110 protein-coding genes and 1 other annotated feature (1 of these 111 cut by a window edge) are annotated in these 113,867 nt (G+C 64.8%); of the genes, 62 read left to right on the forward strand and 48 right to left on the reverse strand.

Annotation, left to right across the window (positions count from 1 at the left end; all coding sequences use genetic code 11):
- Positions 1-187: 187 nt before the first annotated feature.
- Positions 188-1,213 carry a MobA/MobL family protein gene (locus U1708_RS00110; RefSeq protein ID WP_332741523.1) on the reverse strand — a complete coding sequence of 342 codons (1,026 nt, stop codon included), beginning with the start codon at positions 1,211-1,213 and terminating at the stop codon, positions 188-190.
- Positions 1,214-1,366: 153 nt separating this feature from the next.
- On the opposite strand from U1708_RS00110, the gene U1708_RS00115 reads away from it, so the two are divergent.
- From U1708_RS00115 to U1708_RS00135, 5 genes are all read left to right on the forward strand, one after another.
- The gene (locus U1708_RS00115) at positions 1,367-1,633 is read left to right on the forward strand and encodes a hypothetical protein (protein WP_332741524.1); all 267 of its coding nucleotides are present in this window, start codon (positions 1,367-1,369) and stop codon (positions 1,631-1,633) included.
- A complete protein-coding gene (locus U1708_RS00120) occupies positions 1,623-2,171 on the forward strand; it encodes a hypothetical protein (protein WP_332741525.1) in 549 nt (182 codons plus the stop codon). The genes U1708_RS00115 and U1708_RS00120 overlap by 11 nt, the downstream gene beginning before the upstream one ends.
- Positions 2,172-2,675: 504 nt before the next feature.
- A complete protein-coding gene (locus tag U1708_RS00125) occupies positions 2,676-3,284 on the forward strand; it encodes a helix-turn-helix domain-containing protein (RefSeq protein WP_332741526.1) in 609 nt (202 codons plus the stop codon).
- Between the two features lie 533 nt (positions 3,285-3,817).
- Positions 3,818-4,159: a hypothetical protein gene (locus tag U1708_RS00130; protein WP_332741527.1), complete on the forward strand. Its 342-nt coding sequence runs from the start codon at positions 3,818-3,820 to the stop codon at positions 4,157-4,159.
- A complete protein-coding gene (locus tag U1708_RS00135; RefSeq protein ID WP_332741528.1) occupies positions 4,156-4,755 on the forward strand; it encodes a PIN domain-containing protein in 600 nt (199 codons plus the stop codon). The genes U1708_RS00130 and U1708_RS00135 overlap by 4 nt, the downstream gene beginning before the upstream one ends.
- Before the next feature lie 222 nt (positions 4,756-4,977).
- Here the strand turns inward: U1708_RS00135 and U1708_RS00140 are convergent, their stop codons facing one another.
- Positions 4,978-5,370, reverse strand: coding sequence for a response regulator (locus U1708_RS00140; RefSeq protein ID WP_332741529.1), 393 nt, complete (start codon positions 5,368-5,370; stop codon positions 4,978-4,980).
- Between the two features lie 747 nt (positions 5,371-6,117).
- Complete coding sequence (locus U1708_RS00145) at positions 6,118-6,672, reverse strand: recombinase family protein (RefSeq protein WP_332741530.1); 555 nt, start codon at positions 6,670-6,672, stop codon at positions 6,118-6,120.
- A gap of 306 nt (positions 6,673-6,978) precedes the next feature.
- On the opposite strand from U1708_RS00145, the gene U1708_RS00150 reads away from it, so the two are divergent.
- On the forward strand, positions 6,979-7,638 hold the full coding sequence (locus U1708_RS00150; protein WP_332742555.1) for a Crp/Fnr family transcriptional regulator: 660 nt from the start codon (positions 6,979-6,981) through the stop codon (positions 7,636-7,638).
- Positions 7,639-8,100: 462 nt separating this feature from the next.
- On the opposite strand, the gene U1708_RS00155 is transcribed toward U1708_RS00150, so the two are convergent.
- Positions 8,101-8,457: a hypothetical protein gene (locus tag U1708_RS00155; protein ID WP_332741531.1), complete on the reverse strand. Its 357-nt coding sequence runs from the start codon at positions 8,455-8,457 to the stop codon at positions 8,101-8,103.
- A 52-nt stretch (positions 8,458-8,509) separates the two neighbouring features.
- On the opposite strand from U1708_RS00155, the gene U1708_RS00160 reads away from it, so the two are divergent.
- Positions 8,510-9,741 (forward strand): IS3 family transposase gene (locus U1708_RS00160; protein WP_443029898.1). Its coding sequence is split into 2 segments (ribosomal slippage): positions 8,510-8,807 and positions 8,807-9,741, totalling 1,233 coding nucleotides; the frame shifts between segments, so codons are not numbered across the junction.
- Positions 8,794-8,910, forward strand: a sequence feature (AL1L pseudoknot). Its footprint overlaps the gene before it by 117 nt.
- Before the next feature lies 1 nt (position 9,742).
- Here the strand turns inward: U1708_RS00160 and U1708_RS00165 are convergent.
- The 6 genes from U1708_RS00165 to U1708_RS20660 form a co-directional block, all read right to left on the reverse strand.
- Positions 9,743-11,374: a DEAD/DEAH box helicase gene (locus tag U1708_RS00165; RefSeq protein WP_332741533.1), complete on the reverse strand. Its 1,632-nt coding sequence runs from the start codon at positions 11,372-11,374 to the stop codon at positions 9,743-9,745.
- A 2-nt stretch (positions 11,375-11,376) separates the two neighbouring features.
- The gene (locus U1708_RS00170; protein WP_107957288.1) at positions 11,377-11,601 is read right to left on the reverse strand and encodes a YodC family protein; all 225 of its coding nucleotides are present in this window, start codon (positions 11,599-11,601) and stop codon (positions 11,377-11,379) included.
- Between the two features lie 351 nt (positions 11,602-11,952).
- On the reverse strand, positions 11,953-13,032 hold the full coding sequence (locus U1708_RS00175; protein WP_332741537.1) for a tyrosine-type recombinase/integrase: 1,080 nt from the start codon (positions 13,030-13,032) through the stop codon (positions 11,953-11,955).
- Positions 13,025-13,927, reverse strand: coding sequence for a tyrosine-type recombinase/integrase (locus tag U1708_RS00180; RefSeq protein WP_332741539.1), 903 nt, complete (start codon positions 13,925-13,927; stop codon positions 13,025-13,027). The genes U1708_RS00175 and U1708_RS00180 overlap by 8 nt, the downstream gene beginning before the upstream one ends.
- A complete protein-coding gene (locus U1708_RS00185) occupies positions 13,924-14,787 on the reverse strand; it encodes a tyrosine-type recombinase/integrase (protein WP_332741541.1) in 864 nt (287 codons plus the stop codon). Before U1708_RS00185 ends, U1708_RS00180 begins: the two co-directional genes overlap by 4 nt.
- Before the next feature lie 975 nt (positions 14,788-15,762).
- Positions 15,763-16,005, reverse strand: coding sequence for a helix-turn-helix domain-containing protein (locus U1708_RS20660; RefSeq protein ID WP_443029899.1), 243 nt, complete (start codon positions 16,003-16,005; stop codon positions 15,763-15,765).
- Positions 16,006-16,068: 63 nt separating this feature from the next.
- Here U1708_RS20660 and U1708_RS20665 point away from each other — a divergent pair, with 63 nt between their 5' ends.
- Positions 16,069-16,548 (forward strand): helix-turn-helix transcriptional regulator, encoded by a 480-nt coding sequence (locus tag U1708_RS20665; protein ID WP_443029900.1) that lies wholly within the window; start codon positions 16,069-16,071, stop codon positions 16,546-16,548.
- A 400-nt stretch (positions 16,549-16,948) separates the two neighbouring features.
- Positions 16,949-17,173, forward strand: a complete 225-nt coding sequence (locus tag U1708_RS00190) for an antitoxin VbhA family protein (protein ID WP_332741543.1) — start codon at positions 16,949-16,951, stop codon at positions 17,171-17,173.
- A gap of 106 nt (positions 17,174-17,279) precedes the next feature.
- Here U1708_RS00190 and U1708_RS00195 read toward each other — a convergent pair whose 3' ends face one another.
- A complete protein-coding gene (locus tag U1708_RS00195; RefSeq protein ID WP_332741545.1) occupies positions 17,280-17,507 on the reverse strand; it encodes a hypothetical protein in 228 nt (75 codons plus the stop codon).
- A gap of 540 nt (positions 17,508-18,047) precedes the next feature.
- Between U1708_RS00195 and U1708_RS00200 the strand changes: the two genes are divergently transcribed.
- The 5 genes from U1708_RS00200 (at position 18,048) to U1708_RS00220 (ending at position 23,107) form a co-directional block, all read left to right on the forward strand.
- Positions 18,048-18,611 carry a glycosyltransferase family protein gene (locus U1708_RS00200; RefSeq protein WP_332741547.1) on the forward strand — a complete coding sequence of 188 codons (564 nt, stop codon included), beginning with the start codon at positions 18,048-18,050 and terminating at the stop codon, positions 18,609-18,611.
- Complete coding sequence (locus tag U1708_RS00205; protein WP_332741549.1) at positions 18,608-19,603, forward strand: hypothetical protein; 996 nt, start codon at positions 18,608-18,610, stop codon at positions 19,601-19,603. The genes U1708_RS00200 and U1708_RS00205 overlap by 4 nt, the downstream gene beginning before the upstream one ends.
- Positions 19,604-19,651: 48 nt before the next feature.
- Complete coding sequence (locus U1708_RS00210; RefSeq protein ID WP_332741551.1) at positions 19,652-20,566, forward strand: sulfite exporter TauE/SafE family protein; 915 nt, start codon at positions 19,652-19,654, stop codon at positions 20,564-20,566.
- Between the two features lie 35 nt (positions 20,567-20,601).
- On the forward strand, positions 20,602-21,321 hold the full coding sequence (locus U1708_RS00215; protein WP_307089478.1) for a TIGR02186 family protein: 720 nt from the start codon (positions 20,602-20,604) through the stop codon (positions 21,319-21,321).
- 121 nt (positions 21,322-21,442) lie between these two features.
- Complete coding sequence (locus tag U1708_RS00220) at positions 21,443-23,107, forward strand: ATP-binding protein (protein ID WP_332742562.1); 1,665 nt, start codon at positions 21,443-21,445, stop codon at positions 23,105-23,107.
- 70 nt (positions 23,108-23,177) lie between these two features.
- On the opposite strand, the gene U1708_RS00225 is transcribed toward U1708_RS00220, so the two are convergent.
- Together U1708_RS00225 and U1708_RS00230 are read right to left on the reverse strand one after the other, a co-directional pair.
- Positions 23,178-23,948: an energy transducer TonB gene (locus U1708_RS00225; RefSeq protein WP_332741553.1), complete on the reverse strand. Its 771-nt coding sequence runs from the start codon at positions 23,946-23,948 to the stop codon at positions 23,178-23,180.
- Positions 23,949-24,053: 105 nt separating this feature from the next.
- The gene (locus U1708_RS00230; RefSeq protein WP_332741555.1) at positions 24,054-25,541 is read right to left on the reverse strand and encodes a M23 family metallopeptidase; all 1,488 of its coding nucleotides are present in this window, start codon (positions 25,539-25,541) and stop codon (positions 24,054-24,056) included.
- Positions 25,542-25,983: 442 nt separating this feature from the next.
- Here U1708_RS00230 and U1708_RS00235 point away from each other — a divergent pair, with 442 nt between their 5' ends.
- The 4 genes from U1708_RS00235 to U1708_RS00250 all read left to right on the forward strand — a co-directional run bounded on the left by U1708_RS00235 (position 25,984) and on the right by U1708_RS00250 (position 30,138).
- A complete protein-coding gene (locus tag U1708_RS00235) occupies positions 25,984-28,476 on the forward strand; it encodes a helicase-related protein (RefSeq protein WP_332741557.1) in 2,493 nt (830 codons plus the stop codon).
- 7 nt (positions 28,477-28,483) lie between these two features.
- The gene (locus tag U1708_RS00240) at positions 28,484-28,777 is read left to right on the forward strand and encodes an RNA-binding S4 domain-containing protein (RefSeq protein WP_307088142.1); all 294 of its coding nucleotides are present in this window, start codon (positions 28,484-28,486) and stop codon (positions 28,775-28,777) included.
- A 281-nt stretch (positions 28,778-29,058) separates the two neighbouring features.
- Positions 29,059-29,400 carry a ferredoxin FdxA gene (fdxA, locus tag U1708_RS00245; protein WP_332741562.1) on the forward strand — a complete coding sequence of 114 codons (342 nt, stop codon included), beginning with the start codon at positions 29,059-29,061 and terminating at the stop codon, positions 29,398-29,400.
- 204 nt (positions 29,401-29,604) lie between these two features.
- Positions 29,605-30,138, forward strand: coding sequence for a CarD family transcriptional regulator (locus U1708_RS00250; RefSeq protein WP_056053923.1), 534 nt, complete (start codon positions 29,605-29,607; stop codon positions 30,136-30,138).
- 172 nt (positions 30,139-30,310) lie between these two features.
- On the opposite strand, the gene U1708_RS00255 is transcribed toward U1708_RS00250, so the two are convergent.
- The 4 genes from U1708_RS00255 to U1708_RS00270 all read right to left on the reverse strand — a co-directional run bounded on the left by U1708_RS00255 (position 30,311) and on the right by U1708_RS00270 (position 35,110).
- On the reverse strand, positions 30,311-31,354 hold the full coding sequence (locus tag U1708_RS00255; protein WP_332741566.1) for an AMP-binding protein: 1,044 nt from the start codon (positions 31,352-31,354) through the stop codon (positions 30,311-30,313).
- Positions 31,355-31,476: 122 nt separating this feature from the next.
- Positions 31,477-32,766 carry a GGDEF domain-containing protein gene (locus tag U1708_RS00260; protein ID WP_332741568.1) on the reverse strand — a complete coding sequence of 430 codons (1,290 nt, stop codon included), beginning with the start codon at positions 32,764-32,766 and terminating at the stop codon, positions 31,477-31,479.
- Between the two features lie 10 nt (positions 32,767-32,776).
- Positions 32,777-33,109 (reverse strand): phosphonate transporter, encoded by a 333-nt coding sequence (locus tag U1708_RS00265; protein ID WP_332741570.1) that lies wholly within the window; start codon positions 33,107-33,109, stop codon positions 32,777-32,779.
- A gap of 210 nt (positions 33,110-33,319) precedes the next feature.
- Positions 33,320-35,110 carry a putative bifunctional diguanylate cyclase/phosphodiesterase gene (locus tag U1708_RS00270; protein ID WP_332741572.1) on the reverse strand — a complete coding sequence of 597 codons (1,791 nt, stop codon included), beginning with the start codon at positions 35,108-35,110 and terminating at the stop codon, positions 33,320-33,322.
- A 264-nt stretch (positions 35,111-35,374) separates the two neighbouring features.
- Between U1708_RS00270 and coxB the strand changes: the two genes are divergently transcribed.
- Genes coxB through U1708_RS00295 form a run of 5 tightly spaced genes read left to right on the forward strand, consistent with a single transcriptional unit; the run spans position 35,375 to position 40,989 of the window.
- Positions 35,375-36,343, forward strand: coding sequence for a cytochrome c oxidase subunit II (gene coxB / locus U1708_RS00275; protein WP_332742564.1), 969 nt, complete (start codon positions 35,375-35,377; stop codon positions 36,341-36,343).
- Positions 36,340-38,886, forward strand: coding sequence for a cytochrome c oxidase subunit I (gene ctaD / locus U1708_RS00280; RefSeq protein ID WP_332741574.1), 2,547 nt, complete (start codon positions 36,340-36,342; stop codon positions 38,884-38,886). The genes coxB and ctaD overlap by 4 nt, the downstream gene beginning before the upstream one ends.
- Positions 38,883-39,302, forward strand: coding sequence for a hypothetical protein (locus U1708_RS00285; protein ID WP_332741576.1), 420 nt, complete (start codon positions 38,883-38,885; stop codon positions 39,300-39,302). The genes ctaD and U1708_RS00285 overlap by 4 nt, the downstream gene beginning before the upstream one ends.
- Positions 39,303-39,313: 11 nt before the next feature.
- A complete protein-coding gene (locus U1708_RS00290) occupies positions 39,314-39,934 on the forward strand; it encodes a cytochrome c oxidase assembly protein (RefSeq protein WP_332741578.1) in 621 nt (206 codons plus the stop codon).
- A complete protein-coding gene (locus U1708_RS00295; protein WP_332741580.1) occupies positions 39,931-40,989 on the forward strand; it encodes a c-type cytochrome in 1,059 nt (352 codons plus the stop codon). The genes U1708_RS00290 and U1708_RS00295 overlap by 4 nt, the downstream gene beginning before the upstream one ends.
- Before the next feature lie 43 nt (positions 40,990-41,032).
- Here the strand turns inward: U1708_RS00295 and U1708_RS00300 are convergent, their stop codons facing one another.
- Entirely contained in the window at positions 41,033-41,953 is a 921-nt protein-coding gene (locus tag U1708_RS00300; RefSeq protein ID WP_332741582.1) for an alpha/beta hydrolase, read from the reverse strand.
- Between the two features lie 127 nt (positions 41,954-42,080).
- Positions 42,081-42,974, reverse strand: coding sequence for an alpha/beta hydrolase (locus U1708_RS00305; RefSeq protein ID WP_332742566.1), 894 nt, complete (start codon positions 42,972-42,974; stop codon positions 42,081-42,083).
- Positions 42,975-43,256: 282 nt separating this feature from the next.
- Between U1708_RS00305 and U1708_RS00310 the strand changes: the two genes are divergently transcribed.
- The gene (locus U1708_RS00310; RefSeq protein ID WP_332741584.1) at positions 43,257-45,098 is read left to right on the forward strand and encodes a DUF885 domain-containing protein; all 1,842 of its coding nucleotides are present in this window, start codon (positions 43,257-43,259) and stop codon (positions 45,096-45,098) included.
- 98 nt (positions 45,099-45,196) lie between these two features.
- On the opposite strand, the gene U1708_RS00315 is transcribed toward U1708_RS00310, so the two are convergent.
- A complete protein-coding gene (locus tag U1708_RS00315; RefSeq protein ID WP_332741586.1) occupies positions 45,197-46,024 on the reverse strand; it encodes an alpha/beta fold hydrolase in 828 nt (275 codons plus the stop codon).
- A gap of 244 nt (positions 46,025-46,268) precedes the next feature.
- On the opposite strand from U1708_RS00315, the gene U1708_RS00320 reads away from it, so the two are divergent.
- The 5 genes from U1708_RS00320 to U1708_RS00340 all read left to right on the forward strand — a co-directional run bounded on the left by U1708_RS00320 (position 46,269) and on the right by U1708_RS00340 (position 49,537).
- A complete protein-coding gene (locus tag U1708_RS00320; protein ID WP_332741588.1) occupies positions 46,269-47,327 on the forward strand; it encodes a GlxA family transcriptional regulator in 1,059 nt (352 codons plus the stop codon).
- A 119-nt stretch (positions 47,328-47,446) separates the two neighbouring features.
- Positions 47,447-47,998: a TspO/MBR family protein gene (locus U1708_RS00325; protein WP_332741590.1), complete on the forward strand. Its 552-nt coding sequence runs from the start codon at positions 47,447-47,449 to the stop codon at positions 47,996-47,998.
- Positions 47,995-48,357 carry a thiol-disulfide oxidoreductase DCC family protein gene (locus U1708_RS00330; RefSeq protein ID WP_332741592.1) on the forward strand — a complete coding sequence of 121 codons (363 nt, stop codon included), beginning with the start codon at positions 47,995-47,997 and terminating at the stop codon, positions 48,355-48,357. Before U1708_RS00325 ends, U1708_RS00330 begins: the two co-directional genes overlap by 4 nt.
- Positions 48,354-48,851, forward strand: coding sequence for a DUF427 domain-containing protein (locus tag U1708_RS00335; protein WP_332741594.1), 498 nt, complete (start codon positions 48,354-48,356; stop codon positions 48,849-48,851). Before U1708_RS00330 ends, U1708_RS00335 begins: the two co-directional genes overlap by 4 nt.
- Positions 48,852-49,135: 284 nt before the next feature.
- Complete coding sequence (locus tag U1708_RS00340) at positions 49,136-49,537, forward strand: hypothetical protein (protein WP_332741596.1); 402 nt, start codon at positions 49,136-49,138, stop codon at positions 49,535-49,537.
- A gap of 121 nt (positions 49,538-49,658) precedes the next feature.
- Here the strand turns inward: U1708_RS00340 and U1708_RS00345 are convergent, their stop codons facing one another.
- On the reverse strand, positions 49,659-50,237 hold the full coding sequence (locus U1708_RS00345; RefSeq protein WP_332741598.1) for a TlpA family protein disulfide reductase: 579 nt from the start codon (positions 50,235-50,237) through the stop codon (positions 49,659-49,661).
- Between the two features lie 82 nt (positions 50,238-50,319).
- On the opposite strand from U1708_RS00345, the gene argH reads away from it, so the two are divergent.
- The 6 genes from argH (at position 50,320) to U1708_RS00375 (ending at position 56,029) form a co-directional block, all read left to right on the forward strand.
- The gene (gene argH, locus U1708_RS00350; RefSeq protein WP_443029910.1) at positions 50,320-51,687 is read left to right on the forward strand and encodes an argininosuccinate lyase; all 1,368 of its coding nucleotides are present in this window, start codon (positions 50,320-50,322) and stop codon (positions 51,685-51,687) included.
- Entirely contained in the window at positions 51,684-51,938 is a 255-nt protein-coding gene (locus tag U1708_RS00355) for a hypothetical protein (RefSeq protein WP_332741602.1), read from the forward strand. Before argH ends, U1708_RS00355 begins: the two co-directional genes overlap by 4 nt.
- Positions 51,939-51,949: 11 nt before the next feature.
- Positions 51,950-53,212 carry a diaminopimelate decarboxylase gene (gene lysA, locus U1708_RS00360; protein WP_332741604.1) on the forward strand — a complete coding sequence of 421 codons (1,263 nt, stop codon included), beginning with the start codon at positions 51,950-51,952 and terminating at the stop codon, positions 53,210-53,212.
- Positions 53,197-54,099, forward strand: a complete 903-nt coding sequence (locus tag U1708_RS00365) for a precorrin-2 dehydrogenase/sirohydrochlorin ferrochelatase family protein (protein WP_332741606.1) — start codon at positions 53,197-53,199, stop codon at positions 54,097-54,099. The genes lysA and U1708_RS00365 overlap by 16 nt, the downstream gene beginning before the upstream one ends.
- Entirely contained in the window at positions 54,096-55,049 is a 954-nt protein-coding gene (locus tag U1708_RS00370) for a CorA family divalent cation transporter (protein WP_332741608.1), read from the forward strand. Before U1708_RS00365 ends, U1708_RS00370 begins: the two co-directional genes overlap by 4 nt.
- Positions 55,050-55,684: 635 nt before the next feature.
- Positions 55,685-56,029, forward strand: a complete 345-nt coding sequence (locus U1708_RS00375; RefSeq protein WP_332741611.1) for a hypothetical protein — start codon at positions 55,685-55,687, stop codon at positions 56,027-56,029.
- Positions 56,030-56,187: 158 nt separating this feature from the next.
- On the opposite strand, the gene U1708_RS00380 is transcribed toward U1708_RS00375, so the two are convergent.
- Entirely contained in the window at positions 56,188-56,688 is a 501-nt protein-coding gene (locus tag U1708_RS00380) for a Ros/MucR family transcriptional regulator (RefSeq protein WP_332741613.1), read from the reverse strand.
- 336 nt (positions 56,689-57,024) lie between these two features.
- On the opposite strand from U1708_RS00380, the gene U1708_RS00385 reads away from it, so the two are divergent.
- On the forward strand, positions 57,025-58,488 hold the full coding sequence (locus tag U1708_RS00385; RefSeq protein ID WP_332741615.1) for an O-antigen ligase family protein: 1,464 nt from the start codon (positions 57,025-57,027) through the stop codon (positions 58,486-58,488).
- On the opposite strand, the gene U1708_RS00390 is transcribed toward U1708_RS00385, so the two are convergent.
- Entirely contained in the window at positions 58,472-60,409 is a 1,938-nt protein-coding gene (locus U1708_RS00390; RefSeq protein WP_332741617.1) for an acyltransferase family protein, read from the reverse strand. The genes U1708_RS00385 and U1708_RS00390 overlap by 17 nt on opposite strands.
- A 124-nt stretch (positions 60,410-60,533) precedes the next feature.
- On the opposite strand from U1708_RS00390, the gene U1708_RS00395 reads away from it, so the two are divergent.
- The 10 genes from U1708_RS00395 to U1708_RS00440 all read left to right on the forward strand — a co-directional run bounded on the left by U1708_RS00395 (position 60,534) and on the right by U1708_RS00440 (position 73,792).
- Positions 60,534-61,706 carry a glycosyltransferase family 4 protein gene (locus tag U1708_RS00395; RefSeq protein ID WP_332741619.1) on the forward strand — a complete coding sequence of 391 codons (1,173 nt, stop codon included), beginning with the start codon at positions 60,534-60,536 and terminating at the stop codon, positions 61,704-61,706.
- A complete protein-coding gene (locus U1708_RS00400; RefSeq protein WP_332741622.1) occupies positions 61,703-62,713 on the forward strand; it encodes a glycosyltransferase family 2 protein in 1,011 nt (336 codons plus the stop codon). The genes U1708_RS00395 and U1708_RS00400 overlap by 4 nt, the downstream gene beginning before the upstream one ends.
- Positions 62,710-64,047, forward strand: a complete 1,338-nt coding sequence (locus U1708_RS00405; protein ID WP_332741624.1) for an oligosaccharide flippase family protein — start codon at positions 62,710-62,712, stop codon at positions 64,045-64,047. The genes U1708_RS00400 and U1708_RS00405 overlap by 4 nt, the downstream gene beginning before the upstream one ends.
- The gene (locus U1708_RS00410) at positions 64,044-65,213 is read left to right on the forward strand and encodes a glycosyltransferase family 4 protein (RefSeq protein WP_332741626.1); all 1,170 of its coding nucleotides are present in this window, start codon (positions 64,044-64,046) and stop codon (positions 65,211-65,213) included. Before U1708_RS00405 ends, U1708_RS00410 begins: the two co-directional genes overlap by 4 nt.
- Positions 65,210-66,334 carry a glycosyltransferase gene (locus tag U1708_RS00415; protein ID WP_332741628.1) on the forward strand — a complete coding sequence of 375 codons (1,125 nt, stop codon included), beginning with the start codon at positions 65,210-65,212 and terminating at the stop codon, positions 66,332-66,334. Before U1708_RS00410 ends, U1708_RS00415 begins: the two co-directional genes overlap by 4 nt.
- A gap of 9 nt (positions 66,335-66,343) precedes the next feature.
- Positions 66,344-67,714 (forward strand): O-antigen ligase family protein, encoded by a 1,371-nt coding sequence (locus U1708_RS00420; protein WP_332741630.1) that lies wholly within the window; start codon positions 66,344-66,346, stop codon positions 67,712-67,714.
- Positions 67,715-67,812: 98 nt separating this feature from the next.
- Positions 67,813-69,315 carry a hypothetical protein gene (locus tag U1708_RS00425; protein WP_332741632.1) on the forward strand — a complete coding sequence of 501 codons (1,503 nt, stop codon included), beginning with the start codon at positions 67,813-67,815 and terminating at the stop codon, positions 69,313-69,315.
- Positions 69,316-69,485: 170 nt separating this feature from the next.
- Positions 69,486-70,241, forward strand: a complete 756-nt coding sequence (locus U1708_RS00430) for a WecB/TagA/CpsF family glycosyltransferase (protein ID WP_332741634.1) — start codon at positions 69,486-69,488, stop codon at positions 70,239-70,241.
- A gap of 37 nt (positions 70,242-70,278) precedes the next feature.
- On the forward strand, positions 70,279-72,696 hold the full coding sequence (locus U1708_RS00435; RefSeq protein WP_332741636.1) for a WD40/YVTN/BNR-like repeat-containing protein: 2,418 nt from the start codon (positions 70,279-70,281) through the stop codon (positions 72,694-72,696).
- A 580-nt stretch (positions 72,697-73,276) separates the two neighbouring features.
- Complete coding sequence (locus U1708_RS00440; RefSeq protein WP_332741639.1) at positions 73,277-73,792, forward strand: Ros/MucR family transcriptional regulator; 516 nt, start codon at positions 73,277-73,279, stop codon at positions 73,790-73,792.
- Between the two features lie 39 nt (positions 73,793-73,831).
- Here U1708_RS00440 and U1708_RS00445 read toward each other — a convergent pair whose 3' ends face one another.
- From U1708_RS00445 to rpmF, 5 genes are all read right to left on the reverse strand, one after another.
- Positions 73,832-74,191, reverse strand: coding sequence for a MerR family transcriptional regulator (locus U1708_RS00445; protein WP_332742568.1), 360 nt, complete (start codon positions 74,189-74,191; stop codon positions 73,832-73,834).
- A gap of 100 nt (positions 74,192-74,291) precedes the next feature.
- Positions 74,292-74,591, reverse strand: coding sequence for an integration host factor subunit alpha (locus tag U1708_RS00450; protein WP_307088196.1), 300 nt, complete (start codon positions 74,589-74,591; stop codon positions 74,292-74,294).
- A gap of 94 nt (positions 74,592-74,685) precedes the next feature.
- Positions 74,686-75,654: a beta-ketoacyl-ACP synthase III gene (locus U1708_RS00455; RefSeq protein ID WP_332741642.1), complete on the reverse strand. Its 969-nt coding sequence runs from the start codon at positions 75,652-75,654 to the stop codon at positions 74,686-74,688.
- Positions 75,651-76,679, reverse strand: coding sequence for a phosphate acyltransferase PlsX (plsX, locus tag U1708_RS00460; protein WP_332741644.1), 1,029 nt, complete (start codon positions 76,677-76,679; stop codon positions 75,651-75,653). The genes U1708_RS00455 and plsX overlap by 4 nt, the downstream gene beginning before the upstream one ends.
- Before the next feature lie 35 nt (positions 76,680-76,714).
- The gene (gene rpmF, locus U1708_RS00465) at positions 76,715-76,894 is read right to left on the reverse strand and encodes a 50S ribosomal protein L32 (protein ID WP_128455117.1); all 180 of its coding nucleotides are present in this window, start codon (positions 76,892-76,894) and stop codon (positions 76,715-76,717) included.
- 225 nt (positions 76,895-77,119) lie between these two features.
- Here rpmF and U1708_RS00470 point away from each other — a divergent pair, with 225 nt between their 5' ends.
- Together U1708_RS00470 and U1708_RS00475 are read left to right on the forward strand one after the other, a co-directional pair.
- The gene (locus tag U1708_RS00470; protein WP_332741648.1) at positions 77,120-77,563 is read left to right on the forward strand and encodes an MAPEG family protein; all 444 of its coding nucleotides are present in this window, start codon (positions 77,120-77,122) and stop codon (positions 77,561-77,563) included.
- Positions 77,560-79,185, forward strand: a complete 1,626-nt coding sequence (locus U1708_RS00475) for a M28 family metallopeptidase (RefSeq protein ID WP_332741650.1) — start codon at positions 77,560-77,562, stop codon at positions 79,183-79,185. The genes U1708_RS00470 and U1708_RS00475 overlap by 4 nt, the downstream gene beginning before the upstream one ends.
- A 145-nt stretch (positions 79,186-79,330) precedes the next feature.
- Here the strand turns inward: U1708_RS00475 and U1708_RS00480 are convergent, their stop codons facing one another.
- A complete protein-coding gene (locus U1708_RS00480; RefSeq protein WP_332741653.1) occupies positions 79,331-79,999 on the reverse strand; it encodes an MBL fold metallo-hydrolase in 669 nt (222 codons plus the stop codon).
- 80 nt (positions 80,000-80,079) lie between these two features.
- Here U1708_RS00480 and pabB point away from each other — a divergent pair, with 80 nt between their 5' ends.
- The 4 genes from pabB (at position 80,080) to msrA (ending at position 84,310) form a co-directional block, all read left to right on the forward strand.
- The gene (pabB, locus tag U1708_RS00485) at positions 80,080-81,852 is read left to right on the forward strand and encodes an aminodeoxychorismate synthase component I (RefSeq protein ID WP_332741655.1); all 1,773 of its coding nucleotides are present in this window, start codon (positions 80,080-80,082) and stop codon (positions 81,850-81,852) included.
- Positions 81,853-81,901: 49 nt separating this feature from the next.
- Positions 81,902-83,101 carry a pyridoxal phosphate-dependent aminotransferase gene (locus tag U1708_RS00490; protein ID WP_332741657.1) on the forward strand — a complete coding sequence of 400 codons (1,200 nt, stop codon included), beginning with the start codon at positions 81,902-81,904 and terminating at the stop codon, positions 83,099-83,101.
- Positions 83,102-83,454: 353 nt separating this feature from the next.
- On the forward strand, positions 83,455-83,601 hold the full coding sequence (locus U1708_RS00495; RefSeq protein WP_307088212.1) for a hypothetical protein: 147 nt from the start codon (positions 83,455-83,457) through the stop codon (positions 83,599-83,601).
- Positions 83,602-83,650: 49 nt separating this feature from the next.
- Positions 83,651-84,310 (forward strand): peptide-methionine (S)-S-oxide reductase MsrA, encoded by a 660-nt coding sequence (gene msrA, locus U1708_RS00500; RefSeq protein WP_332741660.1) that lies wholly within the window; start codon positions 83,651-83,653, stop codon positions 84,308-84,310.
- Between the two features lie 204 nt (positions 84,311-84,514).
- On the opposite strand, the gene pdeM is transcribed toward msrA, so the two are convergent.
- Positions 84,515-85,177, reverse strand: a complete 663-nt coding sequence (gene pdeM / locus U1708_RS00505) for a ligase-associated DNA damage response endonuclease PdeM (RefSeq protein WP_332741662.1) — start codon at positions 85,175-85,177, stop codon at positions 84,515-84,517.
- Positions 85,178-85,346: 169 nt separating this feature from the next.
- Here pdeM and U1708_RS00510 point away from each other — a divergent pair, with 169 nt between their 5' ends.
- Positions 85,347-87,353, forward strand: coding sequence for a potassium transporter Kup (locus U1708_RS00510; protein WP_332741664.1), 2,007 nt, complete (start codon positions 85,347-85,349; stop codon positions 87,351-87,353).
- A 105-nt stretch (positions 87,354-87,458) separates the two neighbouring features.
- On the opposite strand, the gene U1708_RS00515 is transcribed toward U1708_RS00510, so the two are convergent.
- The 3 genes from U1708_RS00515 to U1708_RS00525 all read right to left on the reverse strand — a co-directional run bounded on the left by U1708_RS00515 (position 87,459) and on the right by U1708_RS00525 (position 93,196).
- A complete protein-coding gene (locus U1708_RS00515; protein WP_332741666.1) occupies positions 87,459-88,856 on the reverse strand; it encodes a M20/M25/M40 family metallo-hydrolase in 1,398 nt (465 codons plus the stop codon).
- Between the two features lie 83 nt (positions 88,857-88,939).
- Positions 88,940-89,749 carry an aspartyl protease family protein gene (locus U1708_RS00520; protein WP_332741668.1) on the reverse strand — a complete coding sequence of 270 codons (810 nt, stop codon included), beginning with the start codon at positions 89,747-89,749 and terminating at the stop codon, positions 88,940-88,942.
- Positions 89,750-90,775: 1,026 nt separating this feature from the next.
- On the reverse strand, positions 90,776-93,196 hold the full coding sequence (locus tag U1708_RS00525) for a ligase-associated DNA damage response DEXH box helicase (RefSeq protein WP_332741670.1): 2,421 nt from the start codon (positions 93,194-93,196) through the stop codon (positions 90,776-90,778).
- 106 nt (positions 93,197-93,302) lie between these two features.
- Here U1708_RS00525 and U1708_RS00530 point away from each other — a divergent pair, with 106 nt between their 5' ends.
- Both U1708_RS00530 and U1708_RS00535 read left to right on the forward strand, forming a co-directional pair.
- Complete coding sequence (locus U1708_RS00530; protein WP_332741672.1) at positions 93,303-93,908, forward strand: hypothetical protein; 606 nt, start codon at positions 93,303-93,305, stop codon at positions 93,906-93,908.
- Between the two features lie 64 nt (positions 93,909-93,972).
- Positions 93,973-94,971: a ligase-associated DNA damage response exonuclease gene (locus tag U1708_RS00535; RefSeq protein ID WP_332741674.1), complete on the forward strand. Its 999-nt coding sequence runs from the start codon at positions 93,973-93,975 to the stop codon at positions 94,969-94,971.
- Between the two features lie 13 nt (positions 94,972-94,984).
- On the opposite strand, the gene U1708_RS00540 is transcribed toward U1708_RS00535, so the two are convergent.
- The 6 genes from U1708_RS00540 to U1708_RS00565 form a co-directional block, all read right to left on the reverse strand.
- Positions 94,985-96,379 (reverse strand): DUF418 domain-containing protein, encoded by a 1,395-nt coding sequence (locus U1708_RS00540; RefSeq protein WP_332741676.1) that lies wholly within the window; start codon positions 96,377-96,379, stop codon positions 94,985-94,987.
- Positions 96,380-96,440: 61 nt separating this feature from the next.
- Complete coding sequence (gene rpoN / locus U1708_RS00545) at positions 96,441-97,940, reverse strand: RNA polymerase factor sigma-54 (protein WP_332741678.1); 1,500 nt, start codon at positions 97,938-97,940, stop codon at positions 96,441-96,443.
- Positions 97,941-98,093: 153 nt separating this feature from the next.
- Positions 98,094-98,876 (reverse strand): LPS export ABC transporter ATP-binding protein, encoded by a 783-nt coding sequence (gene lptB / locus U1708_RS00550; RefSeq protein WP_307088231.1) that lies wholly within the window; start codon positions 98,874-98,876, stop codon positions 98,094-98,096.
- Positions 98,877-99,005: 129 nt separating this feature from the next.
- Complete coding sequence (locus U1708_RS00555; RefSeq protein WP_443029901.1) at positions 99,006-99,569, reverse strand: LptA/OstA family protein; 564 nt, start codon at positions 99,567-99,569, stop codon at positions 99,006-99,008.
- A gap of 5 nt (positions 99,570-99,574) precedes the next feature.
- Positions 99,575-100,231 carry an LPS export ABC transporter periplasmic protein LptC gene (gene lptC / locus U1708_RS00560; protein WP_332741683.1) on the reverse strand — a complete coding sequence of 219 codons (657 nt, stop codon included), beginning with the start codon at positions 100,229-100,231 and terminating at the stop codon, positions 99,575-99,577.
- Positions 100,228-100,848, reverse strand: coding sequence for a ribonuclease D (locus U1708_RS00565; RefSeq protein WP_055881883.1), 621 nt, complete (start codon positions 100,846-100,848; stop codon positions 100,228-100,230). Before U1708_RS00565 ends, lptC begins: the two co-directional genes overlap by 4 nt.
- Before the next feature lie 303 nt (positions 100,849-101,151).
- Here U1708_RS00565 and U1708_RS00570 point away from each other — a divergent pair, with 303 nt between their 5' ends.
- Both U1708_RS00570 and U1708_RS00575 read left to right on the forward strand, forming a co-directional pair.
- Positions 101,152-102,018: a cold-shock protein gene (locus U1708_RS00570; RefSeq protein ID WP_332741687.1), complete on the forward strand. Its 867-nt coding sequence runs from the start codon at positions 101,152-101,154 to the stop codon at positions 102,016-102,018.
- Between the two features lie 32 nt (positions 102,019-102,050).
- On the forward strand, positions 102,051-102,860 hold the full coding sequence (locus tag U1708_RS00575; RefSeq protein WP_332741689.1) for a glutaminyl-peptide cyclotransferase: 810 nt from the start codon (positions 102,051-102,053) through the stop codon (positions 102,858-102,860).
- A gap of 279 nt (positions 102,861-103,139) precedes the next feature.
- Here the strand turns inward: U1708_RS00575 and U1708_RS00580 are convergent, their stop codons facing one another.
- The 6 genes from U1708_RS00580 to U1708_RS00605 all read right to left on the reverse strand — a co-directional run bounded on the left by U1708_RS00580 (position 103,140) and on the right by U1708_RS00605 (position 107,461).
- Entirely contained in the window at positions 103,140-103,922 is a 783-nt protein-coding gene (locus tag U1708_RS00580; protein WP_332741691.1) for an AcvB/VirJ family lysyl-phosphatidylglycerol hydrolase, read from the reverse strand.
- Positions 103,923-103,994: 72 nt separating this feature from the next.
- Positions 103,995-105,587: a cisplatin damage response ATP-dependent DNA ligase gene (locus tag U1708_RS00585; RefSeq protein WP_332741693.1), complete on the reverse strand. Its 1,593-nt coding sequence runs from the start codon at positions 105,585-105,587 to the stop codon at positions 103,995-103,997.
- Between the two features lie 104 nt (positions 105,588-105,691).
- Entirely contained in the window at positions 105,692-106,198 is a 507-nt protein-coding gene (locus tag U1708_RS00590) for a DUF6265 family protein (protein ID WP_332741695.1), read from the reverse strand.
- Between the two features lie 70 nt (positions 106,199-106,268).
- Positions 106,269-106,454 carry a DUF1328 family protein gene (locus U1708_RS00595; RefSeq protein ID WP_248524602.1) on the reverse strand — a complete coding sequence of 62 codons (186 nt, stop codon included), beginning with the start codon at positions 106,452-106,454 and terminating at the stop codon, positions 106,269-106,271.
- 69 nt (positions 106,455-106,523) lie between these two features.
- Positions 106,524-107,021, reverse strand: coding sequence for a Dps family protein (locus U1708_RS00600; protein ID WP_093398573.1), 498 nt, complete (start codon positions 107,019-107,021; stop codon positions 106,524-106,526).
- Between the two features lie 134 nt (positions 107,022-107,155).
- Complete coding sequence (locus tag U1708_RS00605) at positions 107,156-107,461, reverse strand: hypothetical protein (protein ID WP_332741703.1); 306 nt, start codon at positions 107,459-107,461, stop codon at positions 107,156-107,158.
- A 70-nt stretch (positions 107,462-107,531) separates the two neighbouring features.
- Between U1708_RS00605 and rpmG the strand changes: the two genes are divergently transcribed.
- Positions 107,532-107,699 (forward strand): 50S ribosomal protein L33, encoded by a 168-nt coding sequence (gene rpmG, locus U1708_RS00610; RefSeq protein WP_055881863.1) that lies wholly within the window; start codon positions 107,532-107,534, stop codon positions 107,697-107,699.
- A 100-nt stretch (positions 107,700-107,799) separates the two neighbouring features.
- On the opposite strand, the gene U1708_RS00615 is transcribed toward rpmG, so the two are convergent.
- A complete protein-coding gene (locus U1708_RS00615; protein WP_332741707.1) occupies positions 107,800-108,162 on the reverse strand; it encodes a response regulator in 363 nt (120 codons plus the stop codon).
- Positions 108,163-108,198: 36 nt separating this feature from the next.
- Between U1708_RS00615 and U1708_RS00620 the strand changes: the two genes are divergently transcribed.
- The 4 genes from U1708_RS00620 to U1708_RS00635 all read left to right on the forward strand — a co-directional run bounded on the left by U1708_RS00620 (position 108,199) and on the right by U1708_RS00635 (position 111,075).
- Complete coding sequence (locus tag U1708_RS00620) at positions 108,199-108,468, forward strand: DUF3572 domain-containing protein (RefSeq protein WP_332741709.1); 270 nt, start codon at positions 108,199-108,201, stop codon at positions 108,466-108,468.
- Entirely contained in the window at positions 108,465-109,091 is a 627-nt protein-coding gene (locus U1708_RS00625) for an HAD family hydrolase (RefSeq protein WP_332741711.1), read from the forward strand. The genes U1708_RS00620 and U1708_RS00625 overlap by 4 nt, the downstream gene beginning before the upstream one ends.
- A 204-nt stretch (positions 109,092-109,295) precedes the next feature.
- Entirely contained in the window at positions 109,296-109,760 is a 465-nt protein-coding gene (locus U1708_RS00630; RefSeq protein ID WP_332741713.1) for a RidA family protein, read from the forward strand.
- A 166-nt stretch (positions 109,761-109,926) separates the two neighbouring features.
- Positions 109,927-111,075 (forward strand): GNAT family N-acetyltransferase, encoded by a 1,149-nt coding sequence (locus U1708_RS00635; RefSeq protein WP_332741715.1) that lies wholly within the window; start codon positions 109,927-109,929, stop codon positions 111,073-111,075.
- On the opposite strand, the gene U1708_RS00640 is transcribed toward U1708_RS00635, so the two are convergent.
- Positions 111,035-112,624 carry a hypothetical protein gene (locus tag U1708_RS00640; protein WP_332741717.1) on the reverse strand — a complete coding sequence of 530 codons (1,590 nt, stop codon included), beginning with the start codon at positions 112,622-112,624 and terminating at the stop codon, positions 111,035-111,037. The two genes, U1708_RS00635 and U1708_RS00640, sit on opposite strands and share 41 nt — an antisense overlap.
- A 123-nt stretch (positions 112,625-112,747) precedes the next feature.
- Positions 112,748-113,867, reverse strand: partial view of an argininosuccinate synthase gene (locus U1708_RS00645; protein WP_332741719.1) — the 3' portion only. Its footprint extends 125 nt past the window's final position; 1,120 of the gene's 1,245 nt are visible here — the last part of the coding sequence; its start codon lies off the right edge, out of view — the gene reads right to left on this strand; its stop codon occupies positions 112,748-112,750.

Genomic DNA, 113,867 nt, shown 5'->3' on the forward strand with positions numbered 1-113,867 from the left:
CCCATCGGCAACATCCCGCCTGCTGAAGCGGAAGATCAATATTATGCTGCCGCACACAACATCGATATGGCAGCATGACTCACAACCAATGGCCTCCGGCAGACCCGGGGCGGTTCACTCTATCCATGTCCATCGCTCCCTTCTACCGAGCGACTTGATGAATTGCCTGAATGTCCGCAAGTGGGCGTTATCGCCCGAGCGACGGCCCATGATCGCGGTCGATCTGCCGTTGCTGATCACGCTCCACCTGACGCTGGCGTAGCTGCTCGCGCTGCACCGCCTCACGCTGCGCCTGTTCCTGCTGTAGCTGGAGCCGTGCTTGCGCCTGGGCGCGTTCCTGGGACTGACGCTCGATCTCCTGCGTCCCCACCGCCGCCAGCGCCTCCTTGCTGAACGGCGACTGCGCGAGGCGTGCGATCCGCTGGCCGTACTCGACCAGCCACTCCTTGGCCCGCTGTGCCTGGTGCACGGCCATGTCCCGCAATTCCATAAGCCGTGACCGCTCCCGCGCCCGGTCCGTCACCGGCTCATACGCGCGCCCCTCCGCGTGCGCCTCGCGCTGCGCCCGCCGCTCGATCGCCGTCACCGCCGGCCCCATCTTCTCCTGCGCCGGCCCCTCAAGCCCCTGCGCCTCCCGTGACCGGTGATCGACCCGCTCAGGCCGCTGCGCATGCTCAAGCGCCTGATTGGTCAGGTTCTCCCACCGGGACCGCTCATACTCGGCGGGCGTCGGCATCTCGTGCCGTTTGCAGTGGATCGGATCCAGCTCGACCACCTTGCGGCCGAGCGTCCCGTCCGGCTCCACCCGGCAGGCCGTCATGACGATATGCGCATGGTGGTTACGCTCGTCACCCTCGCCGTGCGGGCGATGGACGGCAACGTCCACACCTACCCCGTACCGGGTCGATAGATCCCGCGCATACTCAACCGCCAGCGCTCGCCGCGCCTCCCGATCAAGCTCGGCCGGAAGCGCCACCTGGATCTCACGGCCCGGCACCGCATCCCCCCGCTTGTGATGCGCTTCGACCCGATTCCAGAACTCGGCGCGGGCTTCCTCGCGCTCGCCGGGCAGCACCAGCGTGGCGCTTTCGACGCCATCGCGACGGCTGTAATCGTGGGTGATCCCGTCGCGTTCGTTGGTCAGCTTTTCAGCCGACCGATACGCGACCGAGCCGATCACCGAACGCCCGCTGCTCCGCGCCATCGGCTTCATCGTCAGGTGATAGATGGCCAGAGCGCGCTCCCTTCTTCTAGGGGTGCAGGGGCCTACCCATGCCGCGATGTATTCGTAGAATACTCTAATCGCGCCCTTGATACTATTTCACTTCTAAGCTTCTGCCTGCTACCTTTCAAGGTGGAGGGCATTATGGCTGGCAGAGTCTCACAGGAACAGATCGATAAGGTTCGTCTCAAAGCGGCTCAGGCTCTCGAACGTGCGCGCAAAATGGAACGCTCGCTTTCCCAGCAAGGCCGCAAAGACGACGCCCGCCGCAAGATCATCGCCGGCGCTCTGCTGTTCGAATGGGCCAAGGCTGATCCGGTAATCGCTGCCCGTCTGAAACAGGCCATCGACGACATTGCCCGCCCCCTCGACGCCCGCGTCTTCGAAGGATGGTCGCTCGATGATCAGTGACCCGGACGACGATCTCCCCCCGCTGCCCGAGGACGTCGGTGTCGATGTGCTGTCGGCCCGGATGCAGGATTTGCAGGACACCATCGCCCGCAGCGCCGATCGCATCGAGGGCACAGGGACCGCCGTCGAACGCTACGTCACCGGCATCGACAACCGCGCCGGCTTGCTCGAGCGCCAGGTCCACCGCTTTGCCGTTCGCTCGCTCTGGTCGTTCGTCAGCGGGATCGTACTGGCTGCTCTCGCCCTGCTCGGCATTGGCGTCGCGATCGGCCACCAGTGGGGCCTACAGGCGGGATACGACGAAGCAGGCACCGAAACCGCCGCTGCTGCCTGGGGAGCCACTGACGAGGGTCGCTGGGCGTATGCCTTTGCCCAGACCGGGGAACTTGCCATGATCCGCAACTGCACCGGCACGGGCTGGCAGATCGCCAAGGGGACCTGTTCACCGCAGGCCGACACCGATCGCATGGTCTACGGATGGCACCTCATCGACCGGCCTGCCGTTCCGGTACGCCGCAAGGCCCGTAAAAGCCCCTAGGAAGCTTGAGGAGGGGCGGGACATCCCGATGGCGGAGAAACACACGGAAAACCTCTCTGAGAGCGCCTGAGCCGTTCTCCGGACGTGGTTTGAGGCATGACCGACCGCCAAGCGCTCTTCTGCTCCGCTAAGCCCTCCCCGTTATCCTCGGGCGATGCCGTTCAGGGGAAACCCTTAAAAAGTGCACGAGCCGACTAGGCTCGTTCTATATGTTCTTGCTTCGTTCTCTCTGATCTAATGATCATGCCCCAGCCTGCGGGACTTGGCGGTCACGCTCATTAGATCATTAGAAGAGGGGTTCCACTAAAGATCAATTTATCAATGGGTTAAGTAGGGGGGGGTGCGCACTAGCTATTGCGCACCCCTGCGCAATAGCTAGTGCGCACCCCTGCGCACTGTGGTTCGCGTTTCTGGAAATAGGTTTCCATAAAAAGCTTGCTTAGATTGCACGGGGGTGCGCACTGTGTTTCGCGTTTCTGGAATCTGATTTGCAGAGGTTTACGCATGGCGCTTCCCGCTCAAAAACCTAAAGGCCACTGGGTTCAGACCGATCGATCTTCTCACGAAGCTTGGGCTGCTTTGACGCGCAAAAGCCCTCTAGCTGCACAGGTTATGCACTTGCTGGCTGCTCGCGTTGGCGACCACAATGCGGTGGTCATATCTCAGGGCACGCTAGCGCAGTTAGCGGGAGCATCCCGTCGGGGTGTTCAAAATGCCATCGCCATTCTTGAACGCGAACGCTGGATCGAACTGCGGCAGATTGGTGATCGGGGTACCGTCAACGCTCATGTCATCAATGACCGCGTTGTTTGGACAGGCGCGCGAGACGGGCTTCGCACATCGCTTTTTAGCGCCGTCGTAGTGGTGTCCGAGGCAGAGCAGCCTGATCGTGAAGATCTGGGCTCACAGCTGCCTCTACGGGCAGTACCCCGTCTCTTCCCGGGCGAAAGCCAGCTTCCAGTTGGGAACGGCCTGCCACCACCTAGCGAACCCACCTTGCCCGGTATGGAACCCGATCTGCCGTCAGTGCAGGAACCTGTCGATCGTCAGCCTATGGATGAAGCGCAAAGCCTTGGCTCGATCACAGGAACCCTCCTGAACAAGCTAAACTGATGTATCCTTCTCGGTTTACGCCTTACCCCCATCTTGGTTTACGGCGGTTGCCCCTATGAGTTTATCCCCCGCAGAAGCTGCAAAGCACGTTGGCCTGACCAAGCAATCCGTGATCAAAGCCATTCGCGCTGGTCGCCTTTCCGCTATCAAAGACGCTAGCGGCGGATGGTCGATCGAGCCGGTCGAATTATTCAGGGTATGGCCTGCCGTAAACCAAGATAGGGGTAAGGTTACCCCTCGGGTTGACGCTGGTTTACCCCCTGAAAACAACGAGGTTGTCGCTGCTCTTAAGGGACAAATTGAGCTTCTTCGATCTCAACTTGATGATGTCCGCATGGACCGAAACCACTGGCGTCAGATTGCCGAGCGTAGCCTACTGACAGATCAACGCCCTGCACCTGAGCGGGTACAGCAGGAGGCACCGCAGTCAGCAGAGATTGTCCCCGTCGCGGAACCGACGTCACCAGCGCGTCCACAATCCGATGGCGGCTTTTGGTCCCGCCTGTTCGGCCGCCCTTCGAAGGATGAACACCATGAATGATGCACAATGGGTTCTTGCTCGTACCAGGTCAGGCGAGCAGCAGGCATGGCTAGCCGGATTTGATGAAAGCGATCCGGTATGGGTAGCGAGCGTCGATAAGGCTGCAGCCTACGATCGCGAGGGAGTAGAAGCGGCAAGGCTGCGGTGCACTGACCTACCCGATTACAATGACGTTCTTTATGCCGTCTGCCACCTGAAGACCGACGACGACACGAGCAGCCATGACGATCGGGGCAAGCGCACGTCTAGTTTTGAGGGGGGCATGTTGGATGCCGTTCGTAGTTTGAACGCCAGCGAAGAACTGCGCCAGCAAATCGCAAAGCGCATATCATGATCGACCTTCCCCCCATCGAGCGGCCCGATGTGATCGTGCCCGATACTGGCCCGCTGATACATCTGGCACAGACCGATGCCCTGCACCTGCTCCATCAAATCGGCGGGCGGGTCGTAGTGGCCGATATGGTCGTTTTCGAAGCAACGCAGGACATGACCAAGCCGGGAGCGCAGGAGATACAGGATTGGCTCGATGCAGGGCAAAAAACCAATAGCAACGCGCCTGTTCTGGTCGCTCCAACCGAAATCGGCAGGCTGTTCGCCACGGCTCGCACCGTCGATCCCACCGCGCGCGCCAAGGATGCCGGCGAACTGGCGATTATGCAGTGGTTGGGAAACTACGTGGACTACCATAGCGATGACAGCATTCTCATCGTCTATGAGAACGGCAAGATTCCGCGCTTCGTACGCGAAACGGGTCTGGATATGGCAACGGACGTGCTGACCACGCGCGCCTTCCTCGAACTGGCCGAGCGGCGTGGAATCGTGAGCAGTGCCGAGGACTATTGGCAGCGCATTGTCGATGTAGCGCCCACGGCCAATCCCCAGGTCGCTACAATGTCGATCCGAAAGCCCAAGCAGGATCGCGACACATGACGGCCCTTGCTCTCCCGTCTGATGCAAAAATCAAAAGTTTTGCATCACCATGGCGACGCAAAGCTGCCAGTCGCCTGAGGACCACTTGCAGCCGTTCCGATGCCGTGAGTTACTCCTGACATGCCTGCTAACTCCATTTCGATTTCAGACGACGACGAAGCGCGCTTTGACGAGAGTCTGCGGTAGATCGTTAAGCATAAGCCGGTGGAGAAGCCGGAGTGATTAATTCGTAACGCCTTTCGCTACCTGGTTAAGGAGGTGCGATATAGCTGTGATCATTTGAGCCGACGCAAACGGTTTTTGTAAGATTGCGCTGTTCGGCACTCCTTGAGCAGACCAGTCGGCCACGCTGTCACCACTCATATACACGACCGGAAATGACGGCGCGAGTTCGCGCGCGTGCCGAGCGACATCCCAGCCATTGATGCCATCGCCGATCCGAATGTCAGTGATCAGGCCTGCTAGCGTAAGTTCCTTGTTGTCCAGCGCCACGATGGCTTCCGCGCCATCGATCGCAGTGACAACCTCAAACCCAGCATCAGTCAAAACGTCTTCGAGCGCGTGAAGGATCATCGCCTCGTCTTCAACGAGGAGCAAAATGATATTGTCGGCCAAGGCGTATTCCTGCCTCGGTTGCGTTTCACGAGAGCTGTTACAGTTTGCCGCAGTCTCTCAGCGCCGACAGCCGAGGAAGCCGACGATAAGCAGCGCCTACCACGCTTAGAGCATATTTGTGTATGATTTCAGGCGGGTAAACTACGTAATCGACAAATCTTTAGGGTCGGTTGAACGTCCGCTTCCCACCACTTTAGGCCGTTGTGATGCGAAACTCACAAGTTTTGCATCAGGCTGCAAGCGGCTAAAATGTAACCTGATCTTGATGCGTAAATCTAATGCGTCGGAGACCGTGTTGCGACGGCGGAAAGCGGCCCAATCGTGGACATTGACACCGCGCTTCTAACTTCTCGATAACGGACGTTGGATCGTGTTTCCGGTGACGCACACCGTGAGGTGCAGGGAGATTGTCGTGAAGCGTCGACTTATCTTAGCCGCTTGTACTTCGATGATATTCGCGCCTTTCGCAGCTAACATCTACCTCATGGAAAACCGTCCGGTGGTGGCGGTAGGCCCCCGTTTTAAGGCCATTCCTGCCGATTGGCTTTGCGGGCGAGTGTATTCGGGACCTTACTGCGTCGAAATAACCGAACGCGACAGGCATCTCGAAAGGTGGGCACTCCTTCTGTTGATTCTCGTGGGTCTGCCCGCCCTCCTTCGTCAGATACCTGACGTGTTGAAACGACAACGATCGAGCGCGGTAACTCGGGCGTCAGAACGTCGGTCTTTCAAACAATAATCGGCCATTCAGCCTTCCCTTCGGTGCAGCCGCGATATCGTCGCTTGGTCGACGCCAAGCAGGGCAGCGACAGTGCGCTGCGTATCGCCAGCGGCGAGCCGTTGTAGCGCTTCAGCCTGTTGGTGAGGCGTAAGAGCAGCCCGTCGGCCGAACTTCACGCCACGGGCCTTGGCCTGGACCCTGCCGGCAGCGGTACGTTCGGTAATACGATGCCGCTCGTAGCTCGCCGCGACACCCAGCACAGCAATGATGACCTCTGCGAACTGCGAGGTGGTGTCCACCATCGGCTCTGCGATCGAGCGGAAGCCGGCGCCGGCCTCTTTGACCGCATGGAGGATGTTCAACAGATCACGGGTGTTACGGGCAAGACGATCGGTGGACGTCACCATCAGTACGTCACCGGCATCGAGCGCGCCGATCGCGCGCTTGAGTTGCGGCCGCTCGGCCGTCCCACCGCTGACCTTCTCCTGATAGATCTTCGTACAGCCGGCTGCGCTGAGCTCTGCGAGCTGCTGCGCCAGGTCCTGGCCGGTGGATGAGACGCGCGCATAGCCGTAAATCATGCACTGTTTGTGCATTGGATTTATGCATCATGGAAGCGCCTGAAACGGTGCCGTTTTATTCCTGATGCAAAACTTGTGGGTTTCGCGTCATGAGCAGTTGGTTCGAGCGCAGGTATGCCGTTTGAAGGGGGCAACTTAGAACACCCTATTCATTCCTGATCTAGTATAAAGAGAATTGAGATAGCGAGATACCTTCTCGTTCCAGCAAGGCGCAATATTCTGTCTGCACCCAACCTGACACTGCTCGCACCACTTATCAAAAAGCTGGCCCAGCGTTCACCTCTCGATTCCGTCGACACGGATATGATGTTAAATTTGCCATGCAGGGTCGCAAACTTTGAGCCCGGCACGTACCTCGTACGCCAAGGTGATATTGCCACAAGCACCTGCCTAGTTCTGTCGGGGTTCGTATGCCGTACGAAAATCAGCGGTAACGGCTCGCGACAGATCCTTTCGATTCATTTGAAAGGTGATTTGATTGATCTTCACAACAGCTTTCTCGCGGAGGCTGACTGTAACGTTCAAGCACTAACTCATGTAACGGTAGCTTTAATACCAAGTCGGGCAATTATCGATTTGGTAGAAATACGACCAAAAATCAGGCATGCCCTTTGGCTCGACATACTAACGGACGCTTCAATTTCCAGGGAATGGCTACTTAATATAGGGCAGCGTAATGCTCTTGAACGTGTAGCACACCTTATATGCGAGATGGCGCTCCGGCAGGATGCTGCGGGAATATCTAAAAGTACGATCTATGAATGGCCGATGACACAGGAGCAGCTTGGAGATGCGACCGGGCTAACTGCCGTTCATATTAATAGAATGCTCAAGACACTTCGCAATGACGATATCGTTAGCGTTAATAAGCGAACCTTTATTATTAAAGATTGGTATAAGCTCAGATCGGTAGCTGATTTTACTCAAGGATATCTCTATCAGCTAAACCTTTCACCCTCTGCCTGAGTCGCCGATTGGCTGGTTACAGTCTTAATCTTGATGCAGAAATTTTGATTTTTGCATCAACGACGGTGGTACTGACGTGATCGTGATAGCGGTCAGTATTTCATTGAAATCATTTGCTAAATATCTAATAATTTTCCAATGGCTGAATTTTCTCACCCAATTGCTCTCGCGCATGCGCAAGGCTTGCAGGCAGGGAAATCGGCAGAGGCAACGCCCTTGGGATGCCCATGGCCGATCCACGAGTATGACGCATGCTTGGCATGGTTTTCTGGCTTCGCCATTGGAGCTTTAGCCAGATCACCTAACGTCCCCGGCCACGATCGTCTCGCCCACGCTCCCGATCGCGCTGCCCCCTGATCCTTCCCAGCGCCAGCCAGTGGTAACAACTACAGCCCCGGCCTGATGAAACCCTTTTGATTTTTGCATCAGAATGGCCGGGATAGGAAGGAAATCGGACGTTGATCAAAGGCCCTTTGTGGCCGCCCCGTGAAAACGATCCATAGCTTCGCAGTGCAATCTGGAGAGCGGACCAAACGCGACAGGAACGCGACCGAAATCGAAGTGGCCGTGTTGCAGACCTTCTAGAAAGCCGGTCGCTACGGCTTCGGCATCATCCGATTGATCGCGGAGAGCGGATTCGCAAATAGTGAAGATCTTCGTTAGCGCCGCCTCCGAAATATCGTTCGTATCAGCAACGACGGACCGGGCCAGGGCACCTGCTAAGATCGTGCGGGGGGGCGTCTCAGGCTTCCACCATTCCGCCTCGGACTCATAGGCCGACCTCAGCTGAGGTGCGCTGTCTGCCAGCTGCTCCAGCACTCTGAACCGCCCCGGGTTTGTCGGAGGCTCCAACTCCTGAGAAGGTGGAGCCATGACGAGCAAGACGACGAACAAGTTTGCGCCCGAAGTCCGCGAGCGAGCGGTGCGGATGGTTTTCGATCACGAGCGAGATCACCCGTCCAGATGGGCGACGGTGGTATCGATTGCGGAGAAGATCGGCTGCGTTCCGCAGACGCTGCATGAGTGGGTGAAGAAGGCCGAGGTCGACAGCGGCAAGCGCGGGGGTGTCCCGACCGAGGTGGCCGACAAGGTGAAAGCGCTGGAGCGCGAGGTCCGTGAACTGCGGCAAGCCAACGAGATCCTGCGCAAGGCATCGGCATATTTCGCGCAGGCGGAGCTCGACCGCCCGTTCCGGCGATGATCGCTTTCATTGACGATCACCGCGATGCCTATGGGGTCGAGCCGATCTGCCGTGTCCTGCCGATCGCCCCATCCACCTACTACGAGCACGTCGCGCAGCGACAGGATCCATCGCGTCTGTCGGCACGGGCGCGTGAGGATTTGATCCTCAAGCCCGAGATCGCTCGCGTGTTCGCGGAGAACTTCGCGGTCTATGGCGTGCGGAAGGTATGGCGGCAGATGATGCGGGAGGGCTTTGCGATCGCCCGTTGCACCGTCGAACGGCTGATGCATGAGATGGGCTTGGCAGGCGTGATCCGGGGCAAGCCGGTGCGTACGACCATCAGCGACAAGGCGGCACCGTGCCCGCGCGATCACGTCAATCGCCAGTTCTTCGCGCCAGCGCCGAACAGGCTTTGGGTGTCGGACTTCACATATGTCGCGACCTGGGCGGGATTCGTCTACGTCGCCTTCGTCATCGACACTTACGCCAGACGGATCGTAGGATGGCGCGCCAGCAGGGCGGCGCACGCCAGCTTCGTCCTGGATGCGCTCGAACAGGCGCTCCACGATCGCCGTCCGACCCATCGGGGCGGCCTGGTCCACCACAGCGACCGCGGATCGCAATACGTGTCTATCAAGTACACCGAGCGCCTCGCCGAGGCCGGGATCGAGCCGTCGGTCGGCAGTGTCGGCGACAGCTACGACAACGCTTTGGCCGAGACGATCAACGGCCTGTACAAAGCCGAGGTAATCCATCGGCGCGGACCCTGGCGCAGCTTCGAAGCCGTCGAGTACGCCACGCTCGAATGGGTCGACTGGTTCAACCATCGTCGGCTGCTGGAGCCCATCGGCAACATCCCGCCTGCTGAAGCGGAAGATCAATATTATGCTGCCGCACACAACATCGATATGGCAGCATGACTCACAACCAATGGCCTCCGGCAGACCCGGGGCGGTTCAACACGATGACTTTCTCGCCCCTAGCGACAAGCTGCTGTACCAACGGAACGATGACGTCTTGCGAAGATGGCTTTGGCCTACGCTGTTGAATCCGGTGGCGCTCGATAAACTGAACCGTTTCCGCGCCGCCCGGTCCCGCCCTTGTCAACGCGCCGCTCCGGTCCAACGCGCCCTCAACTAGGGGGACGGGGCGTTCATTCGTTTGCAGCAACGCACAATCAAGCCAGCGGTCAAAATTATTGGTGTGGCCGATAACGGCACTTAAGGTGATAACCTGCGGGCTCACACCGCGCTGTCGCGCGCTTACCAAGCTGGTCAGGAGCAGTTCTACCACCATTCCACGTCCAGGCTCGGTGATAAATTGCGCTTCATCGAGCACCACAAGCCCAATTTGGTTGAGGATATGCGTGGACGAAACCGAAAGGCTTAGAAACTTTTCGTAGGTGAAGAATGCAATGTCGTATTTTCCGCGCAGGACTTCCCCGACCTGATCTTGCCAGTCTCCGCTACACCGCGCGATACGAAGACCAAGACGTCCTCCGTAAAGGGCGGAAAAGTCCTCGAATTTCTCGTTTACAAGCGCCTTATACGGCAGCAAGAAAACGGCCTTCTTACCATCGGCGATAGCTTTTAGCGCGGCCAGTTCGCCCACAAAGGTTTTGCCTGCGCTGGTTGGCGCGACGACCATAAGCGATTGACCGCTGAGAATGCCTCTATCGTTGACCGCCGCGATTTGGAGGGCGTTGAGCCCACCCGGAAAACGCTCATGCCAGGCGTCGATGGCTTCTTCGGGAATGCCAGCTTGGCTCAGTTCACGGATATCTCCGGTGGTTTGGAGGTTGCCATACTCCGGAAATGCGGCCCTGTAGCGGTCGCCGATACGACCGGGCGGCAACATCAGATCGCCCTGAGTTTGACCGAACATGGTTGGCGATTGTTCGTAGCCGAAGCGTCCCGCATCAGCCCCAACCAGGCGGGTGACGCGATCAACGATCTCCAGCACGCCGATCGGCACTTCAGCCGCTAGCAGGGTGTCGATGATGGCCTTTGTGAAAAGGCCATGCCGCGTCTGCGGATCTTCCAACGCTTCTTGCTCGGCAGAGGACGCGGCGAAAAGTATCCTGCCCTGACCAGCCACGTCCACTAGGGGAAACGCGATGCCGTTTCGAGGCACGAGCCCGACATCGAGGACACGTGCAGGAGCGCCCCCACTGAAACAGCAATCGAGCAGGAGGATTACGGCGCGCGCGCGGGTGTCGCGAAAACGCTGCGCCAGTTCATCCATCCCTAACGTTGTGCCAGGAATATCGGCAACGCTTGTATCATGTAGAACAAGTCGATGGTCGGGAGTTCCATGACCAGCGAAGCCAAGGATGACTACATCAGTTTCGTCGGCAGCACCGAGCGTCGCATCCATCGCCGCGCGCACGGCTTCCAACGTAGCATTTTCGTTCGTTATGAGCTGCGGGTCTAAGCCCTGGATGGAATCCGACATAATCGCCCACAGGGCGGTTGCGTCACGTGCCGCGCCTGTGAGGTCTCCCACGAAAGGGTCGCTATGTCGGTCGATCCCGAAGAAGGCCGCCCGCATCATGCTCAGGCCCTCGAAACGCTAAAGCTACCACCATAGGACGGGGAAGATTTTTCCAACGACGTCGGGCGGAATGTCGCCTGTTGCCGTGCTTGGCGGCTCCCAACTTTTTCAAACCAGACGCACCAGACGGTGTCCTCGCCCGTCATGCCCGCCTTGCCGACTTGTTCGACAGTCATGAGGGGCCCCCCGGACTTCAACTGAACAGTATCACCAGGCTCGAAGTTCATAATTCCCTCCAGGTTCGTGCTTTGTTCAATTGTTATCTTAAACCGAAAGCGCCGGCTAGCTGCGTTGAGAGGTATTCCACAGCTTTTGATTTTTGCAGGTCGTTAGCTGCCGGTCGGCCAGAGACATGCGAACGGCGGCTAAGCTCATTCGGGTGTCTGAAGCAGCCAGTCCGCTCCCGGCCCAGTTTCAGCCGAAATCAGAGTATGAATAAATGGCCGGTTTTGGGGAGCTGGAAGGTCGCCTCGAATGGCGACTCATGGGTCATCCCGTTGAGCTTGTTGTCTGTACGCTGCTGCTCGACACGGATCGCTCAGCGGACGAAAGCCGGCCGCTTTCCCCGAACGGCTTTGTTAATTGCTTTTGGAAAAGCGGGCATCTGATTTTAAGTTGGTCACAGCTACCTCGAGGCCGTCCGTAGGCTTCCGCGCTGCCTGCAGCATGCTCATTATGTTCGAAGCGCGGGAAGCGAACCGTCCCGCTTTTATGCCGAGCCCTCCGTGCGATGTGAGGATCTCAAGCTTCTCATCAGGATCAGCATGTAAATAAATCTCGGTGGACTGGATCGAAGCGTGACCAAGCCACAGAGCCACCTTTCTAATGTCGCGAGTGACTTTGAGCATGTGCATGGCGCAGCTATGCCGCAAAACATGCGGCGTGATATTCTTCGGCTCGAGGCTCGGGACTGTTTTGGCTGCAATCTGAGCATATTTCGCAAGACGCGCTGCGAAGCCATCGCGCGTTAGCGGCAAGCCATGCCGACTAAGAAAAACATGATCGTACGGCACATTCGGCCTCTCAGAATACCACGCGCGCAGAAGGTGGACGGTCTCGGGGCCCAGCGGCAAAATTCTAGCCCTTCGTCCCTTTCCCATCACGTGCAAGGTTGGCTTTGGGCCGAGGTCCAGGTCACCGAGCGAAAGCGCCAAAACCTCAGACACACGTAAGCCGCATATGTACGTGATGCTCAGCATTGCCCGGTCTCTGATCCCCTCTTTGTGTCTCATATCTGGCAAGCTGAGTATGGCTTTGACCTCATCGGTCGACAGCCAATCAATCACGGGAACATCCGCTCTCTTTGCCCCCAGCGCGCGTATGCGAGCGGCTTGCTCCATCGCTGCCGGAATTTTCATCTGCACATATCGGAAGAATGATCGGATCGCCGCCAGCCGCAGATTGCGGGTTCGCCGTGAGTTCTCCCGAGTCTTCTCCAGATCATCGAGAAATTGGAGGATGATCTCCGCTGTGATGTCTTCTAGGTGAAGGCGATCGATGTTCATCCGGGTCGCTTCGGTGATAAAACGAATCAGTAAAATGAACGTGTGAGCGTAACTCGAACGCGTCAGTTGGCTGAGGCCGCGATCTCGAACGAGATGTTCGTTGAGAAAGCTAGACAGGACGGGAGCCAGATCATGTTGGTGATCGTCACGCATCGAGCACATCTTCGATCGCTAAGGCCATAGACTCTTTTGTCTCGGTCGAGATTTCCAGATACCAGTAGGTGCTAGCGACGCTGACGTGGCCTAGATAGGTGGACAGGGCGACCATGTGGTTGGAAATCAGTGTCCGATCCGACCCGCACGATGCCAGTGATCGAATGGCAAACGTATGTCTTAGATCGTGTATTCTCGGCAACTTGCTACCGTTGCGGCTGATCAAATTCATCTTCGTCGTGCATTTACGAAACATTGCGTCGATTGAGTGGCCAGATGGTGTTCTATCATTGTGTATCACGAACAATTTATCTTTGTTCAAATGATTGGGTCGGTCAGCGAGATATGTCCTGAGAGCTTTGACGGTGCTCTTGTGGATATGGACGATTCTGTCCTTTCCGAACTTCCCGCGCCGGATCATGATCTCGTTGTTTTCGAAGTCCCGGGTCAAGATGTTCCGGGCCTCATTTAATCTCAAACCCGTCGCAGCAATGAGGCCGACGATATGCTTATAGGTAGCAGCATCGTAGGCGTGGGCCAGCCGCAAGGTACCTAGTTCCGCTAGGATCCGCCGTATCTCGCCGTCGGTGTAGATATAGGGAATAGGGCGCCTTGCGCGACGAGCCGACCGTACGTGTTCTTCTGCCAGGATCTCATGGCGGGGATCCTCGGCGTTGAGCCATAAGCCGGCGCGGCGAACGGAAGCCAAGAGATAATATCGCCTGCGTCGCTTACATTTTTGCTCCGCCCATGCGATCGCGTCACCCTCGCGCAAAAAAGTAGCTTTCCGATCATCTGCAAAAAGAGCAAATGATCGCAGGTCTCGCGAGAGGTCGACATCTTGGTAGCCTAGCAGCTTCCGCAGTTCGAGATATCGCTCGATCGCTTGGATCATGACTGATCCCCCATCCACGGCTCTGCGAGGCGTTTAAGCATCGGCTCGTTGACTTTGGCGTAGATCATTGTCGTTGCCACTGATTTGTGCCGCAATACGGTGGCAACATCCTCAAGGCTTCGGCCGTCCCTCAGCAGCTCGGTCGCGAGCGTGTGCCGAAATACATGCGATGCGCCGTCGAGTCCGCATCGAGAAAGTGCGGCCCTAGCGATTGTCGAGATTTCTGCCGCGTTCGCTGGCTGGGTGTGCGGGCAACGCATTCTAAGGAAAAGAGCATCCAAGGTCGAGCTTGGACGAGCTTTCTCCAGGTAGTCTAATACTGCGTCGCCAGCCCTTTGGGTAAGGGGGACTACCGCGCCGCGACCCCCCTTACCCTCAATGCTGACCTTGGCCTCGACCCAATTGAAGCTTCCGAGCCTGAGTCTCCAAACCTCCGTCGCCCTAAGCCCTAGTTCGGCCAACAAAGTCAGTATCGCCCGGTCGCGGATGCCGCGTATCGTCGAGAGATCGCAACTATCGATCACGCGTCGCACGTCATCGACGTTGAGCCGCCGCGGAACAGTAGATAGGCGGTAGGAAGGACGTGAAACTAAAGCGTTTGCCAAGGCCGGGCTGCAATGTCCTTCGGAAGCGCGGAAAAGCAGGTAACTTCGAATCGAACGCACAAAACGGCTTTGCATATTGGCGCGGCGCTTCGCAAATTGAGATAGTGCAAGGTCACGGATGGACTTTGCTGAGTAGCTGGCAGCGTCTTCTCCCAGTTCAGGCAGCCAATTCATCACGTCCAAAAGATAGAAGTAAACAGTTCGCGGCTTGAGTCCCTTTTGGTCAATTAACCATGCACGATACCGCAGAAGCATGGGTGTAGGTTCAGATCGCCGCCGCCGCTGAAAGACCACACCGTCGCGAAAGACGGGGTTCTCACCCACAAGGAAGCGTGAGAGGCGGTCCGCAGCCACGCGACGGCGGCCAAGGACCTGAACGCCGGGCTTCGCTGATTTAACGTGCAGCCCACAGCGGCAGGAATGCATAGCAAATTCGTCGACTACCCCGGTGGTGATGCAGGATCGCGGGATTCCTCTGAGTCTAAGCCATACTATAAAATGCAGCGCGGTTCTGGCGTGTTGCTGAGCCCGATCTGGATGGAGACCTTCTTTCAAAAGCGCCCGTAGAAAATCAGCGCAAATGTCGGGATCATCTGTGTTCCAGCCATGTGAATCAAGGATGCCTTGGTATTGAAGATATAAGTATATTCGAGATGTTGCGACGATTTGGGATGACCTAACGCGGTGAGCTGGCCAGCAAGAGCGTGTGCAAGCATGTTGCCAAAATTGCTCCAGCGAAGACCAACTTATGTCGTGGATCTTGATCTTGCGTAGTTCTAAAAACCTAAAAAAATGAGAAACCGTGCCCCGGTAGTCTAATAGGGCTCCCGGCCTCCCTGTTGCTCTGACGAATATATCTACAACGTCTCTGACGCTCTGGACGTTACCGAAGTCGGCATCTTGCGTGTAAGACCGTACCATAACTTGAAGATCTTCGTACGCTTCGTGTATTCGTGTGCTAAAAGATTTAGCGCTGCACCTTTGTCTGTCGCGTGGCCGTTGCTCATCTTTCTTATACGCCATTGGATCGATAGCTCCCAATTATAGCGATGGAAGCGCGAAGACATGCGTGCTTACCTGCCAGCGGTAGCTGTCCGCTTGACATGGCTCTAGCGCACGAGGAGAATGGCTGTGGTTTCTGACCAATCTCGAAGAGGCTCAGCTCGGCAAAGCTGGGCCTTTTCCCTTTCACGCATATTCCGGCTTGACCGACCTTAGGTCGATGGCTGCTCAACTTAGTTTCATGGTGCCCTCCCTGACAGACTGCCTGTACCGTTCCGGCCAGAGCTCCTCGACTTCGCAACCAAGTTCCGCTGCGATTCTAGTCTCAATTCGGCGAGACCTCCGGAACCCCCGGCTTACCGTTGAAACCGTGGTGGGCGTAACGTTGAGATGGCGAGCTACGGCGCTCAGGCTGCTACCCTTAAGCTGGAGAGCGGCTTTGATGCGGGCATGCCGCTTCTCATCAATCATGTACCGCTCCACAGTTTGAGACTATGCTCGTGTGTACGATATGTCTCAACCAGTAGGTGATAAGTGTCGTTCATCGATCCCGCAATAGGCGCGCCTAAGATAGACCGCGATGTCGAGGGTCTGGCGCGCCGTCTGCGGCTTGCGCGGGAGCACGCAGGCCTTACCCAACAGCAATTTGCCGCACGAATCGGCTACTCGCGGCGTCAGGTTCTCTCCTGGGAAAATGGTACCAATCTCCCTCCTATCTGGGCGCTGGCCGAGGTCAGGCGTGCTTTTGACATTGACCCAGAGTGGGTTCTATCGGGACCAGGCTGGATCCCGCTTCGCAAAGTGCCAGTAGATGCGCCTGACAGGCGCCTCCGCCTAAATAGAGAGGTAAAAACGCTAGCCAAGCGTGCGGGCTTGACGTTGCCAGAGGCGACATTGCAAAACTTCGCTGATCTTATCGCCAGAGAGCCAGAGGAAGTGGAGGCAGCCGCCAAACTGCGAGTACGGGATGCTTTTCAAGCTTTATCACAGGGAGGTTGCTTTGAGCCACGATGATTCTGTGAAGCATTTATCTGCAAGATTCGAGAACGATTTGATCGCAGGCGTCGCAATAGCGAGACAAGGACCGATCCGGCGGCGACGTTGGACAGTGATTGGGGTTCTTCTCTCAGTCGCAGACCTACTTTGGCTTGCATCTACATGGGCAAACGCCCATAACTTCAGGTCTGATAGCATGTGCCTTTTTGCCATGGCATTCTTGCTGGCGGCCCTGGCTACGGCCACATTCTACATCGAAGCCTTCAAGACCAAAAAATAGGGTGAATGGACATCGTAGCTTCGAACCGCAAGACTGACACCGGCTGTCGCATGCTGCAGGGCAGTCAGGATTTGCGCATGACAACTTTGATAAGCACAGCATTGGTCCGCGACGCAGGCTCCTAGGAAGGATCTCCGCATGAATGCAGGACCGCCCTTCGGGGCTTCCGTACCCGCTATCAGCGCCGTCGAGCGCGCGCGCCGTGTTCGAGAAGTCAACTTCGCCCGAGGCATCATACGCTACGAGGGCGGAGTTCTTTCCGAGGAAATCGAGCAGCTTAACATGCGCTACGTTACTGGCGAGTTCGATAGCGACGAGCTGACTGTTGCTATTCTGGCATCGGCCACGGTTCGCGCTACCTAATTAGGTAACGTGAGGCGGTTCTACTTCCTGGCTGGTCAGCTCAGCCCTAGATCGGCAGTAAGCTGGCCCATACAAAGCGGAACGATTGCGCAGAAGTTCCGGGGGCTTACTCGCCCGGCTCGCACACCAACACGCCAACCATGTACAATGTTACTGTATGCATGTGCTGTGCTGCAGCATCGCGACCCTCAAGTTCTGCGGCAAACATCAAGGCACCGATCGCTTTGTTTATCGATACATTATAGTCACGGCATATCTGCGCAAACAGCATGGGGGCGTCCGCTAAAATGTTGGGGCGGGGTGTACGACTGACAACTACAGATGATTCGCTCACTTGGGCCTCCGCGTTTGTAGAGGCATCCCGGCGTAAGCCGGGCGTTGGAAACCCTGCACGTGGTCAAGGCGCTGCCGCCTTTGGGCAAGCCTTGGACATGCGCGACAGCCGCCCGGCCGAAAAGCTCGACCGGACCACGTGAATGTCGGGGTTTCCACGCCCCACGGCTGGGATTTACCGCGCCGCGACAGCGCGAATCGCAGACTGGGGACATCTTCGCAAGCACGATCATCCGATGAGGTGCGCATTGCAGCGGCAGCAAACGCACGCGCCGAACAATCAGGCTGAGGTCGTTGGTGAATGGAAGTGCGCGTCCACTAATAGGGGCTGACAAGAAGAAGGTCGCGTCGGTGCAATGGAAGTGCCTATTTTTATTTGTCACCGAATAGGAAGATTCCCGCGAAACTTGCGCCTTTTTCTGCTGAGATCCAGATAATTAGCGAGACAAGATAATACGAGCTGGGCCTGCGGCTCGCGGAGCTCGGCGCGCGCGGCATCTTCGCTCGAGTCGCGGCGGACGACGCCGGGACGGTCGTCGCCGTGCGCGCGTATTTCCCCTGCACGCTCGGCGGTTCGGTCCGCCAGAAGACCCGCTGGATGACGGGCATCGCGCTCGCGGGCTGGGATCGTACCGGCTGGGGGAAGCCACGCGCGGTCGCCGACCACTGGATGCGGATGCGGGATCGACGCGCGCCGCTGGCGGTCGTGATCCTCGCGGTCGGCTATCTCGCCGTGCCGATATGGCTGGCATCGTCGCTGCTGCATGGCCGAGCCGACCTGGCGTCGCCTTATGCCAATGGCGCCTATCCGATCGCCTTCTGGCTGCTGGTCGCCAATGGCGCGTTGCTGGCGTGGCGGCTCGGCGCCCGAATGGTGTTCACCGGCCGCAGTTACGGCCTGCGCGAGGCGTTCTGGGCGGTGCCGCGGTTCCTGGTCGGCAACCTCGTCTCGCTGATCGCCGCACCGCGCGCGGTGTTCGTCTATGTCGGCATGCTGCGAGGCGCCGCGCCGGTCTGGGACAAGACGCATCACGAGTTTCCCGACCTTCCGTCCGACGATGTCGTCGCCCTCAATGATCCGGGCCTCGCCGCCGCGGCGCGATGAGCGTCGGCCGCCCGCTGCGCTTTCTCGCGTTGGCACTGGGCGGATGGGTGATGATCCGCGTCGCGTTGCTGCTGCCGGAGGTCGCCTCGCTCCCACCATCGGAAATGATCCCGCGCGTTATCGAAGTGCTCGTGCCAAAAGTCGCGGCAGCGGCTCTATTGCGATCGCCCGTGCCACCGCGGGTGGTCAAGGTACCACGTGTCGCTATCGCGCAGCCGATGGTCGCCAAGCCGCGACCGGAGCGGGCACCAATACTCACGCTGCCGCCCTCGGTAGCGCGCGCTCTTCCCGATGTGCCAGCCGCCGCAACGCTCCAAACATACGCCATCCCGCCGCCGGTCACATTGCCCTTGGTCCCCAGAGCGCCGAATCGTCTCAGCGGAAGCGCGTGGCTGCTCGCGCGCGGCGGTCCGGCAGGCACGGTGTCGGGAGGGCAGCTCGGCGCGTCGCAAAGCGGCCTGCGCCTAGTTTATGCACTCAGCAACCGCCGCAAGTTCGCGCTGGTGGCGCGCGTCGCCACGCCGCTCGAAGGTGTCGGACGGGAGGCGGCGCTCGGGATCGAATGGCAACCGACGCGCTTGCCGATCCGCCTCGTCGCGGAACAGCGGTTCGCGCTGGACGGCGGACGCGGCGGACCGACATTGGGCGTCATTGCCGGCTATGGTCCGACCGACGTCGCACCGGGTCTCCGCCTGGAAGCATATGGCCAGGCCGGCGCGATCGCACGAGACGGGATCGAAGGCTTTGTCGACGCCTCCGCACGACTCACGCATCCATTGGGAAAGCTGGCCGGCGCGACCGTCGACATCGGCGTCGGCACATGGGTCAGCGCGCAACGCGACGCCGAACGCTTCGATATCGGCCCCTCGATCGTCGCCATGCTACCCGTCGCAAGCACGACCATCCGCCTGACACTCGACTGGCGCGAACGCATCGCCGGCGGCGCGCGTCCGGGCTCCGGACCGGCCTTGTCGATCGGTAGCGACTTCTGAGCGGTCGAGCCTAGCCCCGCCCGCGCAATCCGGTGTAACGCTGCGGCCGTGGATCTGTATCTCCCCGTCGCCAACCTGTCGGTCAACGCGCTTGTCATCATCCTGCTCGGCGGGGGCGTCGGGCTGTTGTCGGGGATGTTCGGCGTCGGCGGCGGCTTCCTGACGACCCCGCTGCTGATCGTCTACGGCATTCCGCCGACCGTCGCCGCCGCTTCGTCCGCAAGCCAGGTAACCGGCGCCAGCGTGTCGGGCGTGTTCGCGCACTTCCGGCGCAAGGGTGTCGATACCAAGATGGGCGGGGTGCTCGTCGCGGGCGGTATCCTCGGCTCGTTCTTCGGCGCGTGGCTGTTCCGGCTGCTCCAGCAGAGCGGTCAGATCGATACCGTCATTGCGATCGTCTACGTGCTCATGCTGGGCTCGATCGGTGGCCTGATGGCGAAGGAATCGATCAGCACGATCGGTCGCGCGCGGACCGGACGCCCGCCAAAGGCGCGCAAACGACGTCACCACCCGCTCGTCGCCGCGCTCCCGCTCCGGACGCGCTTCTATGCGTCGGGCCTCTATATCTCGCCGCTTGCGCCGCTGTTGCTGGGCTTCTTCACCGGTATCCTGACGATCCTGCTCGGCATCGGCGGTGGCTTCATCCTCGTGCCAGCGATGATCTACCTGCTCGGCATGGCGACCTCCGTCGTGGTCGGGACCTCGTTGTTCCAAACGCTGTTCGTGACCGCAGTGGCGACGATGGTGCACGCGACCACCACCAAGGCCGTCGACATCGTACTGGCGGCCTTGCTCCTGCTCGGCTCGGTCGTCGGCGCTCAAGTCGGCGCGCGGTTCGCGACCAAGTTCCGCCCCGAATATCTCCGCCTTGCGCTCGCGCTAATGGTGTTGCTGGTCGGCACACGCATCCTGCTGGGGCTCGTCTGGCGTCCCGAGGAGATCTTCTCGGTCGCGCTGTCGTGAAGCCAGGCTGGCTGGTCCTGCTCGCGCCGCTGCTGATGGCGCAGGCCAAGCCCGTGCTCGTCCCCGACGTATCCCAGCGCAATATCGAGATCGCCTACAGCTTCACCGGGGCCGAGCTGCTGCTGTTCGGCGCGATCCTCTATCCCGGCGGGCGCCTGCCGACCGGCGAGCAGCCCACCGACATCGTCGTCGTCGTCAAGGGGCCGACCCAGTCGATCCTCATGCGCGAGAAGGAGAAGGTTGCCGGCATCTGGGTCAACGCCGCACGGCTGCGATACCGCTCCGCCCCCAGTTTCTACGCGATCGCCTCGTCCAAGCCCATCGACCGTCTCGTCGACGACCGGACGCGTGCGATCTACGAACTCGGTCTCGACAGCCTGCAATTGTCGCCCGCGTCGAGCGCACCGGCACCGACGCAGGACCGCTTCCAGAAGGGGCTGGTCGACCTGAAGCGCCGCGCCGGCCTGTATTACGAAGCGCCGCGCGCGGTCGAGATCACCGACGGCGTGCTCTACCGTGCGCGCGTGTCGATCCCCGCCCGCGTGCCCGTCGGTCGCTTCACCGCGGAGACGTTCCTGATCCGCGACGGGCGCGTACTGGCCGCCGCCGTGCGCGACATCGACATCCGCAAATCGGGCTTCGAACGATTCGTCGCGCGCGCCGCGGATCGATCGTCGGTACTTTACGGGCTGGTCGCGGTCGCGCTGTCGGTATTCCTGGGCTGGGCGGCAGGTTGGATCGCGCGCAGGGTTTAACGCCTCCCAGCGACCAAACGCGACCAAACCCGCCAATTTTCTCAGCAAGTTCAACGCGGTCATCGGATCTTTACAATTATCGCGGCAGGGTCGGCTCGACATGAAGGGAGACTTTGCGGCGATGAGCGACATGCCGGGACCTGGCGCATTCCTTCGCGCGGCACCCCTGACGGGGGGATTCGCAAGCGCTGCGGCGGCACCCGTCGGCGTCGTCTTCGCGATCGCCGGATCGAGCAGCCGCATCCTGCTCGATCGGGCTGCGATCGCGGTACTGCATGACGATCCCGATCCCGTCGTCGCAGCGGCGGGACAGGTCGGCAGCCAGATCAAGATGCGCGTCGGCGCGACGTGGCTGGTCGCCAATATCCGCTCGCTCAAGCTGGAAGATACCGCCGGCACCTACGTCGCCGCGGAGATCGACTATCTCGGCGAAGGCGACGAGGAGCAACTTACCGGCAAGCTCTACCGGTTCCGCCGCGGCGTCACGCGCTATCCGATGCCCGGTTGCGAGGTGTTCCCGATCACCACCGCGGACCTGCAACAGGTCTATGCCGCCGACGACCGCGCGAACATCACGATCGGCACGGTCTATCCGACCACCGACATTCCCGCCGCGCTGTACGTCGACGCGATGCTCGGCAAGCATTTCGCGCTCGTCGGCTCGACCGGCACGGGCAAGTCGACCAGCGCCGCGCTGATCCTGCACCGCATCTGCGAGCTGGCGCCGCAGGGTCATATCGTGATGATCGATCCGCACGGCGAATATGCCGCCGCATTCAAATCGAACGGTGCGATCTACGACGTCTCGAACCTGCAGATGCCGTATTGGCTGATGAACTTCGAGGAGCATTGCGAGGTCTTCCTGACCAGCAGCGGCTCCGCGCGACAGTTCGACGCGGACATTCTCGCCAAATGCCTGCTCGCCGCGAGGGCGAAAAGCCGTCTCGGACAGGAGATCGCCAAGCTCACGGTCGACGCGCCGATCCCCTATATGCTGAGCGACCTGACGACGATCATCAGCGCCGAGATGGGCAAGATGGACCGCGCCGGCGACACCGCGCCTTATCTGCGGCTCAAGTCCAAGATCGACGAGATCAAGGCCGACCCGCGCTACGGCTTCATGTTCTCGGGCATGCTCGTCGCGGACACGATGGCGAGCTTCCTAGCCCGCATCTTCCGCCTGCCCGGCGACGGCAAGCCCATCTCGATCATCGACGTCTCGGGCGTGCCGTCGGACATCACCTCCGTCGTCGTCGCGGTGCTGGCGCGGATGACGTTCGACTTCGCGATCTGGTCGCGCAACGAGCCGCAACGCCCGATCCTGCTCGTTTGCGAAGAGGCGCATCGCTACATCCCGGCGGGGCAGGAGGCGAACAGTTCGGTCGGTCGCATCCTCGGCCGGATCGCCAAGGAAGGCCGCAAATACGGCGTGTCCCTCGGGCTGATAACGCAACGCCCGTCCGATCTTGCGGAAGGCGTGCTGTCGCAATGCGGGACGATCATCGCGATGCGCCTGAACAACGACCGCGATCAGGCCTTCGTCCGCGCCGCGATGCCGGAGGGCGCGCGCGGCTTCCTCGACTCGATTCCCGCGCTGCGCAATCGCGAGTGCATCATCTGCGGGGAGGGCGTGACGATCCCGATCCGCGTAAGCTTCGACGGTCTGGAAGAGTCGAAGCGCCCCGCCTCGGGCGATCCGCTATTCTCCGAACTATGGCGCGACGTCGGCGGCGAGGACCAGATCATCGGCCGCACCATCCAGCGCTGGCGGGCTCAGGGTAAGTAGAGCCCCACATCTGCTCTCCCCACCGAAGAAGGGGGAAGGGGCAGGGCGGGTGGCGAACCGAGTTCGTCGGCTACCCAAGCAACCAGATAAGCTGCCGCGTCTCCACCCATGGCATCGGCTTGCCATCCTTGCCGATCGCAGGCTCATAATGTCCGCGTTTGGCGATTTGCTTGCAGGCCGCCGCGTCCAGGGTCGGATTGCCGCTCGATCGTACGACGATGCAATTGTTCACTTTGCCCTGCGTATCGATCATCCAGCGGACGGTGGTGTCGCCGCCATGACGGTTCATTGCGGCTTCCAGGGGGAAGGTGAACCATTTCACGACGTCGCCGATCGGTTTCGCCGGAACCGCCATTTGCGTCGGATCGACGCCCCAGGATTTGATCTGGTCGATTTCGCACGTACCGAGTGCGTCGATCGCCTTGCCCGGACGGTCCAGCGTGAAGGTTATCGGGGGCTGATCGAACTCCTCGATCGTCACCGCCGTCGCGGCGGCAAGTGCGGCGATCTGCTCCCGGGTAGTCACGAACCGCAACATCCGCTGGCGTCCGTTCGGAATTCGCAAGCTGACCCCAAGCGTCAGCGTCAACCGATCTGAACCCGCCACCTTCATCGTGACGAGACCTCGCCGAAGCTGTTCATCGGGTGTGTCGGCGAACAGCACGACGATCTCGGTCTGGAAATCCGCGGGTGACTGCCGAAAGCCGAGCGTGATCTTTGCGGACTCGGCAACGAACGGTCGGGTAAGCTGGCAAAGGTCCTGCTGATAGTCCAATGTCCATTTGCCCGCCGGGCTGTAGGTCGCCGTGGCAGCCGCCGCCAAGACAAGCGCAGCGATCATCGCATCCTCCTCCACTTCGGACGGCCTGTTGGCCTTACCCCCGGATGCTAGCTGCCAACTGGCCGACTTCAAGCGATGGTTTTCGGTGGAGCGACGGCCGCGAACCTAACCGCCGACGCGCACCGCCAGCAATCGCGCTACCTTCGCCTTGAACGCGCGGAGTTTCTCGCCGGACAGTGCCGCCACGCTCGCGAACGAGACCGAGCGCGGGTTGATCGCCGCGCCGTTCTTCCACACTTCCCAGTGCAGATGCGGGCCCGTCGATATGCCGGTCGAGCCGACATAGCCTATCACCTGGCCGGCGCGCACCCGGGTACCGGACGAAACCGCGATCCGGCTCATATGGCCGTAGCCGCTCGCCATCCCGCGGCCGTGCGTCAGCTTGACGAAATTGCCGTAGCCGCCCGTCCGCCCCGCGAACGCGACGACGCCGTCGGTCATCGCATGGATCGGCGAGCCGTAGGGCGCACCGATGTCGAGCCCCTTGTGCATCCGCGTGAAGCCGAGCAGCGGGTGGAACCGCATCCCGTAATTCGAGGTGATCCGCCCGCTGACCGGCATCCCCGACACCGCGCGGCGCTCGGTCTGACCGTTCGCATCGAACCATCCCCCGCGGCGTCCTTCGTCATCGGCATCGACGCTTGCCGCATCGGGGGCGAAACGGACGAGCTGCACCTTGCGGCGCCCCTGGTCGATGCCGGCGAACACCAGGTCGCCGATTTGGGTCTCGCCGGTCGCGGCACGCTGGCGCTCGACGATCACGTCGAAGCTGTCCGCCGCGGTGACTTCGCGGCCGATCGACAGCCGGGTCGAGATCGCCTTGATGAACGACTCCACGGCCTTTCCGGGAACACCGGCGGCGCGCGCGGAGCGGTACAGGCTGGAGCCGACCAGGCCCTGGATACGCAACGGCGTCGAGTCGACCGCGATCGGCTTGCGGTTCACGGCCAGCCCGCCTGCGCCACGCGTCAGCGACAGCGCCAGATCGAACCGTGCGCGGAAATCCAGCTGCTCCAACGGCCGCGCGACCGTCCGGTCCGGTCGGCGTCCGAGCGTCAGCGCGATCCGCGTGCCGGCCGGTATCACTTTGGGATCAACCGACTGCGCGACCAGCGCCGCGGCCGCTTCGGCATCGGTGCGTCCGACGCCCGCGCGCATCAAAACCCGGTCGAACGCGTCGCCCTGGCCCAGCGTCGCGGAGAGTTCGAGCGTCGGCCTTTCAGGCGCATTGGCGAGCGGCGCGACGAGATCGTTCGCCGCCATCCGCCGCCCGGTGGTCGCGCCCTGGCCGAGCGGCGCGATGCCCTGCGCCCGCGTTTCTTCCCACTCGGCGCCAGCAAGCGGCGCCGGCACCGCACCGACCAGCGGCTTGAACCCCGGCGCCAGCATCACGGTCGCGGCGCAGAGCGCGGTGCATGTCGCGAGCCCGCGCCACCAGTCGCGGCTACCGATCTGCGCACCGAGATCGGGCACCCAGTCGATCCGCGACCGGGCCGGTGTCGGCGCGTCGTCGCGCTGTCGGCCGACCGCACGACCAAAGCCACGCCCGCCGCCGCCCGCCAGTTCCAGCGCCTGATCGTTCTGCAAATACACGTGTGCCCGCCCCGAAATCGCGTCCAAATCCTCGCGCGCGGTCGCTCCCCGGCGCAGGCGTCGGGTTGTGGCGGTGATATGCTAAAGTCAAATTAACCCGGGCTGCCGATGCCCTGCCGACGGCGGACCGTGCTCGTGCCGGGGCGGACGAAACTTAGCAGCCGATGCTTGGCTCTCCTGTCTGGTTTTAGAGGGCGTCCGAACCCGATCCACCACCCCGGCGAAGGCCGGGGCCCAATTGGGTAGGCCAAGGTGACGAAGCGCTGACCTCCGTCAAGCCTGTCCCCCACTTGGGCCCCGGCCTCCGCCGGGGTGGTACTGGATCGAGGCGACGCTCGAGCTGCGCGATCGAGCGAAAGAACCCGGCAGTCCACCCCATCAACACCCCGCAATTCCCCACAGGTCATTGCGCCAGCCCACTTAACCCCCGATGTTGTCAGCCATGAGCGATGATGTCTCCGCTGGCGTGACCGCAGTTCTCGGCCCGACCAACACGGGCAAGACGTACCTCGCGATCGAGCGGATGTGCGCGCATTCGAGCGGCATGATCGGCTTCCCCCTTCGCCTGCTCGCCCGCGAGGTCTACGACCGCGTCGTCGCGATCAAGGGCGCGAACCGCGTGGCGCTCGTCACCGGCGAAGAGAAGATCGTTCCCCCCGACGCACGCTGGTTTCTGTGCACCGCCGAGTCGATGCCCGACCGCGACGTCGCGTTCGTCGGTATCGACGAAGCCCAACTCGGCGCGGACCCCGAACGCGGCCACGTCTTCACCGATCGGTTGTTGCGCTCGCGTGGACGCGAGGAGACGATGATCCTCGGCTCCGAAGCGTTGCGGCCGATGATCAAGGCGCTCGTCCCCAAGGCGGAGATCGTCAACCGGCCGCGCTTCTCCACGCTGACCTATGCCGGCGCGAAGAAGATCAGCCGGTTGCCCAAGCGTTCGGCGATCGTCGCGTTCTCGGCCGAAGAAGTGTACGCGGTCGCCGAGATGCTGCGGCGCCTGCGTGGCGGCGCGGCAGTGGTGATGGGCGCGCTGTCACCCCGCACCCGCAACGCGCAGGTCGCGATGTTCCAGGCAGGCGAGGTCGATTACCTCGTCGCCACCGACGCGATCGGCATGGGTCTCAACATGGACGTCGCGCACGTCGCGTTCGCCAGCCTCAACAAGTTCGACGGCAAGCGCCAGCGTCGCCTGACGGTCGCGGAGATGGCGCAGATCGCCGGCCGTGCCGGACGTCACCAGCGCGACGGCACGTTCGGCGCTCTGTCCGACGACGGCCCCGGCGCGTTTCTGCCCGAGGAAGTGCTGGCAATCGAAGAGCACCGCTTCCCGCGTCTCGAAAACCTCTATTGGCGGCAGGGCGAGCCTGACTTCGCGAGCATCGACGCCCTGATCGCCAGCCTCGAAGCGCGTCCCCCCGCGGGCGTTTTGCGCGCCGCGCCCCAGGCACTCGATCTCGGCGTATTGAAGCGGTTGGCGGAAGAGGGCTGGGTCCGTGAACGGGCGCGGCATCCGGCGATGGTCGCGCGGCTCTGGGCGGCGTGCGGCGTGCCGGATTTCCGGAAGGTCGGCCTCGATCCTCATGCCCGCTTCGTGTCGCGGCTGTTCGGGCATCTGAGTGAGGGGCGGGGGCACATCCCGCACCAGTGGTTCGCCGACGAGATCGCGCGGCTCGATACGGTGGCGGGCGACGTGCCGGTAATCGCCGGGCGGATCGCCGCCACCCGCATCTGGGCCTATATCGCGCAGCGCGCCGACTGGCTCGCCGAGCCGACGCTTTGGGCCGCGCGCACCGCCGCGCTGGAGGAACGCCTGTCGGACGCGCTGCACGCGAGCCTGACGCAGCGGTTCGTCGACAAGCGCACGACCGCGCTGATGCGCCAGATCGGCGCGGATGCGGGCGCGCTGCCGGTGGTGATCGGGCCCGAGGGCGAGGTGATGGTCGAGGATCATCCGATCGGTCGCCTCGACGGCTTCCGCTTCACGGTCGCGGCGGACGCGCGGGCGAGCGACAAGCGCCTGCTGCTCGCGGCGGCGGAGAAGCGCCTGACGGGCGAACGTTCGCGCCGCGGCCAGTCGCTGGTCGATGCGCCCGATGCCGATATCGCGCTCGACGATGCGGCGCAGATCGTCTGGGCAGGTCACCCGGTCGCCAAGCTGGCAGCCGGCCCGTCGTTCGCCCGGCCGAAACTGATCCTCGACCGCTCGCTCGATTGCCTCGACAAGCCGGCGCGCGACCGGATCGAGACGCGGCTGTCGCTATGGCTCGGCGCCATGCTCAAGAGACGGATTGCGGTGCTGGTCCACCTCGCCGAAATCAGCCGCGATGCGAATGCGACGCCCGCGTTGCGCGCCGTCGCCAGCGCGATCGAGGACGCCGGCGGGATCCTGCCGCGGTTGCCGATGCGGCTCGCGCTCGACGCGATCGACCCTGAGGAACGCAAGCGGCTGCGCAAGGTCGGTATCACGGTCGGCGCGCTCGACCTGTTCGACGCGCGGTTGCTCAAGCCCGAATCGGCGCGCTGGCGACGTATCCTCGCGGCTGCTCGTGGCATGACGATCACCGCCCCACGCGACGGCGCTACAGTGCTGGCGCGTGGCAGCGACGGTGCGGTGCTGGAGGCGGGGTTCCGCCCGCTCGGACTCCAGGCGGTCCGTGTCGACCTGATCGAGCGTATCGCCCGCGCGGCGCACGACTCGCGCCAGGGGCGGACGCCGTTTGCGCCCGATCCGGCGCTGGCCACCTCGATCGGCGTCGATCCGGCGTCGCTGGAGCGGTTGATGGCCGAGCTCGGGTTCAAGGCGCTGGCGGGGGACACGCCGCGCTGGGTCTGGCGTGGCCGACCGCCCGCTCGCCCAGCGACGCCTACGCCGATCGACCCGTCGCGGCAGAACGCCTTTGCCGGGCTAGCTGCACTGGTCCGCCATGGTTGAAGGCGCGATGCGGATCGATCGGTTCCTGTGGTTCGTGCGGCTCGCAAAGACGCGTAGCGCCGCGCAGGCGATCGCCGAGAAGGGGCATCTCCGCATCGACGGCCGCCCGATCGACCGTGCGCACTGCCCGGTACGGATCGGCAACGTGCTGACCTTCGCGGCATACGACCAGGTTCGGGTGATCCGGATCGAGGCGCTACCGGCGCGGCGGGGGCCGGCGCCCGAAGCTCAAGCGTGCTACCAGGATCTGATTGCGGGCCAGACCCCCGCCGGCACCATCCGCGACCCTGCCTCCGAATGAGGTATCTCGACACTAGCGATCGTTGAAGTGGACGACAGCACCACACCCCCCGTCATCCTGACGAAAGTCAGGACCCAAAGTTATGAAACGCTGTCCTTTGGTATCCTGGGTGCTGACTTTCGTCAGGATGGCGGCGGGGGGCGTGGGCGGGGGAGGATTTAGGGGACGACAAAGCCTGATAACGTCTCGCACAAGCCCAGCTATGATTGACGCGACCGGCCTGCGCGCATAGTCGCTGGCGCGTTCGTCGCCGGAAAGGAATCCGGCCCAGGAGTTCTGCAATGACCTACGTCGTCACCGATGCCTGCATCCGCTGCAAGTACATGGACTGCGTGGAAGTGTGCCCGGTCGACTGCTTCTACGAAGGCGAGAACATGCTGGTGATCAATCCCAGCGAGTGCATCGACTGCGGCGTGTGCGAGCCCGAATGCCCCGCCGAAGCGATTCTGCCCGACACCGAGAGCGGGCTGGAACAGTGGCTCGAGCTGAATACGACCTTCTCGGCGCAATGGCCCAACGTCACGCGCAACGACAACCAGACGCCGCCGGATGCCGACGCGATGAAGGGTGTCGATGGCAAGTTCGACAAGTATTTCTCGCCCGAGCCCGGCGCAGGCGACTGACGGGACGCGGCCAAACCCCGATGGGGCAAGCCGCCTGCCATGATCGGCTGGTAATTTTGTTGCAAAGCTGCTATTGGGTCCGCGACGGGTGCGATGACGATAGTCGTGTGCCTGGCGTGAGTTAGACCTATCCCTCCCCCGATGCAGCTGCGACGAGTCCTTCGTCGAGGCGTCGCGGCGAGGCCTGATCCGGAAAGGCCCCAAATGGCTGCCAAGGCACTGTCCTTCGATGTCGGTGATTTCGTCGTTTATCCAAAGCACGGGGTCGGCCGTGTGATCGAGCTCCAGCGCTCGGAAATCGCCGGCATGACACTGGAACTCTACGTCCTGCGGTTCGAGAAGGAGCGCATGACGCTCCGCGTACCGACCAACAAGGCCGAAAGCGTCGGCATGCGCAAGCTGTCGTCGGATAAGACGATGCGTGAGGCGATGGACACGCTCAAGGGCAAGCCCAAGGTCAAGCGCACCATGTGGTCGCGCCGTGCGCAGGAATATGAAGCCAAGATCAATTCGGGCGACCTCGTGTCGATCGCCGAAGTGGTCCGCGATCTGTTCCGCGCCGACGACCAGCCCGAGCAGAGCTATTCCGAGCGCCAGATCTTCGAAGGCGCGACCAGCCGCCTCGCGCGCGAACTGGCCGCGATGGAAGAGCTCGACGAGCCCAAGGCGCAGGAGAAGATCCTCGACATCCTCCGCGCCGCGGCTGCGATCTACAACAAGGACAAGGTGCCGGCTTAACCGCTGGGTGCTTTGCCAAGACGAAGGGGCGGTCCCGCGGGGCCGCCCTTTTTCGTTTTGGTACAGTCCGGGGAACGGCGCGAACCAGCCCGAACGGTCCTCGCGCTCCGCTCCGCATGGCTCCTGCGTGATAAGCGTCGGCGAATGACGGCGTCCAGCCGAACGCCACCCCTCAAACCCAGTCCTTCAACTTGCCCATGTCACCCCGGGGCAGGCTGCTCCCGAAGCGCAAGCTCTTCGGCCGCTCGGCAGCGGTCAGTCTGTCGGCGACTACGCGATCGAGCGCGGCGGACAGGTCGGCGGGGTCTCTCCCATCGATGGGCACGATGAAGGCTTTCAACCGGCCGTTCGCGTGGAGCCGCACCGCGACGTCCGCCACGCCGTCGGTGTCGCGTAGTATCCGCGCTACCCGGTCCGGCCATACATTGTGCCCGCCGACCTGCACGGCCCCGTCGCGCCGCCCGATCGGTCGTAGCGTGCGGTCTCCCGTTCGGTCGATCCTGTCGGGCAGGTCGACGCGTGCACCGCGACGATCGACGAGGTCCCAATCGCCATCGTCGCGCGGTGCCAGATGCCAGCGAGGCAACAGCGCGTAGGAGGGCGCCGGGATCTCGCGGATCGCGATCGCACTCGTTTCGGACGCGCCGTAGACGTCGACGAGACGCGCCAACCCCTTGGTCAAAAGATCTATCGCGACGCGATCGTCGAGCACGCCCGCGGAACTGACGCCGACGACGTCCTCCGGGAAACGCTGTATGATCCGCGACAGGGCCAGCCACTGCTCCGGTACCGCGACGACGATATCGCCCGCCGTCAGGTCCAGCGCAGCGCCGATTGTCCGAACGACGACGGGTATGCCCAGCACGTCCGGCAACAGCGCGGTCCAGATGATGCCGTACAGATGGTGCGCGGGGACCATCGCGACGACCCGCCGCCGATTCGCAAAGCGTGCGCCCATATGGGTGGCTTCGTCGAGCAGATCGGCAACGGCATGACGGCAAAGACGCGGCGCCCCGGTCGATCCCGACGTCGCGACAATTATCTGGCGATCGGGTTCGTCTTGGGCGGCCATGACCCAGTCGATCCACGCACCGACCCGCGCTGGCGGTTCGGATCCCAGCCGGTCGTCATCCAGGCCAAACGTCTCGGCCAAGGCCCCGAGCGCACCTAGCTGTTCGATCGAGTCCAGTCCCAGGCCCTCGTCGCCGATCGGCATATCCTGGGGCCAGTCCCGGGCCGGCAGACGGGCCGCATCGCCATCCCGCAGACGGCGCACCTCCGCGGCTACGACCGCGCAGGCGATCCGGTGCGCCGCGGATCGCCGCAGCCCCCCTATCTTCACGCCACGTCGGACCGGATATCGAACACCTGGTTCCGGCCCGCCCGCTTGGCGGCATAAAGACGCTTGTCCGCCAGCGCGATCAAGGCGTCGATCGATCCGTCGGCCTCCTCCAGCGTCGCGCAGCCGAGACTGGCCGTGACTTGCAGCACGCCCCCCGACGTTTCCACCGCGACGGTCGCGATCTCGGCACGCAGTTGCTCGGCAAGCGCCATGGCCTGTTCAAGGCGGTGGCGGGGGAGCAGGACGCCGAACTCCTCGCCACCCAAGCGCGCGAATATGCCGCTCGGCGGCAGCAGCGCGGTGCAGACCTCGGTCACCCGGCACAGCAGCGTGTCGCCGGCGGAGTGTCCGTGGCTGTCGTTGACCGCCTTGAAATGGTCCAGGTCGAGCGCGATCAGCGACAGCGGCTCGCGCAGGTCGCGCCAGCGTCCCTGTGCTTTCGCCATCATCTGGCTGAAATGGCGTCGGTTGGCAGCGCCGGTCAGGTGATCGCACGTCAGCAGACGCCGCAAATCCGCCGTCGCCGCCTCGCGCCGCGGCACGTCGCGCAGCACGACCGAGAACCGCCGCGGTTTCAGGGGATCGGCGCTGGACCGCGCGACGACCAGCCGTTGGCACCAATAGCGTTCGCCATCCGCGCGTCGCTGCCATCCCTCCTGCAGATGCCATCCCTCGCGACCGGCGATCACCAGTTGTTCGTCGAGGCGCATGTCGTCCCCCGGCACGTCGGTGCTCAGCACATCGGCAAGGTTATGTCCGGTGACGTCGGCCGGTGCGTGCCCCGTCTGACGCAGGAAGCAGCTATTGGCCGACGCGATCTCGCCCTCCGGCGTGATCGTCAGCGCGGCATAGCCTTGGGCGTCGTCGAGCAACGTGGCAAACCAGGTATCCGCCTGGCGCAGGCGGTTTTCCTGCACGACCTGCTGGCTGATGTCGGCGAGCGTGGCCATCAACCGATCGGGACCGAGCTTCACCAGCGTGCACGCCAGCACCTTCGGCGTCAGGCCTTGCCGTCCCAGTCCGAGTTCGACGAAAATCCGGTGCCCGTCGCAGATTTTGCCCGTGGCAGGTCCGAACGTCGCCGCCATGCTCCGCAATTCCGGCGCATGTTGCTCGAATGCGGAGAACAGGTTGCTCGCGTCTCTCGCGCCGGCGAGTGGCAACAGATGTTGCATCGCATGCGGGTTCATCAGCCCGATCTCGCCCGCGGCGTTGCATTCGATCAACCCGACCGGACACGCATAGAGGAATTCGAGTAGCTCCTGCTCGCTGGAGACGTCCGTCATTCGTCCGGCCTCAGCGTTCGATGAGCACGTAGCGCCGCAGGATCCCGGCCGTCGCAAGCAACCGCAGCCGCACCTTGGTCGGCCGCATCCGCAACGTCAGGACGTACGGGACGATGTCGTCCAGTTCGGCCTCGTCCTCGAACCGCTGCGCGACCATGAAGTTGTTCATGCACTGCGCCACGACCTCGAAAAACGGGACCCCGACCACGGTCGCGGGATCGAGCCCCGACAATCGGGCTTCCGTCGCATTGTAGGTTTGCACGGTCGTATCGGCGGCAAATCCGACCACCCCGAACGGTAGCGCATCACGCTCGCGTTCGCTCATCGCGTCCAGATCACGCAATGGTATCGATTCGAAACTCGATTCGGTTGCTGGCATGGTCGGTGGCTCCCTGACGACGCATGCCCGAACATCCTTAAATATTGCCTTCATTTCAAGAATATGAAGTCTGCAAAATCATGGCGCTGGCAATGCCATGCCCGAACGCGCGCGCGTGAAGATCGGCGCAACGTTTTCCGGCATTATTTGCGCAGGAAGATTTGATTTAGAAAGTCAGGTATCCCCTCGCTCGACCCGCCGGCCGGATTGCCGATCCGAAAGCCAGGCGGCGAATTGCTCGGCCTCCATCGGTCGTCCGAACCAGAAGCCTTGCGCCTCCTCGCACCCTAGCCGCGTGAGGATCGCCGCGGCTTCTGACGTTTCGATACCTTCCGCAACGACACGGTAGCCGAGCTTGTGCGCAAGACAGATCATCGCCTCCACCAGGACGAAATCCGGTCCGGTCGCCTGGGTCAGGTTCCGCATGAACGCCTGGTCGATCTTAACGATTCGCGCCGGCAGCCGTTGGAGATAGGCAAGGCTGCTGTGCCCCGTCCCGAAATCGTCGATCGCGAGGCAGACACCGGCATCGGCCAGTTCGCGCAGCATGGCGAGCGCCTGGTCCGGCTGGTCCATGATCGCGCTCTCGGTCAGCTCGATTTCCAGACGTTCGGGTGCCAGCTTGCGCTTCGACAGCGCGACCCGGATCCGCTCGATGAGATCCGCTTCGCTCAGGTTGGCGGCAGAGATATTCACCGACAGAACCGGTGCGATGCCCGCACGGTCCCATGTCACCAACTGATCCATCGTCGCATCCAGGACCCATTGCGTCGTCGGTCGGGCCAACGATGTCTGCTCGATGATCGGAATGAATTCGGCGGCGGAGACTTCCCCCAGTCGCGGGTGTCGCCACCGAAGCAACGCCTCGGCGCCTCGACAGCGGCCGGTCGCCAGTTCGATCCGCGGCTGGTACATCAGGCGTAACTGATCGCCCGCTTCGAGCGCCGCACCGAAATCCTGCAACAGGCCGTATTGACGGCGGTGCGCCGTGTCGTTGGCGGGTGAATGGAGGGCGATCGAACCCTCCGCACTCCGCGCATCCTGCGCCGCGCTCGCCGCGCCGCGCAGGACGTCGTCCGCCGACACGGTGCCGACGATAAACGACCTGACGCCGATCGCCACGTTTGTGACGAAGCGAACGGACGACGACGCGTGCATTTTTTCGAAACTCGATTTTAGTAGCGTCACGTACGCCATCTGCTCGACCCCGGGGGGCGAGATGAACGCGAATTGGGCGTTGCCGATCTGATAGGCGACTCGCCCGGGTCCTAGCGTCACGCGGAGCGATTGCGATGCCTCGCGAATGAAGTCGTCGACCCGCGCCAGCCCCAATGCGCGCGTGATCCGGCTGATCTGGTCGTCACGTGCCATATCGACGACGACGGCAAAGCGCTGTTCGCCCGGATTGTCTCGCTCGAGATCGATAAAATCGTCGCGAAACTGGTTCCTGGTCGGCAGGCCGCTGACGGGATCGATCCGTCCGAACGCATGCTGCAATTCGATCTGCGCCATGACCATCGCCGCCAGGTCGACCAGGTCGACCAGGGCGGCTAGCTCGGCGTCGGTCGCCTTCCGGGGCTCGGTTCCCAATACGCAGAGCGATCCAAGGCCGAAGCCATCACGGGTGACCAGCGGGGCACCGGCATAAAACCGGGTGCCGGAGCGGCCCAATACACTGTTGGCGTAACAGGGATCGGCCTGAAAATCCTCGATGACGATCAGTTCAGACGACTCGGCCACCTGAGCGCACGGTGCGGTCTCCCGCGGGATGCTGTCATGCCCGACGCCGACGCGCGACTTGAACCACTGGCGGTCGCGATCGGTCAGCGATATCGCCGCTACGGGCAGGCCGAAGATCTGGCTCGCCATCCGCGTAATGCGATCGAAGCCCTCGCTTGGCGGGGTATCGAGCAACTTCAGCTGATGTAATGCATCCAGCCGGGCATCTTCGTGATGGTCGCGCACACGATTCCTTTCACGATCCCGTCTATATTCAAAACCTTAACTGTTTAACCTATGTCAGATATCGGAAAGACAACCTAGGTTTTAGCAAGCTGGGTGCCAGCTATTTTGTACAGCGTTGCAATGCCGGTGCCGGGGAAGATCTGCCGCCAGCTGGAACAGGCACGCTAAAAATCGGCGTGAAGATGAACGAAATGTCATTTATGGTTTACCTCGTCCCGTAGTCGCGGCTAGGGAGCTGCCTTCGAAAAGGGTCGCAAGGTGATGATGCGGAAGGCTATTTCTCTTTCCGTGGGCGCGTGCCTGCCGGTGTTGGCGGCGTGCAACCAGCACCAGTCGACGCTCGCCCCGTTCGGTGAGGAAGCGGACAAGGTCCTCTCGATCACCATCGTCCTGGTCATCGGCGCCGTCATTCTTGCGGGCGGCCTCGCGCTGCTCATGCGCCATGCGATGCGCGCGCCCGAGGGTCGGCTGACGCACAAGGGCGGCATGAAGCTGGTGCTGTGGCTCGGCGGCATCGGCCCCTCGATCATCCTGCTCGCGCTGTTGCTCTACGCTCTCCCTGCGATGCGCCCGCGCGAAGTCGCCAACAATGATCTCCGCATCGGTGTCGAGGGCGAGCAATTCTGGTGGCGCGTCCGCTACGCTCCGCCCGGCGGATCGGTGGTCGAGGCGGCCAACGAACTCCGCCTTCCCGTCGGCCGCACCGTCGAGCTGTCGTTGCGCAGCCCCGACGTCATCCACAGCTTCTGGGTGCCTGGCCTCGCCGGCAAGATGGACATGATCCCCGGCCGCACCAACCGTCTCGTCGTTCGTGCGACCAAGGCGGGCACGTATCGCGGTGTCTGCGCGGAGTTCTGCGGGCTCGGCCACGCGCTGATGGCATTCGACGTGATCGCGATGGAGCCCGCCGCGTTCGAGCGCTGGCTCGCCGAGCAGGCCCGCCCCGCGACCGTCACAGCCTCCCCCGGCGCACGCCTGTTCGCCAGCTATGGCTGTAGCGGTTGCCACAGCGTCCGTGGGGTCGGACCGGTCGCGAAGATCGGCCCCGACCTCACGCATTTCGGCTCGCGCCCGACGCTCGCCGCAGGCGTCCTGCCGATGACCCGGGCCAACATCGCCGGCTTCGTCCGCAACCCGGCCAAGACCAAGCCTGGCGTTCGCATGCCCGCCTTCCCGCAGATGTCGCCCGCCGAGGCCGACCAGATCGCCAGCTATCTTCAGGGGCTCAAATGACCACCGAGAGCGCCCAGTACGTCGCCCCCGACCAGAACGATCCCGCGGTCCGCAAGGGCCAGGAAGATCGTCTGCGCGAAGTGTGGAAGCCCCCCTCGGGCTGGTTCTTCCGCTGGACCGACGTCAACAACAACCGGATCGGCGTGTGGTACACGCTGACCGCGTTCGGCTTCATGCTGTTCGCAGGCGTGCTCGCGCTGATCATGCGGACGCAGCTGGCGGTGCCGAACAACGACCTCGTCACGGCGAACACCTTCAACCAGCTGTTCACGCTGCACGGCTCGATGATGATGTTCCTGTTCGCGGTGCCGATGTTCGAGGCGGTGTCGATCATTCTGTTGCCGCAGCTGCTGGGCGCACGCGACCTGCCGTTTCCGCGGCTGTCGGGGTTCGGATATTGGAGCTTCCTGATCGGCGGCGTGTTCGTGTCGGGCTCGATCTTCTTCGACGCGGCGCCCGATGGCGGCTGGTTCATGTATCCGCCGCTGACGACGCGCACCGATCTGAGTGGGCTCGGCGCGGATATCTGGATGCTGGGCTTGAGCTTCATCGAGGTGTCGTCGGTCGCCGCCGCGGTCGAGCTGATCGTCGGCGTGCTGAAATGCCGCCCGCCCGGCATGCGCCTCAACCTGATGCCGCTCTACGCCTGGTACATCCTGGTCGTCGCGGTGATGATCTTGTTCGCGTTCCCGCCGCTGATCGCCGGCGACGTACTGTTCGAGATGGAGCGGCTGCTGAACTGGCCGTTCTTCAACGCGGAGAAGGGCGGCGACCCGCTGTTGTGGCAGCACCTGTTCTGGATCTTCGGACACCCGGAAGTCTACATCGTCTTTCTGCCGTCGATCGCGCTGTTCGCGATGCTGATCCCGACGTTCGCGCAACGCCATCTGCTCGGCTATCCGTGGATCGTGCTGGCGGCGGTCGGCACCGCATTCCTGAGCTTCGGGCTGTGGGTCCACCACATGTTCACGACCGGGTTGCCGAAGATCAGCCTAGCCTTCTTCGCGGCTGCATCCGAAGCGGTGGCGATCCCGACCGGCGTGCAGATCTTCGTGTTCATCGCGACGCTCTGGGCGGGCAACGTCAAGAAATCGACGCCGCTGCTCTACGCGACCGGCAGCCTCGCCGTGTTCGTGATCGGCGGGCTGACCGGCGTGATGGTCGCGGTCGCGCCGTTCGACTGGCAGGCGCACGACACCTATTTCATCGTCGCGCATCTCCATTACGTGCTGATCGGCGGGACGCTGCTGCCGCTGTTCGCCGGGCTCTATTATTACTGGCCGCTGGTGACGGGGAAAAAGCTCAGCGACCGTATGGGACGCACCGCGTTCTGGATCATGTTCGTCGGCATGAACCTCACCTTCTTCCCGATGCACCTGTCCGGCCTGCTCGGGATGCCGCGCCGCGTCTTCACCTATCCGGAGGAACTCGGGATCGGCGGGCTCAACCTCGCGTCGACCGCCGGCTCGTACATGTTCGCGGCCGGCGTCGCGATCGTCTGCATCGACCTCGCCTTGTCGCCGCGCCGTCCGAAGGCCCCGCGCAACCCGTGGAATGCCGGCACGCTGGAATGGCTCGCACTGCCGGAGGACGAGGATTGGGGCATCCGCTCGGTGCCGCTGATCGAGAGCCGCTATCCGATCTGGGACCAGAAGAACTTCGTCCAAAAGGTCGACGAGGGCCGTTTCTTCCTGCCCGACGCGGAGGAGATGCGACGCGAGTCGATCATCACCACCGTTCTCGATGCGCGGCCGTTGCAGGTGATCCGCCTCGGTACGCCGAGCGTAAAGCCGATGATGACCGCGGTCGCGCTAGCCGGCGTGTTCATCCTGACGACCTACCACCTCTATCTCCTGTCGGCGTTGAGCGGCGTCGCGACGCTCGCCTGCGTGCTGTGGTGGCTGTGGACCGGCACCGCCGAGATCCCGGAAAAGCCGACCAAGCATATTGGCCACGGCATCGAAGTGCCGCTCTACACCTCAGGCCCGTCGGCGCCGGGCTGGTGGGCGATGTTCATCACGATGATGGCGGACGCGACCGCGTTCTCGGGGCTGGTATTCGGCTATTTCTTCTTCTGGACGATCCACAATGATTTCCCGCCGACCGGCGTAGGGCTGAACGGTCCGGGCGTATTCTGGCCGATGGTCGCATTGGCGCTGACGCTCACCGGCTGGGCCGCCACCGTCGGCGCGCGCGAAGTGCATCGCCGCGGCAACGTCGCCGCGGGCCGCGCGCTGCTGGTCGTCGGGATCGTCGCGACGCTGTCGAGCCTGTTCGCCGGGCTCGCCGGGCCGTGGTATTCGGGGCTCGACCCCGAACTGCACGTCTACCCTGCGATCGTCTGGACGCTGGCGATCTGGACCGCGGTGCACGCCGCGATCGGGGTCATCATGCAGGCCTACACGCTCGCGCGCAGCCTCGCGGGGAAGATGACGCCGGTCTATGACGCGGACCTGCGCAACATCACCGTGTACCACCATTTCCTCGCGCTGACCGGCATCGTGACGTTCTGCACGATCGGCCTGTTCCCGGGGGTCGCATGACCGAGCCAAAGCCCAGCCGGAAGTCCGAGTCCGACCGAAAGCATTGGGCGCGCGACCTAAAGGTGACGCTCTGGACCTTGATCGTCCCGCCGACGATCTGGGCCGTACATTTCCTGTTCTGCTATTTGTGGGTGGCGGTCACCTGCGCGAAATCGCCGACCCCGGGGACCGCCTTGACCGGCTTTCCGCTCGCGACGCTGATCGCGACGATCGTGGCGCTGCTGGCGATCGTCGCGGCGGGCTATATCGCGCGCGTCCAGTCGGAGACGCCAGGCGATCCGGCGCCGCACGAACAGGGCACGGCGATCGACCGCCTCCGCTTCCTCGCGCTGTCGACGCGGTTGCTGGCGGGGCTGAGCTTCGTCGCGGTGATCTTCACCGCGTTGCCGGTCATCGTGTTCGGCGATTGTCGATGAGGCGGGTGCCGATGAGACGCGCGAGCCTTGCACTGGGCGTCGCACTCGTCCCGATCGGCTGGGCGTTCGCCGCCGCCCCGCTCGGCATGGTCGGGCACATGGCCGGACACATGATCGCGGTCGCGGTCGCGGCACCGTTCCTGGCGTACGGCATCGCCGGCAGCCGCTTCGATCCGGCTGAGCGCTGGCCTGCGATCGTGGCCCCGCTCGCGATGTCGCTCGTCGAGCTGGTCGTCGTGTGGCTCTGGCACCTCCCCGCGTTGCGGCTCCGCGTCGACATGCAGCCATTCGCGTTGCTGATCGAGCAGGCGAGCTTCCTGGCGGCGGGCGTCCTCCTCTGGAGCGCCGTGCTCGGCACCCGCACCGGCGGCGCGAGCGATCGACGCGCGTCGGGTGTCGCGGCGATGTTGCTGACCTCGATGCACATGACGCTGCTCGGCGCGCTGATCGGCCTCGCCCCGCGCCCGCTCTACGCGATGATGGAGATGCACCCGGCCGCACATGGCCTGGACGCACTCGAAGATCAGCAACTCGGCGGCGTCGTCATGTTGATGGTCGGCGCGGCGAGCTATTTCATCGGCGGGCTCGCGATGCTCGGCGGACTATTGAAGACACGGAGCGCGACCGCATGACGATCCGGATTACCTGGGCGCGCGCCGCCGCCACCATCGTCGCGCTGGCGCTCGCGGGGCTGTTGTTCGCCTGGTCGGGCGTGTTCAACATCGCCGCCTCGTCGGGCCATTGGAAGATCACCGACTGGTTCCTCCACTGGACGATGCGCAACTCGGTCCGCACCTATGCCGCCGTCACCGCCCCCGACGATCCCAAGGCGAACGCGGGGCCCAAGGCGAACGGCGGCCTCGTCAGCGCCGCCGGCCACTTCAAGGCAAGCTGCGCCTCGTGCCACGGCGCCCCCGGCGTCCGCCCGCTTCCCGTGATGCAGTCCGCCACGCCGCCCGCACCGAACTTGTCGATCAACGCGCGCGAATGGACCGACAAGCAGATCTTCTGGATCCTCAAGCACGGCGTCAAATACACCGGCATGCCCGGCTGGGCGGCCAAGGACCGCGACGACGAGGTCCGCCGCATGGTCGCCTTCGTCCGCTTGCTCCCCGAAATGTCGCCGGCCGCCTACCGCGCGCTGACCGACGTCCCTACATCGTCCGGCAAAACCGACGACGCCAGGATCGCCACATGCGCCGGCTGTCACGGCGCCGACGGAAACGGCCGTGGCCAGCCGGACATCCCCGTGCTCGGCGGCCAGAGCCCTGCCTATCTCCGCGCGGCGTTGGAGGCCTATGCCACCGGCAGGCGCCAGAGCGCGGTGATGTCGAATGCCGCCGCGACGCTGACCCCGGCCGAGATGACACGGCTGGCCGACCACTTCGCCGCGATGCCGGGCATCGGCCGCGCAACGCCGTCCGGCTCGACCGAAGCCGCGAAGATCGCCCGCGAAGGGTTGCCGAAAGTCCAGCTCCCCGCCTGCGCGAGCTGCCACGCCCCCGGCAAGCCCTACCCGGTCCTCGCCGGCCAGCGGGCCAGCTACATCGCGCAACGTCTTCGCCACTGGCGCGGCGAGGAAACCGTGGTCGACGCACGCAAATCGCAGGCTACGATGCCGGTCATCGCTCGCCGCATTCCCGAGGACATGATCGACCCGCTCGCGCGCTATCTCGCAGGCCGCTGACGTGCCCGCGCGCTCGACCGGTATCTAGGACGTTAGCCGAAAATCACTTGGTCTTTGGTGTCGCCGCAGTGCCGACTGCCTTCGGGGAAAGCCATCCGCCATCCGCCAGCCAGTCGTTCAGCCGGTCGGGCCAGTGCAGGATCGAGATCCGGTCCGACTCGTCCAGGTTGAAGGCATGGCCGCTGTCGGCATACATGTGGAGTTCGGCGGAGACTCCGGCCTTCCGAAGCTGCTCGTACAGCGTGACGGTCGGTGCCGCGCAGCAGGGATCGAGGCTGCCCGCGACCAGGAACGCCGGTGGCGCGGTGGCGATCGCGGTCGCCGGGATGCCGCGTGGTCCGGGAAAGACCAGGACCTGGAAATCGGGGCGTGCCGATTGACGGTCGATTGCATCGGTCACCGGACGTCCGGCAGGCTCGGGATTGTCCGCGATGAGCGATACGAGTTCACCGCCGGCCGAAAATCCCATTGCGCCGACGCGTGCGGGATCGATGCCGTACTCGGCGGCATGCGCGCGGACCCAGCGCAGCGCACGGCGCGCATCGTCCGCCGCATTGCCCTCGACCGAGTAGGGCGAGCCGGGTTCGTTCGCCAACCGGTATTTCAGCACGAACGCGGTCACGCCCATCCGGTTGAGCGCGGTTGCGACCTTCGTGCCTTCGTTGATCCAGACGAGCAGCTTGTGGCCGCCGCCCGGTATCACGACCACCGCGGCACCGTTGCGGTGCGCGGGCGCCGCCGGGAAGGCGATCAGCGATGGTTCGTGAACGTTGCGGACCCAGTAATCGCGCCCGACTTCCGCTTCGCCGCGACGCGCGGCCGCGCCCGGCGCACCGTTCGGCCATAACGGGATCGACGTATAGCTGGCGGCTGCCTGTGGCGCGGGATCGGCCTGGGGGGCGGGATCCTGTGCAGCCGCCGGCGTCGCCAGCATCAGCGCCGCAAAGGCGAACAGTCGAAGCATCGGTCTTTAAGTCCTTCAGTTTGAACCGCGTTACGAAGGGAGCGGGCACGGGGCCGTGAACGCTCGCCCGTCCAACGCCCCCCCCCGGCCGACACTGGGCCCGACACTGGGCCCGACACTGCGCCCGTCAGCGCGCCGGCTTCAGCAGGTCGTGCATCGCCATCCAGCGCGTGAACTCTTCGAACCATCCCGTGCTCGTGGTCGGCTTCGGATACATGCCGAAGCCGTGGCCACCTTGCTCGAACAAATGGAACTCGACCGGACGCTTTGCCGTGCGCCAGCTCTCGATCAGTCCGAACCCGCCGTTGCCGAAGAACGGATCGTCCGCCGCCAACGCGACGAACATCGGCGGTGCGTCGGCCGGCACCGTCATCGCCGCCAGCGGGCCATAGATGTTGCCGATGAACGCGGGCTTCGCATCGACGCCCGCAACCGTGGTCGCGATGGTCAGCATGGCGCCGGCGGAGAAACCGACCATGCCGATACGCGTCGGGTCGACGTGCCATTCCGCGGACCGCTTGCGGACGAGCGCGAAGGCGGCGCGCGCGTCGGCGATCTGCGGTGCGAGGCCGGCCATCATCTCCTCCGGCTTCGGGCGGGGTGGTGCGGCACCGGGGGTGAACATCGCGGTCATCGATCGTTCGAACGCGGGCATCTCGACCGGTGTCGGGTTCAGCCTGTATTTCAACACGAACGCCGCCACGCCCTTGGCGGCCAGTGCGCGCGCCACGTCCCAGCCTTCGTTCTCCATCGAAAGCGTGCGGAACCCGCCGCCTGGGGCAACGATGACGGCGGTCCCGGTCGCCTTGGCGGGATCGGGCAGGAACGGCGTCAGCGTCGCGACGGTGACGTTGCGCGCGAACACGCTGCCATATTGGCTATGCCATGCTTCGGGCGCCGTCGCACCGGGCAGCTTGCCGGTTCCCAGTTCGATTGCACCCGGCTGGGCAGGGACGGCGATCGGCGCCATCTTGTCGTTTTGTGCAAAGACCGGCGTCGCCGATACCATCGCCGCGGCCATGCCGACCTGCGAAATACAGGAGCGCAGCCCCCGACAGGCCGCCGTAACGCTCATCATGCGAATCATGCTCGCTCTCCCTTTTTATCGTTATTGGGTCCGATGCTAAGGTGAGCGCTAACATCCGGCAATTGATACTTGCATCGATAGTAGCTGGTCGGTTGCGAGCGTCTCTTCGCTACCTGCAAAACCTGCGCGACACCGTGGTGCTTTGGATGGCCAGGTTCGAAAGACGATTGCGCCGTTCCTGGCCGCGCGCGACAAGCCCAGTCGTCAGGAGATCCCATGCGTCTAGCTTTTACCCTCATGCTGTTATCGTCGGTGCCGCTCATCCAGGCCGGCGCGCCCGCGCCCGCACCCCAACCCGCCCCCGCACCGGCCCCCGAACCAACGACGCGTACCGCGGCCCAGGACGCCGCGCTGCTCGCGTTTCTCGATCAGGCGTATGACGAGCAATTGAACCTGAGCCCCGAGTCGCAGACGCAGTTGGGTCTGAAGACGAATTACGATCGACTCGACGACTATACCGACGCCGCGCCGCTGCGGGCGGAGGCGCTGGCCGAACGCCAACTGGCAGCCATGCGCGCGCGGTTCCAGCCGGCGCAATTGAGCGAGAGCGCACGCGTCAGCTACCGGTTGTTCGAGTATCAGGTCGAGCGCGACCGGGATTCGCTGCAGTTCCGCAAGCTCCGCTTTCCCGTATCGACCAACGGCAGTCCCGCAGGCGACATCCCGGTGCTGCTCATCAACAACCACAAGGTCGATACGGTCGCCGATGCGCAGGCGTATGTCGCCCGTTTGCGCGATACGGAGCGGGTCATGCGCGAAGTCGCCGCGACGATGCGCGAGCAGGCGGCCGCGGGGATCGTGCCCAACGCCGTGAACTTCGCACCCGCCCGGGCCGACGCGCGCGCTATCGTGACCGGGGCACCGTTCGATGCTGGCGCGGATTCGAGCGTCTTCGCGGATTTCCGGAAGAAGGTCGGCGCATTGAATGCACCGGCAGCGGTCAAGGCGCAGTTGATGACGGACGGCAGCGCAGCGCTGACCGGGCCATTCCGTCGCGGCTACGACGTGCTGTTTGCCGCGCTGGACGAGATCGAGCCAAAGTCGAAGGGCAATTTCGGCGCGTGGAGCCTGCCCAACGGCGCGGCCTATTACGCGGACCGTTTGAAGACCTCGACATCGACGAACCTGTCGGCCGACCAGATCCATGCGCTGGGCCTGAAACAGGTCGCCGCGATCCGGCAGGAGATGGAGGCGGTCAAACGCGAAGCGGGCTTCACCGGTACGCTGGAGCAGTTCTTCGACCGGATTCGCACCGATCCGGCATTCAAATATCCCAATACGGCGGCAGGTCGCGAGCAGTATCTCGGCGATGCCCGCGCGGTGATCGCGTCCGTCATGACCGCGGCACCACGCTATTTCCGTACGCTCCCCAAGGCGCCGCTGGAGGTTCGCGCGGTGGAGAAATGGCGCGAGGGTACGGCGTCGACCGCCTTCTACAATCCACCGTCCGCCGACGGATCGCGGCCCGGCATCTACTATGTGAACCTTGCCGACATGACCCAGACCCAGAAGGTTCAGGTCGCCGGGATCGCCGCGCATGAGGGCGCACCCGGTCACCATTTCCAGATCGCCCGCCAACAGGAGCTGGTGGCCATCCCGAAGTTCCGCAAGTTCGGCGGCTACGGCGCGTATATCGAGGGTTGGGGGCTCTATTCCGAGCGGCTCGCGAACGAGATGGGCGTCTACAAGGATCCCTATGCCAGGTTCGGCATGTTGTCGTTGCAGGTGTGGCGCGCGATCCGGCTGGTGCTGGATACCGGCATCCATTCCAAGCGCTGGACCCGCGAGCAGGCGATCGCGTATTTCAAGGCGAACAGCTCGGTATCCGACAAGGACATCGCCCGCGAAGTCGATCGGTACTTCAACTGGCCGGGACAGGCGACCAGCTACATGGTCGGCCAACTCAAGATCGCCGAACTCCGCGCTCGCGCCGAGCGGGAACTGGGCCCGCGCTTCGACATCCGCGACTTTCACGAAGCCGTGCTCAGCCAGGGCGCGCTTCCGCTCGATGTGCTGGACGAGCAGGTCGAACGGTATATCGCGGCCCGGCGGAAGTAACCGCCGGGGCAAATTTCACGGACGCGTGCTGGCATCCGTAAGCAGCGGACGGGGACTACGGCCCCGCCCGCTGCCTGGATAAGCGGCAAACGTTCAGATCAGCTCCGGATGAACGCCAGGATATCCGGGTTCAGCACGTCGCCGTGGATCGTCGCCATGCCGTGCGGATAGCCGGGATAGGTCTTGATCGAGCCGTTCTTGAGCAGCTTGACCGCGAGCCTGCCCGTCGTGTCGATCGGGCAGACCTGGTCGTCCTCGCCGTGCAGGATCAGCACGGGCTGGTCGATCGATTGCAGGTCGGCGGTGAAATCGGTGTCGGCGAACGCGGTGATGCAGTCATATTGCGCCTTGATGTCGCCGACCATCGCCTGCCGCATCCAGTTGGCGGAGACCGCGGGCAGCACCTTCGCGCCGGCCCGGTTGAAGCCGTAGAACGGTCCGGTCGCAAAACCGTTGTAGAAGTCCGCGCGGTTGGCGGCGGTACCGGCGCGGATGCCGTCGATCGCCTCCGGTGGCACGCCGTTGGGATTGGTCGGCGACCGCGTCAGCCGCGGGGGGATCGCGCCGATCAGCACCGCCTTGGCGACGCGGCCGTTGCTGCCGTATTTGGCGACGTAGCGGATCGCTTCGCCACCACCGGTCGAGTGACCGATATGGACCGCGTTGCGAAGCCCGAGATGCGCTGTGACGGCCGCGACGTCGGCGGCATAGGTGTCCATGTCGTTGCCCTTCGACGCAGGGCTCGAACGGCCATGCCCACGACGGTCGTGCGCCACGACGCGGTAGCCGCGCTCGGCGAAATACATCATCTGCGTATCCCAGTCGTCGCCGCTCAGCGGCCAGCCGTGATGGAACACGATCGGCTGACCCGCGCCCCACTCCTTGTAGAAGATTTCGGTGCCATCCTTGACGGTTATCGTGCTCATGGTCTTGTCTCCCAAAGGTTTTCTAACGTCTTTCAAGGGTCCGGCGAGGCTTTGGCCGCCAAGCGCGAAGGCCGATACGACCGCCGTTCCCAAAAGAATATCGCGTCGCGAGCCGTTGATAAGCGGCTGTATTTCTGGATGCTTGGATGATGGCATGGGTCGCTCCACGAATAGTGGCGGCTTTGCTGCCGTATGAGCGTATTAACTTGCATCTATGCCAGGCGTGATCGGCCGATCTGACAAAATGCGAGGGATAATTGACATCGCGACCCAGTCCGTCCCCGTCGCCCGTCCCGCGGAAGTCGCCATCGTCCTGCGCGACAAGGTCATGCTCGGTATCGTCCACGGCCTGACCGACCTGTTCCGCATCACCGACGATCTGAGCAGGGTACGGGTCGGCGTGGACGCGCCGGTCATCCGGCTCAGCCATTTCGCCGATACCGGTGCCGGGGGGATCATGCACACCTTCGACACGGTCCCCGATGCAGCGATCGCGGACGGTTCGGACGGTTCGAACGGTCCGAGCGTGATCATCATCCCGCCGTGCGAGACGGCGGCCTTGGGTATCGAGACCACCCGGAAATGGTCGAACTGGCTCACCGCGCGTCATGCCGAGGGTGCCGTGCTCGGATCGATCTGCGGCGGCACGTTCCTGCTCGCGCAGACCGGGTTGCTGGATGGCCGCCGGGCTACGACGCACCTGTTGTGCGCGCCCGATCTCGCGACGATGTTCCCGGCCGTCCACGTCGATTTCGATGCGCTGCTGACCGAGGAGGACGACCTGATTACGTTGGGTGGAGTGATGGCGTGGACCGATCTCGGCCTCGTCGTGGTCAGGCGATTGCTGGGTGCCGTCGCGATGATGCAAACGGCACGCTTCATGATGATCGATCCGCCGGGGCGGGAGCAGCGCTTCTACAAGACGTTCGCGCCCGAGATGAACCACGGCGACGCGGCGATCATGAAATCCCAACAGCGCCTGCACGCCCACGGCGCGGCGGGCTCCACCGTTGCCGACATGGCGCTTTGGTCCGGTCTGGAAACGCGGACGTTCAGCCGCCGTTTCCAGGGCGCCACCGGCTTGCGGCCCAACCAATATCATCAGCGCCTGCGGATCGAGAAAGCCCGCGAACTGCTCGAGACGACCGCTACCCCGATCGGACAGGTCGCGTGGGAATCGGGCTATGGCGACCCGGCATCCTTCCGATCGACGTTCGCCAAGTTCACCGGCCTGAGCCCCAGCGACTACCGAAAACGGTTCGGGCACACGGCGCATGGCACCGAACGCGCCCTCCAGGCCTGAACCAGAAGCGTAGGCACATCGACGGCACGCAGATTATCGTGTGCGCCGGGACGGAACGTCGCGACTTCTGCTTCGCTGTGGTCGGAGCGGACAGTACGTCCGAGACGAGGACGCCAACCATGATGCCGATCGAGCACAGCGAAACTCCCAAGGAACCCGGCAAAGGCCTGTCCCGTCCGGCTGCATTGGCGGTCGTCGCAGTCGTGCTCGGCGCCAGCGCGGTGCTCGGACGTCGCAACGCACCCGATCCCTCGCATCCCAGTATTCGCCGCTGGTACAAACGGCTCGACAAGCCAGCCTACACGCCGCCCGACGCCGCCTTCGGCGCGGTCTGGCCGGTTCTTGAGACTGGGCTCGCGATCGGCGGCTACCGGTTGTTGCGGCGCCCCGCCGATGCACCGCGCAACCTCGCGGTCGGCCTTTGGCTGCTCAACACCGGCATGGTCGGCGGTTGGACCGAGCTGTTCTTCCGACGCAAGGCGCTGGGACCGAGCGCGGTCGCGTCGGGTGCGATGATCGCCAGCGGTGCCGGCTATGTGGCGGCGGCCGCGAAGGTCGACCGCACGGCCGCGGCGACCGCGGTCCCGTTCGTCGCATGGCTGGGATTCGCGACCTTGCTCGCCGAGCGCATCTGGGAGCGGAACCGGTCAAACGATCCGGGCAAGGCATGACCCGGCTGACGGTCTGGCACGACGGCGGATGCCCGCTCTGCCGACGTGAGATCGCGTTGATGCGTCGCCTCGACCGCCGGGGTGCGATCGATTTCGTCGATGCCAGCAACGGCGAGACGAGTTGCCCGATCGACCGGAGCGCGATGCTGGCACGGTTCCACGCGCGCGAAGGGGACCGGATGCTGTCCGGCGCCGCGGCCTTCGCAGCGATGTGGCGCGCCATTCCGCTACTGCGCCCCCTCGGGTTGGCGGCACGCAACCCGGTCGTCCTCGCTGGCCTGGAGCGCGTGTATCGCGCATTTCTCCACGTCCGGCCTCGCTTGCAGTCCGCCGCCCGGAAGATCGACCGCACCGCATGAGGCCGGTCGTTCCCGATACCGTGCGACCGGGCCAGGAAAGCGTCTGGGATTATCCGCGCCCAGCGATCGCGCAGCCCAGCGATCGTCATGTCCTGATCGAGCACCGCGGGGTTACGCTCGCCGACACGCGGCGCAGCGTCCGCACGATCGAGACGAGCCATCCGCCCAGCTATTACATCCCGCCCTCCGACATCCTGATGTCGGCGCTCCGCCGTTCCACGCGGCAATCCTTCTGCGAATGGAAGGGCAACGCGGTCTATTACGACGTCGAGATCGCCGGCGATGTCCTGCGCGATGTCGCCTGGAGCTACCCTTCGCCGACGCCGGCGTTTGCGGCCTTGCGCGATCACCTGGCATTCTATGCAGGCCCGTTCGACGGCTGCTTCGTCGATGGCGAACCCGTCATCCCGCAGCCGGGGGAGTTCTACGGCGGCTGGATCACCGCCGATCTCGCCGGACCGTTCAAGGGCGTCCCGGGCAGCCGCTACTGGTAGGTCGCTGCTCGACGTCCCGTTTGCCCGCACACATCGGAACAGGCCATCGGTTCATCGCATTCCGATGTTGTTTACACCTTTGAAAACACCCGGCGCGTTAAGGAAGGGCGTGCCGGCCCGCCATCAACCTTTGGCTCGTCACCAAGGCGGGTCGGCACAACCTGCTCTTGGTGCGCAAGGTGTGAACCGATACGCGAATGTCTGAAAACGCCCAATCTCGGCCATTCGAACACCGGTTTGGTGTTCCCAATTGCGGACGCCAGAGACTGGCGTATCGTCCGCCCATGACCCCGTTGAAAACAGCCACCGTTCTTGCAATCGCATTGCTGAGCACTGCGGCTGCCAGCACGCCGAAAGGCTATGTCACGCCGTCTTACGCGCTCGCTCATGCCGATGAGCTTGACGGTCGGAAGGTCACAGTTGGCGGATACGTTGATATTGGAACTAATTCACGCTGCCTGTACGAATCTCTTCATGCCGTGAAAGGGCGAAACGGCACCGGGTTACAGGTCATTACCCTATCCGGAGGCGACAATCTGCTTAATCGGCGGGCGCAACTGAACCACCGCTTCGTCCTCGCCATCGGTATTTTCAAAAAGAAATTTAACGAGCCGGATGTGATTGATCTCTACCAGTGCAACGACGCTGGCATTGAGCAAGAGACGGTGCGCCTTTCCCATCGCTAGGACGGTCCACATTAAGCTTACCGTGCTTCAAAGCCGCCCGTCCGCTTTCCTCCCATTCCAGACATCAGATCAACGCAAGACGGTCGCAAATTGAGAAGCCAACAAGCCCAGAACCAACGCGTTACGACGCCTCGGCGACCAGCTTCTCTGCGGCCGGCGTGTTCCATTCGAAGCCGCCGGTCATCCGCCAGACTTCCTTGCCCGCCGAATCGTAGAGGATCGTGGTCGGCAGGTTCGCCTGATAGGCGAGGCTGAGGCCTAGCTTCGGATCGAGGTACGGCTGCAACGTCGTGAACTTTTTCTCGGCGAAGAACGGCGTCACCTTCTCCGCGCCCTGCATGTCCTGGCTGACCGCGATCACCTGGACCTTGCCGGCCAGCGACTTGGCGGCGGCGTCGAGCGTCGGCATTTCGGCCACGCACGGCGCACACCAGGTCGCCCACAGGTTGAGCAGCAACGGCTTGCCCTTGAACGAGGCCAGCGTGACCGACTTGCCGTCGGGCGCGGTGAAGGCGACCGTCGGGCCGGTCTCGCCCTTGTGGCTGCGGTCGAGCTTTTCGGCGCTTGCGGCAGGGCCGGTGGCTTCGTCGGGCGCTGGCCCGGACGCGACCTCATCGGCGGACACGGTGTTCGCGGCGACGACGTTCGCTTGCTCCGGCGCAGGCGATTTCCTATCGCAGCCGGCAATCAGCAGGCCCATTCCCACAAGACCGATAGTCGGAAGACGGGCGATTGGGCGCGAAGTGAACACAGGACGCAAGACCATGGACGGTTCCAATTCGATGTGGGGTGGGCGGTTCGCCGAGGGGCCGGCAGCGGTCATGCGCGAGATAAACGCCTCCATTCCCTTCGACAAGCGGCTCTGGCAGCAGGATATTGCCGGCTCGAAGGCGCATGTCGCGATGCTCGGCAAACAGGGCATCGTCTCGGCGGAGGATGCGGCGACGATCTCGGCAGGCCTCGACACGGTCGCGGCGCATTATGCCGAGCATGGCGTCGAGGAGGATCTGGTCCTCGAGGACATTCATATGCAGACCGAGGCGCGGCTGGCCGATGCGATCGGACCGGTCGCCGGCCGCCTGCATACCGCGCGCTCGCGCAACGATCAGGTCGCGACCGATTTCAGGCTCTGGGTGCGCGATGCGATCGACCAGGCGCTGGCCGCGCTAGCCGGGTTCCAGGCTGCGTTGTTGACCCGCGCGGAAGAGCATGCGGATAGCGTCATGCCCGGCTTCACGCACTTGCAGTCCGCGCAGCCGGTGACGCTAGGCCATCACCTGATGGCGTATCACGCGATGATCTCGCGCGACGTCGGGCGGTTTGCCGATGCCCGCTCAAGAATGAACCGGTCGCCGCTCGGCTCGGCCGCGCTGGCGGGAACGGGCTTCCCGATCGACCGCGGGATGACCGCCGCCGCGCTCGGCTTCGACGGGCCGATGACCAATTCGCTCGACGGCGTCAGCGACCGCGATTTCGCGATCGAGTATCTCACCGCGGCGACGCAGACCTCGCTCCACCTGTCGCGGCTCGCCGAAGAGTTCGTGCTGTGGGCGTCGCAACCGTTCGGGTTCGTCGCGCTCAGCGATCAATGGTCGACCGGCAGCTCGATCATGCCGCAGAAGCGCAATCCCGATGCGGCCGAGCTGGTGCGCGGGCATGCGGGGCGCATTCTCGGCTGCATGACCGCGCTGATGGTGACGATGAAGGGCCTGCCGCTCGCCTATTCGAAGGACATGCAGGACGACAAGCCGCCGGTGTTCGAGGCGCACGACCTGCTCGCGCTGTCGATCGCGGCGATGACCGGGATGGTCGAGAGCGCGACGTTCCGCACCGATCGGATGCGTGGTCTCGCCGAGAGCGGCTTTGCGACCGCGACCGATCTCGCCGACTGGCTGGTGCGCGAGGCGGGGCTACCGTTCCGCGAGGCGCATCATGTGACCGGACGTGCCGTCAAACTCGCCGAGGAGCGCAAGGTCGCGCTCGATGCACTGCCGATCGAGGACCTGAAGGCAATCGATGCGCGGATCGACGAACGCGTGTACGGCGTGCTCTCGGTCGATGCGTCGGTCGCCAGCCGGACCAGCTTCGGCGGCACCGCGCCCGACAATGTGCGTGCTGCGATCCGCGCAGCGCGGGGGGATACGGCATGAAACGGCTTTTTGGCATCGTGGGATTGGCACTGGCTCTGTCGGGGGCCCTGTCGGGTTGCGGCGCGGCGGACGGGCTCGTCCCGGCGGAGGGCAAGACGCTCCCGGTCGCGCCCTATGGTGCGAAAACGCCGCCCACTCCCGCGCAGTTGCTGACCCCGACCACGCAGCAACGCCCGCAGCGCAGCGACGAGCTGCTCACCACGTCCCAGCCGCGCCGCAGCGACGAGTTCGACCTGCCGCCGCCGAATTGAAGACCTGAACCATGGATCATTTCGCCTATCGTGACGGTGTCATGCACGTCGAGGACGTCGCCTTGCCGGCGATCGCCGAGGCTGTAGGGACGCCTGTCTACGTCTACTCGACCGCCACCTTCCGCCGTCATGCGCAGGTGTTTCGCGACGCGCTGAAGGGCGCCGGGCGCGTCCATCTGGCCTATGCGATCAAGGCAAATCCGAACGTTGCGGTGCTTCGCGTGCTCGCCGACGAGGGCTACGGCGCCGACGTCGTGTCCGCCGGCGAGATGCAGCGCGCGCTTGCGGCCGGTATTCCCGCTTCGGACATCGTGTTCTCCGGCGTCGGCAAGACGCGTCGCGAACTGGCGCAGGCACTCGACGCGGGGATCGGCCAGTTCAATCTCGAGCTGGAGGAGGAGGGCGAAGTCCTCGCCGCGCTCGCGCATGCTCGCGGCCAACGCGCGCCGGCGGTGCTGCGGGTGAACCCCGACGTCGATGCGGGGACTCACGCGAAGATCTCGACGGGTCGCAAGGAGAACAAGTTCGGCGTGCCGATCGACCAGGCCGTCGCGATGTTCGACCGCCTGTCGCAGCATGACGGCCTCGATCTGCGCGGCGTCGCGATCCACATTGGCAGCCAGCTCGCCGACCTCGCACCGCTCGAATCCGCCTACGCCCGGATCGGCGAACTGGTCGCCGAACTGCGTGCTGCGGGTCACACGATCACCCACGTCGATCTCGGCGGCGGTCTCGGTGTGCCGTACAAGCCCGGCGACGTGCTGCCGAGTCCGGCCGAGTATGGCGCGATGGTCGCGCGCGCGACGGCCAATTGGGATGTCGAACTGATGTTCGAGCCCGGTCGCGTGATCGCGGGCAATGCCGGCGTGCTGCTGACCGAGGTGATCTGGGTGAAGCCCGGCGTCGTCAATCCGTACGTGATCGTCGACGCGGCGATGAACGACCTCGCGCGCGTCGCGATGTACGATGCGTATCACGATTTCGTCGCGGTCGAGCCGAGCGGCGAGCGGATGACCGCGAACATCGCCGGACCGGTGTGCGAGACCGGCGACACCTTCGCGATGGGGCGCGATATCGACGTGGTGGAGTCGGGCGATCTCGGCGTGTTCCGCACCGCGGGCGCATATGGCGCGACGATGGCGTCGACCTACAACAGCCGCGCACTGGTGCCCGAGGTGCTGGTCGACGGCGACCGGTTCGCGGTGGTCGCCGATCGCATCCACCCGGAGACGATCCTGGCCGCCGAGCGCGTGCCGGAATGGCTGAAGCGGTGACACTGCCCGCTCCGCTACCCTCCCCGTTACCCCCCCCGCTACAAAGCCTGCCGCTGTTCGTCAGGCTGGCGGGGCGCCCGGTGATTCTGCTGGGCGAGGGCGAGGCGGCGGATGCGAAGCGGCGGCTGCTCGATCGTGCGGGCGCGGACGTGGTTGGCGAGGATACGGCGGCGGCTTTGGCTATCGTTGCGATCGATGACGAGGACGAGGCACTGGCGGCGGTCGCGCGGCTGAAGGCGCGGGGGATCCTGGTCAACGCGGTCGATCGCTCGGCGCTTTGCGACTTCACGCTGCCCGCGATCGTCGACCGGGCGCCGGTGCTGATCGCGATCGGTACGAGTGGCGTGTCGGCGGGGCTCGCTGCGGCCCTGCGGCAACGGCTCGAAGCATTGGTCCCGGCCGATCTCGGCAAACTCGCGCTGGCGTTGCAGGCCGCGCGCGGTGCGCTGCGGAAACGCTGGCCCGACATGGCGGACCGCCGCCGAGCGCTGGCGACGGCGATGGCGGCAGGCGGCATGCTCGACCCACTCTCGCCAACGCATGATGTCGACGCATGGCTGTCCACCCCAGACTCCCCTCCCTGGAAGGGAGGGGCAGGGGGTGGGTCGGCCGCTGATGTCCATACCGACTCCCAACCAACTGACTCACCCCCACCCCCCTCCTTCCAGGGAGCGGAGCAAGTCGCGATCCGCCTGACCTCCACCGATCCCGACGACCTCACGCTGCGTCAGGCCCGCGCGCTCGCCAGTGCCGACCGGGTGTATCACCGCCCCGACGTACCCGCGGCGATCCTCGACCGCGCGCGCGCCGATGCCGCGCGGCTTTGCGAGGCAATGCCAGCCGACCCCGGCACCGGCCTGTCCGTCGATGTCGAGATGGCGCTGTGAGCGGCTTCGCGTTCCGGATCGTCGATGGGAAAGCGACTCGCATCGACGTCAAGGAAGCGCTCACCTGCACCGCCGACCTCGTCTGGGTGCATCTGTCGACTACCGCCGAGCATGCGCAGGCGTGGCTCCGCGACGAGGCCGAACTGCTCGACTATGTCGTCGACGCGCTGACCGCGACCGAGACTCGGCCGCGCTGCGAGGCGGTCGGCGACGGCGCGTTCGTCAACCTTCGCGGGCGGTCGAAGGAAGAACTCGACACCTCCGACATGCTCGCCTCGGTGCGGATCTGGGCGGTGAAGGGCCGCGTGTATTCCGTCACGCGGAAGCCGTTGATCGCGGTCGCCGAGGTCGAGAAGATGGTCGAGCGCCACGAGGTGCGCGATCCGGGCGACCTGATCGCCGCGTTCGCGACCGTGATCACCACCGATCTCGATCCCGACGTGGCGACGCTCGGCGACCAGCTCGACGATTGCGAGGAACAGCTCGACGCCAACCGCGTGTTCGAACTGCGCCGCGCGGTCAGCAGGGTGCGGGTGGCGGCGATCGGCTACAAGCGCTTCCTCAGTCCGCAACGCGGCGCGCTAGAGAAACTGGCGGCGCTGCCGGGCGACTGGCTGGCCGACGACGACCGACTGCATCTCGCGGCGGCGGCGGATCGCGCGGCGCGGATGGCGGAGGAACTCGAATCGATCCGCGAACGCTCGGCGCTGATCCACGAGACGCTGACCGACCTGCGCGCCGAACAGATCGACAATCGCTCGCTGATCATCTCGATCGCGGCGATGGTGTTCTTGCCATTGAACTTCATCACCAGCCTATACGGAATGAACGTAAAACCCCTGCCCTATGCCGAGGAACCCTGGGCGTTCGATGCGATCGCGGCGGCCTGCGTCGTGATCGCGGTGGGCGTGATCGGGTATTTTACCGCCCGCCACTGGTTCCGACGGTAGCGGCTACGCGGCGCTGGTGGTCCGCCAGGTCGGGGCAGTCTCGTCGACTATGTCGGCAGCGTCGCGAAACGGCTGTGGATCATGGCCGGGCGAGGCATTGATCACGGTGTTCCGTGCGCGGTAGTACAGCCGGGCGACCGCTTCCGAGACCTAGCCCCTTTATCGAATCGAGCCCGGCTTCGAGCGCGAACAGGATCGCGGTGGCGCGCGTGGTCCGCTCGCTCTCAATCGCGCGGTTGCGCTTTTCGGAGCCACAGGCGGCGGCGCGCAAGGCCGCGACCAGTTCCTTGTAGAGCAGTTGGACGAGCGCGGGACCGTCGGCGGTGGCGGTATGGCCGACCGCGTCGATCCGGCGATAGGTTGCGAAGGATCGTGCTTGAAGGTTGAGTCGTAGGTCACGAATCCTTGTTCCACGCAGCGTTCGGAATCGCCGGCGGCGGGCTGTTCGGCGGCGAATCAATCCTCGATGAGAATCGCATCTGGCCGAAGCCCGGACAGACAAGTGTGACGCAACTGGCGGTTCCGGACGCGGCGCTCGGCGGACCGTCTGCATGGACAAGGCCGGGAGGCTCGCTGAAGAGCCGTGACGCGCTGACAAGGAAGACCAGAAAAACTTCGCCGCGTTGCGTAGGCGCGTGCTGGGTCGGACCTCCGGAGACGCAAGGCTGTCAGGCCTGCAGAACAACGTCCGCTTCGTGCCGACGCAGGACGGCACGCGCATCGATCTGGTCGACGACGGGGATTGCTCGCTGTTCGCACTCGGCACCACAGGCATGATCGCCGGCTCGGTGCAGGGGATGCAGAACCCGATCATGATCCGCGGGCATACAGCTAACGTGCCGTATGGCGAACCGCATGCGGTGAACAATTGGATGCTCTCGTCCGGTCGCGCTGAGGCGACGACGGCTGTTGTCGGGTGGCACGCCAGGGGAGTGGTTCGAGCGCATCAACCGGCGTCGCCGATCGCGTATCGCTCGTGAAATATCCCGCCGATCCGCGCGATCGCCGCGTTGCGATCACCTTGTTCTATCGCCACGGACTGTTCGCCAAGTAACGGCGTCGCGCTCCTACGCTTTTGGCAACAAAAAAGAACCGGCGCCTCGCGGGGCCGGTCCCTTGGTGGCACTGGCTGCGTCGCTTATTCGGCGGCGGCGGCAGTGTCCGTCTTGCGCTTACGTGCGGCGGGCTGGGCAGGAGCCGAGTCGGTCTTGCGCGAGCCTGGTTTGCGGCCAAGGCCGATCTTCTTCGCCATAGCGCGACGGCTTTCCGAGTAGTTCTCGGCGACCATCGGGTAATCGGGCTTCAGGCCGTAACGTTCGCGGTATTCAGCCGGCGTCATGCCGTGTGTCGCAAGATGACGGCGCAAGGTCTTGTACGACTTGCCGTCGATCATCGAGATAATGTGATCCTTCGACGCGAGCGATTTGCGTGCCGTTACGGCAGGCGTGTATTCGGCCTGAGCTTCAACCGGAGTCGCTTCGGTCGTGGTGCCGAGCAACGTTGCGACGGTCTCATGCATCTTGCCGAGAAACGCGGGAACGTCATCAGCCGAACTCCGCGTATTCGGATTCCCGAGCCATGCGATCGTGAGTTCTGTTGCCAGCTCGACGGCATTCAGGTCGGTGGTATCTTCGGCCATAGTATACTCCATTGTCTGCGGACCCCGTAACGGTGTGCGACATCGGGTTCAACCATCCAAAGACGGTTTCAGCCCATTAAATTGTAAAAATCGACCTTGGGAGCGGGAGCGCGTAAAGATCGGACCGCTTCGATTGCTTTAAATTAAAGTTTTCGAGGATGAACAAAGCAAGCACTGCGAGGATATCGCGGGTAGCGGATGGCTGGACGCCTGTCGTCGCGGCGGATAGAACTCGGGTGACCGCCGCGTGCGTATCGTCGGTCGCATCGATAGTTATCGCGCAACCTGTTCGGCACGCGTCGTAGCTGCGATGCATCCTATCGAGAGAGTTTCCGCATGCTTTCAGGTCCCGATGGCGCGAACCGATCCGCCGGCACGAGCGGGACCGCGAAGGCGCTCGCCAAACCGGGGTCCTATTCGGGCAGCGACTGGCTCGCCAAGCTCGGCAAGGGCAATGCGGACGACGACGCGCCGGTGCCGAGAAGCGTCGGCGATCGCCTGATGCCGCTGCGGATCGCGATCGTCGCACTGATTTCCCTGGTGATGCTCGGTCCGATCATGACCAACGTCGAGGGCGGCAATGGCGGCGACGGGAACGCCGTACGACAGATCGGCTATCTTGCGATCCTGGCCGGTACGATCTTCGCGATCCGCCCCTCGGCGAGTCCGAAGTCGTTGGTCGCGTTCACCTGGCCGATGCTGCTGGCGCTCGCATGGTGCTGGATCAGCATATCATGGGCGCTCGATCCGGGTACTGCATTCCGGCGTGTGTTCCTGACGACCCTGGTCGCGTGGATGGTATTTAGCCTGGTCCGGCACGGCGGGTATCAACTGAACGTCGACCTGCTCCGCTACGCGCTGCTCGCCACGATCCTGATTTCCTATCTGGTCGTCGTGTTGGACCCCGTGGTTGGCGTGCATACGAGCGGCGAAGACATGGCGACCGCCCTGCTCGGCAACTGGCGCGGCTTCCTCGGGCACAAGAATTTTGCGGGCGCGGTGTGTGCGTTGTGCATCATCATGTTCCTGTTCGATGCCAAGCGGATACGACCGACGATCCGCATCTTCGCGATCCTCGTGGCCGGGTATTTTCTGTTCAAGTCACAGTCGAAGACCTCGGGCGGCATGGTGGTGCTGGCATCGATCGGTGGTATCGTCTTCGAGACGGTCAGCATCCGCCTGCGCCGCTACATCATCCCGATCCTGATGATCGTCGGATCGGTTTTCTGGTTCCTGACCAGCGCCTATGCCGACATGGTCCAGTCCAACTTCCTCCAGCCGAAGGCCTTCACCGGCCGCGGCCAGATCTGGGGGGCTCTGCTGAACTATGCGAGCGATCATCCTCTGCTGGGCGCAGGCTTCGGATCGTTCTGGAACATAGAGGCCAGCAGCCCGATCTTCGAATATGGCCAAGGCTATGTCACCAAGATCACTGTCGGTCATTCGGGGTATATCGACCAGCTCGTGACGGTCGGTATCCCAGGCGTGCTGCTGATGGTCTTCGCGGTGGCGGTCTGGCCGCTGGCGAAACTGCTCGCGAGCGAGGACGTCGCAAAGGGGCGGGGGGCGCTGATCTCGGCGATGTTGATGTTCTGTATCGGCCACAACATCACCGAGAGCGGCCTGTTCGAGCGTGACGGCATCGTCAGCACGATCTTCTTCTTCGCGGTCGCGCTCGCGCATTATTGCACGATGGATGATAAGCGCACGGCCCCGGTAAAGCAGGCGGGCGACGACGTGATGCGCGAACTTCGCCGGCGAAAGCGCAAGCATCGCCCAGTGCTTACCGCCGGCGAATGACCGGGTGATCCGTCAAGATCACCGCCAGCGCAGCCTGTGCGCCGACCGGCGTGAAGTGCGAATGGTCGAAATGTAGCGGCGTGCCGTCTGCGGTGGTCAGGCGGCAGGCCGCCCCGGTGCATTCGGTGTCGATGGCGGAGGCGTAATGTGCGCCCGCCGCGCGCACCGGCCCCACCATCGCGCGATCGAGTGCGATACGGTCCATCAGTCGAAACCCGTCCGCGAGCGTCGGGTCGCCGTTCGCGTCCGATCGCACGATTAACGCAGGCAGATCCGCGTCGTATTCCACCGAGGGCCCGATCACTAGGACGCGTGTGCCCCGTGCTCGCAGCCAGCGGATCGTGTCGAGCAACGCCGGCTGTTCGAAATTGAGCCATCGTGCAGAGAGCACGACCGTATCGACCTTCGCGAAATCCAGCGTGCCGAACGCGGCATCCATGGTCGTTCGACAGGTTGGCAGGCCCTTCCCGTGCAGCAGCGGCCGACATCCCGCCGCAGTCGCCTGGACGATGTTCGCACCCGGCAGGAGCGTATGCAGTGCTTGCGAAAACTGCGCGCCGTGGCTGTCGCCGAACAGCGCGATGTTGGGCTTGGTCGCCGACAGACGCAGGCAGTCCTGTGAGAAGGGGCGGCCGGTCGGCAGGGCGAAGCAGCGATCCGTGCTGAACTGTCGCTTGCCCGCGTCCGTCGTGTCCCAGCCGAGATAGCTGGCAGCGAGCGTCTGCCGCGGCAAGAGCGGGCGGATGTCATCGGCGCTGGCGGCGATCGTCAGCCCGGCGACCGCCATCGCAGCGAGCAGCACGACCGCGACTGCATGCGGGGCAAGACCCGATCCACTGCGCCAACGCCTGCTCGCCGGACGCTCAATCAGCGTAAAGCTCAGCCAAGCCGCGCCAAGCGAGGCGCAGAGCAGTCCGAAAGTCTCGGCCGGCGCGAGCGTCGAGCCGTGCCGGATCTGGTAGAAGGCGATTATCGGGCGATGCCAGAGATACGCCGAATAGGAGATCAATCCGACCGTTCGCAGCGGCCATGCCCCGAGCAGCTTTGCCGTCGGACCCTCTTCGCCATACGCCAGCAGCACCGCGGCAGCGACGGCGGGGGGCAAAGCGAACGGTACGGGAAACGGCCAGCCGCTGCTGACGGCGACGCAACTCGCGGCGATCACAGCGATGGCGAGAATGCAGAGAGTCGCTCGGATCGAGCGGTTCGCGACCGGTACGGCGCCGAGCGCGACCAGCGCGCCGAGCGACAATTCCCAGATCCGCGCGGGTAGCAGGAAGAAGGCGGCGGAAGGATAGGTCGTCGCTAGCCACCCACCGATCGCGAACGAGGCGATGGCAAGGCCGGCGATGACCTGCGCGAGACGATGGCGGGAGAGCCCCCGGAGCGACCAGAGCAGCAACGGATAGAGCAGATAGAATTGCTCCTCCACCGCCAGCGACCAGGTATGGACGAGCGGCTTTGCATCCGATGCGGCCGCGAAATAGTCCGACGTCAGGTAGAAATAGACGTTCGACCCGAACACGCTGGTCGCCGCCGCGCTCCGCCCGAGGTCGCGCAACTGGTTGGGCAACAGGAGTACGCAGCCGATCGCGAGCGTGACGGTCATCATCACGAGCAGCGCAGGCAGGATGCGGACGATCCGGTGGCGATAGAAGCGGGCGATCGAGAAGCGCGCTTTAGCGATGTCGCGCACCATGATCGCGGTGATCAGATACCCGGAGATCACGAAGAAGATGTCGACCCCGACGAATCCGCCACGCAGTCGCGTCACGCCGCAATGCAGCAGCAGGATCGGCAGGATCGCGAGCGCCCGCAGTCCGTCGATATCCGGCCGATAGCGGAGCGCGCGCCCGTCCTGCGGCGCGGGCGTTCGCATCCCCGCGGTCGCGGCCGATCCTGTCGCTATGCTCTCGCTCACCTATGCCGACGCCCCCACTCGCGCCGCCGGTCTATAGTGCGCGACGGCACGCTGCTAGGGCCGCGATGGACGCGCGTGCCGGGCGTTGCTACGCCGCAGAGCGATACGGGGGGCGGATCATCTGGTGACGGGTACGAACGACGAGCCTTCGCAAGCGGCGGATGCACCGCGCATGCGTGTGATGCACGTCATCACGCATCTCGACATGGGCGGTGCCGAGAATGTCGCGCTCGGTTTGATCGATCGGCTCCGTGACCGGGTCGACTTCTCCTTGTTCGCAGTCCTGCGCCAGTCGCCGTTGAGCAAGGTCGGGCAGGACATGGCCGATCGGCTCGAGCGCTGGCACGTGCCGTTCCGGTTTGGCACGGAGCGCGGCTTCAAGTCCGGTGGTGTGGTCTTCGCAGCGCGGGCGCTCGCACGGGCGGTCGCCGAGCAGCGGCCCGACCTGATCCATGTCCATACCGAGATACCGGAACTGACGCTGGCGGTGGCGGGCCTGATCTCGCGGCGCGTTCGCCGCACGCCGTTGCTGCGCACCGTCCACAACAGCGAGCTGTGGATCGCCTGGGGCGGCATCGGCCGGTGGGTGACGCAGCGGCTCGCCGAGGGCGACGCGGTGGCGGTGTCGCGCAACGCCGCCAACGCCGACGCGGCGATCGCCACGCGCGGCAGCCGAGCGCTCGTCGACGTCATCTATAACGGCGTCTCGCCGCCGGCGGCGTCTCCGATCGAGAGGGCCGCAGGCCCGGTACGACTGCTGTTCGCGGGACGCCTAGTCCACCAGAAGGGCGCCGACCTGCTGCCTGCCATCCTCCGCGAGGCCCATGCCCGTACGCCGTGCCGCGACGTCGTGGTGACGATAGCCGGCTCCGGCGCGATGCGAGACTTGGTGGCGCAGGGGCTTGCAGACGGCCTGGCGGGCTGGGACGTCCGGATGACCGCGCCGATCGAGCGCCTGTCCCAACGCCTGCAAGAGTATGACGCGGTCCTGCTGCCGTCACGGTTCGAAGGGTTCGCGCTGCTCCCGCTCGAGGTATTGATGGCAGGCATCGCGCTGGTGACGACCGACGCTCCAGGCCTCGATGAGGCGATCCCGACCGACTATCCGTTCAAGGCAACCGTCGACGACGTGGCAGGGATCGGTGCGCAACTGGCGGCGGTGATCGACGATCCGGCGACCGCCCGCGAGACCGCGGTACGCTACGGCAAGGGCCTTGCGCGGCGCTTCAGTCCGGAGGCGATGGCGTCGGCGTATCTGGCACGCTATCGCTTGCGTGGGGACACGGGGGTAGAGTGACGGTCGTAGTCGGGATCAAGGCGCTGAACGAGGCGGCGCATATCGACGCCGCGATCGGCAGCGCTCGCGCCGCGCTCGATCGGGTCGGCGGCGGGCCGGTGGTGCTCGCGGACAGCGGATCGTCCGATGCGACGGTGGAATTGGCGCAGGGGCATCCCGGCACGCGGATCGCCCAGTTGGCGGACCCCGCCGAGCGGTCCTGCGGCGCAGGTGCACAACTCGCATTCCAGGCCGCGTCCGAGACCCCCGGCGTCCGGTATTTCTACCTGCTCGACGGCGACATGGTGCTCGACCCCGGCTTCCTCCAAGCGGGCATCGCGTTCCTCGAAGCCAATCCGCGCCACGCCGCGGTCGGTGGCCGGGTGCGCGAGGTCAACACCGACAGCATCGAGTTCGAACTGCGCGCACGCAACGATCGCGTGAAAGGGAGCGCGGTAGCGGGCGATGTCGACCGGCTTGATTGCGGCGGGCTCTACCGCGTCGCGGCGGTGCATAGCGTCGGGCATTTCGCCGACCGCAACCTCCACGCGTTCGAGGAATATGAACTCGGCGCCCGGTTGCGCGCGGACGGCTGGCGACTGGCGCGGATCGACGTGCCTGCAGTCGAGCATCATGGTCATACCACGGGCGGTTACCGTCTGATGTGGCGACGTTTGCGCACCGGCTATGCGGGCGGTCCGGGCGAAGTGATCCGCGCTGCGTGGGGCCGCTCGCATTGGTCTCAGATCCTGCGCGGGTTCGCTCAGTTGCGCTACAGCGTGATGGTCTATGGCTGGTGGCTGGCGATGCTGGTCGCGGCAGGGATGGGGCAGGGGCTCGCGCTGCTCGCGATCGTGCTGCTGCCGGTCGCGTTCCTGACGATGCGCCGCCGGAGCCTGCGGGTAGGGATCTACTCGCTGGTGACGTGGAACGTGATCGCGATCGGCACGCTCCAGGGCCTCGTCCGCCCCCGTCGCCCCGCCGACGCGCCCGTTGCCGCGCGCGACCTGTCCGCGCCGGGGCAATGACCACCGCGTCCGGCTATCTCGGCAAGTTCGTCTGGACTGCGGGCACCTTCGTCGTATCCGCCGGGCTGAAGTTCGGCCTCAACATCGTCCTTGCCTATCTGCTCGCGCCCGAGATCCTCGGCGTGATGGTGGTCGTCAACGCGATCCGGCTCGGCGTCGAATTGCTGACCGATGTCGGGATCGAGCAGAACATCATCCACCACCGCGACGGGCTCGACCGGCAGTTCCGCGACACCGCCTGGACGTTGCAACTGCTGCGCGGCGTGCTGTTGAGCCTGGTCTTCCTGATCGCCGCGCCGTTCCTTGCGCACGCCTATGGCATCGACGTCCGCATCTTCCTGGTCGCGGCGCTGTCGCCGATGATCGGCGGCGCGCACTCGACCGCAATCTTCGTGCTGGTCAAGCAGATGGAGGTCCGCCGCCGCAACCTATTCGAACTATCGTGCGAGGCACTCGCGTTCGCGGTGCAGGTCGCGCTGGCGGCATGGCTGCGCTCGGTCTGGGCGCCGGTCATCGGCCTCGCCCTCGCGGTCGCGATCCGCTCGGCGCTGAGCTATCGGCTGCCCGATCCCGGCCAGCGCCTCCGCTTCGACCGCGACGTCGTCCTGCGGATCATCCACTTCGGCAAGTGGATCGCGATCACCTCGCTGGTGATGTACGCCGCGACCAATCTCGATCGGCTGTATCTTGGCCGGGTCGCGCCGCTCGCGCTGCTCGGCATCTACGGCATCGCGCGGGCGATCGCCGAGCTGCCGACCACGCTCGCGCGACGGATGAGCTATCAGATCATCTTCCCCGCGCTTGCCAGCGTCTCCGAAGGCGACCGGGCGGGGCAGATGGCGGCGATCGCCGGCTCGCGCGCGGTGTTCACGCTCGGCGTCTGCGCGGCGCTGGCGCTAGCGGCGTCGTTCGCAGACGGGCTGATCCTGTTTATCTACGACCCGCGCTACCAGGCGGCGAGTTGGATGCTGTCGGTGCTGCTCGGTGGCGCGGTGTTCGCGGTATTGTCCAACCTCAACGAGGCATTGCTGCTCAGCGCCGGGCGACCATTCTACGCGAGTGTCGCCAACATGATGCGGCTGGCGACGCTCGCTATATTGTTGCCGACCGGTCACCGGCTCGCAGGCTTCCCCGGCGCGGTCGTCGCGGTGGCGGTCACCGAGCTGCTCCAATATGGCTATATCGCGGTCGGCCTGCACCGCGTGCGAATGAGCTTCTGGCGGCAGGACGCACTCGCGATCGGGGCAGCCTGTGCGGTGTTCGCAGGGATGCTCGCGGCCCGCTGGGAACTCGGGTTAGGCTCGCCACTGGCGGGCCTTGGGAGGATCGGATGACCCGGCTGCTGATCGTTCATTATGCCGGTGACTACCGCGAGGCCGATCGCCTGCGTCGTGTCACCGGTGGGGAGACCTATTACGGGCACGGCTACGTCCTCGATCAGCTTGCCGCGTTGCAGGCTCAGCACGAGGCGGTCGGGTTCCTCTGCTCGCTCGCGCCCTCCTATTGGGAAACGCTCGACAGCGGCGTGACGGTGATCGGCGCGGATACCAACCCGGATCAGGATCCCGCACCGGTGCTGGCGTTGATCGAGCGGTTCGCGCCGACTCACCTGATCGTGTTCGGGCCGATGCTGCCGCTGATCCGCTGGGGGCTCGAGCACGACGTCCGTCTGGGCGTCGTGATGGCCGATTCGTTCGCCAACCCTTATTATCGCTGGATCAGGTTCCGGCGACTGCCGAAGCTGCTCAACGACCGCCGCGTGACGCTGGTCGCCAATCACGGGGCCAATGCCGCCCGCGCTCTGGTCGGCATCGGGGTACGCGCGGACAAGGTTCTGGCGTGGGACTTTCCGCATCATCGCACGCCCGAGACGCAACCGTGCAAGACCCAGGCCTCCGGTCACCCCAGCCGACTCCTGTATGTCGGCTCGATCAGCGCGAAGAAGGGCGTCTGTGACATGGTCCGCGCGGTTGCGTTGCTCAAGGACCGCCTCGATGTCCGGCTCGACGTCGCTGGCGTCGGCACAACCGAAAAATTTGCGGCGCTTGCGACACGCCTCGGCGTTGCCGATCGTGTCCGGTTCCTCGGCCTGGTTCCGAACGGTGCGATCCCGGCGATGATGCAGGCCGCCGACGCGGTGATCGTACCCAGCCGCCACAATTTCCCCGAAGGCCTGCCGCTGACGCTGTTCGAGGGGCTCGCCTCGCGCACGCCGGTGATCGCGTCGGATCATCCGATGTTCCACGGGCATCTGGAAGACGGCGAGAGTGCAGTTGTGTTCGCAGCCGGCAAGCCGCGCGCGCTAGCCGATGCGATCGTGCGGCTGATGACCGACCGGGCCTTGTACGCACGTGTGTCGCAAGGATCAGCGGCGGCGTGGCACCGGATGCAGAACCCGGTCAAATGGGGCGAGATGATCGATCGCTGGGTGCGCGACGATGCCGAGGATCGCGCTTGGCTGTCCGCGCATACCGTTGCGGCACTGGACGACTCGGCATGACTCGCACCGCCGCGATCCATTTCGCGATCACGCATTCAGCGGCCGGCGGCTTGCGCGAACTCTGGGACGACATCGCCGAGGGATTGCGCGCGCGCGGCCATCCGGTGAAGCGCTTCGCCCTCTATCCGCCGGCCGACGCGGAGGGCGAGGGCGTTGACATGGCGGTCTGGCATCATGTCGCCGACGCTCGTCCGCGATCGGTGCTCGGTGCGATCCGCACGTTCGCCGCGCTGGTCCGCTATCTGCAGCGCGAGCGACCCGCCGCTGTCGTGTCGGCGATGCCTGCCGCGAACGTGCTCCTCCCGCTCGCGGTGACGATCGCGCGCGTGCCGACCCGCGTGTTCCTCTCGCATCACTCGCCGACTGATACGCATAACCGCCTTCTCGACCTGATCGACGGCTGGACCGGCAGCCTGCCGTGCGTCGCCGGAATTATCAGCGTGTCGGACGCGGTCGGCGCGACGCTGGCGCACAAGCCCGCCACCTATCGCTCGCGGACGCTCACGATCCACAACGCGCTGTCGGAACGGGTCGAACGGGTCCTTGATGTCTTGCCTCGGGCAAAGGCGGGGGGCCATCGGTTGCGTATCGTCGCGTTGGGGCGGCTGTCCTACCAGAAGAATTATCCGATGCTGATCCGGGCGATGGTCGAGGTGCCGGGCGCGGATCTGGAGATCGTCGGCGGCGGCGAGGATGAGGCGGCGTTGCGCAGGCTTGTTGCGGACCTGGACCTCGGCGACCGCGTGGCCTTCGCCGGCCTCATCCCGCGCGAAGCCGCGCTCGCCAGAGCAGCTTCCGCCGACGTCTTCGTCCAGATCAGCCGCTACGAAGGGCACAGCCTCGCGCTGATCGAGGCCGCGCGGCTTGGTCTGCCGCTGGTCGTGTCGGACGTGCCCGTGCAGGTCGAGGGCATCACCGCACGCGACGGAACGCAATGTGGGATCGTCGTTCCGCTGGATGATCCGGCTGCGCTGGCGGTCGCGCTTAGGGGGTTACAAGACGATCCCGCACGCTGCTCGCACTGGGCGGACCTTGCTGCCCGGCTTGGCGGCGAGGCGTCGAATGCTCGAATGCTGGATCGGTACGAGGCGGTACTGGCTCCCGCGGCGCCGGCGCGATAGGAACGGGTCATGGCGACGGCGATCAACGTAGTGCGACGACCCGCATCGGGGCCGATCACGCCCCGGCAGCGTGCGGCGCGTATGCGTACGCGGCGGCGCTACGTCATTGCCAATGCGTGTTTCTCGGTGTTCCTTGGGTTGGTGCTCGTCGGTACGTCGGCGTTCCAGGAATGGGCGTTTTCCGGGGCGGTCGGCCAGGGCGACGCGGCAAATCAGGTGATGCAGGTCGTCATCTTCCTGATGTTGCTCGTCGGTAGCGGTATGCCGAGCAAGCGCGAACTTTTCTGCGTCCCCCTCGGACTCGCGGTGCTGCTCGCCTATTGCTTCTTCTCGGTAACCTGGGCGATCGTGCCGTTCATCTCTTTCCGTCGCATCACGTTGACCGCGCTCGTGGCCTGGGTGACGTTCCGACAAATCAACGACCTCGGTTCCGAACGGGCGTTGAAGCTCGTCCGCTACGCCTTGGTCACAGTGTTGATCGTCAATTACCTGACGGTGTTACTGACGCCCTACGGCATCCATTCGGAGGTGTTCGCAGAGGAATCATCGGTGGTCGGAGATTGGCGCGGGATCATCCCGCACAAGAACGTCGCGGGCGCGGTATGTGCGTTCACCGTCCTGTTCTTCATGTTCGACAACCGGCAGTTCCCCCGGATCGTCTCTGCGCTAGTGATCGCAGCAGCGGCTATATTCTTGTACTATACGCATTCGAGCACGTCTGAGATTTCGCTCGTTCTCGCGCTGGTGATGGGCCTCGCAATCCGCCCCTATAATGCCAGCCATCGCTTCGCGTTCGGAATTTGCCTGGCAATAGTTGTCGGGCTGGCGGCGCAAATTCTATTCGTGAACCTCACGGCATTGAGCAATTTCGTCAACGACCCGGGTGCGTTGACGGGGCGCGGCGCGATCTGGCCGCTGTTGCTGGAATATGCGAGCGAGCACCTGTGGACGGGCGCCGGTTTCAGCTCGTTCTGGCAGATCGGCCCTGACAGCCCGATCTGGACGCTCACGAGCGGCTGGGTCGCGTTCTACGCCGCGCATGGTCATAACGGCTTTCTTGATCTGCTCGTCACGATCGGACTGCCGGGAATGCTATTGGCAATCGTAGTGATGATCGTCTGGCCGTTGCTGCGGCTGTTGCTCAGCCAGTCGATTGACAAGCCGCGGCGATCGCTCCTGCTGGCGGTTATCGTCTTCTGCGCGGGGCATAACCTGGCGGAATCCTCACTGTTGAACGCCGCGTCGCTGGTCGAGGTGTTCCTACTGATTGCGGTGGCGATCACCTACCGCGAGTCCGATGCGAGCCCCGGCGCGCATCATGCGTTGCGCGGGAGGATGACGCGGTTGTTGCGGAGGCCGGTCCGGTTATCGCGACCCTGATGGCCCGCTCAATGGGTTCGGCGCGAGTGTGTGGACTAGCGGACGGACTGTTCCCAATTGTAGATAGCGGCGCACGATCGCCAAGCAGGCGCGGGCCGTTGCGCCTCCTGATCTTCATCGCATGGCTAGCGCTCGTAGCGTTCCTGGTCGCGCATCACGTGATGTGGCGCGACGAGGTCCGCGCGCTCAACCTTGCGACGCAAGGGGCCTCGATCCTGGACATGCCGGGCGCGGCGCGCGGTTATGGGCATCCGCTGCTCTGGCATGTGCTGCTGCGGTTGGGCACCGACCTATTGGGGACGAAACTGGTGCTGCCGGGCCTTGCGCTGGCGATCGGCATCGTTGCCGCGGCGATACTGGCATTCGTCGCCCGCCTGTCTTTGCCTGTGATGATCCTGACGCTGTTCGGCGGGTTCGCGACGTTCGACTATGTGGTGATGGCGCGGAATTACGGGCTTGCGATGCTGCTGCTGCTGCTCGTCGCCTGTGCTTATCCGCAGGTTCGGGAGCTGCGGCGTTATCCTTGGCTGATCCTGGGCTGCCTGTTGTTCCTGCTTTGCAACGCCAACGTTCATTCGGTCGTGCTGGCGGGCGCGTTCGGAGTCTTCTGGCTCGGCGATCTGGTCGCGCGCGAGGGGTGGGGTTGGAGCCAGGCGAAGCGCCAATGGCTCACCGCGATGATCGTCGCCGGCGTAGGCGCCTTGCTTGCGTTCGTATCGGTCTATCCGTCGGTCGAGGACGCACCCGCCGCCGTACACCGGAGCCTCGGCCAGACGCTGCTCCATCTCATACCCGGCGTCGAGTTCCAGCGGATTTTCGGCAATTTCAACGCGAGCCTGCCGGTCACGATCCTCGCGGCGGTGCTCGTCACCGGCAGCGTCGCCGCCTTCGCGCGCCGCCCCGCCGCGCTCGTCGCGGCGATCGCGGCGCTGGGCGGGCTGCAACTGCTGTTCGTGTTCGTCTATCCAGGCCACTACCGCCACGACGCGCTGCTGATCGTGTTCTTCGTCGTGCTGCACTGGCTGACGGCGAGAGGGTTTGGCGGCTGGTACGACAACGCATTCGCGCGCCGTGCGGAGCGGATCGGCCGGATCGCGTTCCTCGCCTTGCTCGCCGCACAGCTTCCCACGACGGCCCGCGCCGTCGTCCAGGCGATGAAGGCGCAGCCGCAGGGCGAGGCGAAGGCGCTGGTCGACCTGCTCGCGACCAAGGGGCTTTCGCGATCGGTCGTGATCGCGGATTCGGATTTCCTGATCGAGAGTATTGCCTATTACGGCGCGAACCCGACCTGGTCCGTACGGCGCGACCGGTTTACGTCGCTGGTGCCGATGACGCTCGCGGAGAGTGCGCCGATGAGCCCGGGACGCCTGCTCACCACCGCGCGGCGCCTCACCGCAGCCACGCACAGGCCGGTCGTGATCCTGCTCTCCGCGTCGCTCGACGATATCACGCAGCGCGCGGTGATCGATCGCGGGACCTTCGGACCGCTCGTCCTCGATCCGGTGGACATCGCCAAGTTCCGCGCCGCGACCACCAAGCTCGCGGCGCTGCGCACCGCGTCGGGCGATGAAGTATACGACGTGTATCGACTGGCACCGTAACGTCCGCAATTTGGGATCAGGGTTGCAATCGCTTGGCAGGCCCGCGCATAGCATCCTCAATTCAGGTCAGGCGTTTCCGGTGTTGTAAGATCCGGACGGGGAGACGACCGCTGTTCGAACGCGATCATCACAGGACTGCGCCGGACGCCGTCGATGCGCCCGCTGGCAACGTGCGGACCGCGACGATCGGCGGCATGAAGATCGCCCGGCTGCGGCGCGACGAGCTCGCAGCGTTGATGCTCGCCGACACGGCGCGCGCGCGGGCCGGGACGCTGACGGAGCCGCGCATTGTCACCTCGGCCAATGGCAGCGTGATCGCCGCTTATAACCGCGACGAGGACTATCGGCGGCTGATCGACGGCGCGGACATCGTCGATGCGGACGGCATGCCGCTGGTGTTCGCCAGCCGGCTCCTGTGCCGCGAACCGCTCGAGGAGCGCATCGCCACCACCGACTTCCTGCTCGACGCGGCCACCATCGCCGCGCGCGACGACATCCGCTTCTTCTTCCTCGGCTCGCGACCGGGCGTCGCGGCCCGCGCCGCGCAACATCTCCGCAGCCGCTTCCCCGGCCTCAAGGTCGTCGGCACGCGCCACGGCTTCTTTTCGCCCGACGCGATCCCGGACATTTGCGCGAAGGTGCGCGCGTCGGGCGCCGACGTGTTGTGGATTGGCATGGGCAGTCCCGCACAGGAGCGGTTCGCGGTCGACAACCGCCATCTGCTCGGCGGGGTCGCCTGGATCCGGACCTGTGGCGGGCTGTTCGATCATTACGGCGGCGGCGTATCGCGCGCGCCGACCTGGATGCAGGCGACCGGCCTGGAGTGGCTCTACCGGGCCGCGCGCGAGCCGGTGCGGCTCGGCTGGCGCTATCTCGTGACAAGTCCGGTCGCGATCTACTATCTGGCAACCAGAACGCATGATTGACAGCCCTCGCGCGGGGCCGGGATCGGCAGGGAGTTCGATGGAACCACATGTACGCCGCACCGTCCGCTACGAGGATTTCGTCCAGCCCCGCCGCCGTCGCTGGCCGTGGATCCTGGGCGTCGTGATGCTGCTCGCGCTGGCCGCCGGGATCGCCGCCTTCTGGTTCGGGGGCGATCACCAGGCGCACGCCGCACCGCCCGCTCTGTCGCAGGCCGGTGGCCCGGTCGCGTCCGAAGCCTATCAGTGGAAGCACGTCGCGATCGGCGGCGGCGGCATGATCTCGGGCCTGTCGAGCGATGCGTCGGGCAAGACCTTCGTCGCGCGCACCGACGTCTATGGTGCGTATATCTGGGACGCATCGGCGAACCGCTGGAGCCAGCTCGTCACCGCTGCGTCGATGCCCGACAGCATCCGCACGCAGAACGGCGCCGCCGCAGGCGCGTACGAGATCGTCGTCGCCCCTTCGCGCGCGCAACGGATCTACATGGCGCTTCAGGGCCGGGTCTATCGCTCCGACGATACCGGCAGGCACTGGGTCCAGCCCAACGCCGGCAATCCCTTTCCGATGGTATGGGACGCGAACAGCGAGTTCCGCCTGCACGGCCCGTTCATGGCGGTCGATCCGACCAATCCGGACATCGTCCTGCTCGGCACCCCCGCGACCGGGCTGTGGCGCTCTACCGATGGCGGCGCACAGTGGACGCATGTCGGCTCGGTCCCGGTCAGCAAGGATCGCAAGCCCGATGCCGGCGCGCAGACGCCCGGCACGATGCTCTGGTTCGAACGACCCGCCGGCGGCAAGCCGACCGGACGGCTGTTCGCGCTCGCGTCGGGCGCCGGCACGTTCGTGTCCAACGATGCGGGCGCGACGTTCCGGCCGCTTCCCGCGGTCGGGGTGCAGCCTCTGACGCTCCAGCGCGGCATTTTCGATCGTCGCGGCACGTTCTTCGGCGTCGACGACCTCACCAAGTCGATCTGGTCGTACCGCGACGGTCGCTGGCGTGATCTCACCGCAGACCTCGGCCTGACCGTACGCGAATATGCCGCCGTCGTCGCCAATCCGCGAGCCGACCAGGTGATCGTCGTCGATCGCGGCGGGCAGGGCTATGCCAGCACGGACGGCGGCGCGACCTGGAACAGCGTATCGCACAGCGCGAAGGCCGGGGAGAGCGATCCCCCCTGGCTGCGCGTCGCCAACACACCGTTCTTCACGACCGCGGACATGATGTTCGATCCCGTGGTGCCGAACCGGGTCTGGGTTGCGGCGGGCATGGGCGTGTTCTACGCCGACGTGCCGCCCGGCACGGGGGCGCTCGACTGGGTCAGCCAGACGCGCGGGATCGAGGAACTCGTTGCCAACGACGTGATCCAGCCGTCCGGTGGCTCGCCGATCTTTGCGGGCTGGGATTTTGGTATCCACGTGAAGGACGATCTCAACGCCTATTCGACGACGTTCGGCCCCGGCGAGCGGGCCTTGATGACCGTCCCGCAGCTCGACTGGACGCCGGCCACGCCCGGCTTCGTCGTCAGCAACGCGTCCGATGCGCGGATGGGCTGCTGTTCGGAGGACGGCAATGCGGTGATGGCTGGCACCAGCGATGATGGCGGTCGCAAATGGGCGAAGTTCCCGACGCTGCCGACACCGCCCGGCACCAAGGACGGCGATCCCTGGCGGATGTCGTTCGGGACGATTGCGGTTTCGTCCGGCGATCCGCAGAACATCATCTGGGCACCCGCGTTCAACCGCCAGCCCTACTACACCAAGGACGGCGGCCGCAGCTGGACCCCGGTCCGCCTGCCTGGCGCTAGCGGCAATAGCCCCGGATCGTTCCAGGCGCAGTGGATGCAACGCAAGACGCTGACCGCGGACAAGGCCGTCCCCGGCACTTTCTATCTCTATCATAGCGGCGGTGGCGCGAACGCCGGTCTCCAGGGACTGTGGCGGACGACCGACGGCGGCGTCGGCTGGGACAAGGTCTTCGACGGCGAACTCGCCCCGTCGAGCGAGCTTGCGGCAAAGCTCCGTTCGGTGCCCGGCCACCCCGGCAACCTGTTCTTCACCTCTGCGTTCGAACACACCAGCGACACCGGCCTGCGTCGCAGCATCGACGGCGGCAAGACCTGGCAAATCGTCCCCAGCGTCACCCGCGTCGACGACATCGCATTCGGCAAGGCGGCCAAGGGCAAGACCTATCCGACGTTGTTCCTGTCAGGTCGCGTAGCCGGCGAATACGGCATCTGGCGCTCGGTCGACAACGCCGCGAGCTGGCAGCAACTAACCGACTTTCCGGTCGGCTCGCTCGATCAGGTCAGCGTGGTCGGCGCCGATCCCGACGTCTTCGGGCGCGTCTATCTCGGCTATGTCGGTTCGAGCTGGATCTGGGGCGAACCTGCACCGTGCAAACCCGCGCCCTACCGGCCGCTGGCGGACGTGCAATGCTCGCTGGTCCGTTGAGTCGTCTTGGGGCCATGGGCGACCGACGGGGATTTCCTTAGAGGCGAAAAACTGTGTCCTTTATGCACCTGCACCAGTTACGATGGTCGCGGGTCTAACGTGCGATATAGCGCTGCACTCGGGATGAGCGCTTCACCCTCGGCCTGTATGATTACGCCGTGCAGAAATACGGCACTTTACCGCGGTGCGTAAGGTTGGGTCAGTCATTGTTCGACACCCAACAACGACTGTCTGAGCATTGAAAAGACTGCGCTACAGGCAGCAATAGCATCAGGGTCGCCAGGACTGCTTGTCGTTCCGCTGCGGTCGAACCGTCCTGTTTATCGACCCGAGACATTCAATTTTGCCTGGCATTTCGACACAGATTCGTTCGTTCTGACGTTGGGCATATTGACTACGCGTCGGCAATCTTCGGCGGGGGTAGCGAACGCGATCACCACGAAAAGTGTACCAACTAATATTTACTCGGTTCGATGAACAAAATGTAACAATGGGCGTATGTCAAACATCTGGTGTTCATTTCCAGACAAAAGTTGTACGCCCTGCCCGCAGGGGTGCGTTACGAATTCAAGGACATAGTGTGACTGATACGATTAATACGGTTGAGCTCGCTGCCGAACTGACAGCAGCGTGGCTCGCGAACCCTAATACACGCACCGCCGCAGACGACGTCCCGGCGTTCCTCGTCGCGATGCATACCGCTGTCGAGAAACTCGTCGGCAATGCCGACGTAGAGCCCGAAACTGCTGTCGCGCCTACATCCGAGCCAGCGGTGTCTGTCCGCAAGTCGCTCGCATCGCCCGATCACATCATCTCGATGATCGACGGCAAGAAGTACAAGACGCTGCGTCGTCATCTTTCGACGAACGGCATGACTCCGGAGCAATACCGCGAACGCTTCAACTTGAAGGCCGATTATCCGATGGTCGCCGCGACTTATTCCGAAGCGCGCCGGGCGATGGCCAAGTCGATCGGGCTAGGTCGTAAGGCTGGCACAACGGTTGAGAAGGCCGGCGAGGGCGCGATCAAGACCGTTCGCAAGGGCGGTAAGGCTGCAATCGATGCGGCCAAGAAGACGTTGGGCAGCGAAGATTAATAGCGATGGGGGAGAGGCTCGGCCTTTCCCTCTCGTCTATCAGGTGTGCCTACCATCCTCGACCAAAGCTTGTGCCAGCAAGGCTCGGATTGCCCGCAGGGCCGGGATCGTGGGGTCGCTCGTGTCAGGCGCGACTGACGTCGTCTTCTCGGCTGCGAGCAACTGTTGCACGCCGCGAACAGTATAGCCTTCGCAGTTTAGCAGGGTATCGATCCGGCGTACGAGAACGGCGTCCTCGGCCCGGTAATATCGACGGTTTCCTGCCCGCTGAAGTGGGCGAAGTTGGGAAAACCGTGTTTCCCAATACCGTAGAATGTGTTGCGGCAGGCCGGTCTCGCGGGACAGTTCGCCGATCGTCCTGAACGCGGTATCGGTTTTGCCTGGGCTGCTGGTTACAATCAGTGCGTTGCCGTCGAGTGTTGGGGCACGACAGTCGTTTAAGCCGACGCTGCTTGGGAGATCGCCATCGAAATCGTCGGCACTGTCGGGCACACTTGAATCAGTCGGCACCGACAATGCGCTCACGCATCATCTGGCTTGCACGGAAGGTAAGAACCCGACGGGGTGCGATAGGTACCTCGATGCCGGTCTTCGGGTTGCGACCGACGCGCTCACCTTTGTCACGGAGCACGAACGTGCCGAACCCCGAAATCTTGACGTTCTCGCCGTGCGACAGCGCGCCGCACATTTCGGCGAGGATCTGTTCCACGATCTTCGAGGAATCCGCACGCGACAAACCCACCTCACGATGGAGAGATTCAGCCAGATCGGCGCGCGTCAAAGTACCGGTCATCGTCATTCACAAGCTCCCAGTCTCGACGCTTCTCCTACACAAGCGAGAAGGCGACCGGAAGGGATTTGTTCTACAAGTGGATCGAACTCTTTTTCCGGGATTAGAAGCGGATAACCGCAGCGCCCCAGGTGAACCCGCCACCCATCGCTTCTAGGACAACGATCTGGCCCTGCTGGATGCGACCATCGCGTACTGCAACGTCTAGCGCCAGCGGTACCGAGGCGGCCGACGTGTTGGCGTGCTGGTCGACGGTGACCACGACTTTCGCGGGGGCGAGGCCCAGTTTGCGCGCGGTCGCGTCGAGGATGCGGGCGTTCGCCTGATGCGGTACGACCCAGTCGACCTGATCCGCCTCGAGCCCGGCCATCGCCAGCGATTCGGTCATCACCGAAGCCAGATTGGTGACCGCGTGGCGGAACACCTCGCGGCCCTTCATGCGGAGCTTGCCGACGGTGCCGGTCGTCGAGACGCCGCCGTCGACATAGAGGAGTTCGTTGTGACGGCCATCGGCGTGCAGCTTGGTCGTGAGAATGCCGCGGCCGCCTTCGTCGGCGGTGTCCTGCGCTTCGAGCACGATCGCACCGGCGCCGTCGCCGAACAGCACGCAAGTCGTCCGGTCTTCCCAGTCGAGGATGCGGCTGAACGTCTCTGCGCCGATCACCAGCGCGCGCTTGGCGACGCCGCTGCGGATCATGCTGTCGACGACCTGTACCGCGTAGAGGAAGCCCGAGCAGACCGCGGCGACGTCGAACGCGACGCAGTCGTTGATGCCGAGCATTGCCTGCACCTTGGTGGCGCTGGCAGGGAATGTCTGGTCGGGGGTCGCGGTCGCGAGCACGATCAGGTCGATGTCCTGCGCCTCGATACCGGCGGCGGTCAAAGCAGCGCGGCACGCGTCTGCGGCCAGAGTTGCGGTCGTCTCGCTTTCGCCGGCGATGTGGCGGAAACGGATGCCGGTGCGCTCGACGATCCACTCGTCGCTGGTGTCGACCTGTTCCGCGAGTTCGGCGTTGGACACGCGACGAGCGGGCAGGGCGGACCCCGTGCCGATGACCACAGACCGGATCATGCCGCCTTCTCCACGCTGCCGAGATCGTCGGCGATGCGTCGGATCAGATCGTTGCGGACCATCTTGGCGGCGTTGCCGATCGCGGTCGCGACGCCGCGATCGGTCGCGCCGCCGTGACTCTTTACGACGATGCCGTTGAGCCCGAGAAAGACTGCGCCGTTGTGATTGTTGGGATCGAGATGATCGCGCAGCAATTCGGTCGCAGGGCGTGAGATCAGGAAGCCGACCTTCGAGCGGACCGAGCTGCGGAAGGCGCGCTTGAGCAGGTCGGCGACGAATCGCGCGGTGCCCTCGGCGGTCTTCAGAGCGATATTGCCCGAGAAGCCGTCGCACACGACGACGTCGACTTCGCCGCGCGACAGTCGGTCGCCCTCGATGAAGCCGTTGAACTCCATGTCGACCGCTGGCGTCGCCCGCAATTGCGCGGCCGCATCGCGGATCTCGTCCGTGCCCTTCATGTCTTCGCTGCCGATGTTCAGCAGCGCCACACGAGGATGCGGGATGTCGAGTGCGGTGCGCGCATAGGCGGCGCCCATGATCGCGAACTGGACGAGGTTGCGCGCGTCGCACTCGGTGTTCGCGCCGAGGTCGAGCATCACCATGTCGGTATCGCCGAGCGTCGGCAGACGCGCCGCGAGTGCCGGCCGGTCGATCCCGGGCAGCATCCGCAACGACAGCTTCGCCATCGCCATCAGCGCGCCGGTATTGCCCGACGACACCGCGGCGGCGGCGCGACCCTGTTTCACCAGGTCGATCGCGATGCCCATCGAGGTCTTCTTGGCGCGGCGAATCGCCTGGGTCGGCTTTTCGCTCGACCCGACGACTTCCGGCGCGTGGACGATCTCCGAATGCTGCGACAGGTTCGGATGAGCCTTGAGCCCCTCACGAATCGCAGCTTCGTCGCCGACCAGCAGGAAGCGCATGCCCTCGAATTGATGACGCGCGAGGGCGACACCGGCGAGCATTACTGCCAGCCCGTCATCGCCACCCATCGCATCGACCGCGATCCAGCCGCTGTCGGGCATTCGCTATCCTTCGTTCAAGTTAGAGGCTTGCGACCTCAACCCTCGACCGAGAGGATTTCACGACCATTGTAATGGCCGCACGAGCCGCAGAGGTTGTGCGGGCGCTTCAGTTCGCCGCAGTTCGGGCATTCCTGGAACGACGCGATTGTGAGCGAGTCGTGGCCACGGCGCATGCCGCGCTTGGAGGGCGAGGTTTTTCTTTTGGGGACGGCCATTTCGGCACCTTGTTCAATCTAAAGGTCGGGGCTCTGAGTACGCCCGGACACGGAACTCGGCAACCGACATGAATGCCGGCCGCCTGAAGCAACCCATGCGGCCTGACGCTCGCGAAGCGTGGCGCTATAGCGATTTCGTCCCGCGTTGCAAGCTTTCGCCCCCGCGTTGCAACCATTGGTCGCGAGTGGCAGGACCTTCCGCGACATCCAACGAGGGGCAACGCCGTGATTTTACCCGTGACACTGACGATCGCAGCGGCTGCGGCCGTCGTTAATCTGTGGCTCGCCTTCCGAATCGTGCCGATCCGGGTGAAGGACAAGGTGCTGCTGGGCGATAACGGCAATGCGCTGTTGCAGGGGCGGATGCGCGCGCATGCGAACTTTACCGAATATGCGCCGTTCATCCTGATCCTGCTGGGGCTGATCGAACTCGCCGGCGGATCGACGACGTGGTTGTGGATCGCGGGCGTCATGTTCGTGATCGCCCGCGTGGCGCACGCGTTCGGGATGGACCGGGCGACGTCGAGTTTGCCGCGGGCGGGTGGCGCTTTGGTGACGTGGGCGTTGATGGCGGTGCTTGCCTGCTGGGCGCTGGCGATCGCGTATCAGGCGAATACGGTACCGGCCGCGAAGACGTTCCAGGTCGTGCCGTCGGGTGGCCGGGCATGAGCGCGTTTCGCTTCCTTCCCGTCGCGGCGCTGATGGCTGCATTCCCTGCCGTGGCGCAAGTCTCGCCCGAGCGATTGTCCGCGGACGTGAAGACGCTGGCCTCCGATGCGTTCGAGGGTCGGGCGCCGGGGACGCCGGGTGAGACCAAGACGATCGCCTGGCTGATCGCGCAGTTCAAGGCGATGAAGGCGCAACCCGGTGGGCCGAACGACAGCTGGACGCAAGCCGTGCCGCTCGTCCACACGCGCATGGGCTCGGGCACCGTCCGTGCTGGCGACACCGCGCTGGCGCAGGGGCGTGACGTCTATCTGAGCACCGTGCGCGGCGTCGATCGCGTCGCCATCGCGAACGCGCCGATGGTGTTCGTCGGCTACGGCGTCAGCGCGCCGGAGCGCGGCTGGGACGACTTCAAGGGCCTCGACCTCAAGGGAAAGGTCGCGGTGTTCCTGGTCAACGATCCCGATTTCGAAGCCGTCGCAGGCGACGATTCGAAGGGCAAGTTCGGCGACCGCCGGATGACCTATTACGGCCGCTGGACGTACAAATACGAAGAGGCGGCGCGGCGTGGCGCGGTCGGCGCGCTGATCGTCCACGATACGCCGGGCGCGGGTTATGGCTGGAGCACGGTGACCGCGCCGGCCGGCGAGAATTACGACATCGTGCGAAAAGATCCCGAGTCGCGGGTGATGCTCCAAGGCTGGCTGGAGGGTGGCGCAGCGGCTCAGTTGTTCGCAGCCTCGGGCCTTGATCTGGCAACGATGCGCAAGGCCGCGCGGCGGAGCGACTTCCGCCCGGTCGCGCTGAAACAGGCGTTCACCACCGACCTGACGGTGAAGCACGACACCGCCGTAAGCCAGAACGTGCTGGCGAAACTGCCGGGCAAGACGCATCCCGACGAGGTCGTGATGTTCGGCGCGCACTGGGACGCCTACGGCATCGGCGCGCCCGACGCGCAGGGCCGCACGATCCGCCCCGGCGCGAACGACGACGGGCTCGGCGTGGCGGGCGTGCTCGAACTGGCGCGTGGGTTTGCCAAGGCACCCCGCACCGACCGCAGCCTCGTCTTCGCGCTGTGGAGCGGCGAGGAGCGCGGGCTGCTCGGCTCGGAAACCTATGCGGTGAACCCGGTCTATCCGGCGGCGAAGACGGTCGCCAACCTGACGCTCGACATCCTCCAGACCGCAGGCCCCGCGAAGGACGTCATGCTCGTCGGCGCCGGCCAGAACAGCCTCGAGGACATGCTGGGCGACGCTGCAAAGGCCCAAGGCCGCGTCGTAACCCCTGAGGCGCTGCCCGAACGCGGGCTGTTCTACCGCGCCGATCATTTCTCGGTCGCGCGACGCGGCGTGCCGACACTGCTGCTGATGGCGATCAGCGGCGCACCCGATCTGGTCAAGGGCGGGCGGACTGCGGGGCAGGCGTGGCTCGACGGCTATATGAAATGCTATCACCAGACCTGTGACGCTTGGAGCCCGGATTGGGACTTCCGCGGTGCGGCGCAGGACGTCGGGCTGTTCCAGACGATCGGGACGAAGCTGGCGAACAGCCGTTTGTGGCCGGAATGGCGCGCTGGGTCGGAGTTCAAGTCGGTCCGGGGTGAGACTGCGGGGGAGCGGAAGTAAGACCAGCCCTCACGCTGGCAACCACTCCGGCGGAGGCCGGGGCCCAGTTGGAAAGGTGGCAATAACAGAGCGCGACGCCGGCCAATCTTCGTCCCCCAACTGGCCCCCGCCTCCGCGGGGGACCAGCTAGGTTTGCAAGCGGACGTTATTCCGCCAAGGCCCGATCGCTCACGAACATATTCGTCGCCCGCTCATGCGCGAACGTGCTCGCCGGCCCATGCCCCGGAATGAAGCTCGTATCGCTCCCCAGCGGCCAGAGTTTCTCGACGATCGACTTCACCAGCACCTGATGATTTCCCCCAGGCATATCCGAACGCCCGACCGACCCCTGGAACAACAGGTCGCCGACTTGGGCGAAGTTTGAGGGGGGGTGGTGGAATATAACGTGACCTTCGGTGTGGCCGGGGGTTTCGTAGACGTCGAGCAGGAGGTCGCCGACCGCGACCGTGTCGCCCTCGACCAGCCAGCGGTCGGGTTCGAAGTTCACACCCGAGATGCCGTACTTGGGGCCGTCCTGGTCGAGGCGTTGGAGCCAGAAGCGGTCCGCTTCGTGTGGGCCCTCGATCGGGACGCCGAGGTCGTTCGACAGCCGCTTCGCACCACCCGCGTGATCGATATGGCCGTGCGTGAGCAAAATCTTCTCGACCGTCACCCCCGCCTGTTCGACCGCCGCCATGATCCGCGGGAGGTCGCCGCCCGGATCGATCACCGCCGCCTTCATCGTCGCGGTGCACCAGATAATCGTGCAGTTCTGCTGGATCGGCGTGACCTGGACGATCGCGGCGCGCAGGGGCGGAGTGGCTGGATTTGTCATGGCCCCGAAATAGGATAGCGCGCCCTAAGGAGCAATCGGCGCTTGCGGTTTGCCTCGCGCTCCGTGCAACAGTCTTGGCGATGTGGACCGCGCCCTACGTGTTGCTCGACGATGCCCGCGCGGCAGGAGCCCCGGCGCGATTGTACCGCGACCCCGTCGGAATCGTCCGCGCCGATACCCTGGCCGAAGTCCGCCCCGCACTCGACGCGCTCCGCAAAGCCCGCGAGGACGGACTCCACGCCGCCGGGTACCTAGCCTACGAAGCCGGTGCCGCGCTCGCCTCCAGGCCGGTCGACGTCCGCACCGAAGGCCCGCTGCTCTGGTTCGGCCTGTTCGCCGAATACCGGACGATAGCGCCCGACGACGTCGCCGCGCTGCTTCCCGACCCCGCCGGCGCGTGGACCGGTGCACCCGCGCCGCTGATCGACCGCGAGACCTATGACGCCAGCCTGGCGCGCGTGCTCGACCTGATCGCGGCCGGCGACATCTATCAGGCGAACCTCACCTTCGCCGCCAGCGTACCGTTCGTCGGCGACCCGCTTGCGCTCTACGCGCGGCTGCGGCGGCAGGCGAAGGCCGGCTATGGCGCGCTGATCGACACGGGCGAGACCCGGTTCCTGTCGCTTTCGCCCGAACTCTTCTTCGCGCTCGACGGCGACACGCTCACCTGCCGCCCGATGAAGGGCACCGCGCAACGCGGCGAGACTCCCGAAGCCGACCGCGCACTCGCCGAGGCCCTCGCCGCCGACCCCAAGCAGCGCGCCGAAAACCTGATGATCGTCGACCTGATGCGCAACGACCTGTCGCGCGTCGCCACCCACGTCGCGGTCCCCGACCTGTTCACCGTCGAGACCTATCCGACCGTCCACCAGATGACCTCGACCGTCACCGCGACGCTGAAACCGGACTGCGACGCGGTCGACGTGCTGGCCGCGCTGTTCCCGTGCGGGTCGATCACCGGCGCGCCGAAACAGCGCGCGATGGAGGTCATCGCCGAGGTCGAGCACGCCCGCGTTCGTGGCATCTACACGGGTTCGATCGGCCGGTTCGACGCGAACGGCGACGCGATCTTCAACGTCGCGATCCGGACGCTGGCGGTCCGCGATGACGCGGCGACGATGAGCCTCGGTTCGGGCATCGTCGCCGACAGCGCGGGCGACGCGGAGTGGGAGGAATGCCAGGCCAAGGGCGCGTTCGTCACCGCCGGCCAGCGGCGCTTCGACCTGATCGAGACGATGGCGTTCGATCCCAACGAGGGGCTGACCCGTCTCGAAGCGCATCTGGCGCGGATGAAGGCGAGTGCGCAGGCGCTGGGGTTCACGTTTGATCGCCACACCGCGCGTAACGAGCTCCAGGCGGCGACCTTCCGGTTGCGGGGGCCCCGCCGCATCCGCCTGTTGCTGAGCCCGTCGGGCGCGATCGCGATCGAGGCGGCACCGCTGCCGCAATCGCCTGCGCAAGCGACCGTCGCGATCGTGCCGCTGCCGGTCGCCTCCGCCGACTTCCGCCTCCGCCACAAGACGAGCGCGCGGGCCTTCTACGACGATGCGCGCAAGGCCGCGGGCACGTTCGAGGTGGTGTTCGAGGATGCGGAGGGCTTTCTGACCGAAGGGAGTTTCACGTCGCTGTTCGTGCAGCGTGGCGCGACCCTCGTGACGCCGCCGCTACGGCCGAGCCAGTCTTCGGGCTTGCTTCCCGGCATTCTCCGCGCCGAACTGGTCGAATCGGGTCGTGCGATCGAGGCGCAGATCACCCAGGCCGACCTCGCCGCCGGTTTCTTCATCGGAAATGCGGTCCGTGGGCTCATTCCTGCCATCGTTACGGTTGCGAATTCGGCCAAGCGGAGCGTATAGCGCCCGCGAATTCCGCGGCGAAACTGCGGACAACCGCAAAGGTTACACCATGCACGCATCCGCCGCGCTCGGCCGCATCAGCCCTTCGCCGACGCTCGCGATCACGTCGCGCGTTCTCGAACTGAAGCGCGCAGGCGTCGACGTGATCGGCCTGGGTGCGGGCGAACCCGATTTCGACACGCCGGACTTCGTCAAAGAGGCGGCGATCCAGGCGATCCGCGACGGCAAGACCAAATACACCAATGTCGACGGCACGATCGAGCTGAAGCAGGCGGTCGTCGCCAAGTTCGCGCGCGACAACAAGCTCATCTACACGACCGACCAGATCAGCGTGAACGTCGGCGGCAAGCACACCCTGTTCAACGCGATGGTCGCGACGATCGATCCGGGCGACGAGGTAGTCATCCCCGCGCCCTACTGGGTGAGCTATCCCGACGTCGTGCAGTTCGCGGGCGGCGTGCCGGTGATCGTCAAGGCGGGACCCGAGGTCGGCTACAAGCTCGATCCTGCCGCACTCGACGCGGCGATCACGCCCAAGACCAAGTGGGTGATCCTCAATTCGCCGTCGAACCCGACCGGCGCCGGCTACACGATCGACGAGCTGAAGGCGCTCGGCGCGGTGCTGGCCAAGCACCCGCACGTGTGGATCTTCGCCGACGATATGTACGAGCACATCGTTTATGACGGTTTCAAGTTCGCGACGATCGCCGAAGCCTGCCCCGAGCTGTTCGAGCGCACGCTGACCGTCAATGGCTGTTCCAAGGCCTATGCGATGACCGGCTGGCGGATCGGCTATGCGGGCGGCGCGGCGTGGCTGATCAAGGCGATGGCCAAGCTCCAGTCGCAGTCGACGTCGAACCCGTGCTCGATCGCGCAGGCGGCTGCGGTGGCGGCGCTGAACGGCGACCAGTCGTTCCTCGCCGAGCGCAATACCGCGTTCCAAGGCCGCCGCGATCTGGTCGTGGCGATGCTCAACGAGATCGAGGGCATGCACTGCCCGACGCCGGAGGGTGCGTTCTACGTGTACCCGTCGTTCGCGGAGCTGATCGGCAAGACGACGCCGAACGGTCGCCTGATCGATACCGACGAGGCGATGGTCGGCTATCTGCTCGACGATGCCAAGGTGGCGGTGGTGCAGGGTGCGGCGTTCGGGCTCAGCCCTGCGTTCCGGATCAGCTATGCGACCTCCGACGCTTTGCTCCGCGAGGCTTGCACGCGAATCCAGACAGCGTGTGCCGCGCTGAAATAAGGCAAAGCTGAACGATCCTCTCCCGCAAGGGCGAGGTGGCTGGCGTTTGCCAGACGGAGGGGAGGGAGGGGTACGCCTGTTCCGTGTCCTCCCCCTCCGTCACCTTCGGCGACACCTCACCCTTGCGGGGGAAGATCGGAAGGGTTGAGCAACATTTGGGACATGCGGCGACATCTTCCGGCAATCCTGTCGGGTGATGCCTGCTGTACGATGAACGCATCGGCCACGGCGCGTTAATCGAGAGTTTCTAAAAACGACATTGTGGTTGGCCGGTATCTCCACGACATGCCGGTACGTAGCTGACGCCGATCCATCCGGTCGGTGTCATCATTTGAATTCATTGGGATCGCATCATGCGCAGTATCGTAAAGTCGAGTTTCTTCTGGCAGTTCAGCGGCGGTTTCGTCCTCGGCGCCATCGGTTTGCTCGCGATGCAGCCTGCGGAAGCCCGCCAGACCTTTGCCAGCCATTTCGAGCACAGCGCGCCCGCCACGCGCTGATCTTGCGCGCGTCTTGGCGAACGATCGGCGCAACACCATGTATACAAACATGAAAAAGCCGCTTCTCGCCACGCTTGCCGCCGTCGGTATTGCCGGGGCTTTCCTGTCCACCGGCACCGCACAGGGCGCCCGCGCCGTCGTCATCCCCGCCGTCAAGACCGACCTTCCCGCGGCGCCCGGTATCCAGACCGCGGTGCTGGCGGGCGGCTGTTTCTGGACGATGGAAGCGGTGTTCGAGCATGTGAAGGGCGTGAAGGCCGTCACGGCGGGCTATGCCGGCGGCACCAAGGCGACCGCGACCTATGATCAGGTGTCCGCCGAAACGACCCGCCATGCCGAAGCGATCAGGATCGCGTATGATCCGCGTATCGTGAGCTACGGCACTCTGCTGCGCGTGTATTTCTCGATCGCGCACGATCCGACCCGCCTGAACCGCCAGGGGCCGGACAGCGGCACCAGCTATCGCTCGGCGATCTTCCCGCAGTCGCCGGCGCAGGCCCAGGTCGCGCGGGCGTACATCGCGCAACTGGGGCAGACTCGGGCGTTCTCGGGGCCGATCGTGACGAAGCTGGAGACGGGGACGTTCTATCCGGCCGAGGCGTATCACCAGAATTTCTACGACCGGAACCCGACGCATCCGTATATCGTGATGTGGGACAAGCCGAAGGTTGCTGCGTTTCGCGCGGCGTTTCCGACGATTTCGCGGTGAGGGCTTTACCTCGAATTGCTACCACCCCGGCGAAGGCCGGGGCCCAATTGGAAAGGTCGAGGTAATTGTGGACGGTCCTTCGTTATATGCCGCTCCCAATTGGGCCCCGGCCTTCGCCGGGGTGGTGTGTTTGGCCGGGGGTGGTGCGTTATTCGCCCGGTGATGTGTTTTCGCCGGGTTGTGCGTTACGAGTGTAGGCGCCCTTCAAGCAGCCACCGGAAACCGCAGCATTCGGTCCGCCACCGGCACCATCGCCTCGGCCCCGACCCCAACCGCCCGGACGATCTCCGGATGGTCCACGTCCAGCCCTCCGGTCAGCGACCCGAACGCCGGTAAAATCAGCTTCGTTGCGGTCGCCACGAAACAGCGCCGTGCAACCGACTTACCCCGCACGCGCAACCGCAGCTTCGGATGGAAATGCCCCGACAATTCCGGTCGCGTCTCCGTCCGGTCGGCTTCGTGGCGCAGCACCAGGCCGTCGACGACGACCTCGTCCACGACCTCTCCGCCACACCGGTCGAGGATCGCCGGATCGTGATTGCCCGTGATCCAGGTCCAGCGCGTGCCGTCGGTCATTGCGCGCAGCATGTCCTGCGCGCGTTGCGGCAGTCGCTCGCACCCGTCGCTGTCGTGGAAGCTGTCACCCAGGCACCAGACCTCGCGTGCGCCGGTTGCGGTAACCAGCGCGGTGAGATCGGCCAATGTCGCGATCGAATCATAGGGCGGCAGCATCTGGCCACGCTGGGCGAACCAGCTCGCCTTCTCGAAATGCAGGTCGGCGACCAGCAGCGCACGCCGCTCCGGCCAGAACAGCGCGCCTTGCGCCAACGCCAGAAGCGCATGTCCGCCGAACGAAAAGGGAACCATTTCCTCGCCATGCCGGTGCCCGCCGCGTGAATCAACCCGCCATCGGTTAATCCCGCGTCCAATCCGGCGTCCGATCGGGCACGCCAGCAGGCACGGGCCGGCGGCACTTGCGCATGCCCCCAATCGGCGTAAAGCGCGCCGTCCCATCAGGAGGAGCGCTCTGCGCGCCATGACGTCCGTAGCCGGAACACCCGAGACCGCACTCGTGCCCGAACACGCTGCCCAGCAGGCGGCGGGGCAGGCGTGCGCGCCATCGGATCTGTCCGCGGCGCATCTGCATCCGCATCCGGCGCTGGCCGCGCTGACGGTCGGCGCGATCGGCGTGGTGTTCGGCGATATCGGTACCAGTCCGCTCTACGCCTTCCGCGAGGCGCTCGGGCAGTCGTCCGCGGGCGGCATCGATCCGAGCGAGATCCTCGGCGTGCTGAGCCTCGCGCTCTGGTCGCTGTTCCTCGTGGTGACCGTCAAATACGTCATCTTCCTGATGCGCGCGGACAACCAGGGCGAGGGCGGCGTGCTGGCGCTGGCCGCGCTCGCCCGTCGCGCGCTCGGCATGCGGTCGAAGGTGGCGATCGTGCTCGGCGCGGCAGGCGCGTCGTTGTTCTATGGCGATGCGATCATCACGCCCGCGCTGTCGGTGCTGTCGGCGATGGAGGGCCTGCGGACGATCCCGAGCGCGGCGCATATCTTCAACGAGGGCGTGGTGCGCGCGCTGACGATCGGCATCCTGATCGCGCTGTTCCTGATCCAGGCCCGCGGTACGGCACAGGTGTCGAAGCTGTTCGGCCCGGTCTGTATCGTCTGGTTCGTCGCGATCGGCGCGCTGGGGATCTGGCACATCGCCGACGAGCCCTCGATCGTCCGGGTGTTCCTGCCGACCTACGGCGTCTCGTTCCTCGCGACGCACGGCGTGACAGGGCTGTTCGTGCTCGGCGCGGTGTTCCTGACCGTCACCGGTGCCGAGGCGCTGACCGCGGATATGGGGCATTTCGGCAAGCTGCCGATCCGCATCGGCTGGTTCTTCCTCGTCTTTCCGGCGCTCGCGCTGAATTATTTGGGGCAGGGCGCGTTCGCCTTGTCGCGGCTCGAGGATGCGGCGGCGCGGGGCGTGCCGTTCGTCAACCAGGACTGGTTCTTCCTGATGGCGCCCGAGCCATTGCGGCCGGCGTTGATCATCCTGGCGGGGTTCGCGACCGTCATCGCCAGCCAAGCGGTGATCACCGGCGCATTCTCGCTGACGCAGCAGGCGATCCAGCTCGGCCTGCTCCCGCGCTTGCGTATCCGCCAGACCTCGGCGGTGTTCGCGGGCCAGATCTACCTGCCGGCGATCAACTGGCTGTTGCTGATCGGCGTGCTGGTGCTGGTCGTGCAGTTCAAGACGTCGTCGGCGATGGCGGCGGCGTACGGCATCGCGGTCACGGGCACGATGGTGGTCACCACCTTGCTCGCGTATATCGTCGTGCGGCATCGGTGGAACTGGTCGCGGCCGCTCGCTCTGGCGGCGATCCTGCCGTTCCTGACGCTCGACCTGATCTTCTTCGGCGCGAACATCCTGCGCGTGATCGAGGGGGGCTGGGTGCCGCTGGTCATCGCCGCGTCGATCGGGCTCATCATCTTCACCTGGGTGCGCGGCAAGAAGATCGTCAGCGCGTTCGAGAAGCGGCAAAGCATCCCGCTGACCGACCTCGCCGCGGCGCTGGAGAAGCGTCCGCCGGAGCGCGTGTCGGGGACCGCGGTGTTCCTGACGGCGAACCCGCACGCGACGCCGGGCGCGCTGCTGCATAATCTGAAGCACAACAAGGTGCTGCACGAGCGCAACCTGATCTGCAGCATCCGCACGGCTGACCGGCCGTTCGTGGAAGAGTCCGCGCGCGCGAAGGTGGAGCGGGTGGACGACAATTTCTCGATCGTCGTGCTGACCTATGGGTTCATGGAGTCGCCCGACGTGCCGCGCGATCTGGGCGTTGGGAACAAGACCGAGCAGCTTGGGCTGGATCCGATGCGGACGTCGTTCTTTATCGGGCGGAATACGCTGAAGCCGGATGCGGAGAAGGGGATGCCGCCTTGGCAGGACCGGATCTTCATGTTCCTTCAGCGGAATGCCAGCGATCCGACGGACTTCTTGAGGATTCCGCCGGGGAAGGTGCTGGAGTTGGGCGAGCAGGTCACGGTCTGAACTCCAAGGGCGTTGTGGGGCACCGTTTCTAGCCTCATGCCCCTCTCCCTTCCGTCGCCTTTGGCTCCTCCCTCCCTCTCCCCGGAGGGGAGAGGGACAGTGCGCTCACCCCGCGAAGGCTTTCACTAGGTCGAAGAGATAGTCTCGGCCGTCGTAGAGCGATGCTACGCGGATGCGTTCGTTGAGGCCGTGGATGCCGCCCATGTCCTTGTCGATGAAGACGCCCGGCGCGCCGTAGACGGGGATGCCGATCGCTTCGAAGAAGATGCCGTCGGTCGCGCCGGTCGACATCATCGGCAGGATCGGGATGCCACGGAAGTGCTTTGCCGCGACCTTGGTCACCGGGCCCATGATCTTCGGGTCGAGCGTCGGCGGGATCGCGGTCGGGCGGACCGGCTGGTTGGCGGTCACCGTAACCTTCGCGCCGGCCAGTTCCTTCAGCTTGGCGAGCGTGCCGTCGACCGTCTCGCCGGGAAAGATGCGGCAGTTGACGTTCGCCGTCGCGCGCTGCGGTAGTGCGTTCTCCGCATGGCCGGCGTTCAGCAGCGTCGCCACGCAGGTAGTCCGCAAGGTCGAGTGCATCGCCTTGTCGCGGCTGACGATCGCGTCCGCCGTCTTGTCCTCCGGATTGGCGAGCAGCCGCGTGATCGCAGACCCCATCTCGCCCGGCATCGCCTTCGCGCTGGCCGCGAAGAACGCCTTGGTCGTATCGGTGAACTTCACCGGAAACTCGTAGCCCTGCACCGCCTTCACCGCGTCGGCGAGTTCGTAGATCGCGTTCTCGGGGATCGGTTGCGAGCTGTGGCCGCCGGGGTTGGTGGCGAGGAACGTGTAGTTCTGCGCGGCCTTCTCGCCGATCTGGATCGCCAGCAACTGGCGCTTGCCGGTGTCGTCGAGCCGCCCGCCGCCGCCCTCGTTCAGCGCGAACTCCGCCGCGATCAGGTCGGGCTTTTCCTTCGCCAGATACTGCGCGCCGTTCCATGCGAACGTGGTTTCCTCACCGCAGGTCAGCGCCAGCTTGATCGTGCGCTTGGGCTTGTAGCCGCCGGTCTTGAAGCGGATCATCGCGTCGGACCAGATTGCCGCCTGCGCCTTGTCGTCGACGGTGCCGCGCGCGTAATAATAGCCGCCTTCCTCGATCAGCTTGAACGGATCGCGCACCCAATCCTCGCGCTTGGCCTCGACCACGTCGAGATGCGCGAGCAGCAGCATCGGCTTGAGCGACGCGTCGGAGCCCTTCAGCACCGCGACCAGCCCGCCGTCCTTGGGATGCTCGGGCACCGAGAAATAGGTGATGTCGGCATCGGCATAGCCCGCCGTCTTCAGCCGCGTGCCGATCTGTGCCGCCGCCTGCGTGCAACTGCCGGCGGACAGCGTCGTGTTGGTCTCGACCAGTTCCTTGTAGAGGCCGAGGAACGCCTTCTGGTCAGGCCGCGACTGCGCCTGTGCCGAGATCGGTGTCGTCAAAATCGCCGCCGTAAGCAGCCAGCCAGTCGCGCGCATCGTCGTCCCCCTTGTTTCTGGACGAAGAGTTGCAGCGAACGCGCGCCGACGCAACCTCGACGCCACTGCGCTCAACGCCGCTCTCAGCGCCGGCGCGTTCCGCGGGGCGAGGCGAGTCGCACCTCGCGGTTGGCGAAATCGATGTCGACGCGACGGAACAGTTGCAGCACGTCCATTCCGAGCAGCATCGCGGGGCGGTCGGACAAGCCGAACTGACGGAACGGCGGCGCATCCGCGGTGGTGAACGCCACGGGCAGGTCGCCGAGCGTCAGGCTGCCGATCGAGACCCGGTCGATCGTCGTGTAGTCGGCAACCACGGTTTCGCCGGTGACGCCGGTCAGCGATACGGGTTGCAAGGCCCGTGCGCGGCCCAATGCCTTGCGCGCCACCTTCCGGCGGAGCGCGCCATTGGCCATGGTGACCGAGGTACCGGTATCGAGGATCACGCGGATGCGGATGCCGTTGCAATAGGCGTCGGTAACGACGAGCTGGCCGAACAGGCTGCGCGCGCGGATGACGATCTCGTCGGGCCCCGCGCGTTCGCGATTCTGTCGCCTGCGCGCGGGGGTGACGGTCATCGTCTTGGTGTCGAAGTCGATCGTCACCGCGTGATCCTGCAACGTGTCGATCCCGAGCAGCCCGCGTGCACCGAGGTTGATCGCGCTGATCGCGGGCGCCTCGATCGCCGCGCTGCCGATCACGCTGACTTTCAGCGAGGGGATGATGACGGTGCCGATGGCGTCGGATCCGGTCATGCCGGTGACACGGACGGTGCGGCCGGGCGCGAGGCCGAGCGTGGCGGCGAGCTCGCGCGAGATGACGGTGCGCTGTGCGCCGGTGTCGACGACGAAAGGGAATGGTCCCGCGCCGGCGATCGTGACCGGGACGGTCATGCGGGTTTCGTCTTCGGCGAACAGGAGTGTGGCGGGGTCGGGCTCTGTTGCCGATGCTGCACTTGGCGGGGGTGCAGCATTTTGTTGCGGGGGGACGGCGTCCTGGGCTCTGGCCTGGGCGGGGGCCTGGGCGGAAACGACTAGCAATAGAAGGGCTAGCCACCTGTGCATGCTGCAAATGCTGCGCTCATTTCAGGGTGCGCGCAACTACCGTTGTTAGCGGCGGACGGCCCCGAATGTTATGATGGTTATCGTAAGTTTGTTTCCCCGCGAAGGCGGGGATCCAGACTGGGCTCCCGCCTTCGCGGGAGAACAGGGGGGCGGTGGTTGTTGGGTTGGAACGTCGTTCGTTTCCGATCGGGCGGCGGTGGAGATTGCGGTGGAACGTGCGTCCGTTTCCGATCGGGATCGGCATGAGAGGCTACCACCCCGGCGGAGGCCGGGGCCCAGGTGGAGAGGTGGCAGTAATTTCGGACTGCCCTTCGTTAGCAGCGTTCACCAACTGGGCCCCGGCCTTCGCCGGGGTACAGCGATCTGGTGAGGGTGGGCGGTTCTTTGAAACGCCGAGGCGGTATTGCTGTGGCGTGTGAAACTGTTTCCCCGCGAAGGCGGGGACCCAGGCTGGGCTCCCGCCTTCGCGGGAGAACAGGGGGGTGGTGGTTGGGTTGGAACGTCGTTCGTTTCCGATCGGGATCGGCGCCATGTTTGCTTCCCCCCCGGCGAAGGCCGGGGCCCAATTGGGGGACGCTGCTAACTGTGGACAGTGCGCGATTATTGCCACCTTCCCAATTGGGCCCCGGCCTTCGCCGGGGTGGTGCGTTTGAGCGCGGCAGGGTGGTGCGTTTGAGCGCGGCAGGGTGGTGCGTTTGAGCGCGGCAGGGTGGTGCATTTGAGCGCGGCAGGGTGGTGTATTTGAGGGTGGCGGGGTGGTAATTTTAGGGTGCCGTGGTGGCAGGGTTCAAGGAGTCCGTGGTGGCAGGATCCAAGGGATCCGTGGTGGCGGGATTCACGGAGTCCGTGCCCGGCTCAATCCGGGCGCATGGCGTCGGCGATCATTGCTTCCGCCTCGATCAGGAGGGCGTCGTCCGAGGTGTTCGTCGAGATCTTCTCGCGGCCGATCAGCGTCAGGACCGGCACCGCGAGCGGCGTTACGCGCTCCAGGTCGACGTGGACCATCGTTGCCGCCGCGCGGTCGAGTAGTGAGGCGAGTCGTCCGACGTCGGTCATTCGCGCGCGTGCGTCCGCCCATGCCGCCTCCAGAAGCAGGTGCGTCGGTTCGTATTTTCGCAGCACGTCGTAGATCAGGTCGGTCGAGAACGTCACCTGTTTGCCGGTCTTGCGCTTGCCGGGATGCTGGCGCTCGACCAGTCCGCCGATCACGGCGACCTCGCGGAAGGCGCGTTTGAGCAGGTGCGATTGTTGTACCCATTCGACGAACTCGTGTTCGAGGATGTCGGCGGAGAACAATGCCGCTGGGTCGGTGATCTTTTCCAGCCCGTACACCGCCAGCGCGTAATCGTTGGCGACGAAGCCGAGCGGTTTCAGTCCCTGCGTTTCCATTCGGCGGGTGATCAGCATGCCGAGCGACTGGTGTGCGTTCCAGCCCTCGAAGCTGTACGCGACCATGTAGTGGCGGCCTTCGCGCGGGAAGGTTTCGACCAGCAGCTGGCCGGGTTCGGGCATCACCGATCGATACGCCTGCATCTCCAGCCACTCGCGCACATCGTCGGGGAAGCGCGCCCATGCGCCCGGTTGCGCGAGGAAGCCGCGGACGCGGTCGGCGAGGTTGGTCGACAGCGGCATCCGGCTGCCGCCATAGGTCGGGATCCGCGCGGGCTTCGATGTGGCGCGCACGACCAGATCCTCGAGGTCGATCTTCATCACCTCGAGGCTCAATCCGGCGAAGAAGAAGGTGTCGCCGTGGCTCAATTGGGCGGCGAACGCCTCCTCGACGCGGCCGAGTACGCGGCCGTTGCCGAACCGCACGTTGAGCATCGTCGCCTCGACGATGATGCCTGCGTTCAGGCGGTGCTGGCCGATGAATTTGGGATGGCTGACGCGCCACGTGCCGTCCGGATCCTTGGTCAGCCGCTTGAAGCGGTCATAGGCCTTGAGCGAATAGCCGCCGTCGCTGATGAAGTGCAGCACGCGTTCGAACGTCTCGGTCGGGAGCGCGGAATAGGGGAGCGCCGAGCGGATCTCGTCGAGCAGGTCCGCCTCGCGGAACGGCGCGGCGCACGCGCAGGCCATCACGTGCTGCGCGAGGACGTCGAGCGCGCCGACGCGGAAGATATCCGAATCGAGTTCGCCCACCTCGACCGCGTCGAGCGCCGCGCGTGCCTCCAGATATTCGAAGCGATTGCCCGGCACGATGATCGCCTCGGACGATTCGTCGAGCCGGTGGTTGGCGCGGCCGATCCGCTGCAACAGTCGTGACGATCCTTTCGGCGCGCCCATCTGGATCACGCAATCGACATTGCCCCAGTCGACGCCGAGATCGAGGCTGGACGTCGCGACCAGCGCGCGCAGTTTCCCCTCGGCCATCGCGTTCTCGACTTTCCGCCGCGCCTCTTTTGCGAGGCTGCCGTGGTGGACGCCGATCGGGAGATTGCCGGAGTTCACCTTCCACAGATCCTGGAAGATCAGCTCGGCGAGGCTGCGCGTGTTGCAGAACACGATCGAGGTCTCGTGCGCCTCGATCTCCGCCATCACCTGCGCGGCGGCATAGCGGCCCGAATGGCCCGACCACGGCACGCGGCCCTCGGGCAGCAAAATCGCGATGTTGGGGTCCGCGCCGGGCTCGCCGCGGACCATCGCGACCTGGTCGATGTCGCCATCGGGGGCGAGCCATGCGCGATAGCCGTCCGCATCCGCGACCGTCGCCGACAGCGCGACGCGGCGCATTCCCGGCGAAATCTTTTGCAACCGCGCCATGCACAGCGACAGGAGATCGCCGCGCTTGCCGGTGGCGAAGGCGTGGACCTCGTCGACGACGATCGTGCGGAGGGTCTCGAACATCGTGATGCTGTCGGGATAGCTCAGCAGCAGCGACAGCGATTCAGGAGTCGTCAGCAGAATCTGCGGGGGCTTGATCCGTTGCCGGGCCTTGCGGTCGGAGGGGGTGTCGCCAGTGCGGGTCTCGACGCAGATGTCGACGCCCATCTCGTCGATCGGCGTCAGCAGGTTGCGCTGTACGTCGACCGCGAGCGCTTTCAGCGGCGAGACGTAGAGCGTGTGGAGGCCGCCCCCTCCCTTGGTGGTCGGCGCCTCGATCAGCTCGGCGAGCGTGGGCAGGAACCCGGCGAGCGTCTTGCCCGCGCCGGTCGCCGCCACGAGCAGGGCATGATGCCCCGCACGTCCTTCGGCGAGCATCTCGCGCTGATGCCGCCGCGGCCGCCACCCACGCGACGCGAACCAGTTTTCGAGGGGAGGGGGGAGGTCGCTCACGGCCTGTTCACGCATCATCGCCATATGGGGGCGTTGCGCCGCACCGCTATGGACGCGGCGCAAACCGGCGGCACACTGCCAAGCCTCTCTTTGTGAAAGACGATCGGTGACGCTTCTTCGCTTTTTGCTGCCACTGCCACTGCTCGCTTTTCTTCCTTTCGCCAACGCCAGCGCCGCGACCAAGTCCTTCCTCGGCGCAGGGGGCACGGTGCGGCTGTCCTATGCGTCGGCCCTGACCCCGACCCGCAATTTCGCCGGGCGACCGCTGATGAACAGCGGTTGGCGGCAGGTGTGGGACGGTAGCCCGGTCGGTCGCGGCGTCGGCATCGTCCGGTTCTGGCAGGTCGCCAAGCCGAGCGATGGCCAGGGACAGGTGACCGAAATCGTCCAGGTCGGTTTCAGCCGCAGCGCCGCGGTCGTCGCGACCTGCGGCACGGCGGGACTGAAGTCGGGCAGCGGGCGCAGGCTGCCCGACCGGATGATCGGGGGCCATCGCTGGACGGTGTATTCGAACGGCGACGCGGGGATGAGCCAGCAGGTCCGCGCGACCAACCTGCGGACGGTCGTGAACGGCACCTGCTATACGATCGACCGCGTCACCTATTTGGTCAAGGCGGCCGGGCCGCCTGCGCGCAATGCGCCGGCTCAGGCGATCGCGGCGGCTCGGATGGATGCGATCGTGGCGACGGTGAAGGTCGGGGGGCGGCGGTAGGCTGGGCGCAGTAGGGCAGTAGGGGCGCGTGGCACCGCACTCGCGGGTCGCGCGTTATCAGCCCATGGCAAAACTCGGCGACTGGCTCGAACCGCATCCGCACGGCATTCTCGTCAAGCCGATCGACGCTTGGATCGACCCGTCGATCCCGACCGCGAAGGCGCTCGTGACGCACGGGCATGCCGATCACGCGCGCGGGGGGCACGAGGCGGTGTGGGCTACGCCGGAGACGCTGGCGATCATGGATGCGCGCTATGGTCCGCAGGCCGGCAACCCGGTCGCGTACGGCGAGACGATCCGGATGGGAGAGGTGGATATCGGCTTCGTCCCTGCCGGCCACGTGCTTGGGTCCGCGCAGATCGTGCTCGATTATCGCGGGGAGCGGATCGTCGTTTCGGGCGACTATAAGCGCCGCGCAGACCCGACCTGCACGCCGTTCGAACCCGTCAAATGCGATGTGTTCATCACCGAGGCGACCTTTGGCCTGCCGGTGTTTCGCCACCCCGATACCGGCGACGAGATCGACAAGCTGATCGCCGCCCTTCACGCGAACCCGGATCGTTGCGTGGTCGTGGGTGCCTATGCGCTGGGCAAGGCGCAGCGGGTGATCGCCGAATTGCGTGAGCGCGGGCATGAGGCGCCGATCTACATCCACGGCGCACTGCAAAAGTTGTGCGACCTGTACGCTGAGCATGGCGTGCGGCTCGGCGAACTGCTGCCGGTGGCCGACGCGAAGAAGGCGGATATGGCGGGGCATGTCGTGATGTGTCCGCCGGGGGCGCTCAACGATCGCTGGTCGCGGCGGCTGCCCGATCCGATCACCGCGATGGCGAGCGGGTGGATGCGCGTAAGGGGGCGGGCGCGGCAGAAGAACGTCGAGCTGCCTCTGATCCTGAGCGATCACGCCGATTGGGACGAACTCACCACGACGCTGACCGAGATCGCGCCGCAGGAGGTGTGGGTCACGCACGGGCGCGAGGATGCGCTGGTCCATTGGTGCATGACCCGCCAGATCAAGGCGCGCGCGCTGGCGCTGGTGGGGTTCGAGGACGAGGACGACTGAGGCCGCCGTCCCGTCACACCGGGCGTAGTTCTCCGGAGAACGGCGGCGACGGCGGCGTCTTGCGCCACGGCAGCGCGCGTCCCTCGACCAGCGAGCGCCATGCCCATTCGACCGGGGCGATGTCGAATTTCCGCACATAGGCGTTGGCGAGCAGCAACAGGCCGATGTTGACCGCCAGCGCGGTCGCCATGAGTCCGGCCCAGCCGAGCGTGCCGTACAGCGCGAACCCGAAGGGCGGGAACAGGATCCACAGGCAGACGATCGTCTGGAGAATGTAGATCGACAGCGCGGTGCGCCCGGCCGCGATGAACGGCCGCAACAGCGTGGCGCCGAACCCGGTGCCGAGCAGCAGGCATACCGCGCCGATATGGCCGAGCGTCATCGCCTCGCGCGCGACCTCGGCGGTGGCCCAGATCGTCTTTGGCGCACCATCGAACCGCGTCTGTTCGATCGCGCCGACGATCCGCAGCGGGATGCCGACCGCATAGGCGATCAGCGTCATGCGAAGGTAGAAGCCGCGCGATCGTGCGCCTTGCAGGATGCCGAGCCTGTAGAGCGCGGCACCGATCAGCATGACGCTGACGGCTTCCCAGAAGACGATCAGCTCGAACCCCTGCGACTGGAGATCGGCCGTGACGCGCCACTGCATCGCCGCCCACGTCGCGAAGCTGCCGGTGCGCGCCTTGTCCTCCGCGACGACCTTCGCAAGGCCTTCGGCCTTGCTCTTCGCGCGTTTGGCGTCGCCGGTCGCGACCTTGGCGAGCAGCTTCCGGTCGTCAGCGGTGACCGGTCGACCGGCGGCACGGGCGGCGGTGATCGCCGCGGCCTGCGAGCGCTGTTGCACCGTCTGGTAATAGCCGAAATAGCCTGCGCCACCGAGTTGCGCGACGGCGGCGACCAGCCCGATCGTGATCAGCCAGCGCGGGCGCATCCGCCGGAACAGGAACGCGGCCAACGCGGCGATCGCATAGCTGTGGAGGATGTCGCCGGGCCACAACAGGATGAAGAGGTGGACGATGCCGAACCCGAGCAGAAGCACGTTGCGGAGATAATAGCGCTTCATCACGACGCGCTTGCCGACGCTCAGCGCGGCGCGATCGGTCAGGATCACCATCCCCGCGCCGAACAGCAGTTCGAGCATGCAGCGCGCGGTGCCGTTGGCGATCACTTCGCGGAGCCACCAGGCGACCTGATCGGCCTGACTCCAGCCGAGATGCCGAAAATCGCCGAACGACGCCCAGAGCGAACCGCCCATGTCGTTGATGTTCATGAACAGGATGCCGAGGATCGCGATCCCGCGCAGGATGTCGAGGACCGCGATACGCGGCGCGCCGTCGGGCTCCGTCGCCTGAAGTATCGTCGGTTCGGCTGCCGTGGCGGCTAAGTCGCGTGTGGCTTGGTCGTGCATCGTTCTGGGCCCCCCCGAGATGACAGGCCCGACGCTAGGCCGATCGCGACGAAAGGCAAGCTCAGCCAGCACCCTCTAGTGTACGGGCCCGGCGGCGTTGTACCGAACTTCCGATCCCCAGTGCTTCGCGGTACTTGGCGACGGTCCTGCGTGCGATGTCGAAGCCTTTGGCGTTTAGCAGGTCGACCAGCGTGTCATCGGACAGGATCTTCGTGCCCTCGGTGTCGATCAGCGCGCGGATCGCGGACTTCACCGCCTGCGCCGACACTGCCTCGCCGCCGTCCGCCGATTGGATCGCGCTCGTGAAGAAGTATTTCAGCTCGTAAAGGCCGCGCGCGCAAGACACGTATTTGTTGCTCGTCACACGGCTGACGGTCGATTCGTGCATCTCGATCGCGTCGGCCACCTGGCGCAGCGTCAGCGGCCGCAAGTGCGCGACGCCCTTCAGGAAGAACGCCTCCTGCTGCTTCACGATCTCGGTCGCGACCTTGATGATCGTGCGCTGGCGCTGGTCGAGCGCCTTCACCAGCCAGTTCGCGCTGGCGAGGCAATCGCTGAGCCACGCCTTCGAAGCCTTGTCCTGCTGCCCGCCCGACAGCTCGGTGTAGTAGCTGCGGTTGACGAGTACGCGGGGCAGGGTGGTGGCGTTGATCTCGATCGCCCAGCCTGCCTTCGTGCGCGCCACGAAAAGGTCGGGCGTCACCGACTGCGACGGCTCGCCGCCGTAGCGACAGCCGGGTTTCGGATCATAGCCGCGCAGTTCGCGGATCATGTCGGCCATGTCCTCGTCGTCGACGTTGCACATGCGTTTGAGCCGGGTGAGTTCGCCGCGCGCGAGCAGGTCGAGATTGTCGATCAGCCGCGCCATGCAGGGGTCGTAGCGGTCGGCTTCCTTGGCCTGCAACGTCAGGCATTCGGCGAGATCGCGCGCGCCGACGCCGGTCGGGTCGAAGGTCTGGATCGTCGCCAGCACGCCCTCGACGCGGACCAGCGGCACGCCGAGCCGGTTGGCGATGTCGAGCAGCGATATGGTGAGATAGCCGGTCTCGTCGATCTGATCGATCAGGTGCGCGGCGATGAACGCATCCTCGCGGGGGATCGCGGGACCGGCCTGAGCGAGGAGGTGATCGGCGAGGCTGAGGCTAGTATCCGCGAACGCGTCGAGATCGGGGCCGTCCTCGCCGCCGATGCCGCCCGCGCTCGCGCCGGTCATCGACAGCGCACCGTCCATCCCGCTGCCGCCGTCGGCGACGCTGTCCTGCTGATGGCTTTCGGTGGCGTAGTCGACGTCGAGCGTCGGTTCGTCGCCTGCGCCGGTGCCGGAAACGAGTTCGTCGGCTGCGACGCGTTCGTCGCGGGCTTCGGGGACGGGGTCGCGGTCGGGGGCGTCACTGTCCTCGGCGGCGCTGGCTTCGAGGAGCGGGTTGCGCTCGACTTCCTCGGCGATGAACCCCTCGATTTCCAGGTTCGACAGCGCCAGCAGCTTGATCGCCTGCTGGAGTTGTGGGGTCATCACCAGCGACTGCGACTGGCGGATGTCCAGGCGAGGGGCGAGGCTCACTAAATCCTCCCCTGCAAGGGGAGGTGGCGGCGCGAAGCGTCGACGGAGGGGGCTCGCGTCAGACGCTGCGTTTGCGGGGCGCCCCCTCCACCAGCTCCGCTGGTCCCCCTCCCCGTGCCGGGGAGGAATGGATGCGCGAGCCTTTCCATAAACCTAAAGCGAGAAGCCTTCGCCGAGATACAACCGCCGGACGTTGGCATCCGCGACGAGTTCCGCGGGCGAGCCGGAGAACAGCACGCGGCCGTCGTAGATGATGTAGGCGCGGTCGACGATTTCCAGCGTTTCGCGGACGTTGTGGTCGGTGATCAGCACGCCGATGTCGCGGCGCTTCAGATCCTTCACCAGATCGCGGATGTCGGCGATCGAGATCGGATCGATGCCCGCAAACGGCTCGTCGAGCAGCATGATCGAGGGATCCGCCGCGAGCGCGCGGGCGATCTCGGCACGACGCCGCTCGCCACCCGACAGCGCCATCGCCGGGGCCGTGCGGAGGCGGGTGAGGCCGAATTCCTCGAGCAGCGTGTCGAGCTTCCGCTGGCGCGCCGCCTTGTCGGGCTCGGACAGTTCAAGCACGGTCAGGATGTTCTTCTCGATCGTGAGGCCGCGGAAGATCGACGTTTCCTGGGGCAGATAGCCGAGGCCCAGGATCGCGCGCCGGTACATCGGCAGCTTCGTAATGTCCTCGCCGTCGAGCATGATGCGGCCCGAATCCGGCTTCACGAGACCCATCACCGAGTAGAAGCAGGTCGTCTTGCCCGCGCCGTTGGGCCCGAGCAAGCCGACGACTTCACCACGCCCGACCGACACCGACACGTCGGTCAGCACGACGCGCTTGTCGTAGGATTTCGCGATCGAGACGACCTGGAGCCCGTTGCTCACCGGCGGCTCGGAAATCGGCTCTACGTCCTCGATCGGGGGCAGCGTGGTGGCGTCCATGGGATCAGGCCCTCGCAAAAGTCAGTCGCCGAACGCTCGGCGTTGATGATGTCGCCGAACCTCGGGGGTTTGGCAGGAAACATGCAGGAGCGCGCCGCCGGAGGGAAGCCCCTGCAATACGCTCGCGCGTCAGTTGCGCTTGGGGACCGAGAAGGTGCCGGTCACGCGACCGCCGGTCTGCGTGACGGTGCCACCGTTCGCGGTCGATCCGCTCGCGCTGCCCCCCGCGACCGACGATCCGTCGATCACCGAACGGCCGGTGTCGAGATTCATCGTCAGGCGCCCGCCGTTCACGGTGTTGCCGGCTTGCGTCAGCGTGACCGCGCCGAGCATCGTGATGACGCGGCGGTTGAGGTCGTAGATCGCGTACTGGCTGCGCGCCGTCTGGTCGGGACGCTTGACGATCACGCCGCCCGACGCGTCGAGCCGCGAGACCTGCGGGTTTCCGCCGATCACCTGGCCGGTATAGGCGACCGTCATCCGCGCCGAATTGAGCGTCATCTCGGCCTGCTTGACCGCGACATTGCCCGACAGGATGGCGCGGTTCGCCTTGTCCTGAAGCTCGATATGATCCGCGCCGAAATCGATCGGGGCGTTGGAATTGTGCGACTGCTGCGCGACCGCGGTCGTGGAGAGCAGGACGGCGGTTATCCCCATGAGGATCCGACCGGCGAAGATAGGGGAAGCGCGCATGGCGGCTATTTCGGCCCTCTGGGGATGATCCGCAAGCGGGCATTGCCGTCAAGCGTAACAGTGCGTTCCTCAAGGTTGGCGCGCAGCTTGTTGGCGCTGAAAATCCCCTGCTGGACGGTGCCGGTCGCAGCACCGCCGCTTTCGAGCGTGCGCGCCTTCATGTCGATCGTCGCGTTGGTAGTCTTCAGGTCGTAGCCGCCCGCCGCGGTGGCGTTGAGCGGACCGAACAGCTGCACCTTCTCGGTGTCCATGTCGTAGCGGCCGGTGTTCGCCTTGATGTTGGCGGGGCCGTCGGTGAGCTGGATTTGTGCCGCGAGATAGTTGAGCTGGACGATCGGCTCGGCCGAGCTCTTCTGGATCGCGGACTTCGCGTCGAGGGTGAAGGACTGGCCCTTGCTGTCCTCGCCGCGATAGCGTGCCGCCTGGATCTTCATCCGCTCCTGCGCGACGTCGACCTTGTTCTTGTCGAGCAGGAACGACACGTCGCCGCCCGCGGTCAGCGGCGCCATCACCAGGAACGCCGCCAGCACGCCGATCGCGGTCGGCAGCGCGACGCGGGCGATCGCCACGAAGCGATCGTGGCTGCCGCCGGGCGCGGCCCAGTCCTGTCGCGCGGTGCGGGCGCGACGAGCGATCGGGGAGGGCGGCGGCATCTGGGTCATGCGTGGGCGAAGATGTCGATTTCGGGCCAGCCGGCGAGATCGAGCGCGGCGCGGGTCGGCAGGAAGTCGAAGCAGGCCTGTGCCAGCTCCATCCGGCCTTCGCGAATCAGGCGCTTGTCGAGTTCGGTGCGCAACCGGTGGAGAAAGCGCACGTCGGACGCGGCATAATCCTTCTGCGCGTCGGACAGTTCGGGGCTGCCCCAGTCGGAGGATTGCTGCTGCTTCGAGATATCCTGGCCGAGCAGTTCGCGGACCAGCTCCTTCAGGCCGTGGCGATCGGTGTAGGTCCGCACCAGCCGCGACGCGATCTTGGTGCAATAGACCGGCGCGGCGACGACGCCGAGATAATGCTGGACCGCAGCGATATCGAATCGGCCGAAATGATAGAGCTTTACGCGTGCCGGGTCGGCCAGCAGCGCCTTCAGATTTGGTGCGTCGTAGCCGGCACCGGCGGCGAATCGGACGAGGTGTTCGTCGGGGCCGCCATCCGAGAGCTGGACGAGGCACAGCCGGTCGCGCGGGGTGATGAGCCCCATCGTCTCGGTATCGACGGCGATCGCGGCGCCGGCCGCGAACAGATCGGCGGGGATGTCGCCTTCGTGGAGATAAACTGTCATGCCGGGCGCCGTAGCCGCCTGCGGCTGAACGCTCAATGGCCGTAAGGGCAGCCACGCGCGGAATCGGGCGATAAGATGGCGTTTGCGGTGCCGGTGCGACGAGTCGTGGCTCGGGAGCGACACTTGCATCAGTATCGGTCCTTATCGCGGCCCGATACGTCAGAATCTATTCGCGACGGCTTGTATTTTGCGCTAAGGGTCCCCTCAAGGCGCAAAAGGTTTCGCGCTGGAAAACCTGCGTTCGTCGTCCGGCACAAGGGTTTTGAGAAATTTGCGGGCGAACCGGGAAGACGAACAGAGCTTATGGGTTTCGATAAAGGTGGCCGCGGGAACCGTGGCGGGCGTGGCCGCGACAAGCGCGACAGCTTCGGCGGCGGCGACAACGAGTTCGGCGGCGGCAGCAGCTTTGGTGGCGGCGGCGACCGGTTCGGCGGCGGCGGCGGCAGCAGCTATGGCGGCGGCGGCGGTGGTTCGAGTTACGGTGGCGGCGGTGGCAGCAGCTACGGCGGCGGCAGCAGCTTCGGTGGCGGCAGCGGCGGCGGCGGCGGTGGTTACCGCGGCGGCGGCGGTGGCGGCGGCTTCTCGGGCGGTGGCGGCGGCGGCGGTGGTCGCGGCATGCCTCCCCAGGTCGTCGGCGAAGGCACCGGCGTCGTAAAGTTCTTCAACGCGCAGAAGGGCTTCGGCTTCGTCGTTCGCGATGACGGCGGCGAGGACGTGTTCGTCCACATCAGCGCAGTCGAGCAGGCCGGCATGGTCGCGCTCGCCGAGGGTCAGCCGCTCGGCTTCACGCTCGTCGACCGCGGTGGCCGTATCTCGGCAACCGACCTGAAGATCGACGGCGAGCCGATGGCCGTCACCGATCGCGGCCCGCCGCGTGACCGTGACGCCGGCCCGGGCGCGCCCCGTGGTGGCGACCGTGACGGTGGTGCAGGTGGCGCACAGCGTCAGCTCACCGGCGAGAAGGCGACCGGTACGGTCAAGTTCTTCAACGCGATGAAGGGCTTCGGCTTCATTCAGCGCGACGACGGACAGCCTGACGCATTCGTCCACATCTCGGCCGTGGAACGCGCCGGCATGGCGACGCTGAACGAGGGCGACAAGCTCGAGTTCGAGCTCGAGGTCGATCGTCGCGGCAAGTACGCAGCGGTGAACCTGAGCGCAGGCGGCTGATCCAGCTGACTGGTCCGACCGTGTTCGGTAGGATGACGATTGCGGCCGGTCTCGCTTTGGCGGGGCCGGCCGTTCTCGTTTCATCGTCTGTGGTGCGGGCGGGGCAGGTGGCTGCGCCGGCCGCGCGCGAGCCGACTCGCGTGCCGGTGTTCCCGGCGACGATCGTCGCGCGCTATCCACACGATCGCACCGCGTTCACCGAGGGGCTGCTGTGGCACGACGGCGCGCTGTACGAGAGTACGGGGCAGGAGCGGCAATCCGACGTCCGCCGGGTGTCGCTCAAGGACGGCAAGATCCTGGCGAAGGCGCGAATCGATCCGGCGCAGTTCGGCGAAGGCCTCGCGCTGTGGAAGGACGAGCTGGTCAGCCTGACCTGGCATGACGGTATCGCGCATCGCTGGGACGTCCGCACGCTGAAGTCCAAGGGGCAGAACCGGTACACCGGTGAGGGCTGGGGGCTGACGAGCGACGGCGTGTCGCTGCTCCAGTCCGATGGCAGTTCCGACATCATTTTCCGCGATCCGCTGACGCTGGCGGAGCGTCGCCGCGTGGCGGTGACGATCGACGGGCGGCCGCTGCGGGACATCAACGAACTCGAATATGTCGACGGCGCGCTGCTGGCGAACGTGTGGCATACGGGGTTCTTGGTCCGCATCGATCCGAAGACCGGCAAGGTGGTTGCGGTGATTGATCTGCGCCCGCTGGTTGCGGAGATCGCGGCTACCGACCGGGAGGCGGTGCTCAATGGTATTGCGTGGGATGCGAAGGCGGACCGGTTGTTCGTGACGGGCAAATACTGGCCGACGCTGTTCGAGATAAAGATTGGGGCCGCGCCGCAGTAAGCCGCTCCGTCACGCTATCCGGTACCCTCTCTCTTGTTCTCCCGCGGAGGCGGGAGCCCAGGCTGGACTCCCGCCTTCGCGGGAGAACAGGGTGGCATCGTTCCAGCCTTCACTTGCTCATTCTGTCATCGTGACGAAAGTCAGGGCCCAGAGTTACGAACGCCTACACTCTTGACCCTGGGTCCTGACTTTCGTCAGGATGACGGAAGGGGGGCGATGGAGTTTTGGGGGGCTTTGAAAAGCCGCCGCTGGAATTAGTCCTAGCGATCGCTCTGCGCCCTAATTTCCAGTGTCAGCGCGCCCAGCCCCTGGAGCCACCCCACGGATCGCGGCAAGCACATGCGCCAGCAACCCGTCCGCATCGTGGCGGATGTTGTGGCCGCCTGGCATTCCGACCTTGCGCACGTTCGGGATCGTCAGCAGCGGGCACAGGCTGTCGGTTTCCTCGACGCCGTAGATGCACGTCAGCGGCGCCCAGGTCAGGCGGTTGCCGGTCGTCGCCCCCATGCTGTCCGGCGTTCCGTGATCGTAAAGAAGCCCGGACGGATCGGCGCGGTAGAAGACCGTGTTTCCCGGCAGGATCAACACGATCGCCGCGACCCGCGCGCGCAACGACGGAGGCAGGTCCGCCAGCCCGGTCTGGACTATGTCGGCGCCATAGGACTGGCCCATCACGACGATCCGCTTCGCACCGGTCCGGGCCAGTGCCGTTCGAATGCCGTCCGCGACGATCGCATCCAGCTCGTCGCGCGTGCGGGTGCTCGCGAACAAGGCTGGCGTCGTGATCCCGACGACCCGGATTCCGTGCTGCGTCAGTCCCCGCGAGGTCGACGCGCCGAGCAGGAACCGCAGCCCCATGTCGCCCGAGAAATTGACGACCGCGACCGACGGTGCTGCCGACGACTGGACGCCGATAGCCGGATACACATGCACCGGATCGCGATCGAAATAGCCCGCGAGATAGACGAACAGCACGACGATCGCAGAGAGAATGCCCGTCACCCACGCGCCGCGCCGCCAGCGTCGTGCCGCTGCGGTGCGGGGGTGTTTCGAACTGTTCACCGGACCATCCTTACGCGTGGCAGGATCGCGCGTGATAGCCCGACTACGCCGTGTGGTTCGATGACGCGCGGATTACGTAATCATTCTCTTGAGCGTCTCGATCCGGTCCGCCTCCGCCGCGGGCTTGTCGGTCCTGATCCGCGCGATCCGTGGGAAGCGCATCGCGACGCCCGATTTGTGCCGCTTCGAATCGTGGAGCGAATCGAACGCGATCTCCAGCACCAGCGTCTTCTCCACCTCGCGCACCGGGCCGAACCGGTTCTGCGTATGGTTGCGGACGAAGCTGTCGAGCATTTTCAGCTCTTCGTCGGTGATCCCGGAATAGGCCTTGCCGACGGGCAGCAGTTCGCCGTCCTCGGTCCAGCAGCCGAAGGTATAGTCCGAATAATAGGACGAGCGGCGCCCGGAGCCGCGTTGCGCGTACATCATCACGCAGTCGGCGGTCAGCGGATCGCGCTTCCATTTGTACCAGAGCCCCGCGCGTCGTCCGCCGACATAGGGCGAGTCGCGGCGCTTGAGCATGACGCCTTCGATCGCGGCATCGCGCGAGGTGGCGCGGATCGCTTCCAGCGCGGTGAAGTCCTCCGCCTCGATCACCGCGCTCAGATCGAACCGCTCGGGATCGAGTTGCGGCACGAACGCCTCGAGCCGCTTGCGCCGCTCGGTCCAGGGCAACGCCCGCAGATCCTCCTGACCGTCGAGCAACAGGTCGTAGAGCCGGACGAACGCGGGATACTCGGCCAGCATCTTCGCCGACACGGTCTTGCGCCCGAGCCTCTGCTGGAGCGCGTTGAAGCTGGCCGCGCCGCCGCCGTCCTCCAGCGTGCCGCCCTGATGCTCGCCCTTCACCAGCAACTCGCCGTCGACCGTGCCCGGCGTGCGGAACGCGGCGGCGATCTCGGGAAAGCTGCCCGTCACGTCGTCGCCGGTGCGGCTGTAGAGGCGCGTTTCGCCCGCGACATGGACGATCTGCACACGGATGCCGTCCCATTTCCACTCGGCGGCATAGTCGGTGAGATCGACGCGGAGGTCTTCGAGGCCGTGGGCGAGCATGAACGGCCGGAACACGGGTACGTCGGCGGGGGTCGGCTGCGCGCCCGTGCCCTCCGCCCACGCGAACAGGCTGGCATAGGGCGCGTCGAGCCCGTGCCAGACTTCTTCGACCGCATCGACGTCGAGACCGAACGCGTCCGCCAGCGCGGTCTTCGCCAGCCGCGCCGACACACCGATCCGCAGCGCGCCCGTCGCCATCTTGAGCAGCGCGAACCGCTCTTCGGCATCCGACCTGCCGAGCATGTCCGCCAGTGCGCCGGGAGCATCGGCGCGCGACAACGCTGCGAGCCGCTCGACGACGTCGGTTATCGACAGGGGTGTGGGATCGACCGGAACCGTCGGCTCTGGCCAGAGCAGCGCCACCGTCTCCGCGGTATCGCCGACATAATCACGGCTCATCCGGAACAGCACCGGATCGACGCGTTCCTCGATCAGCCCGCGGATCACCGCCGACTTCACGCCCTTGAGATCGAGATCGCCGGTCAGTGCCGCCATCGCCCAGCCGCGGTCGGGGTCGGGCGTCGCGCGCAGGTAATCCGCGATGAGCTTCAGCTTCGCGTTGCGCGACCGGGTGTAGGTGAGCGAGTCGAGCAGGGCGGCGAAAGCGTGCATCGTCGTTCAACGCACGGGAAGCCGCCGCCGCTCCCCGCGCCCCTTCACCGCGCCGATCTTCACCGCGCCGATCTTCACCGCGCCGATCTTCACCGCGCCCATCTTCACCGGGTGCGCGTGTAGCTGAAAAGAACCTCGCGCGGCGCCTTGCCGTCGATCCGTACCCAGACGTCGATGCGGTTGGGCCCGAGTCGGCGCATCGTCAGTCCATCGAAATGGACCGCATCCTTCTCCATCGCGACGAGCGGGAAGCTCTCAGGTTTACCCGTCTTGTCTTCCCAGCCGGTCAGGTCGGCGTTGAAATGACGCAGGCGATAGGCCAGCGATCTGCCGACGGGGACGATCTGGATCAGTTCGTAAAAGGCGACCTCGCCCTTTTGCGTCTGCGTAAAATGTCCCGTGATCTGACCGGCTTCGGGCGCTGCATAGACCTCGGTGGCATCGCCGCCGAGGCCGGGCCCGTGCCAGCTTCCCTCCAGCCATGCGAGCGAGTCAATGCTCGCGGCCGGCGGTGCGATTCCGGGGGCGGCGGACCGCGTCTCGTCGGGAACGGCAGCGAGGGACGAGGCCGGCAATGCGGCGACCGCGAGGATCGTGATCCAGAAATGCATATAGCCTCCACCGTTTCCGGCAGAGGCTACATGATTGGCGCCGCTTGGCGAGTCGCGAGCGGTATGCGCGTCAGTCGATCGCGTTCTTAATCCCCTTGCCGGCGAGCAGGCCGAGCACGAGGAAGATCACGAACAGCGCGATCGCGATAAAGAACAGGACCTTGGCGATGCCGATGAACGCGCCGCCGATGCCGCCGAAACCGAGCAGCGCAAGAACGGCGCCGATGACGAGAAAGGTGATTGCGAGCTTCAGCATGGCGGCCTCCAGTTTTCAGTAAGGTCTCTCAACCGGCCCGGCGACTGGATTGTTCCTCGGCTGTAACGATCAGGCCTTGCGGCTGGCCTCGAACAGGAACCATGCGCGTTCTTCCGCGTGGTCGGTCCATTCGTCGACGATGCCGCTGGTGGCGTTGTCCTTGGCGGCGTCGGCTGCGTCCTTGACGATGCGGAACTGCTCGACGAGCTTCAAATTGTCCTCGCGCAGTTCGGCGAGCATCTCGGTCGGGCCGACGAACGCCATGTCGTTGTCGGCGATCGTCTGGTGCCGCGAGATATCGCCGATCGAGCGCAGCGTCGTGTTGCCCGTCTTCCGCACGCGCTCGGCGATCGCGTCGGTCACGCCGATGATCTGAGCGGACTGGTCGTCGAGCAGCAAATGGTAATCGCGGAAATGCGGCCCCGACATGTGCCAGTGGAAATTCTTGGTCTTGAGATACAGCGCGTAGCAATCGGCGAGCGCGGCGTTCAGCGCGTCGGCGACCGACTTGGTGCTGTTGCTCGGCAGGTCGGTGGGCGTGTCGAGGGCGGGGTTGATGTCGGCCATGTCTAGCTCCGGTTGAAAAGTCGTTGCGTGAACGATCCGAACGCCGAATTGCTCCGCCCGCTAACCAATCTCCCGCTAGACCAATCGCCCCTAGACCAATCGCAGGGCACCGAGCGCGAGGACGACGCCGACTATCAGGAACACGATGGTGATCGCGATGCGCAGCGGCCTGAGCGGAGTTTCAGCCGTGCAGCCTCGCCCATCAGCGCGGCGGGGACGATCGCGACCAGCGAACCAATGGTCGCGCCGATCGCGGCGCTTCGGGCGGTCAGGTCGGCTTTCACCGCGATCATGTCGTCGATTCGTACTGCCTGGCCCGCGATCCCGCTCGCATTTATCCGACGGTAGAATGCGCTTATGGTCGTGAATAGCGGGTTAAATGATGCGTCCTGCCGCGTGTCGAAGGCGTAAAGCTTGACTTCGTCGCGCGCGTCCGCCATGCGCCGCCCCTGATGGAGCGGCGGCGTCAGTTCGCCGCTTTCGCATTTTCAAGCCATAGGAATTGGGCTCATGGCCAAGCCGACCACCGTAAAGATCAAGCTGCTCAGCACCGCTGACACCGGCTTCTTCTACGTCACCAAGAAGAATCCCCGTACGAAGACGGAGAAGCTCTCCTTCTCGAAGTACGATCCCGTCGTGCGCAAGCATGTCGAGTTCAAGGAAGCCAAGATCAAGTAATCGGGTTGGCGGTGTAAGCTGCCGATTGATTGCGAAGATCCGAAAAGCCGCGGATAGCGATATCCGCGGCTTTTGGCGTTCCGCCCCGGATCGGGCTGGATCAGACCAGCGCCCCTACCGCGTCCATGAACCGCGCCAGGCTGATCGGCTTCGACACGTATGAATCAGCGCCCGCAGCCCGGATCCGCTCCTCGTCCTCGCGCCCGGCATAGGCGGTCACGGCCATCACCGGGATCGCCTGCAAGTCCTCGTCGACCTTCAGTTCGAGGATGATCTCGTAGCCGGTGACGTGCGGCATCTGAATGTCCATGATGATCAGGTCGGGCACGAATTCCCGAGCGCGTGCAACGGCTTCGCGGCCATCGCGCACGGGTTCGACGGCGAACTGATGCGCGCGCAACAGGTCGCAGAATAGTTTGAGGTTGAGTTCGTTGTCCTCGACAACGAGCACCTTCTTTGCCACCGATCCACCTTATTCGGAAAGAAGGCACGATAGGCAATGCGCGACCGCGATTCAAACGAAGACGCCGAAGCGCTCGCCCTGCGCGCTCTGGTATGGACCCTGGTCGAGCCCGATCGGGCGATGCGGCTGTTGTCGGTGACCGGCCTTGAGCCGCATGACTTGCGCGCCAGGGCGAGCGACCCGACGGTGCTGTCCGCCGCGCTCGGGTTCCTTGAGAACCACGAGCCGGACCTGATCGCGTGTGCCGAATCGCTCGGCGTGAAGCCCGAGTCACTAGTCCGCGCGCGTATGGAGTTGGAAGCATGAGGCCGCTGCTGATCAGCGATTGCGACGAGGTGCTGTTGCACATGGTCAAGCATTTCGGCGTGTGGCTCGACGAGCGTCACGATATCGACTTCGCGATCCAGCACGGCGATTTCTCGACCGCGATGACGCGACGCGATGGCAGCCCGCCGCCCTCGCGCGAGGATATGTGGGCGATGCTGGGTGAGTTCTTTCCCGGCGAGATGCACCGCCAGACGCTGGTGCCGCATGCGGTCGAGGCGCTGGAGCGGCTGGCTGAGGTGGCGGACATCGTCATCCTCACCAACCTTCAGGACGCGTGCCGCCAACCGCGGATCGAACAGCTCGCCAAGTTCGGCATCGCCCACCGGGTGGAGTGCAACCAGGGCGGCAAGGGTACGCCGGTGTCTCGGCTGGTCGAGGAATATGGCTCGCCGGTGACGGTGTTCGTCGACGATCTGGCGGTGCATCACGAGTCGGTCGCGAAGCACGCGCCGGGGGTGCACCGGTTGCACATGGTCTCCGAGCCGACGTTGGCGGTGAACGTGCCGAAGGCGCCTGAGGCGCATGCGCGGATCGACGACTGGCGCGAGGCGGCCGACTGGATTTCCGCACGGTTCGAGGCGGGTTTGCCGGCGGACGTTTGAGTCGGTCGGTTTGCCATGAGCACAACGGTCTCCCATCCCTGGAAGGGAGGGGTTGGGGGTGGGTTGGTTAGCTTTGGTCGCAACGGTCCTCATAATGCGGAAGCCGACCCACCCCCGGCCCCTCCCTTTCAGGGAGGGGGGAAGGAGCTGGCGGGGTGGCGAGTCACTTGACCCGTCCCCCGCCGCTGTGGTGATACCTTCCCCATGACCGATCGTATCGACCGCAAGCTCGAAGAGCTGGGCCTCACCCTTCCGCAGGCTGCCGCACCCGTGGCGGCCTATGTCCCGACCGTGCTGGCGAACGGCATGCTCCACATCTCGGGTCAGTTGCCGTTCAAGGACGGTCAGCTGGTCACCGGCCGCGTCGGAGACGGCGTTTCGCTGGAAGACGCGCAGGAGGCGGCCAAGCTGTGCGCGCTGATGCTGGTCGCGCAGATGAAGGCGGCGCTTGGCACGCTCGGCCGCGTCGAGCGGATCGTGAAGCTCGGCGTGTTCGTCAATTCGACCGGCGATTTTACCGACCAGCCCAAGGTCGCGAACGGCGCATCGGACCTGATGGTCGCGCTGTTCGGCGATGTCGGCAAGCATGCGCGCTCGGCGGTCGGCGTTCCCGTTCTCCCGCTGGGGGCAGCTGTCGAGATCGACGCGATCGTGCAGGTTTCTGCCTGATCTTGTTCTCCCGCGGAGGCGGGAGGCCAGGGTACCAAGCGCAGCCCTTGTGGTCCTGGGCTCCCGCGTTCGCGGGAGAACATCGTATGGGACGGGCGGCTGTTTTCCTTCGAGATAAGCTGACGCGGCCTTTGCTATCGGCGGCTTACCACCCCAAATGTTGCGGATGAACGCCGTCACCGCTCGCATCGCCCAAGGCGTCTCCTCGATCGCGGCCGAGGATTGGGAGGCGTGTTCCGGCACGGCTAACCCGTTCGTCGGCCACGCCTTCCTGTCCGCGCTCGAAGCGTCGAAAAGCGTCGGTGGCCGGTCGGGCTGGCAAGCCCTACCCGTCGTGGTCGATGGCCCCGACGGCAAGCCGGCGGGAATCGCGCCCGCCTATGCGAAGAGCCACAGCCAGGGCGAATACGTGTTCGACCAGGGCTGGGCGGACGCGTGGGAGCGGGCGGGGGGGCAATATTACCCGAAGCTCCAGATCGCCGCACCGTTCAGCCCGGTGCCCGGCCCACGCCTGCTGCTCCGCGACCGCGATCAGGCGCCTGCGCTGATCGCCGCGCTGGAGGCGGTGACCGACCAGAGCGGGTTGTCCTCCGCGCATGCGACCTTCATCGACCCCGACGAGGTGGCGCTGTTCGAGGCCGCGGGATGGCTGATCCGGCAGGGCACGCAGTTCCATTGGAAGAATGACGGCTATGCCAGCTTCGACGATTTCCTGGCCGTGCTCGCCAGCCGCAAGCGGAAGGCGATCCGCAAGGAGCGCGCCGCCGCAGTCGAGGGGCTGACGATCCGCCACCTTTGCGGCGCCGAGATCACGTCCGAGCATTGGGATGCGTTCTGGGTGTTCTACCAGGACACCGGTGCCCGCAAATGGGGTCAGCCCTACCTTACGCGCAGCTTCTTCGACCGGATCGGCGAGACGATGGGCGACCGCGTCCTGCTTATCTTTGCCGAGCGCGACGGCGTCCCGATCGCGGGCGCACTCAACCTGATCGGCGATGACACGCTCTACGGCCGCTATTGGGGGGCGACGGAGGAGGTGCCGTTCCTCCATTTCGAACTCTGCTATTACCAGGCGATCGACGCCGCCATCGCGCGCGGGCTGAAGACCGTCGAGGCGGGGGCGCAGGGCGAACACAAGCTCGCGCGGGGGTATGCGCCGGTCGCTACCTACTCGGCGCACTATATCCCCGACCCGAGCTTCCGCCGCGCGATCGCCGACTATCTCGTCCGCGAACGCGAAGCCGTCGCCGAGCAGCAGGAGTATCTTGGCGAGCTTACTCCGTTCCGGCGGGGCGAGCAGCAGCAGCCCGGTTGACGCGGTAGAGCAGGCTGGTGCCGTCGCGCCGGATCAGCGTCAGGTCGCGGACCAGCGCGGAATCGAACTTCGGCGGGTGGATCAGCCAGACATAGTCGAACGCATCGCGTGGGAATTTCTCCAGCGCCACCCCGATCGGTCGCCAGAACTGGCCACGGCACTTGATGTCGCTGACGATCTCCGACGGATCATGCGCAAAGCCCTTCGCCGCCGGATATTGCGTCGTCATCAACTGCGCGCCGGCCATCGACCACTGATCGTTGGTGAAGGCCAGCCGCCGCTCCAGCAGAAGTGCAGGCACATGCTCGAGCCGCGAATAGGCCCAGTCGTCGCGACAGCGCCGCCCGACGAACGACACGACGCGCGACCGCTCCGGCACCGTATCGATCGCGGCGATCGCCTGATCATAGCTACGATCGTACATCAGGTAGCTGACGGTCGTCCCCGCCAGCCGCACGCCGAAGAACGCAAAGCCCAGCACCGCGAGCACGGCGGCGCCGCGCAGCGACAGCCCATGACGCGGTCGCAGCGCGATCACCGCGATCCCCAGCATGAACGGCGCGAGCCGCATGTCGGCATAGGCCGAACCGAACACGATCCGTGGCAGCAGGATATACACGATCGCGAGGAACAGCGCCGACAGGCTCAGGTTGCGCGAATATTCGATCGTCTGGTCGCGCACGCCGCGGAACAGGATCACGAACAACACGGTGACCGACGCGATGTCGAACGTCATCCAGCGATCGCGCAGGACCATCGTGATCCAGTTCATCTTCCAGCGCCAGTTGAACCAGTCCTGCGTCTTGCCGCCGACATGATCGCCCGATCGCCAGACCACCATCATCACCATCGGCAGCGCGAGCGGCAGGCAGTTCAGCCCCGCCTGGATGCACGCCCGGAACCAGCCATGTGCCCAGCTCTTGGGATCGCTGTCGCGGCGGATGTCGTGCTGGCGGATCAGCTCGGCGGAGAAGGCCAGTACGCCCAGCACGCCCCAGCCGAACGTATGGCACAGCCACAACAGGCACGAGACGGGCACGAAGATTGCCGTCCGCAACCGCAGCCGATCGAGCCGCCCCATCCGCAGCCAAAGCGCGAACAGGTTGAGCGCGAGCGCCATGCCGAGCGCGAAATTCACGAATCCAAACTGGAACGGATAGCTGTAGGCGAGGGGGAGTGCGAACAACGCGGTCGCGGGGATCCGCCCGTGCACCTCGCGCGCGATCCAGAGCAGCCCGGTCACCGTCAGTGCCGGGATCGTCATGACGATCAGCTTCACCGCCAGCTGCAACCCGAAGATCGGCGCGAGCGGCACGATCAGCAGGTCGATGCCGAGGTTGCCGATCATCTGCCAGCGGAAGTTATACCACTGGGAAAGCCAGGGATTGTCGGCGATCGCCAGCTGGACGCGGTACCGACCCATATGCCCGGGCAGGTCGACCAGCGGCGGGATCTCCGGCCACAGCAGCGGTATGATCGACGCGATCGCGACGGCGGCAACGAATGCGCGCGTCTGCCACCAATGCAGCTTTTCCCCCTGAGTAATCATATCGTCGAACCCTAGGGGCGGGTGGGCGCACTAGACAAGTGCGCGCACGACGAGTTGACGATCTTCCTGGTAAACTTCGTTATCGAAACGGCAGTTCGACAGGGTGACGATTACCGGTAGCGCCTATTGATCACGCCGCCCCAGCAAGCGCAGCCGCAGCGCGTTCAGCTTGATAAAGCCGGCCGCATCGCGCTGGTCGTAGGCGCCCTGATCGTCCTCGAACGTCACGACCTTCTCCGAGTAAAGCGAGTTCGGCGACTTCCGGCCGACCACGTACACGCCGCCCTTGTAGAGCTTCAGGCGGACGGTGCCCGAGACCTTCTCCTGGCTGTGATCGATCGCGGCCTGCAGCATCTCGCGCTCGGGCGAGAACCAGAAGCCGTTGTAGATCAGCTCGGCATAGCGCGGCGCCAGCTCGTCCTTCAGATGCGCGGCGCCGCGATCGAGCGTCAGCTGCTCGATGCCGCGGTGCGCGAGGTGATAGATCGTGCCGCCCGGCGTCTCGTACATGCCGCGGCTCTTCATGCCGACGAAGCGGTTCTCGACCAGGTCGAGGCGGCCGATGCCGTGACGGCGGCCATATTCGTTGAGCGTCGACAGCACAGTGGCCGGGCTCATGCCCTCGCCGTTGATCGCGACGCCGTCGCCGCGTTCGAAATCGATCGTGATGTATTCAGGGGTATCGGGCGCGTCCTCGGGGTTTACCGTGCGCGAATAGACATAGTCGGGGACCTCGTCCCACGGGTTCTCGAGCACGAGGCCTTCGCTCGACGTGTGCAGCATGTTCGCATCGGTCGAGAACGGCGCCTGGCCGCGCTTGTCCTTGCTGACCGGGATCTGGTGCTGCTCGGCGAACTCGATCAGCTTGGTGCGGCTGGTGAGATCCCATTCGCGCCACGGTGCGATGACCTTGATATCGGGCGACAGCGCGTAATAGCCGAGCTCGAAGCGGACCTGGTCGTTGCCCTTGCCGGTCGCGCCATGGCTGACCGCGTCGGCGCCGACCATCTTGGCGATCTCGATCTGGCGCTTGGCGATCAACGGCCGCGCGATCGACGTGCCGAGCAGGTACAGCCCCTCGTACAGCGCGTTCGACCGCATCATCGGGAACACGTAGTCGCGGACGAACTCCTCGCGCAGATCGTCGACGAAGATGTGCTCGGGCTTGACGCCCATCATCTCGGCCTTGGCGCGCGCGGGCTCGAGTTCCTCGCCCTGGCCGAGATCGGCGGTGAAGGTGACG

The organism is Sphingomonas arabinosi, assembly GCF_036663715.1.
In the GTDB taxonomy this organism is placed as follows: Bacteria; Pseudomonadota; Alphaproteobacteria; order Sphingomonadales; family Sphingomonadaceae; genus Sphingomonas.

Coding starts and splice junctions, on each gene's coding strand:
- lysA (WP_332741604.1), top strand. CDS start 51,950: ATGGATCATTTCGCCTATCGTGACGGTGTCATGCACGTCGAGGACGTC.
- U1708_RS00325 (WP_332741590.1), top strand. CDS start 47,447: ATGATGCCGATCGAGCACAGCGAAACTCCCAAGGAACCCGGCAAAGGC.
- U1708_RS00320 (WP_332741588.1), top strand. CDS start 46,269: ATGCGAGGGATAATTGACATCGCGACCCAGTCCGTCCCCGTCGCCCGT.
- U1708_RS00475 (WP_332741650.1), top strand. CDS start 77,560: ATGAGCGCGTTTCGCTTCCTTCCCGTCGCGGCGCTGATGGCTGCATTC.
- U1708_RS00170 (WP_107957288.1), bottom strand. CDS start 11,601: ATGAACTTCGAGCCTGGTGATACTGTTCAGTTGAAGTCCGGGGGGCCC.
- U1708_RS00450 (WP_307088196.1), bottom strand. CDS start 74,591: ATGACGATGACCGGTACTTTGACGCGCGCCGATCTGGCTGAATCTCTC.
- U1708_RS00240 (WP_307088142.1), top strand. CDS start 28,484: ATGCGGATCGATCGGTTCCTGTGGTTCGTGCGGCTCGCAAAGACGCGT.
- U1708_RS00180 (WP_332741539.1), bottom strand. CDS start 13,927: ATGATCCAAGCGATCGAGCGATATCTCGAACTGCGGAAGCTGCTAGGC.
- U1708_RS00565 (WP_055881883.1), bottom strand. CDS start 100,848: ATGACAGTTTATCTCCACGAAGGCGACATCCCCGCCGATCTGTTCGCG.
- U1708_RS00290 (WP_332741578.1), top strand. CDS start 39,314: ATGAGACGCGCGAGCCTTGCACTGGGCGTCGCACTCGTCCCGATCGGC.
- U1708_RS00125 (WP_332741526.1), top strand. CDS start 2,676: ATGGCGCTTCCCGCTCAAAAACCTAAAGGCCACTGGGTTCAGACCGAT.
- U1708_RS00415 (WP_332741628.1), top strand. CDS start 65,210: ATGACTCGCACCGCCGCGATCCATTTCGCGATCACGCATTCAGCGGCC.
- U1708_RS00185 (WP_332741541.1), bottom strand. CDS start 14,787: ATGCTTCTGCGGTATCGTGCATGGTTAATTGACCAAAAGGGACTCAAG.
- U1708_RS00435 (WP_332741636.1), top strand. CDS start 70,279: ATGGAACCACATGTACGCCGCACCGTCCGCTACGAGGATTTCGTCCAG.
- U1708_RS20660 (WP_443029899.1), bottom strand. CDS start 16,005: ATGATTGATGAGAAGCGGCATGCCCGCATCAAAGCCGCTCTCCAGCTT.
- U1708_RS00410 (WP_332741626.1), top strand. CDS start 64,044: ATGACCCGGCTGCTGATCGTTCATTATGCCGGTGACTACCGCGAGGCC.
- U1708_RS00135 (WP_332741528.1), top strand. CDS start 4,156: ATGATCGACCTTCCCCCCATCGAGCGGCCCGATGTGATCGTGCCCGAT.
- U1708_RS00600 (WP_093398573.1), bottom strand. CDS start 107,021: ATGGCCGACATCAACCCCGCCCTCGACACGCCCACCGACCTGCCGAGC.
- ctaD (WP_332741574.1), top strand. CDS start 36,340: ATGACCACCGAGAGCGCCCAGTACGTCGCCCCCGACCAGAACGATCCC.
- U1708_RS00405 (WP_332741624.1), top strand. CDS start 62,710: ATGACCACCGCGTCCGGCTATCTCGGCAAGTTCGTCTGGACTGCGGGC.
- rpmG (WP_055881863.1), top strand. CDS start 107,532: ATGGCCAAGCCGACCACCGTAAAGATCAAGCTGCTCAGCACCGCTGAC.
- U1708_RS00215 (WP_307089478.1), top strand. CDS start 20,602: ATGGCGCAGGCCAAGCCCGTGCTCGTCCCCGACGTATCCCAGCGCAAT.
- U1708_RS00335 (WP_332741594.1), top strand. CDS start 48,354: ATGAGGCCGGTCGTTCCCGATACCGTGCGACCGGGCCAGGAAAGCGTC.
- U1708_RS00535 (WP_332741674.1), top strand. CDS start 93,973: ATGGCAAAACTCGGCGACTGGCTCGAACCGCATCCGCACGGCATTCTC.
- U1708_RS00365 (WP_332741606.1), top strand. CDS start 53,197: ATGGCTGAAGCGGTGACACTGCCCGCTCCGCTACCCTCCCCGTTACCC.
- U1708_RS00455 (WP_332741642.1), bottom strand. CDS start 75,654: ATGATCCGGTCTGTGGTCATCGGCACGGGGTCCGCCCTGCCCGCTCGT.
- U1708_RS00305 (WP_332742566.1), bottom strand. CDS start 42,974: ATGGCCGCGGCGATGGTATCGGCGACGCCGGTCTTTGCACAAAACGAC.
- pabB (WP_332741655.1), top strand. CDS start 80,080: ATGTGGACCGCGCCCTACGTGTTGCTCGACGATGCCCGCGCGGCAGGA.
- U1708_RS00120 (WP_332741525.1), top strand. CDS start 1,623: ATGATCAGTGACCCGGACGACGATCTCCCCCCGCTGCCCGAGGACGTC.
- plsX (WP_332741644.1), bottom strand. CDS start 76,679: ATGCCCGACAGCGGCTGGATCGCGGTCGATGCGATGGGTGGCGATGAC.
- U1708_RS00585 (WP_332741693.1), bottom strand. CDS start 105,587: ATGCACGCTTTCGCCGCCCTGCTCGACTCGCTCACCTACACCCGGTCG.
- U1708_RS00355 (WP_332741602.1), top strand. CDS start 51,684: ATGAAACGGCTTTTTGGCATCGTGGGATTGGCACTGGCTCTGTCGGGG.
- rpmF (WP_128455117.1), bottom strand. CDS start 76,894: ATGGCCGTCCCCAAAAGAAAAACCTCGCCCTCCAAGCGCGGCATGCGC.
- U1708_RS00630 (WP_332741713.1), top strand. CDS start 109,296: ATGACCGATCGTATCGACCGCAAGCTCGAAGAGCTGGGCCTCACCCTT.
- U1708_RS00640 (WP_332741717.1), bottom strand. CDS start 112,624: ATGATTACTCAGGGGGAAAAGCTGCATTGGTGGCAGACGCGCGCATTC.
- fdxA (WP_332741562.1), top strand. CDS start 29,059: ATGACCTACGTCGTCACCGATGCCTGCATCCGCTGCAAGTACATGGAC.
- U1708_RS00605 (WP_332741703.1), bottom strand. CDS start 107,461: ATGGCGGACGCGCGCGACGAAGTCAAGCTTTACGCCTTCGACACGCGG.
- U1708_RS00315 (WP_332741586.1), bottom strand. CDS start 46,024: ATGAGCACGATAACCGTCAAGGATGGCACCGAAATCTTCTACAAGGAG.
- U1708_RS00145 (WP_332741530.1), bottom strand. CDS start 6,672: ATGATTTACGGCTATGCGCGCGTCTCATCCACCGGCCAGGACCTGGCG.
- U1708_RS00635 (WP_332741715.1), top strand. CDS start 109,927: ATGAACGCCGTCACCGCTCGCATCGCCCAAGGCGTCTCCTCGATCGCG.
- U1708_RS00510 (WP_332741664.1), top strand. CDS start 85,347: ATGACGTCCGTAGCCGGAACACCCGAGACCGCACTCGTGCCCGAACAC.
- U1708_RS00295 (WP_332741580.1), top strand. CDS start 39,931: ATGACGATCCGGATTACCTGGGCGCGCGCCGCCGCCACCATCGTCGCG.
- U1708_RS00385 (WP_332741615.1), top strand. CDS start 57,025: ATGCTTTCAGGTCCCGATGGCGCGAACCGATCCGCCGGCACGAGCGGG.
- U1708_RS00175 (WP_332741537.1), bottom strand. CDS start 13,032: ATGCGTGACGATCACCAACATGATCTGGCTCCCGTCCTGTCTAGCTTT.
- U1708_RS00575 (WP_332741689.1), top strand. CDS start 102,051: ATGACGATTGCGGCCGGTCTCGCTTTGGCGGGGCCGGCCGTTCTCGTT.
- lptC (WP_332741683.1), bottom strand. CDS start 100,231: ATGACCCAGATGCCGCCGCCCTCCCCGATCGCTCGTCGCGCCCGCACC.
- coxB (WP_332742564.1), top strand. CDS start 35,375: ATGCGGAAGGCTATTTCTCTTTCCGTGGGCGCGTGCCTGCCGGTGTTG.
- U1708_RS00130 (WP_332741527.1), top strand. CDS start 3,818: ATGAATGATGCACAATGGGTTCTTGCTCGTACCAGGTCAGGCGAGCAG.
- U1708_RS00490 (WP_332741657.1), top strand. CDS start 81,902: ATGCACGCATCCGCCGCGCTCGGCCGCATCAGCCCTTCGCCGACGCTC.
- U1708_RS00340 (WP_332741596.1), top strand. CDS start 49,136: ATGACCCCGTTGAAAACAGCCACCGTTCTTGCAATCGCATTGCTGAGC.
- argH (WP_443029910.1), top strand. CDS start 50,320: ATGTGGGGTGGGCGGTTCGCCGAGGGGCCGGCAGCGGTCATGCGCGAG.
- U1708_RS00150 (WP_332742555.1), top strand. CDS start 6,979: ATGTTAAATTTGCCATGCAGGGTCGCAAACTTTGAGCCCGGCACGTAC.
- U1708_RS00330 (WP_332741592.1), top strand. CDS start 47,995: ATGACCCGGCTGACGGTCTGGCACGACGGCGGATGCCCGCTCTGCCGA.
- U1708_RS00285 (WP_332741576.1), top strand. CDS start 38,883: ATGACCGAGCCAAAGCCCAGCCGGAAGTCCGAGTCCGACCGAAAGCAT.
- U1708_RS00225 (WP_332741553.1), bottom strand. CDS start 23,948: ATGATCGCTGCGCTTGTCTTGGCGGCGGCTGCCACGGCGACCTACAGC.
- U1708_RS00250 (WP_056053923.1), top strand. CDS start 29,605: ATGGCTGCCAAGGCACTGTCCTTCGATGTCGGTGATTTCGTCGTTTAT.
- U1708_RS00255 (WP_332741566.1), bottom strand. CDS start 31,354: ATGCCGATCGGCGACGAGGGCCTGGGACTGGACTCGATCGAACAGCTA.
- U1708_RS00165 (WP_332741533.1), bottom strand. CDS start 11,374: ATGATGCGGGCGGCCTTCTTCGGGATCGACCGACATAGCGACCCTTTC.
- U1708_RS00590 (WP_332741695.1), bottom strand. CDS start 106,198: ATGCATTTCTGGATCACGATCCTCGCGGTCGCCGCATTGCCGGCCTCG.
- U1708_RS00570 (WP_332741687.1), top strand. CDS start 101,152: ATGGGTTTCGATAAAGGTGGCCGCGGGAACCGTGGCGGGCGTGGCCGC.
- U1708_RS00540 (WP_332741676.1), bottom strand. CDS start 96,379: ATGCACGACCAAGCCACACGCGACTTAGCCGCCACGGCAGCCGAACCG.
- U1708_RS00520 (WP_332741668.1), bottom strand. CDS start 89,749: ATGACCGTCCCGGTCACGATCGCCGGCGCGGGACCATTCCCTTTCGTC.
- U1708_RS00625 (WP_332741711.1), top strand. CDS start 108,465: ATGAGGCCGCTGCTGATCAGCGATTGCGACGAGGTGCTGTTGCACATG.
- U1708_RS00555 (WP_443029901.1), bottom strand. CDS start 99,569: ATGCGCGCTTCCCCTATCTTCGCCGGTCGGATCCTCATGGGGATAACC.
- U1708_RS00495 (WP_307088212.1), top strand. CDS start 83,455: ATGCGCAGTATCGTAAAGTCGAGTTTCTTCTGGCAGTTCAGCGGCGGT.
- U1708_RS00345 (WP_332741598.1), bottom strand. CDS start 50,237: ATGGGCCTGCTGATTGCCGGCTGCGATAGGAAATCGCCTGCGCCGGAG.
- lptB (WP_307088231.1), bottom strand. CDS start 98,876: ATGGACGCCACCACGCTGCCCCCGATCGAGGACGTAGAGCCGATTTCC.
- U1708_RS00420 (WP_332741630.1), top strand. CDS start 66,344: ATGGCGACGGCGATCAACGTAGTGCGACGACCCGCATCGGGGCCGATC.
- U1708_RS00260 (WP_332741568.1), bottom strand. CDS start 32,766: ATGACGGACGTCTCCAGCGAGCAGGAGCTACTCGAATTCCTCTATGCG.
- msrA (WP_332741660.1), top strand. CDS start 83,651: ATGAAAAAGCCGCTTCTCGCCACGCTTGCCGCCGTCGGTATTGCCGGG.
- U1708_RS00310 (WP_332741584.1), top strand. CDS start 43,257: ATGCGTCTAGCTTTTACCCTCATGCTGTTATCGTCGGTGCCGCTCATC.
- U1708_RS00620 (WP_332741709.1), top strand. CDS start 108,199: ATGCGCGACCGCGATTCAAACGAAGACGCCGAAGCGCTCGCCCTGCGC.
- U1708_RS00205 (WP_332741549.1), top strand. CDS start 18,608: ATGAGCGTCGGCCGCCCGCTGCGCTTTCTCGCGTTGGCACTGGGCGGA.
- U1708_RS00595 (WP_248524602.1), bottom strand. CDS start 106,454: ATGCTGAAGCTCGCAATCACCTTTCTCGTCATCGGCGCCGTTCTTGCG.
- U1708_RS00480 (WP_332741653.1), bottom strand. CDS start 79,999: ATGACAAATCCAGCCACTCCGCCCCTGCGCGCCGCGATCGTCCAGGTC.
- U1708_RS00220 (WP_332742562.1), top strand. CDS start 21,443: ATGAGCGACATGCCGGGACCTGGCGCATTCCTTCGCGCGGCACCCCTG.
- U1708_RS00300 (WP_332741582.1), bottom strand. CDS start 41,953: ATGCTTCGACTGTTCGCCTTTGCGGCGCTGATGCTGGCGACGCCGGCG.
- U1708_RS00110 (WP_332741523.1), bottom strand. CDS start 1,213: ATGAAGCCGATGGCGCGGAGCAGCGGGCGTTCGGTGATCGGCTCGGTC.
- U1708_RS00235 (WP_332741557.1), top strand. CDS start 25,984: ATGAGCGATGATGTCTCCGCTGGCGTGACCGCAGTTCTCGGCCCGACC.
- U1708_RS00380 (WP_332741613.1), bottom strand. CDS start 56,688: ATGGCCGAAGATACCACCGACCTGAATGCCGTCGAGCTGGCAACAGAA.
- U1708_RS00515 (WP_332741666.1), bottom strand. CDS start 88,856: ATGCGCGCGACTGGCTGGCTGCTTACGGCGGCGATTTTGACGACACCG.
- pdeM (WP_332741662.1), bottom strand. CDS start 85,177: ATGGTTCCCTTTTCGTTCGGCGGACATGCGCTTCTGGCGTTGGCGCAA.
- U1708_RS00115 (WP_332741524.1), top strand. CDS start 1,367: ATGGCTGGCAGAGTCTCACAGGAACAGATCGATAAGGTTCGTCTCAAA.
- U1708_RS00190 (WP_332741543.1), top strand. CDS start 16,949: ATGAATGCAGGACCGCCCTTCGGGGCTTCCGTACCCGCTATCAGCGCC.